The organism is Clostridium brassicae, assembly GCF_026738875.1.
Lineage (GTDB): Bacteria > Bacillota > Clostridia > Clostridiales > Clostridiaceae > Clostridium_H > Clostridium_H brassicae.
The window spans coordinates 57,672-173,014 of sequence record NZ_JAPQFJ010000002.1 but is presented as its reverse complement, the minus strand read 5'-3'; the positions used below and the strand labels follow the sequence as shown (position 1 = coordinate 173,014).

The 115,343-nt window shown below is 27.9% G+C and carries 93 protein-coding genes, 1 riboswitch and 1 other annotated feature (2 of these 95 cut by a window edge); of the genes, 20 read left to right on the top strand and 73 right to left on the bottom strand.

Going from position 1 to position 115,343, the window contains the following annotated elements; all coding sequences use genetic code 11:
- From OW729_RS02585 to OW729_RS02555, 7 genes are all read right to left on the bottom strand, one after another.
- A protein-coding gene (locus tag OW729_RS02585; RefSeq protein ID WP_268059869.1) for a 3'-5' exoribonuclease YhaM family protein crosses the window boundary here: on the bottom strand, positions 1-274 show its 5' end (the start). It extends 698 nt beyond the left edge of the window; only the first 274 of its 972 coding nucleotides appear in the window; its start codon is at positions 272-274; the stop codon falls past the left edge of the window.
- 15 nt (positions 275-289) lie between these two features.
- On the bottom strand, positions 290-4,000 hold the full coding sequence (gene addA / locus OW729_RS02580) for a helicase-exonuclease AddAB subunit AddA (RefSeq protein ID WP_268059868.1): 3,711 nt from the start codon (positions 3,998-4,000) through the stop codon (positions 290-292).
- Positions 4,001-7,492, bottom strand: a complete 3,492-nt coding sequence (gene addB / locus OW729_RS02575) for a helicase-exonuclease AddAB subunit AddB (RefSeq protein ID WP_268059867.1) — start codon at positions 7,490-7,492, stop codon at positions 4,001-4,003. It abuts the gene before it with no gap.
- 266 nt (positions 7,493-7,758) lie between these two features.
- A complete protein-coding gene (locus OW729_RS02570) occupies positions 7,759-8,109 on the bottom strand; it encodes a P-II family nitrogen regulator (RefSeq protein WP_326498347.1) in 351 nt (116 codons plus the stop codon).
- 14 nt (positions 8,110-8,123) lie between these two features.
- Positions 8,124-9,335 carry an ammonium transporter gene (locus tag OW729_RS02565; protein ID WP_268059866.1) on the bottom strand — a complete coding sequence of 404 codons (1,212 nt, stop codon included), beginning with the start codon at positions 9,333-9,335 and terminating at the stop codon, positions 8,124-8,126.
- A 317-nt stretch (positions 9,336-9,652) separates the two neighbouring features.
- Positions 9,653-10,564, bottom strand: a complete 912-nt coding sequence (metA, locus tag OW729_RS02560) for a homoserine O-acetyltransferase MetA (RefSeq protein ID WP_268059865.1) — start codon at positions 10,562-10,564, stop codon at positions 9,653-9,655.
- Between the two features lie 18 nt (positions 10,565-10,582).
- Positions 10,583-11,860, bottom strand: a complete 1,278-nt coding sequence (locus tag OW729_RS02555) for an O-acetylhomoserine aminocarboxypropyltransferase/cysteine synthase family protein (protein ID WP_268059863.1) — start codon at positions 11,858-11,860, stop codon at positions 10,583-10,585.
- Positions 11,861-11,960: 100 nt separating this feature from the next.
- Positions 11,961-12,062, bottom strand: a riboswitch (SAM riboswitch).
- Positions 12,063-12,462: 400 nt separating this feature from the next.
- Here OW729_RS02555 and OW729_RS02550 point away from each other — a divergent pair.
- From OW729_RS02550 to OW729_RS02540, 3 genes are all read left to right on the top strand, one after another.
- A complete protein-coding gene (locus OW729_RS02550) occupies positions 12,463-13,869 on the top strand; it encodes an LCP family protein (RefSeq protein ID WP_268059862.1) in 1,407 nt (468 codons plus the stop codon).
- A gap of 177 nt (positions 13,870-14,046) precedes the next feature.
- Positions 14,047-14,238, top strand: coding sequence for an H-type small acid-soluble spore protein (locus OW729_RS02545; RefSeq protein ID WP_268059861.1), 192 nt, complete (start codon positions 14,047-14,049; stop codon positions 14,236-14,238).
- A gap of 110 nt (positions 14,239-14,348) precedes the next feature.
- The gene (locus OW729_RS02540; RefSeq protein ID WP_268059860.1) at positions 14,349-14,963 is read left to right on the top strand and encodes a hypothetical protein; all 615 of its coding nucleotides are present in this window, start codon (positions 14,349-14,351) and stop codon (positions 14,961-14,963) included.
- Positions 14,964-14,999: 36 nt separating this feature from the next.
- Here OW729_RS02540 and OW729_RS02535 read toward each other — a convergent pair whose 3' ends face one another.
- Both OW729_RS02535 and asnS read right to left on the bottom strand, forming a co-directional pair.
- Entirely contained in the window at positions 15,000-16,319 is a 1,320-nt protein-coding gene (locus OW729_RS02535; RefSeq protein WP_268059859.1) for a sodium-dependent transporter, read from the bottom strand.
- A gap of 132 nt (positions 16,320-16,451) precedes the next feature.
- Positions 16,452-17,843, bottom strand: a complete 1,392-nt coding sequence (gene asnS / locus OW729_RS02530; RefSeq protein WP_268059858.1) for an asparagine--tRNA ligase — start codon at positions 17,841-17,843, stop codon at positions 16,452-16,454.
- A gap of 168 nt (positions 17,844-18,011) precedes the next feature.
- Positions 18,012-18,260, bottom strand: a binding site (T-box leader).
- 287 nt (positions 18,261-18,547) lie between these two features.
- Between asnS and OW729_RS02525 the strand changes: the two genes are divergently transcribed.
- Entirely contained in the window at positions 18,548-19,480 is a 933-nt protein-coding gene (locus tag OW729_RS02525; RefSeq protein WP_268059857.1) for a dipeptidase, read from the top strand.
- Positions 19,481-19,518: 38 nt separating this feature from the next.
- Positions 19,519-19,794, top strand: a complete 276-nt coding sequence (locus tag OW729_RS02520) for a late competence development ComFB family protein (protein WP_268059856.1) — start codon at positions 19,519-19,521, stop codon at positions 19,792-19,794.
- Between the two features lie 25 nt (positions 19,795-19,819).
- Here OW729_RS02520 and OW729_RS02515 read toward each other — a convergent pair whose 3' ends face one another.
- Positions 19,820-21,049 (bottom strand): NAD(P)-dependent malic enzyme, encoded by a 1,230-nt coding sequence (locus OW729_RS02515; protein ID WP_268059855.1) that lies wholly within the window; start codon positions 21,047-21,049, stop codon positions 19,820-19,822.
- Positions 21,050-21,136: 87 nt separating this feature from the next.
- Here OW729_RS02515 and galE point away from each other — a divergent pair, with 87 nt between their 5' ends.
- Entirely contained in the window at positions 21,137-22,123 is a 987-nt protein-coding gene (galE, locus tag OW729_RS02510; protein WP_268059853.1) for a UDP-glucose 4-epimerase GalE, read from the top strand.
- A gap of 243 nt (positions 22,124-22,366) precedes the next feature.
- On the opposite strand, the gene OW729_RS02505 is transcribed toward galE, so the two are convergent.
- From OW729_RS02505 to OW729_RS02465, 9 genes are all read right to left on the bottom strand, one after another.
- Positions 22,367-23,416, bottom strand: coding sequence for an ABC transporter substrate-binding protein (locus OW729_RS02505; RefSeq protein WP_268059851.1), 1,050 nt, complete (start codon positions 23,414-23,416; stop codon positions 22,367-22,369).
- On the bottom strand, positions 23,403-24,194 hold the full coding sequence (locus OW729_RS02500; RefSeq protein ID WP_268059849.1) for an ABC transporter permease: 792 nt from the start codon (positions 24,192-24,194) through the stop codon (positions 23,403-23,405). Before OW729_RS02500 ends, OW729_RS02505 begins: the two co-directional genes overlap by 14 nt.
- Positions 24,188-25,006, bottom strand: a complete 819-nt coding sequence (locus OW729_RS02495) for an ABC transporter permease (protein ID WP_268059848.1) — start codon at positions 25,004-25,006, stop codon at positions 24,188-24,190. The genes OW729_RS02500 and OW729_RS02495 overlap by 7 nt, the downstream gene beginning before the upstream one ends.
- Positions 25,007-25,008: 2 nt before the next feature.
- Positions 25,009-26,052: a spermidine/putrescine ABC transporter ATP-binding protein gene (potA, locus tag OW729_RS02490; RefSeq protein WP_268059847.1), complete on the bottom strand. Its 1,044-nt coding sequence runs from the start codon at positions 26,050-26,052 to the stop codon at positions 25,009-25,011.
- Between the two features lie 25 nt (positions 26,053-26,077).
- A complete protein-coding gene (locus OW729_RS02485) occupies positions 26,078-26,617 on the bottom strand; it encodes a helix-turn-helix domain-containing protein (protein ID WP_268059846.1) in 540 nt (179 codons plus the stop codon).
- A 393-nt stretch (positions 26,618-27,010) separates the two neighbouring features.
- The gene (locus OW729_RS02480) at positions 27,011-29,014 is read right to left on the bottom strand and encodes a glycoside hydrolase family 36 protein (protein WP_268059845.1); all 2,004 of its coding nucleotides are present in this window, start codon (positions 29,012-29,014) and stop codon (positions 27,011-27,013) included.
- Positions 29,015-29,303: 289 nt separating this feature from the next.
- A complete protein-coding gene (locus OW729_RS02475) occupies positions 29,304-29,552 on the bottom strand; it encodes a hypothetical protein (protein ID WP_268059844.1) in 249 nt (82 codons plus the stop codon).
- 125 nt (positions 29,553-29,677) lie between these two features.
- Positions 29,678-29,860: a helix-turn-helix domain-containing protein gene (locus OW729_RS02470; protein WP_268059843.1), complete on the bottom strand. Its 183-nt coding sequence runs from the start codon at positions 29,858-29,860 to the stop codon at positions 29,678-29,680.
- 160 nt (positions 29,861-30,020) lie between these two features.
- A complete protein-coding gene (locus OW729_RS02465) occupies positions 30,021-30,926 on the bottom strand; it encodes a DMT family transporter (protein ID WP_268059842.1) in 906 nt (301 codons plus the stop codon).
- A 267-nt stretch (positions 30,927-31,193) separates the two neighbouring features.
- Here OW729_RS02465 and OW729_RS02460 point away from each other — a divergent pair, with 267 nt between their 5' ends.
- Positions 31,194-31,916: a glycerophosphodiester phosphodiesterase gene (locus OW729_RS02460; RefSeq protein ID WP_268059841.1), complete on the top strand. Its 723-nt coding sequence runs from the start codon at positions 31,194-31,196 to the stop codon at positions 31,914-31,916.
- Positions 31,917-32,366: 450 nt separating this feature from the next.
- Here OW729_RS02460 and OW729_RS02455 read toward each other — a convergent pair whose 3' ends face one another.
- A complete protein-coding gene (locus OW729_RS02455) occupies positions 32,367-33,026 on the bottom strand; it encodes a hypothetical protein (RefSeq protein WP_268059839.1) in 660 nt (219 codons plus the stop codon).
- Between the two features lie 338 nt (positions 33,027-33,364).
- Here OW729_RS02455 and OW729_RS02450 point away from each other — a divergent pair, with 338 nt between their 5' ends.
- The 3 genes from OW729_RS02450 to OW729_RS02440 are packed head-to-tail and all read left to right on the top strand — an operon-like array spanning position 33,365 to position 36,941.
- On the top strand, positions 33,365-34,933 hold the full coding sequence (locus tag OW729_RS02450; RefSeq protein WP_268059837.1) for an FAD-binding oxidoreductase: 1,569 nt from the start codon (positions 33,365-33,367) through the stop codon (positions 34,931-34,933).
- Between the two features lie 9 nt (positions 34,934-34,942).
- A complete protein-coding gene (locus OW729_RS02445; RefSeq protein WP_268059836.1) occupies positions 34,943-35,737 on the top strand; it encodes an electron transfer flavoprotein subunit beta/FixA family protein in 795 nt (264 codons plus the stop codon).
- A gap of 13 nt (positions 35,738-35,750) precedes the next feature.
- Positions 35,751-36,941 carry an electron transfer flavoprotein subunit alpha gene (locus tag OW729_RS02440; protein ID WP_268059835.1) on the top strand — a complete coding sequence of 397 codons (1,191 nt, stop codon included), beginning with the start codon at positions 35,751-35,753 and terminating at the stop codon, positions 36,939-36,941.
- 109 nt (positions 36,942-37,050) lie between these two features.
- On the opposite strand, the gene OW729_RS02435 is transcribed toward OW729_RS02440, so the two are convergent.
- The 6 genes from OW729_RS02435 to OW729_RS02410 all read right to left on the bottom strand — a co-directional run bounded on the left by OW729_RS02435 (position 37,051) and on the right by OW729_RS02410 (position 45,299).
- Positions 37,051-37,911, bottom strand: a complete 861-nt coding sequence (locus OW729_RS02435) for a DUF6414 family protein (RefSeq protein WP_268059834.1) — start codon at positions 37,909-37,911, stop codon at positions 37,051-37,053.
- Between the two features lie 359 nt (positions 37,912-38,270).
- Positions 38,271-40,007, bottom strand: a complete 1,737-nt coding sequence (locus tag OW729_RS02430) for an NADH-dependent [FeFe] hydrogenase, group A6 (RefSeq protein ID WP_268059833.1) — start codon at positions 40,005-40,007, stop codon at positions 38,271-38,273.
- A 21-nt stretch (positions 40,008-40,028) separates the two neighbouring features.
- Entirely contained in the window at positions 40,029-41,822 is a 1,794-nt protein-coding gene (locus OW729_RS02425) for an NADH-quinone oxidoreductase subunit NuoF (RefSeq protein WP_268059832.1), read from the bottom strand.
- Between the two features lie 14 nt (positions 41,823-41,836).
- Entirely contained in the window at positions 41,837-42,247 is a 411-nt protein-coding gene (locus tag OW729_RS02420; RefSeq protein WP_268059831.1) for a (2Fe-2S) ferredoxin domain-containing protein, read from the bottom strand.
- Between the two features lie 12 nt (positions 42,248-42,259).
- A complete protein-coding gene (gene nuoE / locus OW729_RS02415; protein WP_268059829.1) occupies positions 42,260-42,754 on the bottom strand; it encodes an NADH-quinone oxidoreductase subunit NuoE in 495 nt (164 codons plus the stop codon).
- A gap of 385 nt (positions 42,755-43,139) precedes the next feature.
- Entirely contained in the window at positions 43,140-45,299 is a 2,160-nt protein-coding gene (locus tag OW729_RS02410; RefSeq protein ID WP_268059828.1) for a putative bifunctional diguanylate cyclase/phosphodiesterase, read from the bottom strand.
- Positions 45,300-45,659: 360 nt separating this feature from the next.
- On the opposite strand from OW729_RS02410, the gene OW729_RS02405 reads away from it, so the two are divergent.
- Entirely contained in the window at positions 45,660-46,976 is a 1,317-nt protein-coding gene (locus tag OW729_RS02405; RefSeq protein ID WP_268059827.1) for a hemolysin family protein, read from the top strand.
- 25 nt (positions 46,977-47,001) lie between these two features.
- Here OW729_RS02405 and OW729_RS02400 read toward each other — a convergent pair whose 3' ends face one another.
- The 5 genes from OW729_RS02400 to OW729_RS02380 all read right to left on the bottom strand — a co-directional run bounded on the left by OW729_RS02400 (position 47,002) and on the right by OW729_RS02380 (position 50,661).
- A complete protein-coding gene (locus OW729_RS02400) occupies positions 47,002-47,340 on the bottom strand; it encodes a cupin domain-containing protein (protein WP_268059826.1) in 339 nt (112 codons plus the stop codon).
- A 327-nt stretch (positions 47,341-47,667) separates the two neighbouring features.
- Positions 47,668-48,552: a DMT family transporter gene (locus OW729_RS02395; protein WP_268059825.1), complete on the bottom strand. Its 885-nt coding sequence runs from the start codon at positions 48,550-48,552 to the stop codon at positions 47,668-47,670.
- 167 nt (positions 48,553-48,719) lie between these two features.
- Positions 48,720-48,953: a thioredoxin family protein gene (locus OW729_RS02390; protein WP_268059824.1), complete on the bottom strand. Its 234-nt coding sequence runs from the start codon at positions 48,951-48,953 to the stop codon at positions 48,720-48,722.
- Positions 48,954-48,988: 35 nt separating this feature from the next.
- A complete protein-coding gene (locus OW729_RS02385; RefSeq protein ID WP_268059823.1) occupies positions 48,989-49,957 on the bottom strand; it encodes a permease in 969 nt (322 codons plus the stop codon).
- Positions 49,958-50,181: 224 nt separating this feature from the next.
- On the bottom strand, positions 50,182-50,661 hold the full coding sequence (locus tag OW729_RS02380; protein ID WP_268059821.1) for a metal-dependent transcriptional regulator: 480 nt from the start codon (positions 50,659-50,661) through the stop codon (positions 50,182-50,184).
- 173 nt (positions 50,662-50,834) lie between these two features.
- On the opposite strand from OW729_RS02380, the gene OW729_RS02375 reads away from it, so the two are divergent.
- Positions 50,835-51,062: a FeoA family protein gene (locus OW729_RS02375; RefSeq protein WP_268059820.1), complete on the top strand. Its 228-nt coding sequence runs from the start codon at positions 50,835-50,837 to the stop codon at positions 51,060-51,062.
- Positions 51,063-51,365: 303 nt separating this feature from the next.
- Positions 51,366-53,483, top strand: a complete 2,118-nt coding sequence (gene feoB / locus OW729_RS02370) for a ferrous iron transport protein B (RefSeq protein ID WP_268059819.1) — start codon at positions 51,366-51,368, stop codon at positions 53,481-53,483.
- 102 nt (positions 53,484-53,585) lie between these two features.
- Here feoB and OW729_RS02365 read toward each other — a convergent pair whose 3' ends face one another.
- The 12 genes from OW729_RS02365 to OW729_RS02310 all read right to left on the bottom strand — a co-directional run bounded on the left by OW729_RS02365 (position 53,586) and on the right by OW729_RS02310 (position 68,944).
- On the bottom strand, positions 53,586-55,250 hold the full coding sequence (locus OW729_RS02365) for a methyl-accepting chemotaxis protein (RefSeq protein WP_268059818.1): 1,665 nt from the start codon (positions 55,248-55,250) through the stop codon (positions 53,586-53,588).
- A 521-nt stretch (positions 55,251-55,771) separates the two neighbouring features.
- Positions 55,772-56,704 carry an AEC family transporter gene (locus OW729_RS02360; protein WP_268059817.1) on the bottom strand — a complete coding sequence of 311 codons (933 nt, stop codon included), beginning with the start codon at positions 56,702-56,704 and terminating at the stop codon, positions 55,772-55,774.
- Positions 56,705-56,773: 69 nt separating this feature from the next.
- Positions 56,774-57,829 (bottom strand): M20/M25/M40 family metallo-hydrolase, encoded by a 1,056-nt coding sequence (locus tag OW729_RS02355; protein ID WP_268059816.1) that lies wholly within the window; start codon positions 57,827-57,829, stop codon positions 56,774-56,776.
- A 362-nt stretch (positions 57,830-58,191) separates the two neighbouring features.
- Positions 58,192-59,043, bottom strand: coding sequence for a GGDEF domain-containing protein (locus OW729_RS02350; RefSeq protein WP_268059814.1), 852 nt, complete (start codon positions 59,041-59,043; stop codon positions 58,192-58,194).
- On the bottom strand, positions 59,040-59,390 hold the full coding sequence (locus OW729_RS02345) for a hypothetical protein (RefSeq protein WP_268059813.1): 351 nt from the start codon (positions 59,388-59,390) through the stop codon (positions 59,040-59,042). The genes OW729_RS02350 and OW729_RS02345 overlap by 4 nt, the downstream gene beginning before the upstream one ends.
- Positions 59,391-59,698: 308 nt before the next feature.
- Entirely contained in the window at positions 59,699-61,411 is a 1,713-nt protein-coding gene (locus OW729_RS02340) for a methyl-accepting chemotaxis protein (RefSeq protein ID WP_268059812.1), read from the bottom strand.
- 400 nt (positions 61,412-61,811) lie between these two features.
- The gene (locus OW729_RS02335; protein ID WP_268059811.1) at positions 61,812-62,129 is read right to left on the bottom strand and encodes a carboxymuconolactone decarboxylase family protein; all 318 of its coding nucleotides are present in this window, start codon (positions 62,127-62,129) and stop codon (positions 61,812-61,814) included.
- A gap of 75 nt (positions 62,130-62,204) precedes the next feature.
- Positions 62,205-62,729, bottom strand: coding sequence for a PadR family transcriptional regulator (locus tag OW729_RS02330; protein ID WP_268059810.1), 525 nt, complete (start codon positions 62,727-62,729; stop codon positions 62,205-62,207).
- Positions 62,730-62,899: 170 nt separating this feature from the next.
- Positions 62,900-64,255, bottom strand: a complete 1,356-nt coding sequence (locus OW729_RS02325) for an MATE family efflux transporter (RefSeq protein WP_268059809.1) — start codon at positions 64,253-64,255, stop codon at positions 62,900-62,902.
- Between the two features lie 5 nt (positions 64,256-64,260).
- Entirely contained in the window at positions 64,261-64,692 is a 432-nt protein-coding gene (locus OW729_RS02320; RefSeq protein WP_268059808.1) for a MarR family winged helix-turn-helix transcriptional regulator, read from the bottom strand.
- A 203-nt stretch (positions 64,693-64,895) separates the two neighbouring features.
- Complete coding sequence (locus tag OW729_RS02315) at positions 64,896-65,570, bottom strand: Crp/Fnr family transcriptional regulator (RefSeq protein ID WP_268059807.1); 675 nt, start codon at positions 65,568-65,570, stop codon at positions 64,896-64,898.
- 410 nt (positions 65,571-65,980) lie between these two features.
- Entirely contained in the window at positions 65,981-68,944 is a 2,964-nt protein-coding gene (locus OW729_RS02310; protein WP_268059806.1) for an insulinase family protein, read from the bottom strand.
- Positions 68,945-69,165: 221 nt separating this feature from the next.
- Here OW729_RS02310 and OW729_RS02305 point away from each other — a divergent pair, with 221 nt between their 5' ends.
- On the top strand, positions 69,166-69,852 hold the full coding sequence (locus OW729_RS02305) for a response regulator transcription factor (RefSeq protein ID WP_268059805.1): 687 nt from the start codon (positions 69,166-69,168) through the stop codon (positions 69,850-69,852).
- The gene (locus tag OW729_RS02300; RefSeq protein ID WP_268059804.1) at positions 69,842-71,353 is read left to right on the top strand and encodes a HAMP domain-containing sensor histidine kinase; all 1,512 of its coding nucleotides are present in this window, start codon (positions 69,842-69,844) and stop codon (positions 71,351-71,353) included. Before OW729_RS02305 ends, OW729_RS02300 begins: the two co-directional genes overlap by 11 nt.
- A gap of 435 nt (positions 71,354-71,788) precedes the next feature.
- Here OW729_RS02300 and OW729_RS02295 read toward each other — a convergent pair whose 3' ends face one another.
- From OW729_RS02295 to cdaA, 20 genes are all read right to left on the bottom strand, one after another.
- Positions 71,789-73,534 carry a hypothetical protein gene (locus OW729_RS02295; protein WP_268059803.1) on the bottom strand — a complete coding sequence of 582 codons (1,746 nt, stop codon included), beginning with the start codon at positions 73,532-73,534 and terminating at the stop codon, positions 71,789-71,791.
- Positions 73,535-73,722: 188 nt separating this feature from the next.
- Complete coding sequence (locus OW729_RS02290; protein WP_268059802.1) at positions 73,723-73,848, bottom strand: hypothetical protein; 126 nt, start codon at positions 73,846-73,848, stop codon at positions 73,723-73,725.
- Positions 73,849-74,039: 191 nt separating this feature from the next.
- Positions 74,040-75,128 (bottom strand): UvrD-helicase domain-containing protein, encoded by a 1,089-nt coding sequence (locus tag OW729_RS02285; protein ID WP_268059800.1) that lies wholly within the window; start codon positions 75,126-75,128, stop codon positions 74,040-74,042.
- Positions 75,115-76,713: an ATP-dependent nuclease gene (locus OW729_RS02280; protein WP_268059799.1), complete on the bottom strand. Its 1,599-nt coding sequence runs from the start codon at positions 76,711-76,713 to the stop codon at positions 75,115-75,117. The genes OW729_RS02285 and OW729_RS02280 overlap by 14 nt, the downstream gene beginning before the upstream one ends.
- Before the next feature lie 38 nt (positions 76,714-76,751).
- The gene (locus OW729_RS02275) at positions 76,752-78,281 is read right to left on the bottom strand and encodes a deoxyguanosinetriphosphate triphosphohydrolase family protein (RefSeq protein WP_407647620.1); all 1,530 of its coding nucleotides are present in this window, start codon (positions 78,279-78,281) and stop codon (positions 76,752-76,754) included.
- A gap of 24 nt (positions 78,282-78,305) precedes the next feature.
- Entirely contained in the window at positions 78,306-79,835 is a 1,530-nt protein-coding gene (locus OW729_RS02270) for a Tn7-like element transposition protein TnsE (protein WP_268059798.1), read from the bottom strand.
- Positions 79,816-81,714, bottom strand: a complete 1,899-nt coding sequence (locus OW729_RS02265; protein ID WP_268059796.1) for a TnsD family transposase — start codon at positions 81,712-81,714, stop codon at positions 79,816-79,818. Before OW729_RS02265 ends, OW729_RS02270 begins: the two co-directional genes overlap by 20 nt.
- Before the next feature lie 57 nt (positions 81,715-81,771).
- Complete coding sequence (locus tag OW729_RS02260) at positions 81,772-83,472, bottom strand: ATP-binding protein (protein WP_268059795.1); 1,701 nt, start codon at positions 83,470-83,472, stop codon at positions 81,772-81,774.
- Positions 83,453-85,606: a Mu transposase C-terminal domain-containing protein gene (locus tag OW729_RS02255; RefSeq protein ID WP_268059794.1), complete on the bottom strand. Its 2,154-nt coding sequence runs from the start codon at positions 85,604-85,606 to the stop codon at positions 83,453-83,455. Before OW729_RS02255 ends, OW729_RS02260 begins: the two co-directional genes overlap by 20 nt.
- Entirely contained in the window at positions 85,603-86,439 is an 837-nt protein-coding gene (locus OW729_RS02250; protein ID WP_268059792.1) for a TnsA endonuclease N-terminal domain-containing protein, read from the bottom strand. Before OW729_RS02250 ends, OW729_RS02255 begins: the two co-directional genes overlap by 4 nt.
- 244 nt (positions 86,440-86,683) lie before the next feature.
- Positions 86,684-88,510, bottom strand: a complete 1,827-nt coding sequence (glmS, locus tag OW729_RS02245) for a glutamine--fructose-6-phosphate transaminase (isomerizing) (protein WP_268059791.1) — start codon at positions 88,508-88,510, stop codon at positions 86,684-86,686.
- 864 nt (positions 88,511-89,374) lie between these two features.
- Entirely contained in the window at positions 89,375-90,721 is a 1,347-nt protein-coding gene (gene glmM / locus OW729_RS02240; protein ID WP_268059790.1) for a phosphoglucosamine mutase, read from the bottom strand.
- A 400-nt stretch (positions 90,722-91,121) separates the two neighbouring features.
- Positions 91,122-91,277: a hypothetical protein gene (locus tag OW729_RS02235; RefSeq protein ID WP_268059788.1), complete on the bottom strand. Its 156-nt coding sequence runs from the start codon at positions 91,275-91,277 to the stop codon at positions 91,122-91,124.
- Between the two features lie 103 nt (positions 91,278-91,380).
- Positions 91,381-91,758: an SHOCT-like domain-containing protein gene (locus OW729_RS02230; protein ID WP_268059787.1), complete on the bottom strand. Its 378-nt coding sequence runs from the start codon at positions 91,756-91,758 to the stop codon at positions 91,381-91,383.
- Between the two features lie 109 nt (positions 91,759-91,867).
- A complete protein-coding gene (locus tag OW729_RS02225; protein ID WP_268059786.1) occupies positions 91,868-92,239 on the bottom strand; it encodes a DUF2089 domain-containing protein in 372 nt (123 codons plus the stop codon).
- Between the two features lie 29 nt (positions 92,240-92,268).
- Complete coding sequence (locus tag OW729_RS02220; protein WP_268059784.1) at positions 92,269-93,564, bottom strand: MFS transporter; 1,296 nt, start codon at positions 93,562-93,564, stop codon at positions 92,269-92,271.
- 300 nt (positions 93,565-93,864) lie between these two features.
- The gene (locus tag OW729_RS02215; RefSeq protein ID WP_268059783.1) at positions 93,865-95,043 is read right to left on the bottom strand and encodes a dicarboxylate/amino acid:cation symporter; all 1,179 of its coding nucleotides are present in this window, start codon (positions 95,041-95,043) and stop codon (positions 93,865-93,867) included.
- 313 nt (positions 95,044-95,356) lie between these two features.
- Positions 95,357-96,958 (bottom strand): NAD(P)/FAD-dependent oxidoreductase, encoded by a 1,602-nt coding sequence (locus OW729_RS02210; RefSeq protein WP_268059782.1) that lies wholly within the window; start codon positions 96,956-96,958, stop codon positions 95,357-95,359.
- Positions 96,959-97,004: 46 nt separating this feature from the next.
- Positions 97,005-98,309, bottom strand: a complete 1,305-nt coding sequence (locus tag OW729_RS02205; protein ID WP_268059781.1) for a CdaR family protein — start codon at positions 98,307-98,309, stop codon at positions 97,005-97,007.
- The gene (gene cdaA, locus OW729_RS02200) at positions 98,282-99,127 is read right to left on the bottom strand and encodes a diadenylate cyclase CdaA (protein WP_268059780.1); all 846 of its coding nucleotides are present in this window, start codon (positions 99,125-99,127) and stop codon (positions 98,282-98,284) included. The genes OW729_RS02205 and cdaA overlap by 28 nt, the downstream gene beginning before the upstream one ends.
- 671 nt (positions 99,128-99,798) lie before the next feature.
- Between cdaA and OW729_RS02195 the strand changes: the two genes are divergently transcribed.
- Together OW729_RS02195 and OW729_RS02190 are read left to right on the top strand one after the other, a co-directional pair.
- Positions 99,799-100,809, top strand: coding sequence for a hypothetical protein (locus OW729_RS02195; RefSeq protein ID WP_268059779.1), 1,011 nt, complete (start codon positions 99,799-99,801; stop codon positions 100,807-100,809).
- Between the two features lie 119 nt (positions 100,810-100,928).
- On the top strand, positions 100,929-101,459 hold the full coding sequence (locus OW729_RS02190; protein WP_268059778.1) for a cell wall hydrolase: 531 nt from the start codon (positions 100,929-100,931) through the stop codon (positions 101,457-101,459).
- A gap of 103 nt (positions 101,460-101,562) precedes the next feature.
- On the opposite strand, the gene OW729_RS02185 is transcribed toward OW729_RS02190, so the two are convergent.
- The 5 genes from OW729_RS02185 to ptsP form a co-directional block, all read right to left on the bottom strand.
- Positions 101,563-102,411 carry an NAD(P)/FAD-dependent oxidoreductase gene (locus OW729_RS02185; RefSeq protein ID WP_268059777.1) on the bottom strand — a complete coding sequence of 283 codons (849 nt, stop codon included), beginning with the start codon at positions 102,409-102,411 and terminating at the stop codon, positions 101,563-101,565.
- Between the two features lie 64 nt (positions 102,412-102,475).
- A complete protein-coding gene (trxA, locus tag OW729_RS02180; protein WP_268059776.1) occupies positions 102,476-102,793 on the bottom strand; it encodes a thioredoxin in 318 nt (105 codons plus the stop codon).
- Between the two features lie 271 nt (positions 102,794-103,064).
- Positions 103,065-104,330 (bottom strand): tetratricopeptide repeat protein, encoded by a 1,266-nt coding sequence (locus OW729_RS02175; protein ID WP_268059775.1) that lies wholly within the window; start codon positions 104,328-104,330, stop codon positions 103,065-103,067.
- Positions 104,331-104,339: 9 nt separating this feature from the next.
- Positions 104,340-105,107 (bottom strand): DUF4652 domain-containing protein, encoded by a 768-nt coding sequence (locus OW729_RS02170; protein ID WP_268059774.1) that lies wholly within the window; start codon positions 105,105-105,107, stop codon positions 104,340-104,342.
- A 221-nt stretch (positions 105,108-105,328) separates the two neighbouring features.
- Positions 105,329-106,948, bottom strand: a complete 1,620-nt coding sequence (gene ptsP / locus OW729_RS02165; protein WP_268059773.1) for a phosphoenolpyruvate--protein phosphotransferase — start codon at positions 106,946-106,948, stop codon at positions 105,329-105,331.
- A 516-nt stretch (positions 106,949-107,464) separates the two neighbouring features.
- Between ptsP and OW729_RS02160 the strand changes: the two genes are divergently transcribed.
- The gene (locus OW729_RS02160) at positions 107,465-109,474 is read left to right on the top strand and encodes a sigma 54-interacting transcriptional regulator (RefSeq protein ID WP_268059772.1); all 2,010 of its coding nucleotides are present in this window, start codon (positions 107,465-107,467) and stop codon (positions 109,472-109,474) included.
- A 165-nt stretch (positions 109,475-109,639) separates the two neighbouring features.
- A complete protein-coding gene (locus OW729_RS02155) occupies positions 109,640-111,247 on the top strand; it encodes a Na/Pi cotransporter family protein (RefSeq protein WP_268059771.1) in 1,608 nt (535 codons plus the stop codon).
- Between the two features lie 39 nt (positions 111,248-111,286).
- Here OW729_RS02155 and OW729_RS02150 read toward each other — a convergent pair whose 3' ends face one another.
- From OW729_RS02150 to OW729_RS02135, 4 genes are all read right to left on the bottom strand, one after another.
- The gene (locus tag OW729_RS02150; RefSeq protein ID WP_268059769.1) at positions 111,287-111,973 is read right to left on the bottom strand and encodes a tetratricopeptide repeat protein; all 687 of its coding nucleotides are present in this window, start codon (positions 111,971-111,973) and stop codon (positions 111,287-111,289) included.
- A 112-nt stretch (positions 111,974-112,085) separates the two neighbouring features.
- Positions 112,086-112,607, bottom strand: coding sequence for a citrate lyase holo-[acyl-carrier protein] synthase (locus OW729_RS02145; RefSeq protein ID WP_268060023.1), 522 nt, complete (start codon positions 112,605-112,607; stop codon positions 112,086-112,088).
- 2 nt (positions 112,608-112,609) lie between these two features.
- A complete protein-coding gene (locus OW729_RS02140) occupies positions 112,610-113,209 on the bottom strand; it encodes a Fe-S-containing hydro-lyase (protein ID WP_268059768.1) in 600 nt (199 codons plus the stop codon).
- 111 nt (positions 113,210-113,320) lie between these two features.
- Positions 113,321-114,163 carry a fumarate hydratase gene (locus OW729_RS02135; RefSeq protein ID WP_268059767.1) on the bottom strand — a complete coding sequence of 281 codons (843 nt, stop codon included), beginning with the start codon at positions 114,161-114,163 and terminating at the stop codon, positions 113,321-113,323.
- A gap of 318 nt (positions 114,164-114,481) precedes the next feature.
- Here OW729_RS02135 and OW729_RS02130 point away from each other — a divergent pair, with 318 nt between their 5' ends.
- Positions 114,482-114,694 (top strand): hypothetical protein, encoded by a 213-nt coding sequence (locus OW729_RS02130; protein ID WP_268059766.1) that lies wholly within the window; start codon positions 114,482-114,484, stop codon positions 114,692-114,694.
- Positions 114,695-114,745: 51 nt separating this feature from the next.
- Here the strand turns inward: OW729_RS02130 and cwlD are convergent, their stop codons facing one another.
- On the bottom strand, positions 114,746-115,343 hold the 3' portion of the coding sequence (gene cwlD, locus OW729_RS02125; RefSeq protein WP_407647630.1) for an N-acetylmuramoyl-L-alanine amidase CwlD. It continues 179 nt past the right edge of the window; 598 of the gene's 777 nt are visible here — the last part of the coding sequence; the start codon falls outside the window, past its right edge — the gene reads right to left on this strand; it ends in the stop codon at positions 114,746-114,748.

Here is a 115,343-nt window from a genome sequence, read left to right as displayed (position 1 = left end):
CTCTTATTCTATCTATCTTAAATTGTATATTGCTCTGCCATACTGTAACGCTTCCTCTTACCTTTATAAGAGTATTAGGCGTATATATTTCCTCGTCCCCTTCTTTATAATTCCAATATTTAGCGTTTATTTCTCCGCTTTTATCACCTATGGTAAAATCTAAATACTTTTTACTATTACTCGCTGTTCTACACTCACTACTCTTTATAATAAAAATTCCTTCTATTTTATCATTAACCTCAAATTCCGATATATTCTTAAATAATATGTCCATTTTAAAACTCCTTCCCTATACCATAACTTCAATATCATTATAAAACAAATATAGATATTTTTCTTTAACTTTCTTTCCTGTTATCTCTACAATAGCTCTTTCATAATACTCTAACTGTGATTTATACTTTTGTTTTATACTCTCTATATCTCCATCCTTTATGTAATCTGTTTTATAATCTATAAGAACTATTCCGTCTTCCTCTTCAAAATAACAGTCTATTATTCCCTGAAGCATAATAGATTCATTATCATATTTATCTTTTGAAATATTTTTATATACATCTGATACATTTAATAGCATATGAAAAGGAATTTCTCTATATACCTTATTAGATTTTATAAGTCTCTTACCTATATTAGATTTAAAAAAATTTATTATTTTATTTATATCTATACTTTCTCCTTGTTCGAATGTAATGAGTTCTTTATTTACCATTTCTTTTATTTGAGATTTTATTTCTTCTTCACTTAATCCTCTATTGTAATTTAACTTTTGCATAACAGCGTGGACAGCGGTACCTTTCTCTGCTCCGGTAAGTTTTTTGTTCTTTTCTAAAAATAATGGTTTTTTAACTAACTTAGGAGAATAGACATTTTGAGAGTAATCCTCATAAAGTTCTGATTCCTTCATTCTCTTAAGTTCTGTAACAGTTATCAATGTTGGAAGTTTAGATATATCACCATATTCATATTCCCATTCTAATCTTCTTTTTATTTCATCATAGTATTTGCTATTTTTACCTATTTCATCTAAGTTTAAACTTTCTTCTGAAACATCTTTTTCTTTTTTATTAAGTAATATATCTTGTCTTTTATATAAATTTACTTGCCACTTTGAAGTATCCTTTATAAAGTTATTATTCTCTCTTATATCTATTTCCTTTATAAATTCTTTTGCATCCTCATGCCTAATTATAGCAGGACAAATCCAGTCAAGATAGTTTTTAGCATTTAGCACCTCATATTCTGGAAGTTTAATTTCATTTCTATTAATAGCATAAGACCATTTTTGAATAGATTTCTTAATATCTTTTACCGCTCCTGTCATTATTAACTTTTCTTTAGCTCTAGTAAAAGCAACATAAAGTATTCTCATTTCTTCAGATAATGTCTCCATTTTTATCTTTTTCTTAAGAGACTGTTTTAAGACAGTTTGATAAGTAATTCTTTTTTCTATATCCACAAAGTCAGGACCATACCCAAGTTCCCTATGAAAAAGAACTTTTTTACTTAAATCCTGCATGTTAAACCCTTTTCCAAGCCCAGATAAAAATACTATCGGAAACTCTAACCCTTTACTTTTATGAATACTCATTATTCTAACTACATTTTCATTCTCACCAAGTATCTTTGCACTTCCCATGTCTCCACTACTTATTCTTAGTTTATCTATAAAATTTATAAAGTTAAACAACCCTTTATAACTGGTTTTATCATATTGTCTTGCTCTTTCAAAAAGTATTCTAAGATTAGCCTGTCTTTGGATTCCTCCTGCCATAGCTCCTACATAAGCATAATATCCAGTATCTGTATATAGATACCACAAAAACTCATCTATTGGTATATGTACTGCTTTTTCTCTCCACATAGATAATTTTTGTAAAAATTCACAGCATTTCTTTCCTAAAAGATTATTTTCTTCAATAGAAAATTTCTTTAATGCTTCATAAAATTCTACATCTTTGTCCTTTATCCTTATATCTATAAGTTCTTCTGGCGTAAACGAAGCTATTGGTGAACGCATAACAGCAATAAGCGGTATATCTTGCCTTGGATTATCTATTATTTGGAGAAGTGAAAGCATAGTTTTAATTTCTAATGTTTCAAAATAACCACTTCCTGTATCAGCATATGAGGGTATTAGATTTTCTTTTAACTCCTCCATAAAAACAGTAGCCCAATTAGCTGTACTTCTTAGAAGTATAACTATATCCTTGTATTGAACCTTTCTGTATTCTCCTAGGTCTTTATCAAAAATCTTAAATTCTTTTCCTTCAGTAGCATTTACAAGTTCATTTATTCTTTTAACAACCATCTTAGCTTCCATTTGTATATTGTCGGCAACTTCTTCTATATCCTCTTTTGTAGTTTCTTCATCTATGTTAATGTCTTTTTCTAATAAATGAAGTTCCACATTACCACCTGTTATCACATTTTCATCACTGCAACTAGGATAATCTGCTCCTAAATTTAAGACTTCCTTATCGTCATATTCAAGTTCTCCAATATTTTTAGACATTATCTGTTTAAATATAAAATTTACTGCACTTATTACTTCTCTTCTACTTCTAAAGTTTTTAAATAAAGTTATTTTTCTTTCTTCACTTCCTTTTTCACCACCATAAGCATTATATTTTTCAAGAAATATTTCTGGTCTTGCTTGCCTGAACCTGTATATGCTTTGCTTTACATCTCCAACCATAAACACATTATTACTATGTCCTGTATTTCCATCTTTCTTAGCTATAGCATTTACAATAGCTTCTTGAACATCATTACTATCTTGATACTCATCTACTAATATTTCTTCGTATTTTTCTCTAAGTCTTACCGATTCTTTAGTGGGGTTTATTTCTCCATTTTCATTTTTCTCTGTAAGTATATTCAAACAAAAATGCTCAAAATCGTTAAAATCAATTATTCCTCTTTCTCTCTTAGCAAATGAATATCTATCCATAAATTCTATAACTAAATCAGAAAGTTTTCTCATTATAGGATAAAGTTCTATTAGATCAAGAGTTGTATCATAGCTTCCATATAAAGCAATTTGGTCCTTTAAAGAAGAAATACTTTTTTTTGCCTTATTTCTTATATCTTTAACTCTTTCTTGTATATCTTTATATTGGCATTTCTTGCAAGCTTTTAGTTTTCCAAAGCTAACCTTTGTAAATTCATCACATAAATTATCCCAAGTACCTTTACAAGATGAACTTAAATCTTGTATCATATTAACTTCAATATAGAAAGTTTCCTCATAAGGTTCTAGGCCATCAGTTTCTCTTATAATCTTTAAAGCATCTTTCATTGAATTACACAATCCTTGAAGTTCTATTCTTATATCTTCCATTAAAATTTTTGCCCATTTAGAATCCGAAAACTTATAATTCTCATCTACATTAAAGTCCTCAGCCATCTCATTCAAGAGTTGTTTAGGATACGGAGAACTCATTGCAAAATTATAAAGATCAAGAATCAGATTTTGAATAGTTGAATCATCTCTATTTCCACAATAAAATTCCACAAGCTTTAAAAATTCAATGGTACAATTATCATCTTCATAAGCTTCTTCAAACATCTGCTCCAAAGTTTCTGTCTTTAAGAGAATAGTTTCTGTATCATCTCCAATTCTAAAATTAGGATCTATATCTAAACAATGAAAATTATTTCTTATAACTTCAAGACAAAATGAATGCATCGTTGTTATACTAGCTCTATTTAAAAGGGTAAGCTGTCTTTGTAGTTGCTTTGACTTTGAATGCTTTCTAAGTTCTTCTCCAATAGCTTTTGCTATTCTTTCTTTCATTTCAGATGCAGCTGCATTTGTAAAGGTTACAACCAATAATCTGTCTATATCAATAGGTTTAGTAGGATGAGTTATCATTTTTATTATTCTTTCTACAAGAACCGCTGTTTTACCTGAACCTGCACCAGCTGCTACAAGTAAGTTACAACCATGAGTTTCGATAGCTGCTCTCTGCTCTTCAGTCCACTTTACACCTCCCATTTACTTCACCCCCTCATTTTCTTCTTTATCATCCATAGCTTTATCCTCATTACTTTCTTTATCACTAAATTCCTGCTCTAACATCTTCCACACTTCATCATCTTTCTTATCCTTCAATATTTTATAGCTATTCCCATCAAATACATCATCAAACTGGCATACAGAAGAATACATACAGAAACTACATCCATCAGTTTTAGAAGTTTTAAAAGGTCTTATCTGTATGTCTCCTTTAAGCATTTCTTCGCAAGTTTTTACTAGATTATTCTTAACATGGTTCCTTAGTTGTCTAAATTGTTCTTCTGTTCCAACAGAAGACTTTCCTATGGTACCTCCTTTATTAATTCTAGCTGGAATTATTAAAGAGCTTCCTTCAATTTTCCTATCCATTTCTTTTATTACATCAACGTCAGCTAAAATAAGCCCCTTCATCTTTAGCGCTTTTATTATCTCATTCTCTATTTCTTCATCAGATAATTCTCTGCTTCCTTTTATTATAGGATCATCAATCTTAAAATATAAAATTCCTCCAGGTAATAGCGGCTCTTTTTCCTTTATCTCCTCATTAGTAAGTATTGCATCTAAATAAGTTAAAAGTTGAATTTGAAGTCCATAGTATACCTCTGATAAGTTAAAATCCTTATTTCCAGACTTATAATCAATAATTCTATAATATTCTTTACCTTCCATATGAAGTTTATCTATTCTATCTATTCTTCCAATAAGCTTAACCCTTTCTCCATTTGAAAGTTCAATAACTATAGGTGGGTAACTTCTCCCTTCTCCGAACTCCACCTCATATCCTATAGGTTGAAAGCCACTTCTTCTCATATGTTCTACTATAACTAAAATAGTTTTTATTAAAACTCTCTTTAGTCTTTCTGTAAAATATCTATATCTTGGAGAGCTATTAAAAATCGAACTGGATTCTTCTTTTATTTTATTGTCTACTATATTATTTACTGTTTCTGTACATAAAGTTTCTGTAATATCTACCCAATTAATATTATTTTTATCCACAGTTTTGGAAAATTCATCAATAACATTGTGCATAAATGTACCCATATCCGGTAAATTAAGTTTGAATAACTTTCTTTCTTTAGCTTTTAGTCCATATTGAACATAATAAGCAAAAGGACACTGCTCATATTTCTCTAATCTAGATACTGAAAAATATAGTTTTTCTCCATATAATTTCCTTATTTTTTCTTTTCCTATTAAATTAATAGAGTTATCATAAGAAGCTGCTGAAAAAATAGTTTTACACTTTCCTATCCACTTTTTCTTTTCTATCCTCACTTTTTCACTATCATTTTCATCAATATCTTTAGTAAAAAATCTATACACATCACTCCAAAGAGGACTCTCTTTTACTTCCTCATTATCTTTCCTTAAAACAGAAACTAATTTATTAAAAGTAGGTAACTTTGTAGATACATACTCCAAATTTTTATCATCATCACATTCTTCTACCGCATCACTTTTTTCAGATATATCTACAAAGAGCGATTTTAACCTAGCTATAATTATAGATGGCCTCATAGCTCTCCCTTCGTAGTCAGCTACAGAATAACATACCTTTAAACATTTTTCTGGAATAGTCAATGTTTTGTATATTAAAAATTGCTCTTGGAACGCTTTTGACTTTGTATCTTCCGCAAGCTCTATACCAATCTTCCTTAAACTATCCCTATCTGAATCTGTCAATATTCCTTCTTTATTAGATACTGCAGGGAAAATGCCATCATTTACCCCTAATATATAAAGGGCCTTTACTTTATGACTTCTAACCCTTTCAACACTTGAAACTAATACTTCATCAAGAGAAGTAGGTATAAGTCCCATCTTATGCTCACTAAAACCAATATATAGTAATTTAGCAAAATCCTTTAATGGAATTATCTCGTCTTTAAAAATTTCAACAATTTGATCTAATAGTTCCATCACCATATTCCATATTTGGCTATACTCATTGATAAATTCTTGGTTTTTTTCTTCTTTAAATTTATTAATCCATTTTTCAATAACTTCATGTACTTTTACATCACACAAAAATTCATATAAAGCTCCACATATTCCTTCTGCATTCTTCTTTCCTTTTAATCTTTCAGAAAGATTAACTAATGGTTCAATTACTTTTTCTTTTATTAAATTTACTTCTTCTATAGCTTCTACTCCACCATAAAACCACTTATCTTGCCATTTTTTCTTTCCCCTTATACCATGAGCTAAAACATAATTTTCTAATATATCTATTTCTTCTTTATCTAAATCTATAAGTCCAGTTTTTAAATATCTAAACATGGATTCATAGGACCAGTTTTTATTAAATATTTCAATTACAGAAGTAATAAGCACTATAAGAGGATTGTCATCTATTTCTTTCTTTTTATCTATAAAACATGGTATTTCATACTCATAAAATATAGTTTTTACTATCTTTTCATAAGAATTTAAATCCCTAGTTATTACTGCTATATCTCTGTATTTTAAGCCTTTATCTCTAACCATCTCTACTATTTCTCTTGCTACATTTTCTACTTCAGAATAAGGATTTAGTCCTCTTATAATCTCTACATTTTCAGTCTTACTATCATAAGGTTTATAAGGGTATTTAAAAAAATTTTCTTCTAAAAATCTAATTTCTTCATTATCTCCAAATCTATCTAAATTACTACTTTTTAAAATCACAGGTTTTTCTATAGATAAATTATTTTGTTTTAAAATTTCTAGTATTTTGCTTTCTGTAGTTTTTATAGGTGCAAAAACGTCTGTAGTATCGAACTCTTTTCCATAATCCATACATAATGTTATATTTACTTTTTTTGCTTTTCTAATTAATTTTTCTATTATTTTATATTGTTGAGGAGTAAACGAGTTAAATTCATCTAACCATATTTCTCCTTCATTGAGTTTATTATAATCATCTATTTTCTCATAAAGCATAGTCAAATCATCTTCATTATCTATATAATTTTTGTGAAGGATTTCTTCAAATTCATAAAATATTTTACTTATATCCTCAATTTTATCTTTTAAAAATTCATCCTCCCCCATATTCTTTAAATTTGCCTCAAGTTCACTTGGAGTTACATCATATCTTTTAAGCTCAGTTATCATATCCGAAATAGTGTTTACAAACCCTTGCTGATTAGATGCTGCTGCAAAAACTTTAAGTTGATTTTTCATCCTGTCTATTATATTAAAAATCAACATACACTTTCCAGCAGAGTCCATATGCTTTCGCGTAGCTCCACCTACCTCATTAAAAACCTTATATGCAAGTCTTTCAAAACTCAGTACTTCTACATTTATAATTCCTGTTCCTTTAATAATCTCAACTAAATTTCTTTCCGCTTGAAAAGAATATTGCTCTGGAACAATTAAAATTAATGGATTTTTTGAACCATTCTCTAACTTCTTTTTTATTTGCTCTATACAATAATGACTTTTTCCACTTCCTGAACGTCCGTAAATAAATCTTAAACTCAAAATATTCACCTTCTTAATATTTTTGATTTAATATTTAGGCTATATTTTAAAAGGCTGTAAATAATACTTCCTAAAATTCCCTTTAATTGCCTATATTGATTTTAGTCTAATTAAATAGATTATGTAAAATATATATCGAACATTTATTCTTTTGTATAATTATAACATAAACTAAACCAAAAAATTAGCTTATAAAATTAATAGAAGCTGTTAACATTCACAAATGTTAACAGCTTCTTATATACTGTATATCTCTATTTAATATATTATAAAGCATCTTTTCCCTCTTCACCAGTTCTTATTCTTATAGCATTCATTATATCATAAACAAATATTTTTCCATCTCCTACTTTTCCTGTACTAAGTACTCTTCGTGAAGTTTTAACAATTGTATCTACTAAATCTTCATCAGTAACAATTTCTATCTTTACCTTTGGCATTAAATTAATCTCATATGGTACACCTCTATAATATTCCGTACTCCCTTTTTGATTTCCATAACCTAATACTTGGGTAATAGTCATACCCGTTATTCCTATATCACTCAAAGCTTCTTTTAAATCCTCAAATTTATTGCTTCTTGTAATTATCTCTACTTTAACAATTTTATTTTGCATACTTATTCCCCCTTTTATAAATCTATATATGCAGATATACCATGTTCCATAGTATCTAACCCATTAACTTCTTCATGAATATCTACTCTCAGCCCTATAATATTTTTTATTATTATAAAAGTAATCTTCGCAAGCACTAACACTGTTATTGCACATATTATAACTCCCACTATTTGAATTGTTAATAGTTTAAATCCACCTCCATATAACAATCCACTATTAGTTGAAAATAACCCTACATCTATAGTTCCAATAATTCCACACACACCATGCACAGAAATAGCTCCTACAGGATCATCTATTTTTAATTTGGTATCTATAAATTCAACAGATAAAATCATTATAATTCCAGCTACTGTACCAATTATAATCGCACCCAAGTATGAAATAAGCGATGCTCCTGCTGTCACACTTACCAAGCCTGCTAAAGCACCATTTAAAGTAAGCCCTGCATCAGGTTTCTCATATCGAATTGTGCTAAAAATCAGACTAGATATTGTTGCTGTTGCTCCACCCAATAAAGTAGTTATTGCTGCATGAGCAGTAAGTGGAGAAGTAATATCTAAAGTACTTCCTGGATTAAATCCAAACCATCCAAACCATAAAATTAGAATTCCTAAAGCTCCCAAAGGGATATTATGTCCCGGTATCACATTAATCTTATCTTTTTTATACTTTCCATCTCTTGCCCCTACTAGTCTAGCTCCTACAAAAGCTGCAATTCCGCCTACTGCATGTACTGCAGTACCTCCAGCAAAATCTACAAATCCTAATTTGCTTAAAAATCCTCCCCCCCATATCCAATGACCAATTAATGGGTATATTAAAGTGGTTGAGACTATACAAAAAACAATATAAGAAGAAAATTTTGTTCTTTCTGCCATAGCTCCAGAAACAATGGTAGCACAAGTAGCTGCAAAAATTGCCTGAAAGAAAAAAAACACTTCAAAAGAGATTTTACCGTATTTTTGAGGAGAATTTATTAACATAAATCCATTAGTTCCAAATATACCAGCTAAACTTTTTCCATACATAATTCCATATCCTATAAGAAAAAATCCAATAACTCCAATAGCAACTGTAACAAAATTCTTCATAATTATATTTACAGCATTTTTTGATTGTGTAAATCCTACCTCTACCATAGCAAATCCAGCATGCATTAAAAAAACAAGTATTGCAGCAATTAAAACCCACATTGAATTTAATACATAGTTCATTTCCATATAAATTCCTCCCCATCAAATAATTTAATTTCGCCAATTCAATAGCTTTACAAACCGAAAATTGGCAGCCCCTTGAGTGATTTTATTAATCTATTAATTATTTTTTATGTTTATTATTATATTTCTATTTTTATAGCAAGTCAATTATTAATTTATTAAAAATCGCTTACTTTTTTTAATAATTTTTTATTATTTAAAAATCAAAAAAAGCTAATGAAGATTACAACTTGTTTAATCTTCACTAGCTTTTTGTATTTAAATATTTTTCAAATTATTTCTTAATTTATAAATAAATTTGACTAAGGAGTAACTTAAGTCTATTCTACATAAGAATATGGAGTTTCCTGATACACATAATAATTCAACCAATTAGAAAATAATAGATTCCCATGTCCTCTCCACTTAACAACTGGCTCATTTTGTGGATTATCATTTTTAAAATAGTTTTTAGGTATTTTAATATCTTCCCCCAAATTTATATCTCTATCATATTCAAATTTTAATGTATTTGCATCATATTCTGAGTGTCCTGTTACAAATATTTGTCTACCATTTTTAGAAGCTATAATATATACTCCAGCTTCATCAGATTCAGCTAAAATAGTAAGTTCGGAAGCCTTTTCTATATCTTCTTTCTTAACTTCTGTATATCTTGAATGGGGAACATAAAATTCATCATCAAACCCTCTTAAAAGATTAACATTTTTCTTATTAATATGATGAGAAAACACACCAAACATTTTTTCTGAAAGAACATGTTTAGGTATATTATAATGATAATATAACCCAGCTTGAGCTCCCCAGCAAATATGAAGAGTTGAGAATACATTTGTTACAGAAAACTTCATTATTTCTTTTAGTTCTTCCCAGTAATCTACATCTTCATAATTCATTTTTTCAACTGGTGCTCCAGTTATTATCATTCCATCAAATTTTTTATCTTTTACATCATATATAGTTTTATAAAAACTTAGCATATGTTCCTCTGATACATTCTTAGCTTCATAACTTTTCGTATGAATTAATTCTACTTCCACTTGTAATGGTATATTTCCAAGTACTCTTAAGAGTTGCGTTTCTGTTTCTATTTTCTTAGGCATTAAATTAACAATAGCAATTCTTAAGGGTCTTATATCTTGGTGAATAGCTCTTTGATGATTCATTATAAAAATATTTTCATTTTTAAGAATTTCTGTAGCAGGAAGGTCCTTAGGTATTATTATAGGCATTATAAACTTCCCCCACTTTTACAGCTTTGAAAGGGCCTGCTCAAAGTCATCAATAATATCCTCTGGTTCTTCTATACCTACAGATACTCTTATCAAATCTGGATAAACTCCAGAAGCAATTTGCTGTTTCTCTGTTAGTTGTCTATGAGTTGTAGTAGATGGTTGTAATACGCACGTTCTAGCATCTCCTACGTGAACAACTAAAGTAGCTAACTTAAGATTTCTTATAAACTTACTTCCTGCTTCTACTCCTCCTTTTATTCCAAAAGTTAGTATTCCGCTAGCTCCCTTAGAAAAGTATTTTTTAAAAGCTTCATAATTAGAGTTGTCTTCAAGTCCAGGATAGTTAATCCAACTAACTTTATCATGTTGTTTTAAAAATTCAGCTAACTTCAAAGCATTACTGCAGTGTCTTTCCATTCTCAAGTGAAGAGTTTCTAAACCTAAATTTGTTAAGAATGCATTAAATGGACTAAAGCAAGTTCCGATATCTCTCAATAGTTGTACTCTAGCTTTCACTATATATGCAGCATTTTTAAAAGTTTCAACATATTTGATTCCATGATAACTTTGATCTGGCTCCACTAGTTCTTTAAACTTACCATTGTTCCAATTAAAATTCCCACCATCTACTATAACTCCTCCAACACTATTAGCATGACCTTCTATATATTTAGTCGATGCATAAACAACTATATTAGCACCTAACTCTAAGGGTTTACATATACATGTTGTAGCTAATGTATTATCTACAATAAAAGGCACTTCCTTTTTTTGTGCAATTGATGAAAATTTCTCAAAATCTAATATATTTAATCCTGGGTTTCCTAACGTTTCTCCAAAAATTGCCTTTGTGTTGTCTTTAAATTCTTTTAATATATCTTCTTCACTTGCATCTGGATTTATAAATGTAACTTCTATTCCAAATTTTTTAAATGTTGATGAAAATAAGTTAAAAGTTCCTCCATATATAGTAGAAGATGCTACTATATGATCTCCATTTTTACAAATGTTTAATAAAGCTAATGTGGTGGCTGATTGACCAGATGCAACTGCTAAAGCTCCAACTCCACCTTCTAAACTAGCTATTTTTTTCTCATAAGCTTCTACTGTTGGATTACTTATCCTTGAATACATGTGCCCCTCTTCAACTAAATCAAATAATTTTGCTACATGATCAGGATCACTATATTTGTATGTTGTACTTTGTACTATAGGAAGTACTCTTGGTTCTCCTGGCTTTGGATTATAACCTCCTTGAACACATATTGTTCCTTCGCCCCATTTTTTTGTCATTTTAAATTGCCCCCTTCATTTTACTTTTTAATTTAAATTATTTAATAGAAATTTTTATAATAAAAAAACACTTCTAAAATAAGAAGTGTATTCTATCATCTTCTTATCTATCAGGAAAATCCTGCTGGAATTAGCACCATTGTAATCTCTTACTGGTTGCCGGGCTTCAAAGGGCCAGTCCCTCCGCCACTCTTGATAAGACTTATATGTTTTTAATAATGGTACAACCTTTTTTCTTAAAAGTCAACCTTTTTTTTATTTTTTTGGATGTATTTTCAAAAATATAAATACTATATTTAAAACCTTATTTACATAATATGTTTATTTTAAATAAACATATTATGTAAATTATCTAAAATATTCTTTCATAAGTCTCCATTTAATGAATTATTTATATCCCTTCAAACAGTATAACTTGCTGTTAATCCATTATATACTGACTTTACAGCATTATACTTAAGCAATCTAATTCCTAATAATTTACATGTATTAAAGTTTTAATTTTAAATTTTTTGAAAACTTATAATATTATTCAAACTTTTCCATATAATTAATGGTATAATTTACCTAGTATATTGAATAGACTGGAGGATAATCCATATATGACCATATATAAAAAAAGAATAAAAATTACTATCGTATCGATTTTAATCTGTATAGTATCTATAATTTCATATTTTATATATTCTTTTGAAAAAAATAGCCACATAACAGATAAAAACTTTATTAATTCCGCTGAAGGACTAGATGCAAATATGCCTGGATTGCAATCAATTGATGGTATAACAAACATTCTTTTACTTGGAAGTGACGCAAGAACTTTAGATGAAAAGTCACGTTCTGATGCAATAATGATATTAACTATAGATGATCTTCATAAAAAGCTGAAATTGACATCTGTTATGAGAGATAGCTATGTTAAAATTCCAGATTGTGGGGAAGAAAAAATAAATCACGCTTTTGCCTATGGTGGACCTGACTTAGTACTAAAAACCCTCGAAAATAATTTTAGTATAAGAATTGATAAATATGCCATCATTAATTTTTTTGCATTTCAAGACTTAATTGATGCTGTTGGTGGGCTAGATATTGACGTTAAGCCTAAGGAAGTTGCTGAAATAAACAAATACATACAAGAAGTAAATGGAAATAAAGCTCACTTACTTAAAGAATCTGGACTACAACATTTAGACGGTCAACAAACACTTTCATATTCTAGAATAAGACACGTAGGAAATGGTGGCTATGAAAGAACTCAAAGACAACGCCATGTACTCACCTTGTTGATAGATAAGCTAAAAGATACCCAAGTAATTAAATACCCTGTATTAGCTTCTCAATTAATAAAATACGTAAAAACTAACATGGATATAGGAGAAATCTTAAATTGTGCTTATACTGTTTATAAAATAAATAATTTCAGCATAAATCAACTTCAAATGCCACTAACAGAACTAAGTTATGGTAAGGAATATAGAGATAAAGGTTGGGTCCTACTAATGGATAAACCTCAAAACGCAAAAATATTAAATAATTTTATTTTTGACGATAAATCCTATAGTCCCTCTGAGTTAGATTACGCATCCTGTAAAGAAGCAATCAATAGTTACTTAGCACAGATAGATAAATCAAAAGAAGTTAAATATACTAAGGATTTAGATTCTAATAATCCACAAACTAAGAAAGAATCTAATAAAAATATTAATTTTAAAAATAAATATAAGTATAAAGAAAAAAATGATGATATTTATAAAAAAAATAAAACAGAAAATATAAAAACAGAAAAGGATATAAACAATAAAAATAATAATTCTTCTACCCCCAAAAATAATAAAAAAGAAGATACTAATAAGGATTCTAAAGATTCTAACTCTAACTCAAACACTAAAGATAAGGAGAATAATTCCACTAATAAAGATACAGAAAAACCTTCTAATAACAATGATGCTAATCAAAATAATAGTTCAGGTACTAATAAAAAAGATCCCACTGAAACATCAGATAATTAGATTATATCATCAGCAGAAATAGACTTTACTTTTAGTTAACTTTGCTAAATAAGCCCTCTCTTCTAAATTTAAGAAGAGAAGGGTTTATTTTTAAATTGTGAAATTACATACTTTTATACTTAAGAGAGAAAATACTTATATATAATATCTAAAGCTCTTATAACTAGGAGGGATAATATGGATTCTAAAAGAGTTGAGCAAATAATAAACTCTAGTGACAATATAGATGTTTACTATAAAAACACCCCTGTATATCTTAAAGAAGTTGATCATAAAACTAATAAAGTTAAAGTAGAAAATTTAAATACCCATAAAGATTTTGTGGTTCATGTTAAAACTTTAAATGAAAATTATGGAATGACTCAATAAAAATACATGTAAAATGCTGCCAATCAATAGATTTGCAGCATTTTACATATGTATATATTATGATAAAATATATCTTATATTCGATCATATGAAAAGGAGTCTTATTAAAATTGAATACAAAAAACTTTATTAAAAACATATTATTTATAACTTCACTAATAGTACTTTTGCCTTTTATTATTTTTACTTCTTCAAAATTAGGTACTTCTTTATTTTATAAAATTCTTTATTTCATTTTTCAAATATTTTTATCATTTATTATATTACATAAATTTAAAAATAAATTAGATGAAATATATATATTAGAATTTGATAACGGTAAAACCATCAAAATATCTAAAAACATACTTCCTAATATAAAATTAATCTTATGTGTTATTTCATATTTTATTGTAATGTATTTATTATTTATGGGATTAGCTAGAACCTATATCATTTACTTTTCTATATTTGTATTTTTAATGACTATAAAAATATCCTCAAAGAAAATAATTATAGGAAACACTTATGTATATATAAGCGGATTAATTGAAGAAGATGATAATAATAGTACCCCACTACAAACTAAATTTCTAATAAACACAAAAGAAAATATAGTATTTATAAAGAAAACTGAATTAAAAAGATTTGAATTTATAGGTAATACTCTTTTTTTAACTTTATCAAATGAATTATGTATTCCTGTTAATTTTGAAGGTATAGATAAGGATAAGTTTTTGAAATGATACAATAAAATAAAAGTGCAACGCACTTTTATTTTATTATCCTATTCCATTATAGATTATTCCAAGCACTAAAACTGCAGCAACACCAAATATGTATAAATATTTTGCCACTGGCTTAAACCAGACTCCTAAAGGTTTTTCTGATCCTTCATTTATATCTTGTAGTGCATTATCTGTTCCATAAACCCAAAAGAATACTATAGCTGTAACCATAGCTCCTATTGGCGCAAGATATATAGTGACAAAATCAGCGCATGCCCCAAACTTAGCCATATCTATATCTAATGCTATTCCCAATATAAAAGCTATTGCTCCAACAATTACAACACTTTTACTTCTTTTCATTTTAAATTGAGCTATAAACGCTTCTGAAGAAGCTTCTAACATATTAATACCTGAAGAAATAGCCGCAAATACAACACTTATAAAAAATAATATACTAAAAATATACCCTAAAGGCATAGATTTAAATATATAAGGTACTGTAATAAACAACAATGAAGGTCCCGCTGATTGATCTAATCCAAAAGCAAAAGCTGCTGGTATAATAATTAAACTAGCAAGCAAAGCTGAGATTGTATCAAAAATAGCAATATTTACTACTGAAGACAATATATCTTCGTCTTTTTTTAAATAGCTTCCATAAACAACCATTCCAGCTCCATTAAGAGATACTGTAAAAAACGCTTGTCCTAATGCCATAACCCAAGTTATAGGTTTAAATAAATATGACCAATCAGGTACGAATAAATATTTTACTCCATCTATAGCTCCAGGAAGTGTTAGTGTTCTTATCATTAAAATAATAAATATAAAAAAAAGTGAAGGCATAATAATTTTATTTATTTTTTCAATCCCCTTAGTTACCCCTAAAATTACAACTCCTACAATAATTGCCATAGCTAAAAAGTGCCATGCAATACTTTCTTTACTTCCTACAAAACTATTGAAATAACTAGGAATATCTAAAGAATTAAAATTTCCTTTTAATGATGTGCAGAAATACCTTATAACCCATCCTGCTACTATACTATAAAATATAAGGGTGCCTGCTACTGCCAATGTAGGTACAATTGAGACGAATTTTCCAAAGGGTAATTTTTTTTCTTTAAATACATCTCTAATCCCTTTTAAAGAACCTGCCTTTTTAGATCTTCCAAAAGCAAATTCCCCCGTTAAACCTGTTACTCCTAAAGTAAATACAAAAATAAAATAAGGTATTAGAAATGCTGCCCCTCCATATTTACCAAGCCTCCAAGGGAACATCCATATATTTCCCAAACCTACTGCTGAGCCTAAACAAGCTAAAATAAAGCCTAACTTTCCAGAGAAAGTTTCTCTATTCTTATCTACCATACTACCATCCTCCTAATAAATACATATGTAGTTACTATAGTATAACTTTCATATTTGTGCAACATGTTTTTTTTGCTAAAAATAAAACGAACTAAATATAGGTAATTCTATACTTAATTCGTTTAAAATTATTTAGAATTCTGCATTTCCTGGAGTTCTAGGGAATGGTATTACGTCTCTTATATTTCCCATTCCTGTTAAATACATTATTAATCTTTCAAATCCAAGTCCGTATCCAGAGTGTTTAGTTTCTCCATACTTTCTAAGCTCTAAATACCACCAGTAGTCTTCTTTATTAAGTCCTAAATCTTCTATTCTCTTTTCAAGAACATCTAATCTTTCTTCCCTTTGGCTTCCTCCAATAAGTTCTCCAACTCCTGGGACGAGTAAATCTGCTGCTGCAACAGTTTTTCCGTCTTCATTCATTCTCATATAGAATGCTTTAATCTCTTTCGGATAATCAGTTACAAATACAGGTTTTCCATATACTTTTTCAGTTAAATATCTTTCATGTTCCGTTTGAAGATCAATTCCCCATTCTACAGGGTATTCAAATTTATGACCACATTTTTTAAGAACTTCTACAGCTTCAGTATATGTTACTCTACCAAATTCAGAGTTCACAACGTTGTTTAATCTATCAAATAAACCTTTATCTATAAACTTGTTAAAAAATTCCATTTCTTCTGGAGCATTTTCCATAACATATTTTATAACATACTTAACCATAGCTTCTGCATTATCTAAATAATCACTTAACTCTGCAAAAGCTAGCTCTGGTTCTATCATCCAAAACTCAGATGCATGTCTTGCTGTATTTGAATTTTCTGCTCTAAAAGTTGGTCCAAAAGTATAAATGTTTCTAAATGCTAGAGCAAATATTTCTCCTTCTAACTGTCCACTTACAGTAAGATTTGCTTCTTTTCCAAAGAAATCTTCTTTATAATCTATGTTTCCTTCTTCATTTTTAGGAAGATTGTTCATATCTAGAGTTGTAATTCTAAACATTTCTCCAGCACCTTCAGCATCACTTCCAGTTATTATAGGAGTATTAGTATATACAAATCCTTGCTCTTGAAAAAATTTATGTACAGCGTATGCTGCAAGAGAACGTACTCTAAATACTGCTGAAAAAGTATTACTTCTTGGTCTTAAATGAGCTATTTCTCTTAAATATTCTAGAGTATGTCTTTTCTTTTGTAGTGGATAATCCGAATGTGATTTTCCTTCTAATATAACTTTCTTAGCATGAATTTCAAAAGGTTGTTTTGCATTTTCTGTTAAAACAAATTCCCCTTCAACACTTACACTAGAACTTATAGCAAGCTTAGCTATTTCCTTAAAATTTTCTAAACTTTCATCAAAAACAACTTGAATATTTTGAAAAAAGCTACCGTCATTTATTTCTACAAATCCAAACTTATTTGATGCTCTTAATGTTCTAATCCATCCTGAAATTTTAACTTCCTTACCAACAAACTTATCTGATTCTCTAAAAAGCTTTTTAACCAACACTTTTTCCATAAATATACCTCCATTTTTTATAAACAGAATTTTTAACCTCAGTTATAGTTTTTATCACATATGAAGATAGAAATCGTTACCCTAGCGATATTCATACTTAATTTCCATTTTTTTAAAGTGGAAGTTAAGTATGAATATATAGCAAATAAAAAAACCTCCGTCCATTAATATTAGGACGAAGGTTGCATTTTCGCGGTACCACCCAATTTATCACATATGTGTGACCTCTCTAAAAGTACTACTCAAAATAATACTCTCCAGTTATTAACGGACTGGCTCCGTCTAAGCCTACTCTTGTAACAATTTCGGTTAGAGATTCCAAGGTGTTCTTCAGTATAGTCTTCATACTAACCTTTCACCATCGTTAGTTCGCTATAAATCCGAATTTATACTTACTCTCCTTTTCACAATCTTTATAAAAAATATTAATTTATTATATAAATCGTTATTATTATACAATTCATTATTATAATATTAACTAAATCTTATGTCAATATTCATTTGCTTTACTTGTAATAGCTTTCATATGTAATAATATAGACTCTTTAGATAATAATACCTTATAAAAAATAAAAGTGGCTTATACTTAATATAGTATTATGCTTTCTTTAATATGTACGAATATTATATAATGAATATAATATTTGAACTTATTAAAGAAACTATTAGAAATAATCTTCATATAATTACATTAGGAGGTTTCCATGGACTTAATAGATTTTCATTGTGATACTATATCAAAAATTTATGAGAATAATGATGAACTATTTCAAAACAATTATAGTGTAGATATAAATAAATTAAAATCTTCAGATTCTATAGCTCAATTTTTTGCAATATTTATACAAAAAAATAAAACAAATAATCCACTTCAATCTTGCTTAAATATGATAGATAAATTTTACATTGAAATAGATAAAAATAAAAATGATATATCTTTGGCTAAAAATTATAATGAACTTATGAAAAATAAAAATGAGAATAAAATATCCGCCTTCTTAACTATCGAGGAAGGGGCATGTATTCAAGGTAACTTAGCTAACTTAAGAAATTTTAATAGGCTTGGAGTAAAACTTATAACTCTCACATGGAATTTTCCAAATGAAATAGGTTATCCAAACTGTAATTCGGAATATATGAATAAAGGACTTACTTCATTTGGTATAGAATTAATAGAAGAAATGAATAAATTAAATATGATAATTGACGTATCTCACCTATCTGATGGCGGTTTTCTTGATGTTTTGAATTACTCTAAAACTCCATTCATTGCATCTCATTCTAATGCAAGAGCTATAACAAACAATCCTAGAAACTTAACAGATGATATGATAAAAAAACTTTCAATTAAAGGAGGATTAATAGGTATTAACTTCTTTGGAGAGTTTCTAGGTGGTAATGAATATAGCCGAATAGATGATATGATAAAGCATATAAATCATATAAAAAACATAGGAGGAATAGATGTTCTATCTTTAGGAAGTGACTTTGATGGTATTAATTCTAAGCTTGAGATAAAAAATATTGGGGAAGCAAACAAACTAATAAAATCCCTTGAGAAAAATAATTTTTCTGATGATGAAATTGAAAAATTATTTTATAAAAATGCGCTTAGATTTTTAAAAGATATTGGTTAAAAATAATTATTATGAAAAATCAATTTAGGGGGTTAATCATGTATAGATTAAGAAATTATTCCGAAGAATTAATTGATCAATTATTACCAAATACTCTTGAGCAATATAAAGATATCTGTAAATGTGAAAAATGTAAATTAGATATTAAAGCTTACGCATTAAATTTAATAAAACCCAAGTATGTTGTTTCTGAACAAGGAGAGATATACACTAGAGTTTTAAATGAAATTGATAAGCAAGAAATAATTAATATATTAGAATGTATTATACAAGCTATAGAAATAGTGAGTAAAAATCCTAAACATGCAGAGTAAAGCCATTTAAAAATGGCTTTACTCTTTACTCTTTACTCAAAAGTTCTCTTGTATGTTCTGCTACCCATTGAGGAGTAACATCATCCCTTCTTGCTATTCCAGTTTCAATTGCAACTTTTGCTACACTAGCTGCAACATTAGGTGCTATTTCTAGATTAAATGCCTTTGGAATTATATACTCATCATTTAATTCTTGTTCTGATACCATTTGTGAAATTGCTCTTGCAGCAGCAATCTTCATTTCCTCACTTATTTCCTTTGCTCTTACATCTAATGCTCCTCTAAATATACCTGGAAATACTAGAACATTATTTATCTGATTTGGATAATCTGATCTTCCAGTAGCAACTACTCTAGCTCCCCCTTGTTTGGCCTCTTCTGGTGTTATTTCTGGAGTTGGATTTGCCATAGCGAAAATAATAGCCTCTTTATTCATAGTTAACACCATTTCCTTATTTAACACATTAGGGCCTGAAACACCTATAAATACATCTTTACCTCTTATTATTTCCTTTAACGTTCCTTTTTCAAAATTTCTATTAGTAACTTTACTTATTTCCTGTTGAGCTGAATTAAGTGACTCATCTCCTTCAACTAATGCCCCATTAATATCACACATAGTTATATTTTCAGCTCCAGCTAAGCGTAGCAACTTACATATAGAAATACCCGCTGAGCCAGCTCCATTTATAACTATCTTTACCTCATTTAAATTCTTTTTAACTACTTTTAATGCATTTAAAAGCCCTGCCAAGACTACTATTGCTGTTCCATGTTGGTCATCATGAAATACAGGAATATCTAATTCTTCTTTTAATCTTCTTTCTATTTCAAAACACTCTGGCGCCTTTATATCTTCTAAATTTATTCCTCCGAAACTTGGTTCTATCATTTTTACAGCTTCAATAATTTTATCTATATCCATAGAATTTAAGCAGATAGGAAATGCGTCTACTCCAGCAAAAGCTTTAAATAAAACGGCCTTTCCCTCCATAACCGGCAGGCCTGCCCCTGCTCCAATATTCCCTAATCCTAATACTGCTGTACCATTTGTAACAACAGCAACCCAGTTACCTTTTGATGTGTAATCATAGATTGCATTATAATCTTTTTTTATTTCTAAACAAGGTTCAGCAACTCCTGGTGTATAAGCAATTGTTAAGTCATCTGAATTTTTAACAGGAACCTTACATTTTATTGATATCTTACCCTTATTATCTTTATGAACCTTTAATGCTTTTTCTCTTAAATTCATAGAATCAACTCCCTAAAATTTATATAAAACTGAAAAATAAGTCTTTCTAAAAGATTATATCATAGGATATATAAGGAGGTAAAAAATATGTCTATTTTAATTTGTGGAGGTGCAGGATATATTGGTAGTCATATGTCTTCTTATCTACTAGAACAAGGTAAAGATATAATAATTATAGACAATTTAAAAAATGGTCACAAAAATGCCCTTTTAGGTGGTAAATTTTATCTAGGTGATTTAAGAAATCGTATATTTCTAAACAAAGTATTTTCAGAAAATAATATCGAGTCAGTTATAAATTTTGCTGCCTATTCTTTAGTTTCAGAAAGTATAAATAATCCACTTAAATACTTCAATAATAATATTCTTTCCACAATAACTCTTTTAGATGTAATGAAAGACTATGGTGTAAATAATTTTATATTTTCTTCTACTGCAGCAACTTATGGTCATTGCAGAAACATACCTATTAAAGAAATAGATGCTACGAAACCAACTAATCCTTATGGAGAATCTAAACTAGCTGTTGAAAAAATTTTAAAATGGTGTGATAAAGCCTATGGTATAAAATATAGTATACTAAGGTACTTTAATGCAGCTGGTGCAGATATTAATGGAAATATAGGAGAAGACCACAGACCTGAATCTCACCTTATTCCTATAACATTGCAAGTTGCTTTAGGTCAAAGGGAAAGAATAATGATTTTTGGAGATGATTATGATACCCCTGATGGAACTTGTATTAGAGATTATATCCATGTATCTGATCTTGCTTCTGCTCACTTTCTTGCGCTTGAAAGATTAAATAAAGGAGAAAATAGTAACATTTATAATTTAGGAAATGGAAAAGGATTTTCAGTAAAAGAAGTGATAAATACAGTTAAATATGTTACTGGAACCAATATCAAATCAGAAATTGCTTCAAGGCGTCAAGGAGATCCTCCAATTTTAGTAGCATCTTCTGAAAAAGCAATAAAAGAATTGAGTTGGAATCCTAAGTACAATTCTTTAGAAATGATAATTGAAACTGCTTGGAGATGGCATAAAAATCATCCTTATGGATATAAGCAGTGAACTAAAATTTGAATTTTGCACAAATCTCTTACTCCTCTAAACACGTGAAGCTAAATTTTCATTAAACATTTGTCTATCCTATTTTACTTATACTTCCTTTAAAGTAAATGTAAAACATGATTAATGCATTGTAACTTTCAGATACTCTATCTGAAAGTTACAATACTGTTTATTCACATATAATTTATATAAATTACTGTAGTCCTTGTATTAGGACTTAACTCTAACTCAAAAACCTTGAACTTATTTTGCTATTATTTCAGTCCAAGCTTTATCATAAGTTTTTATATTTTCACCTAAATCAATAAAGACTTCACACTTCTTTAATAGTGCATCATCAGGATAAGCAGCTTTATTGTTTCTAGTTCCTTCATCAAGCATTTTGAAAGCTTCTTTGTTTGGTGTTGAATATCCTATATACTCAACATTTTTCTTTGATATCTCTGCTCTTGTCATAAAATCTATAAATAATTCAGCTTCTTTCTTATTTTTGCATCCTTTTGGTATAACCATATTATCAAACCAAATGTTACTTCCTTCTTTCGGAATAACGTATTTAAGATCCGGGTTTTCCTTTATTAAGGTAACTGCATCTCCAGCCCAAACTACAGCCATTGCAGCTTCACCTTGACGCATTATATCCTTTACTTCATCCACAACATATGCCCTAACAAGAGGTTTTTGCTTAATTAATTCTTTTTTAGCTTCCTCAATCTCTTTTGGATTTATACTGTTCATAGAATATCCCAAACGTTTCAATGAGATAGCTATGGTATCTCTTAAACTATTAAACATTACAATTTCGCCTTTGTATTTATTGTCCCATAAAATATTCCAACTATCTACAGGTTCTTTAACCATTTTACTATTATATACTATACCAAATGTTCCCCACATATAAGGAACTGAATATTCACTCTTAGGATCAAATGCTAAATTTTTAAATTTTTCTTGTATATTTTTATAATTAGGAATGTTATTGAAATCTAGTTTTTCAAGCATATTTTCATTAATCATCTTTTTTATCATATAGTCTGATGGTATACAAACATCATAGCTTGAACCACCACTTTTTATTTTTGTATACATGCTTTCATTTGTATCATAAGTTTCATATTTAACTTTTATTCCATACTCTTTTTCAAAATCTTTTATTACGGATTCATCTATGTAGTCTCCCCAATTGTACACATTAAGCACTTTTTCTTGCTTTTTTTGTCCACATCCCACAGCCACAGTTAATATTAGTATAGATGCCATTATTATTGATGATGCTTTTTTAAATAATTTCATGTTTAAAATCACCCTCCTTTTTATCTCTAATATTTATAACAACAAGTAAAATTAATACTACCGAAAACATTAATGTAGATAATGCATTAATCTTAGGATTTATTCCTCTTCTCGCCATAGAGTAAATAGTTATAGATAAATTACTTATTCCGGAGCCTGTAGTAAAAAAGCTTATTACAAAATCATCTATAGATAATGTAAATGATATAAGTAGTCCTGAAATAATTCCAGGTTTTATTTGTGGTAATATAACCTTTGTTAGTGCCTGCGCAGGGGTAGCCCCCAAATCCATTGCAGCCTCTGTAATATTTTTAGGCATTTGCCTTAACTTAGGCAAAACAGACAAAATAACATAAGGTACATTAAAAGTTACATGAGCCAATAACATTGTTGTAAATCCTAATGGAATATTTGCAAAAATAAATAAACTCATTAAAGCAACACCAGTAACTATATCTGGATTTAAAACAGGTAAATAGTTTACATTTAAAATTAGTTTTTTACTAATTCCCTTCATACTATGAATTCCAATAGCTGATATGGTACCTATAATAGTAGCAATTATAGAAGATAAAATAGCTACCAAAATAGTATAATAAAGTGCTGTTAATATTTGATTATCTTGAAGTAAGGCTTGATACCACTTCAAAGTAAATCCACTCCAATGAGCTCTTGACTTTGAATCATTAAAAGAAAATATAATTAAAACTGCAATAGGGGCATATAAAAATAAATATATTAGAAAAGCATATATTCTTTTTATTGATTTTTCTACCATAACTGACCCCCACTTTCTTCTTTATCATATTTTGACATTATAGCCATAGAAACTAATATCAAAATCATCATTAATATAGATACAGCAGATCCAAAGTGCCAATCATTTACTACTGTAAATTGTTGTTCTACAAGATTTCCTATGAGCATATATTGTCCACCACCTAGCAATCTAGATATTACGAAAGTACTAACTGCTGGCATAAATACCATTGTTATTCCTGACATAACTCCAGGCATACTTAGTGGGAACATAACCCTTAAAAAAGTTATAAATCTATTTGCTCCTAAATCTCCAGCCGCTTCTATTAAGTTCTTATCTATTTTGCTTAATACTGTGTAAATAGGCAACACCATAAAAGGTAAAAAATTATAAACCATTCCTAAAACAACAGCCCCATCGTTATATAACAAATTTAGAGTCGGTAATCCTGTTGCCTTTAAGGCTGAGTTTATCAATCCATTTCTACCTAATATAGACATCCAAGCATAAGTTCTGAGTAAAAAATTCATCCACATTGGAACTACAAAAAGTAATACCATTATATTTCTCTTTTTTATATCTGAATTAGCTAAAATCATTGCCATTGGATATCCTACAATTAAACAGATCACTGTTGACAATAGAGCAAGGCTTATTGACCTTATAAAAACCTTAATATATATTGGAGCCATAAGCCTTTTAAAATTATCTAATGTAAATACTAATCCTCCATCATAACTAGTTATACTAAAGCCAACTATTAATATTAGTGGGAATAGTATAAATATAAGGCTCCAAATGAAATATGGGTATGCAGCATATTTTTTCATACTTATCCACGCACCTTTTTCATAATATGAATATCTTGAGGGTATATGTCCATTCCTATTTCATATCCTACCTCAGCGCTTAGAGTATTATGAATTATCCATGATCTATCATTTTCTTTGACTAGTATTTCATAGTGAACACCCTTAAAAGTTTGAGACTCTACTACTCCTTTTATCATGCCTTTATCTGTATCTACAATTTTAATATCCTCTGGCCTAATTACTACATCTATATTCTCATTTTTATCGAATCCCTTATCTATACATTTAAAATCCTTCTCACAAAACTCTACAAGGAAATCTTCTTTCATTATTCCATCAATAATATTGCTTTCTCCTATAAATTTAGCTACAAATGCATTTTTAGGTTCATTATATATATCCTCTGGAGTTCCTATTTGTTGGATTTCACCTTTATCCATTACAATTATAGTATCCGACATTGTTAAAGCCTCTTCTTGATCATGAGTAACATATATAAACGTAATTCCTAATTGTTGCTGCATTTCTTTTAGTTCTATTTGCATTTCCTTTCTAAGTTTTAAGTCTAACGCGCCTAAAGGCTCATCCAATAATAAAACTTTAGGCTCATTAACTAGAGCTCTAGCTATAGCTATCCTCTGCTGTTGTCCTCCACTCAAAGAATCAACACTTCTATTTTCATAGCCTTCTAAATCAACTAATCTTAGCATTCTTTTCACCCTAGTTTTTATTTCATCTTTAGGCATTTTTTTTATTTTTAACCCAAATGATATATTATCAAATATATTCATGTGAGGGAATAAGGCATATTTTTGAAAAACAGTATTAATTTGCCTTTTATAGGCAGGTATATTATTGATTACTTTACCTTCAAAATAAACATTACCTGTGGTAGGTTCTTCAAAACCTCCTAGTATCCTCAAAGTAGTTGTTTTTCCACATCCACTAGGACCAAGTAATGTCAAAAATTCATTCTTTCTAATATTAAGATTAATATTTTTTAAAACATTAGCTCCATGATATTCTTTACTTATGCTTTCTAATTTTATTATGTTTTCTTCCAACTATATCACCTCACAAAACTAAATCTTAAAAATATGGTGGTGTACTAATCCACAATATTTTAGCAGTACTCTTTCCTGCATTGGCAACATAATGATTAGCTTTTGATTTATAATAAAAACTTTCTCCTTTTTTAGCTTTATATCTTTTGTTGCCCAACACTATATATACACTACCTAATAAAACAAAACCAAATTCTTCTCCTTCATGAGGTGCATCTTCTTTATACCTTCCACCTTCTTCTAAAGTTAATAAAATCGGTTCCATCATATTCTTTTGGGCATTTGGTATTACCCACTCAAGTTTGTATTTAAGTTCTTCATCTATGGTTTCAAACATCTCATCTTTTGAAAAAACTATTTTTTCTTCCTCTACATCATTAAAAAAGTCCTTGAGATTTGTCCCAAGACATTCTAATATATCTACTAAAGTAGCTATTGAAGGAGAAGTCAGATCTCTTTCCACTTGGGATATAAATCCCTTAGATAACTCACATCTATTAGCTAACTCAATTTGAGTTAACCCTTTCTCCACTCTCAATCGCTTTATTTTTTCTCCTATATTCATAATTTCACCCTTCTTGTTTAACCATTATACTAAACGTAAAGTTTATAATTACTAAACTTTCACTTCAATCATTATACTAGTACAATTTTTAAAAATCAATATTTTTTTGAAAAAAGTACATAATTTAATACATAATTTATCCATATATTATATGTTTGTTACAAATATCATTGCACTACATTTATTATATATACTATATTTATTCTTTTTTAATTCGGCTTCCTACCTTTTATAGTTATATTGTTTTCTCTCATATTTCAAATATGACATCATTGCAAATAGTGCTCATGTACTAAATCCAAGGTATTATACACTAATTCTTTATAAAAAAATAAACCACTTAAAATAAAACTGTGGTTTATTAATACACTAAATTAAATCTATAACAATATACTACATTTTTATAATAGTATATCCTTTTTTATTTATTTTGGAACATTTCCTCCCATCTAGAGATATATTCACATTATCCTTTAAAACCTTAATGTATATATCACTATTATTTATAAATTTATCTTTTATTTTTATATCTATTCCCTTTTCTGTTAACTCTATAGACTCAATTTCACTACCTGAAAATAAATGCCCAGTTGTACCTACCAAATAAAAATCTTTTTTCGGTTGGATTTTATAATAGCATTTTGTTTCATAAGGCTTTAATTTCATAATTGAATTTCCTTTAATAACAAACTCTGATTTATTAAAGTATTCCCCTTCTGGAATCTTAACTTTAGCTTGAGAACTAGATAGATTAGATAATACTATATATTCTTTATCATCTATATAAAAATAAAATTCATAAACTTCTTTTTTATTTTTTATATAATTTATATTAACCTTCATCTTTGGGAAAATTGACTTTAAAAGTTCCATAGTGTTTTCATCATACTCTTTTACATTGTCTGAAAAAAACAGACAATTTCCTAATAAATTATTTAATACAAACAATGTATATTTTTGATCATCATTTAATTTGTTATTTTCCTTTCTGAGAATAAAGGCATCAGTATTGTTGTTAAATACTCTATTATTTAGCCTACATCTCGCTATAGCACTATGAATAGACGATATGGACGAAACTCTCTCCCTATATTTCAAAAATTTCTGCTTATTATTTTCCCAATAAATGGATGTATCTGCACCAACTCTACAATAATCCACCTTATTAAAAGCAGTTGCTATAGGAACTCCAGATCCAATTATACACTTATCTCCTATAATATCACTTAAAAAATCCAAAGCATCCTGCATAATAGCTCCTCTAGTTTTGCCATTTCTAGATATGATAGCTACCGCATATAAAAAATCAAGTTTCAATACCTCATATCCCCAAATATTTATTACTGTATGAAAAACTTTTGCTAAGTATTCTCTAACTTCTATATTGTAGAAATCTAGTACATAAAATTTTCCACCCCATTTAGAATTCCATCCACCAATAACATATTTACCTTTTTTATCTTTTAGTATCCAATTTTTATGTTTTTCAAAAATTTCAGAATCTTTACTGCATATAAAAGGTGCAATCCAAATTCCAGGTTTATATCCAAAAGATTTAATTTTATAAGCTAAGAAATTCATTCCCAATGGGAATTTTTCATTAGTTAATAACCAATCTCCCACTGAATTTTCATATCCATCATCTATTTCAAATACATCTAAAGGAATTCTTTTTCTAACCATATTCTCTAAATTCTCTAGAATTATGTCTTGAGTAATATCTTTATAATAATTATACCGACTTGTCCATCCAACACACGTATCCCATTTTTTTCTGCTTTCCTTAAACAAAGAAGAATATTTATCCCAAACTTTCTTTTCTTCTGCTTTTTCTATATAAATTTTTAATATACTTTTTTCATCATCAATTAAATACCCAGAACAATCTTTCATTATTATTAGTTTATCATTTTTTAAATTTCCCTCAAAAATCGTATATCCTGATTTTTCATCTAAAGATCCTAAAAACAACACATTGTTCATTGGTTTTTTTATATCTCTAAAATATGTAAATCCATAAGAATGTAATACACCTTTCTGTCCCTTATACTTATAGAAAGAATAGTCTCCATAAGGCTCCATTATGCCATTAATTATAGAATTTATATTTTTCAACTCATCATTCTTAGTCATTTCCATACTTTCTGTCCAACTTTGATATCCATTTACAAGCATACTACTATTTTTTATATTTATAGAATACTCTATTCTAAAATCATCTAATGTTATTTCCTTTTTACTTATAACCTTCACTTCAAGCATGTATCCATTTTCAAATTGAGAAACTAGTGGAACAAATTTAATATCATCATTTTCAACAGATTCTAAAAAATTAAGAGTTATTTCTTTTAGCACATCATTTACATAATAGGATAAATATATGTTATTTATCTTCATATCCACACATCCTTTAACTATAATGTAAAAAGCTTACACATATATTATACTATACCTTACAATGTAATGTAATATAATATATTTTTACAGAAATACTTTAATTATTATTTATCATTAATTACTACTAATTTCTAGTCACTAAATACTTTTTCTAACTCTTTTAAAAATTGTAGATAACACCTAGTCACTGTTTTTAGTCTATAAAAATAGCTTGAAATATTAACTTTATTAATACTTCAAGCTATTTTCTAAATACCTATGTATGCCACAACTAATACTGTAATCATATTTATACTGTCATAATATTAACCTTAACTCCGTCTATTTCCTCTAAATCTTTTCTTAAAATTTTTATTTCTTCTTCTTTTCCACACAGTTGTAATAAAACTAACCCTCTCTTAGAACATGAGAAGTCTGATACATCATGTAGACCTAATCTAACTTTTATTATACATCCATGTTTAGTTAATACTTCTTGAACTTTAGGTGCACTAATATTTCTAGGTTCTATGGCAACAGCCATAATTATATATTCCATATTTTTTCACCTCTTTTATCATATTTTATAATTAAATTATGTTTTAAAAGAGTGTTGTTTTTACACTCTTTTAAAACTTTCTTTGTAAAATCACCATTTCCTAATTCATATGACCTATTATTATATTAAGTAAAGCTTTCTTTAGTCGTACCATAATATTCTGATAAAAGCTTTTTTTCCCCATTAGTTAATGAAATTACTCCATCTTCCTTATTTATATATTCATCTACTGATATATTTAAAAGTTCAGCTATTTCTTCTATCTTTGCTCCATTTTCTAATCTAATGTTTTTTAAATTGCTTTCCATGCTACCACCTCTTAATTAGTATTTTACATTATTATTATTAGTGGTATACCTAAAAACTATACAGAAAATAAAAATAGAAAGTAAGCCTATACTCTATTTAAATTGCTACATAATTGACACTGAAAAATAAATATAATAACTTACATTTATTTTAATTCTTCTAAAATGAATTCTGTGACAAATCATATTTTTTTTCTCTGATTTTTTCCCAAACTGTAAGAAATATTACAGAAATAATTATTAATATAGTTCCTAAAACCATGGATAAATTTATTTCTTCACTCAAAACTATTATCCCCATTATTACACTAACAATTGGTTCAAACGTACTTAGTATTGATGCATTTGATGAACCAATAATTTTAATCCCCTTTACAAATGCCACTAAAGCCAATAATGTTGAGAAAATTGCTCCACACATAGCATCTATAAACACACGACAATCATATACTATTTTTATTCCAACAGAAAATTGCCCAAATATAAAAACACATATAGATGTAATTAAAGTTATATAAAACGTACTAACTAAAACATCTAATTCTTCTATTCCTCCTTTTTCAACTCCAATAATATATATAGAATAAAAAATACCTGAAATAATTGCAAGAAAAACTCCTTTAAAGTTTATATTCATATTCTTAGTATATATTAAACAATAAATGCCACATATTGAAAGAAATATTGATAATATTTTTCCAAAATGTATTTTTTCCTTATAAATTAAGCACATTAAGATTGTAACAACAGCAGGATAAACAAAATGCATAGTAGTAGCTAATCCCACTGATATATGATTATAGGACAAAAATAAACAAATAGTAGTACTTGCGTATCCTATAATACTTATAAAGACTAAACTAACCAATTGATTTTTGCTTACTTTAAAATCTACTCTTTTAATCAGAAAATATATAAATAATATTATTGCTGTAATTGAGACTCTGGACAAAAGCATAGTTATAGAATTTGTACCTCTATTACAAGCATCCTTAGTCCAAATTGGGCTTAGTCCAAAAGCTGCTGAAGATAGCATTGCATAAATAATTCCGTTGATTTTCTTCATTTTTAGTTACCTCTTTTATTTGTATAAAACTCCAAATAACATTATAATACATAAGCCTAATTTTTACTATAATTCCATTAATATAAGTGAAACATACCTTAATCCTAGTAAATAAAAGCTTAAATTAACCAAATAAAATTTTCTTACTTTTTAAAATATATTTTCGTAATATTATTTAATAATAATTCATAACTTTTACTATCCTAATATTAATGAAGAGTTCACAAACTAAAATATTTTTAATTTTTATGAGGAGTGAATAATAGTATGATAATAAACTATGCTCACAGAGGTGCTAGTGGATATTTTCCTGAAAATACTATGCTTGCTTTTAAAAAAGCCTTACATCTAAATGCTACTGGTCTTGAAACAGATATACAAATAACTAGCGATGGCGTTTTAGTTATTCTTCATGATGAATTAGTTAATAGAACTACTAATGGACATGGTTTTGTTAAAGACTATACCTATACTGAACTTAGGAAATTAGATGCTGGATCATGGTTTAGAAAAGACTACAAAAATCTAAAAATACCATCTTTAGAAGAGTTGTTAGAGTTTGTAAAAGATAAAAATATACAGCTGAACCTTGAACTTAAAAATAACATAGTTTTATATAATAATATTGAAGAAAAAGTAATAGATATGATATATAAGTACAACATGGAAAATAATATTATAATTTCTAGTTTTAATCATTATTGTTTGAAAAAATGTAAGGAAATATCAAAAGCAATTCCAATAGGTGCATTATATAAAGCAGGTTTATACGAGCCTGAAAAATACGCTAAACACTTAGATGCTGATGCACTTCATCCTTATTTCTATGCTATTAAGAACTCCTCTATAATAAAAAAAATAAAAGCATCTGGTATCAAAATAAACACTTATACTGTAAATGAAGAAAATCATATGAAATTTTTTATAGATAATCATGTAAATGGAATAATAACAAATTATCCTGATAAACTAAGTAAATTACTATCTTAGTTTTTATAATAATCATATTCCAGTAACCTTTTCTAAATTAGGTTCTGTTTTAAAAGAGTGTAACTTCCTTTAGTATTTCTAATGCCCTATTTTTAAATTGTTGAGTTCATTATAATAATAAGTTGTACTTCTTATTTAGTTTAAGTAATTGAACGTTAAGAAATTTCATTATTTAAGTTATTCGAGTTATGAATTTTATCCATATTACTTAAACTAAATTTAGAATTGTTTTTGAAATTATGAATCATCAACAATTTATTAAAACATAGCCTTAATTTAAATCCATTAATCTCTAGTTACCATAAATAAATTTTTCTATACTCTTAGATATTAGCGCCTAACAATTTTTTAGCTGTAATCTTTAGTAGTTATCATCCATACATATATAATTTTTCTATTCTTTTAGTATATCTTTCCTATCACCTGATACTGGTACCTTATTACTAATAGTTACCAATCACATTTAATTACTGTATTTGCCTCTCTATTAAAATGAAAAAAACTCATCAACATTCTTGTAGCTTCACTATCATATTCATACTTTTCTTTTAATTCCTTATTAAATTTATTAAACTCCCTTACTAAGCTATCCTCTAAAACACTTTCAAAAATCCCTACCATTCCTGATGTCATACTAAATTCTTTAAAAGGGAGAACTCTTGTAAATAGTAGGGTTTCCGTATCTGATGTTTTACTAAAATCTATATCTATAAGTCTTACATTCTTAACATTATTAAATACATCCTTTAAAAATACCAAATTTTTTGAAAGAGATATGTTCACAACTCTAAATAAAGATACATATGATTTTTCTAGTGCCTCTAATATAGACTCTTCCAATTCATTTTCTACTTGTGCATTTTCTCTATAAATTTGAATCATACTTTTTCCATTAATTTTATATTCATGAATAGTAAAATCCAGCAAATAAGACATATCACTTTCCTGTCTTGGGACTATGTTTCCCCTTTCATCTAGCATACCTAGTATTCTTGCTGAATTTAAAACCACATTCTCTTTAATATTGGAATTTATATAAGGTATTATCTTTGTAGCTACTAATGTTCTTTGAAACGCTCTATATGTTTTATACTTTTCCAAATTATCCATCATCAATTCTCCTTTGATCTTATATAATTTAATTATAGCATGACCACATTATAGTTTATAAGCAAATATCTACAAGTCTAATTACTTAATATCAATAAAATCTTTATATGCAATTTGGGAAACTATAAAATTTCACTAAAAATTATTAATTATCCATTATATAGCACATCTATTTGATTGATTAAATTATAAATAAAATCCACTTTTAAAAATATGAAATTTAGTTTATACTTAATTTCAATAATCAAGATATTAGATTATTCCTGGGGCACTATTTTAAAGATTTAAAATTCTATCTATTAGCTAACTATTCTTAAATTATAAAAGGGGGCAAAAACATGGAAGATACTCTTATAAAAGAACTAAAAAAAGAACATGAAGATTATCTAAGAGACGAATCTAGAAAAATTGGTAAAGCTGATTCTATTTCTTTTCCTAAAACCGAAGAAGAAATTATAAGCACACTAAAAAAATTAAAAGAAAATAAAACACCAATAACTATTCAAGGTGCTCGGACAGGCATTGCTGGTGGTGCAATACCTCAGGGAGGACATATATTAAACTTAATGAAAATAAATAAAATAACTGGTATGCGTTACGATAAACAGACCGATACTTTTTATCTTAAACTTCAACCGGGTGTTCTACTCACAGAAATACGAAAAGCATTAAAAGATAAGGAATTTGAAACAAGCAACTGGACTAAAGAATCTCTTGAAGCTTTAAAACTTTTTAAAAATAGTTCTCCTTATTTCTTTTCACCTGATCCAACTGAATCTACAGCTTCAATAGGTGGTATGGCTGCTTGCAATGCTTCAGGAGCTTGCTCATTTAAATATGGACCCACAAGAAATTATATAGAAGCTTTACGTGTAACTTTAGTAAACGGCGATACTCTTACACTTAAAAGAGGAGAGCAAAATACTTTAGTAAGACATTTCTCCTTAAAAACAGATAATGGGGAACTACTTGAAGGAAATATCCCTAACTATACTATGCCAGAAGTAAAAAATGCTTCTGGATATTATACAAAAGAAAATATGGACTTATTAGACTTGTTTATCAGCAGTGAAGGCACTCTTGGAATAATAACAGAACTTGAAATAAAATTATTGAAATCACCCGCATATATATGGGGTCTAACTGCTTTCTTCTCTAGCGAAGATAAAGCTTTAAAATTTGTTGAAAAAATCCGGGTAGAATCTTTTCCTGTTGCAATTGAATTTTTCAACAATACAGCATTAAATCTGTTGAGAAAAGAAAAAGAAAATAATAAAGCTTTTAATAAACTTTTAGATATGCCTACACGATTCAACACTGCAATTTATATTGAGTACCATGGAAATAATGAAGGCGAAATTAGAAATATGATTTTCAATGCTGGAAATATAATTAAACAATGCGGAGGATCTGAAGATGATACATGGGTAGCTACTAATCCTGGTGCTAGAGAACAACTGCACTTCTTTAGGCATGCTCTTCCAGAAGCTGTTAATTTACTTATAGATGAAAAACGTAAAACAAATCCTAATATTACCAAACTTGGTACAGATATGGCTGTTCCCGATTCTAAACTTGAAGAAGTTATGGAATTATATAATGAAAGTCTAAAAAAAGGAAAACTTAAATATGTTATATTCGGCCATATAGGCAATAATCATGTCCATGTAAACATACTTCCAAATAATTTAGATGAATATAATAGAGGGAAACAGCTTTATAGTACTTGGGCTGAAAAAGTAATAACTATGGGGGGAACTATCTCTGCTGAACACGGAGTGGGAAAACTTAAAATAAATCTTTTACAACAAATGTTTGGTAAAAAAAGTATTGAAGAAATGAAAACTTTAAAGAGATTATTTGATCCAGAAAACAGATTAAATATGGGAAACCTTTTTGAATGGTAGGTGAAAAATATGAATATTATAGTTTGTATAAAGCAAGTTCCTGGAACTAACAAAGTAAAAATGAATAAAGAAACAAATACAATTATTAGGGAAGGCATAGAATCCATTATAAATCCTTTTGATACCTTTGCTATAGAAGAAGCCCTTAAACTAAAAGATCAATTTGGCGGTAAAGTGTCAACTTTAAGTATGGGAATACCCAAAACATCCGAGATATTAAAAGAAACACTAGCTTTAGGTGTAGATAATGGATTTCTTTTAAGTGATAGATCTTTTGCTGGTGCTGATTCTCTCGCAACAGCTTATACTCTTTCTATGGGTATAAGAAAAATACAAAACTATGATTTAATAATTTGCGGCAAACAAGCTACAGACGGTGATACTGCTCAGGTAGGCCCAAGCCTTGCAGAAAAATTAGGAATTCCACACATAGCCTATGTAACTAAAATAAAAAAAATTGAAAAAGATCTTATTTATTGTGAAAGATTGACTGCTAATGGCTATGAAACTATAGAGTCTTCTCTGCCTGCTCTTATTACTATAGTAGAAGATATAAACTGTCCTCGTTTACCATCTATAAATAATTTGAAGAAATCTCTAGAAAGTTCAATTACTGTATGGTCATCTGATGATATTAATTCTAATGAAAAATTAACTGGTTTAAACGGCTCTCCAACTCAAGTTGTTAAAACTTTTGTTCCTGAATATAACGTGCAGAACACTATGTTAACAGGCACTCCAGAAGAACAGTCAGAAAGTTTAGTAGAGCATCTCATTTCTTTGGGATTTTCATTAGATATATAAGGGGGCATAATTTATGAATACTATAAATATACTAGAAAACAAATGTGTAGGGTGCAAACTTTGTGTAAATGCATGTCCTTTCGGTGCAATAAAAATTAAAGATAATAAAGCTGTAATTCTTGAAAATTGTACTTTATGTGGCACTTGTGTAAGTACCTGTAAATTAAATGCTATCGAACTTATAAAAGAAACTATTGATAGATTAGATACTTCTGAATATAAAGGTATTTTTGTTTTTGCAGAACAGTTAAATAATAAAATAGAACCTGTGGTATTCGAACTACTTGGAGAAGCTACTAAACTTGCAAATCAATTAAATACAAAAGTTTCAGCAATATTGCTTGGAAATAATCTTAAAGAAAATACAAAAGAGCTCATATCTTATGGTGCTGATTATGTATATTGTATAGAAAACTCATCTTTAGTTTCTTATAATGATGAGATTTATAGTAGTTTAATCTTCCAAGTTATAAAGCAACATAAACCAGATATCATGCTATTTGGTGCTACTCCTAATGGTCGTTCACTAGCTCCTAGATTAGCTTCGAAACTTAACACAGGGCTTACTGCAGACTGTACTATACTAGAAATAGACCCTGACAAAAAAATTCTTATGCAAACAAGACCAGCTTTTGGTGGAAATCTAATGGCTACAATTATATGTCCAAATCATCGTCCACAAATGGCAACAGTACGTCCAAAAGTTATGAAAGCCATTAATCCAAATTACTCAAGAAAGGGCAAAATAATTATTCCACAAGTAACCATGCCAGCTTACATCCAAACTAGAGTAGTCGATTTTTGTGAATTTAAGAAAGATGACTTTAATCTAGAAGATGCAGAAATAATAGTAGCTGCCGGAAGAGGTATTGGAGAAGCTAAGAATATGCAGCTTATAGAGGAATTGGCCAAAGTACTTAATGCTAAAATAGGAGCTTCTCGTGCATTAGTTGACGAAGGATTAATTGATTATAAACATCAAATAGGACAAACTGGTAAAACTGTAGCACCTAAATTCTATTTTGCCTGTGGTATTTCAGGAGCCATTCAACATACAGCTGGGATAACATCTTCTAATATAATAATTGCAATTAATAAAGACCCTGATGCTCCTATATTTAAAGTAGCTAACTTTGGTATTGTTGGAGACATAGAAAGCATTATTCCCAGCTTAATAAAAAAATTTAAAGAGAAAATAAGATAAAATAAATAGGGTTCTTAACTTGGCATTAAATGAAAACTCATTTTAAGTTAAGAACCCTATTTTCATAAACTTAAAAATGTACACATAATCATATGAGTATTTTATAAAATTAGATGTATATAGCTATAGGTATTATTTCCATAAGGCTAGAATTACTGTCTCTTAATTGATATCCATTTTCCTTAATAATTGAGGAATTTATCAAAAGTTCATCCCTTAAATTAATAAGTTGTTCATAATCTAAATAATCAAAGCAACTACCACTGGCTATCCTATTATTACTAATATTCCTTTTGGCAAAATCTTTACTCGTGATTTTTCCCAAAATAGTAATTTCACTATCGTTAATATAATCTATGTGATCTTCTAAAAATTTTAATTCTAAAGGCACTATAGCTCTTGCACTGGCATTATAAATACTCTCTCCTATAAAACTAAAACATTTTGAGCTTTTATACTCATCCATGCTTTTCTTCAAAGACTCGAAAATCTGCTTTTTGCACTGATTTTTCTCCTTATATTCATCACTTTCATTTAATGGACTTAAAATAAGTTCTGCTTCTAAAGCATTTGTTACGTCTTCTATATACTGAATTAATGGGTTTTTCCTCAAATTACATTTAAACTCTACAAAATCTTTTTCTTGTATACTAACTAATGAATTTTCATCTTCTATATACTTTAATAGGTTATTCTCAGCCAATAAATCTCTAAGTTCTAATAAAATTAGTATTCTTTGAGAAATTTTCACCTGCTCCTTTGAGAATTCATTAAGGAGATCCATTGAAAAATTTCCTTGAATATACTCCCCACATGTAACATTGCTTAATGGAGTATTGATTTTTATAACTTGCTGACTTTTTGAAGTTGTCGCTTTTATTTCTGTGAATTTATGTATAATTATTGTATAAATGTTATTTATCATATCATTATTTAAATATAAAGGTATAATTGCCTCATTATCTTCCATATTTACCCCCACTTTAAATAGTTACACTATTCTATTTTATAGTTTATATTATTAAATTAGAACTTAAAGGTTATCTTTATCATATTATATATTGACAAGCTACAATATTCCGCTTCAATAATTACTATATATCCTTAATAAGCCTAGATCGAGGTAAAATTAGTACAGATGAGGTTCCAAATTTTCTTTTGAATTTAAGTTTAATAGAAAACTTGGAATCCTTTATCTAATACCCTAAAATATCCACTTTGATTATAGCAATACATATATTGTTCCATAATTACTCAATACCAATAAAAAACCAGCATTATATTTTAAACACTGGTTTTAAAACTATTCTCTATTTTACCACAATTGTATTAAAACATATTTCTCTTTACATAAATGGTATGAAGAATCTCATGTGCCTTATTGCTATTTGGTTCACCTAAATACTCCTTATATAGCTGATTTACATAGGGGTTTTTATGTGACTTCCTAATAGGAAGATTTCTATCTTCTTCATAAATAGCTTTTGCTCTTATATCTCTCACATCTACTTTTTCTCTTATTCTAGAATTTACTATAGGCTGTCCTCCGCCAGTTACACATCCACCAGGACAGGCCATAACTTCTACAAAATCATATTGCTTTTTACCTTTTTTAATCATGTTCATTATTTTTCTAGCATTAGAAAGTCCGTTTATAACTACAGTACTAACAACCTTTCCATCTGGCAAAGTTATATTGGCTTCTTTTATTCCTTTAGTCCCTCTTACTTCATTAAATTCTATATTATCAATTTCTTCTCCTGATGTAATTTCAAATATAGTTCTCATGGCAGCTTCCGCAACCCCACCTGTTGCCCCAAATATAGCTCCAGCTCCTGTTCCAACTCCAAATGGATTATCAAATTCCTCCTCTTTTAAGTTAGCAAAATCTATAGATGATTGTTTTATCATTTTTGCTAGCTCTCTTGTAGTCAAAACATAATCCACATCTTTCAATCCATTACTACATAACTCATCTCTATTATTTTCAAACTTCTTGCCAATACATGGCATTATAGATACAACTATTATTTTATGTGAATCTATATTATATTTTTCTGCAAAATAAGTCTTTATTATAGCCCCTTCCATTTCATGTGGAGACTTACATGTAGAAAGATTAGGTATCATATCATGAAAATTGTGTTCAACAAATTTAACCCATCCCGGGCAGCATGAAGTCATAAGTGGCAGGTTTTCCCCTGTTTCTAGTCTCTTTAATAATTCTGTGCCTTCTTCCATAATTGTTAAGTCTGCTGCAAAATTAGTATCGAAAACTTTATCAAATCCTATTCTCCTTAAAGCAGCTACCATTTTACCACTGACTCTTTCACCAATAGGAAGTCCAAATTCTTCTCCTAGAGCAACTCTTATAGCTGGTGCTGTTTGAACCACCACAAATTTATCAGAATCAGATAGTTCACTCCATACCTGATCTATATTTTCTTTTTCTGTTAATGCACCTGTTGGACATCCTGCTACGCATTGTCCACAATTAACACAAGTACTTTCTCCTAAAGGCTTATCATATGCAGGTGCCACCTTGGTATCAAATCCCCTACCTGAAAAATTAATTGCTCCTACAGTCTGCACATTACTACATATGCTTATACATCTTTCACACAAAATACATTTTTCTGGATCCCTTATAAGTGAAGGAGATGATATATCGACATAGCTTTCAGATCTGTCTCCTTCATATTCTATATCGCCTATATTTAAATCTTCAGCTAATTTTCTAAGTTCACAACTTCGGTTTCTTGAACAAGTAGTACATTCTCTCTTATGGTTTGATAACAATAGTTGAAGAACTGTTCTTCTAGCACCTCTAACTTTCGGAGTATTAGTTTTTATAACCATTCCTTCTTCTACTTTAACAGTACATGAAGGTAGCAACTTAGATCCAACTTCTACGAGACACACTCTACAACTTGATACTTCATTTATATCTTTTAAAAAACATAATGTAGGTATATCTATTCCTATATTTCTTGCTGCTTCTAGAACAGTCTCGCCCTCATTTACCTCTACTTTTACTCCATCTATAGTTAAGTTAACCTTTTCCATTCTTCTCACCTCTCAATTCAATTATTCTTTAACTATTGCATTAAACAAGCAATCATTCATACAAGAACCACATTTTATACATTTATCCTTATCTATCTTATATGCTTCTCCTTTTTTACCCATAATTGCTCCACTAGGACAGTTTTTAGCACACATACCACATCTCTTGCAGACATCAGGATTTATACGATATCTAACAAGGCTCTTACAGGCCTTTGCCGGGCATTTTTTGTCAACTACATGAGAAATGTACTCATCTTTAAAATATCTTAGGGTAGATACTATAGGATTTGGTGCTGTTTGACCTAATCCGCAAAGTGCAGTATTTTTAATTTCATAACCTAATTTTTCAAGTTTTTCAACATCATTTAATGAACCTTCTCCATTTGTTATTTTCTCAAGTATTTCTAGTAACCTCTTAGTTCCTATCCTACATGGAGTACATTTCCCACAAGATTCGTCCTTTGTAAAATCTAAAAAGAACCTTGCTACATCAACCATACAATTATCTTCATCCATAACAATCATCCCACCAGATCCCATCATTGAACCAAGTTCGATCAAAGTATCGTATTCGATTGGAATATTAATATATCTTGCTGGAATACACCCGCCTGATGGTCCACCTGTTTGTACAGCCTTAAAATGCTTATTATTTGGAATTCCACCCCCTATATTAAAAATTACATCTCTTAGTGTTGTTCCCATAGGAATTTCCACCAAACCTGTATTCCTAATTTTCCCACCTAAGGCAAATACTTTAGTACCAGGACTTTTTTCCGTTCCTATTGACCTAAACCATTTCGATCCGTTTAATATAATTGGACATATATTTGCATATGTTTCTACATTATTTATTACAGTAGGCTTACCCCAAAGTCCACTTACTGCTGGGAAAGGAGGCTTTGTAATCGGCATTCCTCTCTTACCTTCTATAGACTTAATTAAAGCAGTTTCCTCTCCACAAACAAAAGCCCCTGCTCCAAGCCTTATCTCTATGTCAAATTTAAAACCAGTTCCTAATATATCATTACCAAGCAGTCCATATTCTTTTGCTTGACTTATAGCGATCCTCAATCTTTCTACAGCTAATGGATACTCTGCTCTTACATATATGAATCCCTTATTTGACCCTATAGCGTATCCTCCAATAGTCATAGCTTCTAAAATGGTATGAGGATCTCCTTCCAAAACAGATCTATCCATAAAGGCACCTGGATCTCCTTCATCTGCATTGCATATTATATATTTTTGCTCATTTTTTTGAGCAGCTGCGAAGCTCCATTTTCTACCTGTAGGGAAACCTCCTCCCCCTCTTCCTCTTAGACCAGACTCTGTGATTACATCTATAACTTCTTGTGGCGACATCTTCGTTAGTACTTTTCCTAAAGCTTTATATCCATCCATAGCAATATACTCATCAATTTTTTCAGGATTTATAATTCCACAATTTTTAAGAACAATTCTTTCTTGTTTTTTGAACATATCTATACTTTCTAAATTTCTAACCCTTCCATCACCAGGTTTTAAAGTATAGCAAAGCCTTTTTACAACTCTTCCATTTATAAAATGTTCTTGTACTATCTCATGAACATCTGATGGTTTTATATTAGAGTATACAATTCCTTCTGGATAAACAATCATAACTGGCCCTAAATTACAAAAACCAAGGCATGCTGTTTTTATAACTTCTACTTCTTTATCTAATCCACATTGTTTTAACTCTGCTTTAAGTAAATTACTTATTTTCTTAGAATCTGCTAGATTGCACCCTTCTCCTCCACATATAAGAACTTGTAAAGCATAAAACTCCATAACCTTCCCCCCAATCAATCACTTATAATCGTAAAATCATTAAGAATTGTATTCTCAATAAGATGTATAGTAAACTCTTTTACAACGTTTCCACCAACCACATGATCCTTAATTATCTTCCTTGCTTTATTAGGTGTTACTTTAACATAAGTTACTTTTTCTTCTCCTGGTATCATGACTTCTATAAGTGGTTCTAATCTACAGGCCCCTATACATCCAACCTTTTCTAAAGAAATATCTTCTTGTAACCCTAAGTTTTTAATTTCTTCATAAATAACCTTATAAACTGGGCCTGCTCCAGCGGCAATACCACAAGTTCCCATTCCTACTGAGATTCTTATATCCTTTCTATTGGAAGTTTGGTTTACTTTTTCCAAATTTTCAACTCTTATTTTTTCTATATCTTCTATAGTTAAATTCTTCATACTTCTTCCCCCCTATTTATATTCCTCAAGTATTCTAACTACGTCATCTGGAGTTACTTTTCCATAAACTCTATCGTCTATCATCATGACAGGAGCAAGCCCACAACTTCCAAGACATCTAGCTGCCTCTAAAGTAAACTTACCATCCTTTGTTGTTTTTCCAACTTGGATTCCTAAAACTAAATTTAATTTTTCCATAACACTTTGTGATCCTTTTACATAACAAGCTGTTCCCATACAAACCTTTATAATATGCTTTCCTTTTGATTCTAATGTAAATAAAGAATAAAAAGTTGCAACACCATATATTTCAGACATAGAAACTTCTAATTTTTCAGAAACTATATGAAGAGCTTCTTCTGGAAGGTATCCATATATTCTTTGTACTTCATGTAACACTGGTATTAATGCACCTTTTACATCTTTATGATCTTCAATTATTTCTTGTACTTTTTCTAATCTTTCATCTTTTAGATTTGAACCACAACAGCATTTAATTTCTTTCAATTTAATAACCCCCTGTTTTAGTAATAAATACTAACCATCCGTATTTTTTAAAAATTGCGAAAATTTCAAATCTACCTTTGTTTTCATTATAATATAGAATTTACTACATTTATACATTGTAGTTTAATTAACATATTTATGTAATATATATAACCTTTTTTCTAATTTTTGCACTAATTTTATATCAAATATATTTATTTAGTATATAGTTTATATATAAGTTTAATAATTAACTAACTATCGTTCATCTTTATTTTATTATATTTAATATGATTTTATTTAAATAAACATTATTGTTTATTTATTACATTTAAAATGATTTTATATAATAAATTTTATTTACATGTCGAAATTTTTGTATAAAAAAAAGAAAAACTTGAGATTTTTATATCCCAGTTTCTCTGCTAACTTTATAATCATCCTCTATAATTTTTTCTATTTCATCTGGAGGCAATGGTTTGCTAAATAAATATCCTTGCCCAATATCACACTTATATTTTTTAAGAAACTCTAACTGTTCCTCTGTTTCAATTCCTTCGGCTACCACTTCCATATTTAATCCGTGAACTAATTGTATTATGGATTGTACTATAATTTCTTCCTCATGTTGATTTATTATACCTTTTATAAACTGCCTATCTATTTTTACAATATCTATAGGTAATTTTTTTAAATAAGTAAGTGAAGAATATCCTGTACCAAAATCATCTAATGAAACTTTAATTCCCATATTCCTGATATATTCAATATTTTTAATTGCTACATCTAACTTTTTCATAAAAGAAGTTTCTGTAATTTCTATTTGTAAATTGGTACAATTCATATTGTTGTCAACTAATATTTTTTTTATATCACTTACCACATTATTTCTTGCTAAAGTTTCACCAGACATATTTATTGACATGTTTATATTAGAATACCCTTTTTCATCCCATTCTTTTTTCTGTTTAAAAGCTGTTTTGAATACCCATTCCTCTATATTATGTATATATCCAGTTTGTTCTGCTATTGAAATAAATTCTATAGGAGGTATAAATCCCCTTTTAGGATGTATCCACCTTATTAATGCTTCAACACCAATAATTTTTCCTGTTGTTAAATTTATCTGAGGTTGATAATAAAGAGTAAACTCTTTCTTATCAATAGCTCGTCTAAGTTCATTTAACATATTTATATGTTCTAATGTTTTTTCTTCCATGTTGTCTGAATAAAAACAGTAATTATCTTTTCCTTTTTCTTTTATATTGAACATAGCAGTATCCGCTTTTTTTAAAAGTGTTATTAAGTCTTTACCATCTTGAGGGTAAACAGCAATTCCCATACTAAAAGAAATAAAAAATTCCTGTTCTTCAATAATCCAAGGTTTTCTTAGGTTTTTAATTAACGCTTTAATCTTGATAGATATATCTTCATTATCTTCTACATTATCTATAACTATAGCAAATTCATCTCCACCTAACCTAGATATGAAATTTGGTGGAATTATATTTTCCATCAATATATTAGCTATATTTTTTAATAGCTTATCACCAGACAAGTGACCCAATGTATCATTAATATACTTAAAATTATCTATATCCATAAATATTAATGCAAATTTTGAGAGTTTATTTTGTTTTTCCTTTAATAAAATCCCCATTTTCTTTTGGAACATAAATCTATTAGGTAGTTTGGTTAAAACATCGTAATAAGCTAAAGAATTAAGTTTTTCCTCCATTTTTCTAAACTCTGTAATATCTGTTCCAAAAGAAATTATCTCTTTTACCTGAGAATTTTCTTCGTGTAAAACATTACTATTCCATATTATATTAACAGGCTTGCCATCTTTTCTAATTAGTTGACTTTCATGATTCCTTAAAATTTCTCCTTTACTAACCTTTTCAAAAACAGTTGACATATATACCTTATTTTGTTTAGGAATTAACCGTTCCAACCAATTTTCACCTATTAGTTCCTCACATTTATACCCTGATACTGTTTCACCATATGGATTTAATCTTTTTATAGTGCCATCTGCATTCCATATAGCTATTATTATGGAAACATCATTTATTACATTATCTGAAAGTATCTTTTCCCGTCTCAATTTTTCTTGAATAATGACTTGTTTTTTATTACTTTCAATAAGTGCATTGCGGTGTTCTTCAAGTTCTTTAAATTTTAACCTAAGTTCATCTTCAACAGCTGCTGTCTTATCATAAGCTATACTTAATTCTTTATATGCAGTATGAACTCTATCTAAAGCATTTTTTAGCAACATCATTTTTCTATATATAAGCGAATATATAACTGTAACAGTGATTAAAATATAAATACACCCTTTGAACATATTCATATATTTATATATCTGTGGATTATTAATAGTATGACTCAAAGCTTCATCAGATAATATTACCCATATAATACTTATTAATGAATATATTATAGCTATTTTAAGTGCCTCTTTTTGGGGATTAATCTTTTTCCTTAAACGTATTAAATTTAAGTCTAAGGATGTAAACCTTTTATTTTCATTACCTAAAAACCGTCTTAATAAATTGAGCATATATACCTCCGCTACAATTTAATGCAAATATCTCACTGCATATAAATTTTGTAATAATCCCTTATTATTTCTTTAATTTTACAACAATTTTCAACATTTTTAAATGGTTGTTTTAAGAAATATTCAAATTATCAGTAGGTTTTTTATTTAAAGTATATAATTGCTCTAAAATACAAAAAATAAAATTTATAATAATTATTTCTGTAATAATTGATATTTATAATACTTGTATCATTTTTAATAAAAGTTTTATAAGCCATATAATAAAGTTTATTATGAGCCTAAAATAGCAAACTATATGTAACAATAGAAATAAGCTTAATTCTCAGAAATAGTTTAGCACACGAAGGAGGAAATACAATGGAAGCAACTCCTAATAGCAGTATACTGCCTCAAATAATTCTAGTTTTCATTCTTATATTAATTAACGCTTTTTTTGCAGCATCAGAAATGGCAATTGTATCTTTAAATAAAAACAAAGTAATCTTTCTTGCAAAAGAAGGTAATAAAAAGGCACAATCTTTACAAAAACTCATACATGAACCTAGTAAATTTTTAGCCACAATACAGGTAGGTATAACTATTTCAGGATTGCTTGCTAGTGCTTCTGCTGCAACAAGTATATCAAGTAGATTATCCTTAATAATGAAAAAATGGAATATACCCTATAGTGATAAGCTTTCAATCTTAATAATAACTATTATTTTATCTTATATAACTCTTGTTTTTGGAGAATTACTACCAAAACGAATAGCATTACAAAATTCAGAATCAATTGCTATGTTTGCAGTAAGCCCTATTTTATTTATATCTAAAATCACTCTACCTTTTGTAAAATTACTTTCTTCATCAACAAACCTTCTTGTTAGAATTGCTGGCCTTGACACAAATGATTTAGAAGAAAAAGTTTCTAAAGAAGAAATTAAATCTCTAATAGATGTAGGAGAAGAACATGGGGTTATAAATGAGACAGAAAAAGAGATGATTAATGGTATATTCGATTTTGACGATAAAATAGCAAAAGAAGTTATGACACCTAGAACTGATGTATTTGCAGTTGATATAGATGACTCAATAAATAAAACTATTAAAGATATAGTTTTAGAGCAATTTTCAAGAGTACCTATCTATAAAGATGACAGCGATAACATTATAGGCATTTTATATATAAAAGATTTATTTCAAGAACTATTAGAAAAAGATATTAAAAATATAGATCTAAAAAGCCTTCTTAAACCAGCTTACTTTGTACCTGAAACTAAGAATATTGATGATTTATTTAAGGAACTTCAAAGTAGTAAAACACATATGGCAATATTAATTGATGAATATGGAGGTTTTTCTGGAATTGTTACTATAGAAGATTTAATTGAAGAGATAACAGGAAACATTTTTGATGAACATGACGAAATCAAAAGTGACATAAAAAAACTTGATAACAATACTTATATTGTAGATGGAATTATGCCTATCGATGATTTAAATGATTACCTTCACTTAAAATTAGAATCAGAAAACTCCGATACAATCGGAGGGTTTGTCATAGATTTATTAGGAAGCATTCCTAATAACGATGAAGAAAAGACTATAGACTATGATAATATCATATTTAAAATTGAGAAAGTTAGTGAAAAAAGAATTGAAAAATTGAAAATATATATTCCTAACAAAGAATAAAAGTGCATAGCACTTTTATTCTTTGTTAGGAATTAAACACTACTATAAGTTGCATTTTAAAATTCTTTGAAGCATATAATGCGTGAGGCACTCCTGAAGGCATTACTATAGTTTCCCCTTTTTTTAAATTAAACTTTTCTTCTCCTATAGTTATTTCTGCTTCTCCATCAATAATATATACCATAGCATCACCGCTTGAGGAGTGAGAGCTTATTTCCTCTCCTTCTGGGAATGCAAATAATGTAACACTTAAGTTTCTTCCTTGTGAAAGAGTTCTGCTTACCACTTGACCTTCTTTATAATCTACAAGCTTCTCCATTTCTAAAACTTTAGAAACGTCTATATTTTTCATCTTATTATTCATAAGTTAACCTCCTGTTTAGTAATCCTTTTAGGCATATGAAAATAAATAACAAGTCAAAGATGCAACGGATATTTTGTGAAATACAATGACTTGGGTTCTGCTAATAGTTATTCTATTAGTAGTTTCCAAGGAAGAAGTAGTTCACAAAAATGCTAGCATACTGACTAGCTATTTATTTGAATGTGCCTTAAGTTAATTATATTATTAAACATTAATAATATATGTAACAAATGTTACACCACTAATATTATTATTTTGCCCAATTAATCTATAATTAATAATATCATTTTTAAAAATCATACTAATCCGAGAGATTCTAAAAACCCTTTATTTTTCTACATCACTACTCATACTTACTTGTTTTTTAACATTTAAAATAATATATGTGGCTATCAAGATCATAGCTCCACCAATTAATGTTTCATATCCTGGTATCTCGCCAAAAAATATACAGGCTAGAATCACAGCACTTAATGGATCTATATAGGATAATACTCCTACATGTTGAACTTTAACTTTTTTTAAACCTTCAAAATAAAGCTGAAGTGCTAAAAAGCTATGTACTACACCAATTATAAATATAAATACTAAAGATATAATATCAAATTTTTTAACCTGCCTAATAGATGGTGAAAGAATCAATGAAGCAACTCCCATCTGAACCATGACAATTTTATATGAGGGTATATGTTCCAATTTCTTAGCACTTATTGTAACCAAAGCATAAAAAAATGCTGCTATTAGTCCATATATAACACCTATTATACTAAAGTTATTGCTTGTCCCTTTTCCATTGAGTGTCATAAATATTATGCCTATAAAACTTAAGCCTACAGCAAAAAATGTTCTCTTATTTATCTTCTCCTTTAATATAAATATAGAAAGTATAGTAACAATAACTGGCGCTGCGTAATAACTTAGAGTAGCTGACGCTATAGTTGTAGCCTTAAGCGCTTTAAAAAAAAACATCCAATTAAAAGAAATGAATACTCCACTTAACAAAAGCAAAACATTGTCTTTTTTACTAGTTTTTATTTGTGAATACTCCCTTTCCCTTATCTTTACAATACTTAATAAAAGCATTATGATAAATGCTATAAACACCCTACAGAATACTATTACCTCTGGCGGTTGATCAATGTACCTTACAAATATGCCTACACTACCCCATATAAGCATAGGTATTATTATAAATAAATATCCCACATTCATCTAAATCCCATCCTGTATAATAAATTTAGTTACATTATATCATATTGAATTACCTTACATTTGGCAAAATTGATTTTTTAAATAATAAAATAATCCTACTCATAAATCTTCTCTCCGCAGAGATACCTTTTATAAGTAGGACATTGTTTATATTTTCTAAATTAAAATTAACCTCTTAGCATTTCTTTTATTTCTTCAACTTTTGCAACTCTTCCCATTACCTTTACTTTTTCGTCTACTACAATAGCTGGAGTTCTCATAACTCCATAAGCCATTATATCTTTTATATCTTCTACTTTTTCTACAGATGCATCTAACCCTAACTCATTTACAGCCTCTTTTACATTAGCCTCTAGTTTCTTACAATTAGCACATCCTGTACCTAAAACTTTAATTACCATAAGAATCCTCCTTTATTATTCTATTAAAACATTTTTTAAATTAAAATATAAGCCATAATATTAAATATATAACCTACTATAATTATTGCTATTCCTGTTATAAGAACAAATGCAGCAATAAGTTTTGGTTTTATAACCTTTCTTAAAAGTATCATTTCTGGGAAAGATAAAGCAGTTACTGCCATCATAAACGCCATTGCAGTACCAATTCCTACCCCTTTATTTATAAGTGCTTCTGCTATAGGAATTGTTCCAAGTGCATTAGAATATAATGGTATACCAATTACTACAGCAACCAAAACTGCAAATGGATTATTTCCTCCTGCATATTTTGAAAGAACTTCTGCAGGAGCCCACCCATGAATAAAAGCTCCAATTCCAATTCCAATTAAAAGGAATACCCAAACTCTTTTTATAATATCTTTTACATTTTGTATAGAAAAATCAACTCTATCCTTTGTAGTTAATTTTTCTATTTGAACTTCTCCCATCTGCATTTCATATACATACTCTTCTACTTGTTTTTCCATATTCAATTTTCCTATTATTATTCCTCCTACAACACCTACAAATACTCCTGTTATCACATAAAATGCTGCAATTTTCCATCCAAAAGAAGCAAGTAATACAGCAAAAGCTGCTTCGTTAACAATAGGTGAAGTTATAAGAAAAGAAAATGTAACTCCAAGAGGTATTCCTGCCTCTACAAATCCAATAAATAATGGAACTGAGGAACAAGAGCAAAAGGGAGTAACAATTCCAAGTATTGAAGCCATAATATTTCCTTTAACTCCAGTAAATTTCTCTAATATTTTTTTAGTTCTTTCTGGTGGAAAATAACTTCTTATATAAGAAATTATAAATATCATTATTCCAAGAAGTATTATAATTTTTATTGTATCGTAGAAAAAGAAATGTACACTAGAACCTAATCTACTTTCCATAGAAATATTTAATACCTTCTCTACTAAAAGTCTTATCAATTTATCTAACCATATAAACATATCCTTTCCCCCTAAATCAATAATTAACTATTTTATAAATAACAGGTTCAATTCTTATATTTCTAAGAATAATTTTAAAAAATAGATGATATTTAAAACTATATATTAGTATATACTTCTATAATAATATAATACACTATATAAGTATATAAGTAAATACTTATATACTTATATTTATTAAGGCAATATCTAAAAACTAGATATTGCCTTAATACTTAATTAGCTTAATTTTCATTATCATATGTTTTCATAAATAAAGAAAATTTATTTAATATATCCGGATTAGCCTCAAAAAAATCTACCAATCTTTTTATTGACCTTACTGTCTCAGGGCTAATAGTATGTTCAATTTTTTCTGTTTCTTCTAACAAATTATTAGATATCTTTAATATCCTTAGAAATCCTTCTATGATATTATGTCTATCTAAAAGCATCTTTCCTATCTTTTCTCCACCTTCACTTAATTCAATAGTTCCGTATTTCTTATACCTTATTAATTCTTTAGTTCCTAATTTCTTTATCATTTTACTTACAGAAGGTGGTTTCACGTTAAGTGCTAGAGCCAAATCATTAACCCTTGTATATCCTTTATTTTGTATACAAATCCTATATATCATTTCTATATAATCTTCTTCACAAGCACTCAAATTATTTCTTTCATTATTCATATATTCTCGAAATGTATAAAACTCCTCTTTAGCCATTATCTCTACTCCTTCATTAAGTATATATTAAATACTATGCATTCATAAAAAAAAATATTATATCTATGTAACAATCAAATATGGAATCTCATAATATGTTAGTGTAATTAAAAAGTTAGATATGGTTAAGATTTATAGCCACACCTAAAAAATTGATTAACGAGGTGACTTTAGTGAAAAATTTATGTGAAATCCAAACTGGTGAAACTGTTAAAGTTGAAAACTTATCAGCTAAAGACTTATTAAAAGAAAGACTTTTAGCTTTAGGGCTAACCAAAGGTGCCTTTGTAGAGGTTATGAGGAAAGGCCCAGCTAATAATCTTACTGTATATAAAATAAGAGGGGCAATGATTGCTTTAAGAAATGAGGAAGCATCTCTTATAGATGTTTCATTAAATTAGACTATGTTTTAATAAATTGTTGATTTCGTATAATTTCAAAAACAATTCTAAATTTAGTTTAGTTAATATCACTAAAATTTCTTAACTCGCATAGCTCGAACAATGAAATTTCTTAACGCTCAATCACCTAAACTAAATAAGAATTGTAAATTTTCATTATAATGAACTCAACAATTTAAAAACATAGCTTTAGGAATACTAAAGGAAGTTTTAAAATAGTGTAAAAAACAACACTATTTTAAAACAGAACCTTAAATTAAAAAATTGCATAAATCAAATACCAATTAATTAGGAGTTGTTTTAATGGGATTAACCTATACATCTACCAAAAAAAATTCATTAAAAGATATGTTTAATATTGAAAAAAAATCTTCACAATATGTTATTGCTTTAGCCGGTAATCCTAATACCGGCAAAAGCACAGTTTTTAATTCTCTAACAGGACTTCACCAACATACAGGAAATTGGCCAGGTAAAACTGTTGTAAATGCAAGAGGTGAATTTAATTATAAAGACAAAGAGTATATATTAGTAGACTTGCCAGGTACTTATTCACTTTTTGCTACCTCCGTTGAAGAAGTAATTGCTAGAGATTTTGTTTGTTTCGGAAATCCAGATACAGTAATAGTTGTTACCGATGCTACTTGCCTTGAAAGAAATCTTAATTTGGTATTTCAAATCATGGAATTAACAAGTAATGTAATATTATGTATTAACCTTATTGATGAAGCAAAGAAAAAAAATATTATTATTGATGCAAAAGGCATAGAAGAAGAACTAGGAATTCCAGTTGTATTAACAGCTGCTAGAAGTGGTATAGGTATAGATGATCTAAAAGAAGTTCTAAATAATACAATCTCTCAGAAAAGCATACACAATCCTAAAATAATAAAATATACTGACGAAATAGAAACTATAATAAATACAATAGAACCTAATATTAAAAACAAAATTCCTGGAATATCCTCTAGATGGCTTTCATTAAGAATTATAGATGGAGATGAACATATTTATACCTCTATGGAACAATATTTAGGAAATGACTTGTTAAATTATATAAAATCTTTATCCCAAAATTTAAACATAAATATTAACAAAGAAAAAATAAGAGAAAATATAACTGAAGAAAACTATAAAATAGCAGAGTATATAAAAAATAATTATATTAAAGAACATATTAATAAAACTAATCGAGACCAAAAAATCGATGATATAATCACCTCAAAAAAATACGGTATTCCATTGATGCTATTACTCCTGGCTGGTATCTTCTGGATTACTATACAAGGAGCAAATGTTCCTTCAGAATTGCTTGCTAATTTACTATTTAGCTTTGAGGAAATACTTACTAAGTGGTTCATAAAAATGAATGCTCCTTCATGGTTACATGGAGTTTTAGTCCTCGGATTATATAAAACTTTAGCATGGGTAATTTCTGTTATGCTTCCTCCTATGGCGATATTCTTTCCAATATTCACCTTGCTAGAAGATTTAGGTTACCTTCCTAGAGTAGCATTTAACCTCGATCATTTATTTAAAAAAGCTTGTGCTCATGGGAAACAGTGTCTTACTATGTGCATGGGATTTGGTTGTAATGCTGCTGGAGTAATTGGTTGTAGAATAATAGAGTCTCCTCGCGAAAGAATAATTGCAATTATAACAAATAACTTTGTGCCTTGTAATGGTAGATTTCCAACTCTTATTGCAATTTCCACTGTATTTTTTGCTGTAAGTTCAAATAAATATGTTTCTAGTATTATTTCTGCCTTATCAGTAACTTTGCTTGTCATACTTGGAATTAGTATCACTTTGTTAGTTTCCTATATTTTATCAAAAACCTTATTGAAAGGAGTTCCCTCTTCTTTTACTTTAGAGCTTCCTCCGTATAGAAAGCCTCAATTTGGTAGAATTTTATATTCTTCTATTATTGATAGAACTATATTTGTTCTTGGAAGAGCCATATTAGTAGCTGCACCGGCAGGAGCGTTAACTTGGATACTTGGAAATATATATATAGGAGACATGAGTATAATTACACATGCATCAACCTTTCTAGATCCTTTAGCTAAACTAATAGGACTAGATGGTTTTATTCTTATGGCATTTATCTTAGGACTTCCTGCTAACGAGATTGTGTTACCAGTACTTATAATGTCCTACTTATCAACAGGTTGCCTTACGGATTTTCAAAGTATAGAGTCTCTTAAACAAATACTTATATCACATGGTTGGACTTCTTTAACCGCTTTAAATACAATGTTATTTAGCTTATTACACTGGCCCTGTTCTACTACGTTATGGACTATAAAAAAAGAAACTGGGAGTGTAAAATGGACTCTTCTTTCCATGGCTATACCTACATTCGTTGCATTCGTAGTTTGCCTTTGCACTACAGGTATTTTTAAACTCTTTAGTCTTTAGCTTAATATAAAATAGTTTAATTGATTATTTATGATATAAATTTAAAATAAGTTATATAATTTAAAAGCGATGCTATAGATAATTAGCATCGCTTTTAATAAATTATAAATTGAATTTATTAACAATTTCTTGAAGCTCGTTAGATAAATTCTCTAGCTTTTTAGATTTTTCATTTAAACTAATAATCATCTTAAGTTGGGTTTCCATAGTAGCAGATACTTCCTCAGAAGATGCAGCATACTCTTCAGTAATAGCAGATATTCCATCTATTACTTTGACTACATCCTGTTTATTATTATCTACCCTCTGAACGCTGTCCCCTAAATTTTTAAGTTCATCCAAAGTTTTATTTATAGAAGTATCTATTGCTAAAAATATTTTTTCCATATCTAAAATAACTTTACTAGAATTCTCTAATGCATCTTTAGAATCTAACATATTCTCTTTAGTTTTAGAAATTTCCTTTAAAATTTCATCTATCATTTCTTCTATCTTACCTGTAAAATTAAATGTTTGTTCAGCCAATCTACCTATTTGTTCAGCTACAACTGAAAATCCTTTACCAGATTCACCAGCTCGAGCTGCCTCTATAGCAGCATTTAATGATAATAAATTAGTTTGTTGAGCAATTGTCTGTATAGTTACTACAATCTCATTTATTGTAGCAGATTTGTTAGCTAAATTTTCAACATTATAAAAAAGTTCCTCAGTAGTTTTAGTTGTACTGTCAAAATTAGAGATTAAGTTTTTTAATGCCAAAGAGCCTGTCTTGTTTTCTGTTTCAACATCTTTAGATATATCAGTTACTGATTTTGAAAGATTAACCTGATTATCTATTTCATTTGCAAGTTCATTTAGTCTCATAGACCCTTGTTGAGTATCTTTAGCCTGATTTTGAGCGCCTCCTGCTAATTCTAGCATAGCATCATTAACTCCATTTATTGAAGTTACTACCGTTTGTGTTGAATCTTTTAGAAAATCTGAAGATTCTTTTATAAATTCAGATTGAGTTTTTAGTTTACTTATTATATCTCTTAATACACTTCTTAAATCAGCAACAGCATTTCCTATTATACCCATTTCATCTTTATAAAGTTTTATTTCTTCAAAATCTTCATAGTATTTTAGATCAAGATCAGAAGTCTTTTTAACAAGATTTGTAACTTTTAATAATCTTTTAGCTATACTTTTACTGAATAAAACACTTACTATTATGCTAATAATTATAGGTATTACCATTATTAATAAAAAAACTATTGCTTGTTGTCTAAATTTTGTATTTTCTTTTTCTTTTTCAGCCATAACTATTTTATCTATGTCATCTATGTAATTACCTGTTCCAACCACCCATCCAAAAGGCTCATATAATTTTACAAAAGCTCTTTTAGGAAGAGGTTTTTCTCCATCTTCTTTTGGAAAATAATATTCATTATATCCTTCTTTTTTAGTTTTAGCTATATTAATAAAATCTTCTACAATCCTAAATCCATTAACATCAGTGAGATTTATTCTACTTTTTCCTTCAACATCTTTTTTGCCAAGAAGAACTACATTAGTTCCATCAAGTGTATCAGCAAAAAAATATCCATTATCTCCATACCTTCCTTTTCTTATCAAATCAGCAGCTATACTCAATCCTTGCTCTTTAGTAAGTTCACCAGATTTAATCCTAGCATCTATGGCATCTAGTTGAGTCAATAGCGATGTTACTTGTTCTTTGATTAAAGTATCATAATCTTTAATTAAAAGTTCTCTTATTTGAGTCACTTTTTTATCACTTGCCGTTTTTATAAAATAGAAACTAGTACCTACTAAAACAAATGATAGAGTTAGAGTTAATAATACTATGATTGAAATTATTTTAGAACTTATACTTTTCATACTATATTTGTTATCGATTATTTGATAACTACTCCTTTCTTGGAATTTTGAAGATTAATGTAAAATTTTGTTATAATAAAGCATATATTTTCTTTAGTATACTTACTTTTTTCAAAAAAATCAATATTTTGCAAAAATTCAGATAAACTAAATGCACCTTTATATTAATAGAAATATAAGATTCCGTTTAAAAGAATGTAACCAGTCTAGTATAAACTTCCCTTAGTATTCCTACGTCTATGTTTTAAATTGTTGAGTTCATTATAATAAAAATTTACATTTTTATTATAATGAACTCAACAATTTATTAAAACATAGCTAAATATAAAGATGCATTTAATATAATATTTACTATAATTTTATAGTATTTAAAATATATAACCTAGCTATTAAATAATATAAACAAACTATATTAATAATATAAATGCTATAAATATTATTATGCATAGCACTGTAGATAACACTACCGAATTATTAACAAGTTCCTTATACTCATCACAATATTCTCCCACAAATATAGGTAGCGAAAATGGAATAGGCAAAATTAAAAATGTAAAATATGCATAATTAAATAATGGTTCTGGATTAACAAGCTTGTCTATTATTAAATATTTAAAAGCATAACCTAATGTTAATATTATAAACATTCTTGTAACTACAAAAATTGTACTCTGTTTCATATATTTTTTATTAAATTTCAAATCAAATCCTATTATTATTAAAATTAATGGTGTCCCTAAATTTGCTATATATTGAATTGTACTGTTTATCCCTTTTAATACTGGATTTTGTTGAAGATAAATTCCCACTCCTAATAAGTTTAAAATAATTCCTAAAAATACACTTAATAAAAGAGGTGATTTAAATAGATCTTTTATTACTTTTAATGAAATCTTTTCATTTTTAAACTTCATTTTTAAAACATTATAATAAATTAACCATATAAACAATTCATGTCCAACACCAAATATAGATATCTTGTCAAGATTTTCAACACCGAAAACAGTTCCATATAATGGTACTCCCAATAATCCAAAACAAAAGGTTGTTGTCATAAATGGATTTAGTGGATGCTCTAAAATTTTTATTTTATTAACCAAACACCCTCCAAAATAAAAAACTCCCAGCATAACAAAAGTTACAACCATTATTAAAAAATATTCTTCTTTAAATTTCATATTTACAAAAGTCATAAATAATATAGCCGGTAGCGATATATTTATAACCAATTTTTTTATATCTTCTAATGTGCTTTCCCTTAACATTTCTTTACTTCTTATTACATATCCTAAGAAAATTAATAATATTATGGGGATTACATTTGAAAGTATTCCCGTCATAAGTTAATTGCTCCTTTTCAACATTTATGATTGTACTTAATAATCTGTGGGTTCTATCTATATATTAAGCTATTCTAAAGGCTTTAAGCTTTCATTTCCTTTTAATTTAAGAATAGTAGCAACTAATAGTTCAATCTCATTTTCAATATCAGTTAAATTTACAATCTCTGAAGGTGAATGCATATATCTTAAAGGCAAGGATACTAATGCTACTGGCACTCCTTTTCCACTAAATCTGATTTTATCAGCATCTGTTCCTGTTAATCTTGGAGTTAACTCATACTGAATAGGTATATTATTTTCTTTCGCAGCATTTTCTAATAAGTGATTGATTTTTTTATTAATTGGTGCTCCCTTTGATAAAATAGGTCCTTTCCCTAGCTTAACGTTACCATCTCTCCTATTATCTATAGTTGGATAATCTGTTGCAAATGAAACATCGCAAGCTATTGCCATTGTTGGCTGTATATTGCTTCCTGCAAAATATGCTCCTCCCATATTTGTTTCCTCGTTTACAGTACTAACAGCATAAACTGAAACATTTGCATTTATCTCTGAAACTCTTCTTAAAACCTCTGCTACAATAAAAGCACCTGTTCTATTATCAAGCCCTCTTCCAATTAAATTATTATTAAGTGTATATTCATAATCTAAATCATAAATAACATAGTCACCTATCTCTACATGTTTCTTAATATCTTCTTCACTATTTGCACCACAATCTATAAAGATATCTTCTATTTTAATTTCATCTTTAGCACCACCTTGATGCTCTGCCTTAACTCCCACAACTCCTTTTATAACCCTATTTTTACCTAGCACCTTTACTCTCATTCCTAAAGCTAGTTTGGGACTAATTCCTCCTGCTTTTGTAAGATATAAATAACCATTGCTATCAATATAATTAACCATAAAAGCTATTTCATCACAATGTCCTGCTAACATAACTTTAAATGGTTTGTCTTTATTAACAATTGCTATAACATTACCTGCTATATCAGTTTCAACTTCATGTGCAAAATTCTTTACATATGTCATCCATTTTTTCTGTATCTCAACTTCATTTCCTGATGGTGATGACGTTGTTAATAATTCCTCTAAAAATTGTTTTGACTCTACTCTCATCCCTCTACCTCCACTTAGTTTTAAGGTTCAGTTCTAAAAGAGTGTTGTCTTTTACACTCTTTTAGAACTTCCTTTAGTAGTCTTAATTCTATGTTTCAAATTGTTGAGTTCATTATAATGAAAATCTACAATTTCTTAAAACATAGTCAAATATAAATTACTTCAATGATATCATAAATTAATCAAAAATGCCTATGCATATAAGTCATTACACTTTTAAATTTAACACTCATATTACCTAAATAATCTTAAATTTTAATAAAAATATATAAATAAAAAACTCCCAAAATCAAAATTTTGGGCAGACTCAAATAAATTTTTATTATATTCAGTTTAATAGTAATTATAACCCATTAACAAATCTAAGCTATATCCATATTTTCAATAATAATTGAGCAATTATTCTTCTTTGCTTTTGTAGATGCTAAGCTAGAAACATTTACTAATTGATTTATTAATTTCTGTATATTTGCTGTTTTTTTATTATTGAATCTGCAACCTGTAATCCCTATTGATGCTGAAACTGGTATATTATTTGGAAATTCAAACTTATTTATACTGTTTATTATTTCCTCTGCTAGTTCTTTACTATCACTTATACAATAAGGAGTTAATATTGCAAATTCGTCTCCTGCATATCTGCACAAATAGGCTTCTAGAGGAGTATTCTCTTTTAATATTTCCGCTATATCTTTTAGTATCCTGTCTCCATTTATATGACCATACTTTTTATCTATATAACCAAAATTATTCAAATCTATAAAAATTATAGCCATGTCTTGTCCACTTTTTATTAAATTATATGCATTATATACCATGTACTCTTTCTTATATAGTCCCGTAAGCAAATCAATATGTTTTCCTAATTCTATCCTTAATGTTGTATTTGTTACAAACCCTATAATATCATTATTCTCTTCTACAAATATAACATTTATATCTTTATTTAAATCGAATATTTCCCTAACTTTCCACACATATGTATTATAATCTACACATTTATATTTACGAGACATAACATCAATAATTATCCTATTGGGATGGGCAGCAACTAGCTCTTTTTTTGTAACCAACCCAACCAGCTTGCCATCCTCATAAGCAGGGAAGCACTCTATATCTTTTTCATAAAAAAACTTTTGAGCCGTTCTTACTCCATTTAAAATGTCAACTTTCATAAAACTTTTATTTGCTATCTCTCCAATTCTTTGTATCATAAGTCTATAGATTTGCTAACATGAAGAGTTATATTTATCTGAGCTCTTATTATCATAGATTCGTTAGCAATACTTCCTCCTTCCTCTATTATCATTGGAATAAATTTATCTTCGGAAATCATATTTAATAGAGACTTTCTTACTACTATTGCCTCTATGTATTCATGTTCAATTCTAATTATTTCATATTGCTCTGGAGAAAGTATATCTACCATTCTTCTTGCCGCCTCTGGTCCAATTGCTGCTCTTTTCCCCACTATTAATACATCTTGCATTGGAGGCACTTCAAACTCTGAAAAATGCATATTTATTTCTGCTTTCTTTGTACTCTCTATTTTACTCTTCATAGATTCGTCACCTTCCTATAATTCAAATATTATATTATCACATTTTGTATAAATTTTCTATTATAGGTATGCTTATTTCATTAAATCAATAATGATTTAGTTTTTACATAAATTCACATATAAATTATCACTATAAATGAAAATAAAACCGCACCACCCTAGATTCAACTATAAAATTTATATCTTATCATCTAAATAAAGGTGATTTTTATATAACATAAAATATCGATTTATAATAGCACATCATCTCCTAAAAAAATAATCCACATTTCTAGTCTATCTTTATCTAGAATGTGGATTATTTTTCTCTATAACTTAAATTTTTGAACAATATTATTTAATTTTTCTGCAATATTGGCTTGATCTTCTGATGCCATTGCTATTTGCTCTAATGCTTTTGTAGCCTCATCAATAGAAATCATTATATTGTTAGAGCTAGAAGCTGCACTTTGAGATGCTAAAGCTATTTCCACTATAACCTTTGATATTTCATCCATTGTGGCACTTATCTCTTCAGACATTGATGCAATATTTTGAGACATTTCATTGACAAATACTGAATCTTTCTCATATGAACTACCTGTATCTATTAACAATTGATAGTCTACTTTTACATTATTATTGATAAAACTTAATAATTTTTCTGCATTATCAGAAAGATTATTAAAAGATTTTTGAACCTTGTTAATTATATTTTTAATATTGTTTACATTCTCTGAAGATTCTTCTGCAAGTTTTCTTATAGCATCAGCTACAACTGCAAATCCCTTTCCTTGTTCGCCTGCTTTAGCTGCTTCTATAGCTGCATTCAATGCTAATAGGTTTGTTTGCTTAGATATATTTGATATAGACTCTGCTATTACTTTTACTTCTTCTACAACTTTACCTTCCTCTATTGCATTTAATACGTTTTTATGATTTTCTTCATAAATGTTATTAGCATAATATTGGGCTTTACATCCGTTTTCTTTAACATCTAAAGCTTTTTCTTTAATGCTTGAGGCTTTCAAACTTCCATCTGATGCTTTTTCTGCTAACTCACCCATTCCTGAAGTAACTTGTTGGATAGATGCGGATATTTCTTCTGTTGTTGCACTAGCATCTTCTGTTCCTTTTACTATTTTTTTTGTATTTTTATTTACTTCTAACATTTTTGAAGTTAACTCTTCTACTGTAGCTGATAATTGTTCACTTCCAGAACTAATATTTTCTGAATGTTCCACAATAGATTCAATTATAGATTTTATACTATCTCTTGATTTATTTAAAGCATTAGCTAATTGACCTAATTCATCTTTATTCTGTAAATCTACTTCTTCAGTTAAATCTCCATTTCCTATGGCTTCAGCAAATTTTACGCTTTTATTTAATGAATTTGAAATATATTTTGATATAGAAATTCCCATACTGAATGCAATTATAAATGCTATTATGCTAGTTAAATACATGCTTCTAGTAACCATTAAATAAGATTTTTTATTAGATTCATAAGCTAATTTTGCCATATTTTGATTTTTAACTATTAGCTCGTCCAAAGAATCTGACATCTTTATTCTTATATTTGTAGCTTCAATTAAATAACTTTCTGCTTCCACATACTTACCATCTTGAACAAATTTGATTAATTTGTTCCTACTTTCCGTATATAAATCTACTTGTTTCTCAACTTCATCCCACATCTCTCTTGCCTCTGTAGAAAGAGGTAGTTTTTCATAGGTATCAATAAGCTTTATATTTTTATTTTTTAAGTTATCAATATTATTAATTCTTTTACTTATGTTTTCTACATTTCTATCGTATATTAACTGTATTATCTCAGAACGAGTTTCAAGTAAATTTTCTTTTATTAAATGTAATTGATCTACACTATATAAATTATAACTATACATCTTTTCTGCATTATCATTTAAAGTTTTTAAACTTACTATACTTATTGAACTTATTAGAACGACTAGAAAAGCTAGAATTGTAAACCCACCTAATAACTTCGTTCTAACCTTAATATTCCTAAGAAATTTCATTGTATTTTGCTCCTTTACTCAAAAATATTACATCTAGATATAGTATCTTTATGTATCGATAGAAAAGTAATTATCTATGTAGTCAAATCTCTAACATTCAATACACATTTACTATATTCTGTAATATTTAAGCAACAATGAAAATCATAGGAATATAGATTCTTATTGATGTATAAAATTATCTTTTAAATTCATATAATTCATGGTTGTCCTAATATTGTATTCATTATACATATATGCCTTTTAGCCCTATAGCTTCTTAATTATTGTTTAATTATTGTAATACTAATTAAGAAAGTACTTATTGTTTCTATATTATTATATTACAAAGAATAATTTTAGTACCTGTTATTTTATAAAAATTTTTTCTATTTTAATTCAAAACTCTTATTTAAATTCTTTATTTATTATCATAGCTTTCTAATGCTATTGGAAGTGATGTGGTTACTATATTTCCTACAGCAGGTAAGCCTACTAATATAGCACTTATTATTTCTTCTCTACTCGCTCCCTTTTCCTTTGCTTGCTTTACATGAAATGGTATACCACTTTCCATTCTTGTTGCTGCTAAAACAGCTATATAAGCAAGTTCCTCTGTTTTTTTATCAAGCCCACTCACATTACCCAATTTTTGTACAACTTCCATCCATACTTTTGCATGTTCTGGTGCTTCATTCATAAAAGTTTGGAATGCATTACTAACTAAAGGTTTATTCATCCTTAAAACATCTCCTTATAATAAGATTATTTTTCTATTTATTGTTTTTGTATATTTCATGTAAAAAATATATTTTTAAAAAGCTTCTTTAATAAACTCATCTATCCAAATTATTTCGCTCTCTATACATGCTATAGGTCTTTCAAATAAAGCTTTTATATGAGGTCTTTGCTTAGCTGTTGGATGATTATCATATTTTTTAGCTATAAAACTCTTTCTCTCTATTAAATTTTCTTTACGATTTATTAATGCTGCATACAATTCCTCTTTTGTAATTAAATAGGAAAATGCCATTCCTATATCAAATTCGCCTGGATCACGCTTATACTCACTTAACATTTTTATAATATATTTTTTAACAATTTCTCTTGTTGCATCTTTTATAAAATATACTTTTCTCTTAGGGGAGCCATATTCTTTTTCATATCTTGAGTCTATTAAATTTTTTCTTTCAAGCTTATTCAGCGAATTGTAAATTGAAGAAAATCCTACCTCTGTCCACTCCCGCATATTTCTTTGTTCTATAATAGATTCAATTTCATATGCATAATAATCTTTGTCATGTAAAAGTAACAATAAGATTATTTCTATTTGAGTCATATTTATCCTCCTATTCTATATATAGAATAGCATTGTAAAATTAATTTGTAAATAAATTTATTAATTAAATTACTTTAGATATGAAAAGATTCTTCTAATCTTTATAATATAATAAAAAAAATTCTAAACTCTAGTACAGTAAAATTTCTGTCTAAAGTCTAGAATCTTTTTTATGCAGCTTGTTTGTTTTCTAAGTTTAATGCTAATTGTTTATTTTTGTATCTAACAAATAGTATAAATCCTATAAATAATGTAGTTACCTCTGTAACTGGTACAGTCATCCAAATACCAATACTTCCAAATAAATTAGAAAGTATAAACAACATACTTAAAACGATAATTAGTGCACGAGATAAAGAAATGCTTACTGCAAATTTAGGTCTTTCAACCGAATAGAAAAAAGCGTCAAATAATAAATTCATTCCCATAATAGCATATGCTAAACCATGTATTTTCAATGCTGAGGCAGTAACAGCTATAATGTGTGTATCATTTACAAATAGTGAACATAGTGGATAAGAAAAGAATATACAAATACATGTAAATATTGCGCCTACAGTAACAGCAAAAATTGATCCAAGCTTAAAAAAATTAAAAGTTCTTTTAAACTTATTTGCTCCATAGCTTATACTCACTAAAGGCTGCATTGCTTGGGAATTACCCATAAAAATTGAGAAGAATATTAAGTTAATATTGGCAATAATACCGTATGCCGCTACTCCAATCTCACCTATTTGCATTAAAATAACTTTATTAAAAGCTATAGTTACAATACCTACTGACATTTCACTAATAAAACTACTAATACCATTAGTTAAAATTCTTAAAAAGTCTTTAATGTTTGGTACAAACTTCATTAGCTTAAGCCCCGATTTCTTACTCAACGAATAACTAAATGTTATTATAAAACTTATTACAGTTGAAATTGCTGTAGCAATCCCTGCACCAAATATACCCCAGTTAAATCCAAAAACGAATAGTACATCTAATATAATATTTATAGAACAACATGCAATAGTTGCACACATTGCAATATGAGGAGCTTTATCATTTCTTGCAGAAACATTCATAAAAATATCTAATATAAAAAATGGAGCAAATCCTAAAATAGTTAACATATATTGCTTTGTCATATGAATAGTATTACTTGTTGCTCCAAGAAAATATGCTATTTTATCAATAAAAATAATTCCTAAAATGGCATAAATAACTCCAACGCATAAAGCACTAATAAATCCCAAGCTATACACCTTTCTTGCATTATCACCTTCATTTTTTCCCTTAAATATAGAATAAAGTGTTGATGAGCCTGTTGCAAAAAGAAAACCTGTTGCATACATCAGTGAAACAGTAGGTGTACTTACATTTAGCGCTGCTAATCCTGGTCCCCCTAAAGCCCTGCCGACACATAATGCATCTACAAATACATAGCCCGCTAGCATCATCATTCCAAATATACCAGGGGCTAAATATTTTAAATATAATTTTTTTTCATTATCTTTTACTAAATCAAAATTACTTTTCATTTCTATCATCCTAACTCTTTCTGTAAAGTCTGTACTACTTTTCTGTACAGCCTATTAAATATCTTTTTTTCCTGATCGCTTAAACAATTAAATGTAATATCCTCCTTTTCATACAATCTAGTAAGAATACCTTCTACATAATCAAAGCCGGTCTTAGTAAGAATAATAAGCTTTCTACGTTTATCTATACTATCTTTTTTAATTTGAATATATTTAGATGACTCTAATTGTTTTATTAATCCAGTTAGTGTTTGTTTATAAATAAACATAGTATCACAAATGTATTTTGCATCTATACCTTCAGGCTGTTGGTAAAGCACATCTAATACTTGAAGTAGAGAATAAGAAATTCCATTTTTTCTACACCATTCATAATAAATTCTAGATTCCAGTTTACTCAAAAGAATATGTTCATTGTATTCTATACTACTTCGCATAAAACACCTCCTTAGATGAATTCTCAATATTAAATAGTACTGTTTCGTACTATATTAATAATAAAAAAGTATGTTGGCACAAAATGATTGTATCCAACACACTCTTTTGAGTATTGTCTAATTGAAACAGGATACTTAATTTAATATCCTATTGATGTTAACACACTTTGAGAAAAAAATATGTACTTTTAAATACATAAGATCTATATTTCCCTCAATTCACTAGAGCATTCATCTAAAAGCCTATCTTTATCTATTATAGTTATATGATTTCGGTATGTTTTAATAATCTTTTTTTCTCGAAGAGTTTTCAAGTATTTAGCTGTATTGGTTCGATTCATACCTATCATAGATGCTAAATCATTTTGAGACAATCTAATTACTCCATCATCACACCCACCAGTTACTAAATATGAATATAAAAAATTACAAATTTTAACTAAACCATCATTAAAAAGAAGGTTAGCAGTATCATACATCAATAAATCCACCATTCTCACAAACCCTTCTAAAAGAGTTTCATACATTTCTGGATTTTCTTTTACGATTTTTGAAAAATATTTTTTCTTAAAAGCCAAAACTTCCACATCTGAAATTGCTAAAATTAACACTGAATGCTCTAAACTAAAGTCAATAGGATAATACAACGGTTGTATGGTTCCAGTACCATGAAAAGAAAAATTTTTCTCATGTCCACTTTGATGTAAGATAGATAATTTTGCCGTTCCGGATACAATATAAAATATAGTATCCATACTATCGTTTATACCGCAAAGATATTCTCCTTTTTTATAGTGTTGTACTTCATGTTCCTCACTATAAAATAAAGATTCATATTTTTTAAAATTATCACTAAAATAATATCGTGGAGCATACATTAACCTATCACTCCTTTTCAATATATTATCCGGATTATAAATCAATCACTTCACTGTATGTGTATTTAAGATTTGTGAATTTATATATCCCATAAACAAATCCTCTTAAAACTAATTTTACTTAGTACTAAGAGGACTAAAAATATAGAGAATTTATCTATATTTTATAAAAATCCTTATTTTAACAATGCTTTTTTATATAACAACTACTTTTTATGTGTATTGTAAATATATCACTCTTCTACTAACCAATTCCTTTTCATATATATTATATCAAAAGAAATATACACATCCAGCTAGAACTTTAAGTATTATACATAATATAACTAATTATTTATAATTTTATATAATTAATGAAAAATTTATCAAATTAGATTAGTTCTTAATTTGCATTCAATAAGTTTTTAAAATTAATCTATAACTAAATTTTTTATAACTTGAAACAAATCTTTTTCGGATTTAAGCTTTTCCTCATTACCAGCAGCACATAGGTTATTCTGCTTAATAATATCATCTATCATACCTGCATAACTTCTTATATCTTCTACTGTAGTTGATAAAATTTCGTCACGATATTTTTGTACATCTTGTTGTGTTCTTCCTGTTATATACATTTCATCTCCCTCGGCTCCCTTGCCCATAGGTCCTTTAGGAAAATCTATCACATATATTGCTCTTGTAATATGTGTTATCATTTCATTTTTATCTGCAGTAAAATTTTTTAAGAAATTTCCCATATTATTAAATGTATTTATAGTTTCCTTTAATTTCGGATCTCTATATGAATACAATACTATAGATGAGTCATCTTTTATAGCACCAGCTCCATAGGCCCCACTCTTTGCTCTAATCTCCATAGTCAAATACCTAGATAAAACTTGCTTAAGTACATCCAATTTACCACTATCTTCATAACCTAACTTTTCAAAATCTCCAGCCTTTGCTATATACTGTACTTTTGATGGTATTGCAAATCCTTCTCTTTTCACTGAATAATCAAATTTATATTTCTGCACTGGAAAAGTACTATGTTTTACTTTATCTAAAAAATTACTTATGGATTTTTCAAAATTATTATACTTGGATTCATCACCAGTATAACTAACAATTAAGTTTTCTTTATCAAATGCTATACTTTTTACTTCATTAAGATTTTTAATGATCTCATCTGATTTTTTATCAAAATTTTTATCTAATTCACATATAAATTGATAGAAAGGTATGCATTTTAAACTATTATATTTCTGAAAATCCGAGGTATATGATTGTGCCTGTTCTCTAACATATTTAAAGATATCTCCTTCTATATCAAATTCAATATTCGCTCTTATCTGCTTAATTAAATTTCTTAAATTATTTTTATCTTCAAACTTACTTTTGTTAGTTATCTCATCCAATAATACAAAAGCATTATCTAAATTATTATTTAATGAAGTAAATGATAATTTTAACTTTGGATAATACTCATCTTTGTTCTTACTACTTTTATAAGCATCTGCACTAATTGAAATTCCTCCAGTATATGTATTTATATCACTGACTAATTTACTTCTATTATAATTTTCAGTATCCACTTTTCCTAAAATATTAGTTAACAGCATTAAATACATTAACTTATTTTGTGGAACCTTATTTGTATCATAATATAAATTTATATATTGAAGTCCATTTGTATACATTAGATGTTTTAATACTGTTGTATCTTTAATATTTTTTACTTCCGTTGGTATTTCTTCTGATTTTTTACTTATATCTTCTAAAGTAAGTGTCTCTTCCTTAGACCCCTTTGACTTTGAAGATTCTTCCTGCCATTTCTTTAATTCTCTATTTTCATTTATTATATTATTTAATTCTTTCTTAGATAAGCTTGATTTATATTTGGCAAGTTGGCTTTTTAACTTCTTTGCATTTTCTTCTTCTAAACCTGGTTTTGGTTTTAAAACTACAAGTGATGAATGATTGTTATTCAATATATATTTTTCAATTAATTTTTCAAAATATCGATTTTTAGCTTTCCCCCTAATTTTCTTAATTTGTGAATTTTTATTAATAGTTCCTAATATGTCCCCTTTATATAGCCATGCACTTCGTACCTCTTCCATATAATCTTGTCCTCTATTTGGTGATATATCATCGTTACGAATTCCCATTTCAAATGAATTAATTACTGAATTTATAAGTTGTTTATCAAAACCTTTTTTTACTATATCATTTAATGAATCATTAACCACCTTAACAAATTTTTCTTTTTGTGATTCATTTGAGTTCATAAGCATTATGCCATATTGCATTTGTAAAGTATCATTAAGAAAATCAAAAACATTTCCTTCTATTTTATTATCTAAAAATGCTTTTTTTAAAGGTGATCCTTCTGCCATAATTAACCTACTTAGTATACATAATCCCATTTTTGTTTCATAATCTGTATATTTACATGTTGCATAATTTAATGATAAATAAGTTGAATTTTTTGTATTGCTTCCTACTGGTGATGGGTAATAATCTTCTACATATTTCATTTTGTCAAATGGTTTTTCTTCATTTATTTCATTATGAAAATGTGCCTTATTAAATTTACTTAAATATTTATTATTTATATTCTGAAGTGACTTTTCAATATTCATATTTCCATAAAGATAAATTAAACTGTTTGATGGAGTGTAATTTTTATTATAAGTTTCTAAGAACTTTCCATAACTAAGTTTCGGTATATCAGCTGGATCTCCACCTGAATTAAATTTATATATTGTGTTTGGCAATAATGACTTATTCATAGTTTTAATTAGTTTTTGTATAGGTGAATCTTTTCCTTTCATTTCATTATATACTATCCCGTTAATTTTCATTTCTTCATTAGGTGAATCTATTTCATAGCGCCATCCATGTTTCATAAAAACCATTTTACTAAGTTTAGGGAAAAACACATCATTTAAACACTTTCCCATCTCATCTTGAAAATCATCTTCTTTTTTAGCTAAAATGTAATATTGCGTAAACTCTGATCCAGTATAAGGATTACCTGATTTTGTATTTGATTCTTCTAAAACCCCATGTTCAATAATATGATTTACACCCGTATTGTCATTGCATAATGTTTTAAATGTAATTCCAAAAACCTTATTATTATCATTATTCTGAAGACAAACTAATTTTCCTCCTGTTTTTTCATGTTCAAATTCATAAACTGTAGAATCCACATCTTGAACATATTTTTTATTCAATAGTTTAAATCCTGAATACAACTTTGAAACTGTAAATTCTGTTTTAGCTTCTTTAGCCAATGCAGTTAAAGAATTAACTCCCAATTGACTCATTCCAAAAAAATAAGCAATTATTGATATAATCACAATTGGAACTTTAAATTTTTTCTTCATACATTGCATTCCTTTCTAAAACATATTATTCTATATCTGTACATACATAGAAATTTTTAAAATGAAATATTCTAGATTGTTTTGGATTAAACAGATATATCTTCCAATTAATAGTATACACATGATTTATGGCAGTTTGGTGTCATACAGTTAAAAACTTTTTCCTTTACTTACATACTTAAGCATTTTTTATGCTATAATTTCAATCGAGGTGATAAATCATGAACAAAACTATTCTTATTGTTGAAGATAAAGATAGGATGAGAGACTTAATTGCCGATTACTTAAAAAGCGAAGGCTTTAGAATTATTGAAGCTATAAATGGCGAAGAAGCACTAAAAGAATTTAAACTAGAAAAAATTCATCTTATAATATTAGATATAATGATTCCTTATATTGATGGATGGAAAGTTTGTAAAGAGGTACGCTCCTATTCAGATGTTCCTATAATAATACTTACTGCTAGATCTGATGAAGATGATAAATTAAAAGGATACGATTTAGGAGCAGATGAATATGTTACAAAACCATTTAGCCCAAAAGTTCTTGTAGCAAAAATTAAAGCTCATCTGAGAAGAATTGATGGTGCAATTACAAAGGGAAGCCAAATTATTAGTATTGGTAATATCTCAATGAACCTTTTATCATGTCAAGTCTATATAAATAACAAAGAAATAAATCTATCTCCAAAAGAATATGATCTTCTTTTATACATGATGAAAAACAAAGGAATTGTATTATCTAGAGATACTATTTTACTTAATGTTTGGGGTGCAGAATATGATGGCGATTTAAGAGCTGTAGATACTCAAATTAAAAGGCTCAGAGAAAAACTTGGTGTTAATGGAAACATCATTTCTACTGTAAGAGGTAAAGGTTATATCATAGAGGTAAAACATGAATCGTAAAGGAATTACATATAAACTATTTAAAATTACATTATTAACATTCATCTTCACTATAACCCTAATATTGTTGGTTCAAGGGTTATTTTTCAAAAGATTTTATGTGCTTACCAAGGAAAGATTTATTGGAAAAAATTTAGATATAATTCAAGATACTTATGGCAATTACATATGTTCTAATTATGGTAGTGACGTACTATTTAAATATAGAGTAGACAAATACGAAAAATCTAATGATGTATATATATGTGTACTAGGAGATAATCTTAAAAATATACAGTTTGAATCTCCATCATTTCATGCTAAATTTGGAAAATATGGTGCAGATGACTTAAAAAATAAACTTAAGTCAAATCTGAAGAATCCTTCAATACTAACTCCTGTTGGTTATCCTTATATTTCTATAAAAATCACAAGTTTGGGAGATGTTAAAACTGAGTTTTTTGTTATAGTTAAATCAGTCTCTGCTCCAAAAGGACCCCATTACTTGGCTGTAGTCCATCCATTGCAACCTATTTCAGAAGTTATGTCAATATCAAAGGAATACTATTTAATTATTTATGCCATAGCAATTATTATAATTATAAGTATATCTTTTATATATTCTAAACTAATTTCTCGCCCCCTCTTAGAGTTAAATACTGTTGCATCAAAAATGTCTAAATTAAACTTTAAGACTAAATGTAAAATTAAATCAAATGATGATGAGCTAGGGGCTTTAGGAAATTCTTTGAATTTTCTTTCAGAAAATCTAGATACTGCACTTACTAGTCTTAAATTAGCTAATGAAAAACTTCAACAAGATATTGATAAGGAAAGAGAACTTGAAAATATGCGCAAGGAATTTGTTGCAGATGCTTCCCATGAATTAAAAACTCCAATCTCCTTAATAAAAGGTTACTCTGAAGGAATCAAGGATGGAATAGCTAAAGGAAACAAACAAGATAATTACTTAGATATAATAATTGACGAATGTGATAAAATGAATATCCTAGTTAATGAAATGCTAGACCTTTCAAAATTAGAGTTTGGGAAAATTGGTCTTAATATTGAAACATTTTATCTAGATTATTTAATTGAAAAAATATTAAATAAACATATTGATCTCATTGAACAAAAAAATATTATATTAGAAATAGACATATTAAAAAACTTACTTGTTTTTGGTGATGAGTTTAGAATCGAAGGGGTAATTACAAACTTTTTAACTAATGCAATTAGTTATACATCTGAAAATCATATTATAAAAATAACTACATACAGATTTTCTAATGAGATAATGGTAGAATTTGAAAATGAAGGTGAACATATTGCTAATGAAGAATTATCTAGGATTTGGGAGAAATTTTATCGAATTGAAAAATCAAGAGATAAAAAACTTGGTGGAACAGGTCTTGGACTTGCAATATGCAAAAATATACTCTCTCTTCATAAAAGTAATTTTGGTGTAGAAAACACACAAACAGGAGTAAAATTCTTCTTCACGCTGAATATATCTGAATAAACTCTTTGTATCTTTGTAAAAAATATAAATTAAAATATTCTAATAATATGAATTCATAGGAACAGCTTTATGTTCAAATTCTATTCACATAAGCCCTCTATTTTATAAGTTGGCATTTATATTGAAACGCTAATTCATGTATTTCGGAACAATACTAGTACCTAGAACTTGACTCTATTTTTCTTTAAGTTTTATCAAATAAAAAATCCACATCCTGCATAAATTTTATGCACAGATGTGGATAATGTTGGTTTGAAAAAAAGTTTGATCAAAATATTACCTATAACCGTTGATTTTGTGTAAATAAAAAGAACTAATTTTGAAAAAAAGTTTGATCAAAATTTAGTTCTTTAATTTTTTATGTTAATTTATTTTTGTAAAAAAGTTTGATCATTTTTAATAACTAATACAAAAATTTATTTATCAATTAATCTATTATATATCTTCAATCCATTTTTCTAAATTATACTGTTCCTTTAAGCTATCATATACATTAACATGTGTGCCTGCTTCATTATTGTTTTTTAATATTGCATTAGTGTAACTAAACAAAGTATTCACAGTTCCATCCATCTTATTCCTTTTAATTTTATCAATAGTAATAGTTAACGCTTTTATAATATCAGTTAAACTAAAATAATTTTCCCAATCGTATAATGTTTTTCTTATAGTCTCATCAGTCTTCAATTCTGGATAATAATAAGTTAAAAATTCAAAACTTTTCAAATTATTATTGTCTAAATAGTCAACTTCAAATGTTATAGTTCCATCAATTAATATTTGATTTTTTGTCATAATATCATAACAGTTGTCACACAAAGCAATTAAATTATTTAAATTATTTATATTTTTATCAGAAGTCATATAAGCAATTTTTAGTGGTCTTCCTGTTTCTCCACAAGTCATACATGTATAGCTTTGTCTTTGAAAAACTAAATATCTAATGCTAGAATTAATATCTTTAACTACCATTAAATTATTTATAGTTTCCAAATTATTAATCAATATTTCAGGCACAAAAATATAATTTTGCTCTTCAGACAATAATACGAAGTTTTGCTTCATTAATTTTCTTATTATTTGCCTAGCAACTAGTATTTTTGTTTTATTTATTAAATCATAAATTATAGGTTCTTGAGGTATATATCCATACATAATAATTTCTTTATCTTTAAACCTATATGTACTTTTTTCCCCACTCTCTTTAGCTAATTCAATTATTTTACTTAACATCATTTTCTCTAATCTATTACATGCTTTTATCCTTTTAAATAATTCACTCCATACTACCATATTATCCATTTCTAATACGTGATTTAAAAAATCTAACGTATCACTATTTTCTAAACTTGTTATAATATTTTCTTTAGTAAATAATACATCTTGCTCTTTTTTGATTTCTAAAGCTTTTTCAATCAATTCTTGTTCCTTAGCTTTAATAGCAATCATCATTGCAGCTCTTTGTTTCCATTCTTTAAAATCTTTAATAGTATTCTCTATATCATTACTAATATAATTGCATTTATCACATTTAATTTCATAGCTAAAAGTATCATTATTCTTTTTAAGGTAAAGTTTTTCCTGACATTTAGGACATTTTATATTATTTAAATCTTTTTCAATTTCTTCTATTTTTTCTTCAAATCTTATTTTTTGTTCAGTAATTCTCTCCATTTCCATCTTTGCTTGTTCTATTGTTAATAAATCTGATTTACTTACTTTTTTATTACATTGCTGACACTTGAATATAAATCTCCCCTCTAAATCACTTTCAATTTCAAAAGAATCATTAAAACATTTAGGACAATAATTTTCTAAACTATCAATTACAATAGAAACTATTATTTTTTCAATCCTATTATAAGGTATGGCAAATTCACTTATTAAATTTTCTATAGGAGAGTTATTGTAATACATTTTTAAAAGTTTTATATATTTATCAGTGGGATATGCCTTAATTATATCGCTAAATGCTATTTGTTTAGATACATTATATTTTTCCTTTAATTTGTTAACCGATATGTTGGTATTTTCCCAAAACTCTTGTGAAAATTTCACAAAATTCTCCTCTGAATTGTTTTCTAAATACTTTTGGATATTTACTTGTTGTTTGAATTCCTTTTTTATTTTTTCAAAATAGTTATAAAAATCATACTCCTGTATGTACTTACTTATATCCATTAATATCCCCCATAACTCTTAATGTAAAATCATAATACCTTTATTTAAATATAGACAACTTAATATTACTAAATGAATAAAAATTTATTTATATAATCTAACTTGTTAAATTCACTAATAATAAAAATATACTTCTACTATCTATTTGCATAAATATTAATATCAGCTAGAAAACTTCTTTATATATACTAATCCTTCATCAACAATTTAGTTATTTCTTCATTTAATGTTTTAATGCTTAATTTCTCAAATTCTGGTTTATCATAATCAAATTCTATTTCTTCACATAAGTCTTTAATTGTATTAAATACCATGTGTCCTTGCTCTTAAAAAATTAGATTATGCAGAATTTCTTCCTTAATATTTACAGAAAAACTATATTTAACATAAACTATTAATTGTTCAGTTAGTTTTTATTTATGAATTATAGGTATTAGCTCATACTAATCATTGTTATTCTTAAAATCAATACTTTCATAATCTTTTATCATATATATTCGCTATGCTATATATCATTTACATTAAACCTATTAATTCCCTGTACTCTACATACTTCATCATATAAAATTCCAATACTATATCTAGCTCTTGTAAATGCTACATAATATTTTGCTTTAGATGCTTCTAAATTTGAGTAGTCTCCAGTTTTTAAAAATTTCTTCATTGGTCCATTAGGAATTATGAGCACTCTTTCAAAGGTAAGCCCTTTTGAAGCTCCAAAGTTTAAAATATTTTCACTATTAAATTTACTTCTTCTATCAAACCTTAGCAATTGAGGATTAAACTTTTTTATATACTTATCTGCATCTTTTTTATTTATAATAAATACTCCATCGTGCCCTGTAATTTTATAATTTTTAGAAATTGTTTTTTCCATTTCAGGATATAAAGAATCAGCTAAATCGCAAATTATCTGATTAGATCTAAAGCACTCATTTTTATGATAAATAGTACACATATTGTTATTCTTCCATTTTATAAATAAATCATATATATTGCTTCCCTTATACTTTTTATTTTTACAAGAATTATTTGTTGAATATGTCGCTTGTCTAAGATCTCCTACTAATCTAATATTTATTCTTGATTTAAATAACAATTTTAATATATCAAAATCATAACCTGCTAAATCTTGCACTTCATCTATGTAAATCCTATCATACATTAGTTCTAATCTATTTATTACTGCTCCATTTGCTTTTTCATTACATTCTTTAACAAACAAAGATATCTTATCTGTATAAATTTCTTCCCCATGTTTAAAATAATATTTTTCTACATTTTCCTTTTTTACAAATCGAGTTGATGTTTTATTAGTAAAAAATATTGTTTTAATTCTTTTCTTTTCATATAAATAATTTTGATATGGTCTTACACCCTCACTTAACAAAAAAGAAAACCAACTCTGAATCTTTACATTGTTAGGAATAACTCCATGTATTTTTATAATTTTTTTCTTTATTTCATTAAGATTATCAATTGTATAAGTCAATATTAATATTTTTTCATTTTTTTTACTCAAAGAATCATTTGCTATAAAAGTTGTTTTACCTGAACCAGCAGCTGAAATAATCACCTTATTATTTAATTGCATCTTGTATATACTCCGGTATCTTTATATCTTCTTTACTTTCAAATATTTTTAATGCACATTCAGTCTTATTTGTAGTCATATAATGGATCATGTCATCTTCTGAAGTTTTGTTTATTCCAAATACTTTATTCAGGATTTTTAAATTGTTAACTTTATAGATTTGAGGTTCTAGTGTTTTATATTTTGTATCGATATCATAAAATATATTTATATTATTAATCTCTTCATACTCTTTATATTTTTCTTTTAAAGCCTCTATATTTCCATCATTATCAGTAACCACTTTAATTGGTTTACCTAATAGTTTAGCTATTTCTAAAAATCTTTTAAATGATAATCCTTTAACCGTTATTACGTCTGTTCCATCTTCTATTGGTAGTTTTCCATATTGATTAAGATATGCTTTTTGTATTATTAGCTCATCTGATGGTCCTTCACATAGGATTGGATTTTGTGATAATAGCATTCTTAAAGTATCATATCCTGGCAATTTTTTAAAATACTTTTGTGTATCTTTTTTCAATAATGATAATTCCATGGTTTTCTTATTTTTATTAAATAAAATTAAATTTTCTAACCCCAATTTATTGACTACATATGTACTATGAGTTGTTAGAATTAATTGTTTACCACTACATTTAGAACTTATGCCTTCTATTAATTTATTCATATTAGAAAATGACAAATGATTTTCTGGTTCTTCTATAAGAATAACACTTGAATCTTGTGCTTGAGTTTCTAATGCTAATCTCATTTTTATAGAACTTTGTTCTCCTTGACCAGCATAATTAAAGGGTACTTCGTCCAAATATGATGTTAATGCTGATTCCCAATTTGTTTTTGCAGATATATCTACAGCTACTGCTAATTCTTTGTTAGTTATATTTCCTTTTATCATATTTAGCCTTTTATTTATACTTGAAATTGACTCTTCTGCTACAAAAGATTCTTTCAATTTTCTATAACTCAATGATAATTGTGCTTTTTCTTTGTCTTCTAAAATATCATTTATAATCTTAGAAATGTATTTGTCCGTACTATTTGTTAACTTAATAGCTGACGTATCTATATATGTACAATTTATAGGAATACTTCTATTCGTTATTGAATTATATGCAAATGAATACCATTTAACTTCATAATATTCTATAGGTATAGTTTTTATCTCATTTGGATCTTCAATGTATTTTTCATATTCATCTACATATGCTTCATTAAATTGAATAGATAAATGAATTCCTGGACTATTTTCTTTCTTTATGTTATTGCTACCTCTTAACGCTTGTACATCTTCTGTCTCTTTTAAATATAATTCAATTACAATCTTAGGTAATGGAATTTTTTTGCCATTTTTTAATGATTCTATATAATTATCTACCACTTTAGTATTAAATAAATATGGTGTGAGCTCATATATACTATTTCTATCATTAATTCGATTAGTAAGTCCTAAATTAATAGCTTCTAATAAAGTTGTTTTTCCAACTTCATTATCTCCAACAATTATTGAAATATCATTTGAAAAACTTAATTCAAAATGTTCAAAAGACTTATAATTTTCTATAACTATTTTTTCAATAATCACCTAACTACTCCTTTTTTTTGTATTTACATATTTTTTAGCTATACTATATTGTATAACTTTCTATGTTGTTCTATAGCATACTTATCTGTCATACCTGCTATATAATCACATATTGTTCTTAATAACTCAATTTTATAATTTATATATTGAATTTTGTCTTCTTCATCTTGCCCCCTATTAAAATGATACTCTGATAATATATTTCTTAATTTACCTACATTATATTCACTAGAATTTTCATATTTACGCCTCTCTAAATTCTTTTTATCTTCTTTATATAAATTTTCAAACAATTTAACTATAGTCTTATCTGGTAATTGCTGAGGGCTTATAAGATATGCTTTAAATAGTTCTTTTATTATATGTTGTCCTACTGCATCCATTGTCTGTGCCTTATGTGAATTTAATATTCTATTTCTTAAAAATTCTTCTAATTTCTTATCTGTTTCTTTCATAAAGTCACTATATGCAACTATATCTTTATAATTTTTCACTTTATTTTTGATATTATAAAAGTCTTCATTGTTTTTGATATTATAATATTCAACAAATTTTCTAAAATTATTTTTTGTATTATAAATAATATCTGTAGTCAATACATTTACAATAAATTTTGAGAACTTAGGTTTATATAAGTCTACAGAACCCTTATCTATAGATTTTTTTATATCTTTAAAATTTCTTTTATGATCTTCTATAGATTCTAATAGTTCTTGCAAACCATTTAAATTTTTTTTCTGAACATTTTCCCTATATCCATTAAAATTAAATATTTTACCTAATTGTTCATATAATTCATTTTTATCTATTATATTATATTCTAATGCATCTTCAATATCATGATGTCTTTGTGCTACTTCATCTGCCAATGCAACTATCAAACCTTCAAAGCTCCATTCTTCCTTTATCTGTTCATATAAATTAATATTTTTTATCTTCATATTTCTATAAAAACTTAATGAAGCCTCTTCTTCTAACTTTACATTACATTCTTTGTCTTTTTCATGTCTAAAAAGGCATTTATTGTTCTTATCTTCCATTTTGCATTTTTTATACTTCATTTTACTATGATTTAACATTCCCCATAAAGTATAATTAGTTAAATTCATACTAGACTCTAATTCAGCTGCTACTCTAATAGATTGCCAGTTATGTTTAAATCCTTTCATTTTTTCAATATCACTTAACTCATTGAAATCTCTTATTTCATAACAACCACTCATTATACTATTAAGCATTCTTTCTCCTACATGTCCAAATGGTGTATGTCCTATATCATGCCCTAATGCAATCGATTCCGCTAATTCTTCATTTAATTCTAAAGCTTTTGTTATAGTCCTCGCTATCTGTGCAACTTCCAAAGTATGTGTTAGTCTTGTTCTAGCATGATCATCATTTCCTGCTAAAAACACTTGTGTCTTACCACTCAATCTCCTAAATGCTTTTGAATACATTATTCTATCCCTATCTCTCTCAAATTTACTTCTTATAGGATGTTTGTCTTCTTCCTCTATTCTTTGTGCATAATTATCATTTGCAGCTAAACAACTATATGTGCTCTTACTCATATTTTATCCCCCTCTATGCAAAATTTATATCAATTTATTGTAAATATAAGTTTCTTTATCATTAACACTTCTTTTAATATGTTTATTTCTATAAATATCAATTCCCATTTGTGATATCTTATCCATAGCATAATTACTCCACTTACCACTTTCATCAACTAATCCCAATAATATTATACTATAAATCATTTTCCAATTCATCAATATATTACCTTTCAACAGTAACATCGACAACGCTTTATCTTCTCTTTCTACCTCTATCAAACTACAAACTCTACTATCCATCATAGTTATTTTCCCAATAGCATATTTTCTCTTTGTTATTCCATCGCTTAATCTTGAAAATCTTTTACCTTTTCTTCCTTCAGGTAAGTCTCCAATTATTACTTCTACTGATTTTATATTATGTCTCTTCTCTAACAGCTTTAATATATCTATAAATTCCTCTAATTCTCCTTTTTCTTCTACATTTGCTATACTAGTAAATTCTAATCCTCTAATTAGCTTTTCTCCACCTTCATCTGCTGTAGTTCTTAGTTGTCCATTTTCCAAAATATATTTTTTTGTATTTTCATCTTCTCTTTTTCTTTTAACTTTTCTACCACTTTTTACCCTATTTATTTTAGGAACCTTTTCGTATTCATGACTAATTAAGAAAGTATTTAATTCTTCCGAAGTCTTTGTTGATCCATCTGCTTCTGAATCTAATTCCCTATCATTTATTCTGTTCTTATTAACGTACTTCCTTTTTTTAGTTTCATTTGTTGTTTCTGATTCTTCTAAACTTGTATGATATATATTTATTTCTTCAGCATTAATTCTTTTCTTTTTAAGAGATACTATCTCTAATACTCTAATATATTTCTCCTTTTTCTGAACTCTTGCCTTTATGTTAAATCTTTCAAATAGAAATTCACATTTTAATTCTTCTACTCCCCACATATTTGCTCCTATACTATTAAACATTTTAAATACTTTAGGATTTGTAAGTAACCATGCTAAATGACTTATCTTTTCATTTTTTAATAGATTTTGTTCATACTGTGAAGTAAAATGGATACTTAGTTCACTTCCTTCTATTTCATAAGTAAAGTAATTTTCTAATGTATCCATTTCCAATATCCTATTTAGCATAAATCTATCTGGTGCTAAAACAGCTCTTATTATTTCAATTACAGGTATTGTGTATAGAATACGGTTTTTAAAAAAATTAAATGTCTTTGATTTTGTTTTATCTTTAAATCCACTTCCCCAAATTTCCCAATCTCTTTCATTATATTCTGCTTTAACACCATTCAAATTTATATCCATCATATTTTTATTTTCTAAAATTGCCCCGTTGTTTAGATTTCCATCTGTATAGTATTTATCTACTGATAAAAAATGTATATCAGCCCAATCTAATGTGATTTTCTTTGTAGCTTTTCCCCCTTTAAAATATGTATTAACCATCCATTTATTATTTTGCTTAAATGGTTCTCCAATCCATATTAATTTAGCCTTTTCCCCTTTTTGAAAAGGCCATTTTACTATTTCAACTCCCTTTTTTCCCATACATATCCCTCTTATCTTTTTTATTTACATAATGTATTATATAGCTTTTTATTTTTTCAAAGTCCTTACTTCTAATGCCTGCACTTCTCTGTATTTCCCAAAGCCTTATACATTCATCTTTTTCATACATAGTATCTATTATCTTTTTGCATCTTCTTATTTGGAACTCTTCCACAGTCTCTATTATTTGATTTAAATACTTTTTTGTTTTAGGTAACTTGTTGATATTTTTTTCTAAAGTAACAAGTATTCCTGCTGATTTTCCTATACTAGACTTTGTTATTCTAATAGGAGAATCTTTACTTAACAGTTCTTTATATTTAACTTTTATCAAAGCCACAAATTCTATATCTCTTTTATCCCAATCTACCTTTTTATTACGATTAATACTTTTACTTTTTAGTGGTAAATTATCCTCTAGCCACTTTTTATCATTCCTATATAAGTACATATATTCTTTTTTACACATATTCCTTATTTCAGTTCTTGTTGCTGTGGGATTAGTTACTCTAGTATTTAAAATGTGCTCTTTATATATTGTTCCTATCTTACTTTCAACTACTTTTTCTTCAGCTTTTATAGTATTATTGTGTCTTTTCAAATAGTTTGTGGATAATAATGTATCAAACTTTAATATAGTTTTTGGATCACAATTCATAAGTCTTGCTAACTCTCTAAGTCCATATTTTTCTTCTCTCAAATATTCTCTTAACTTATTTTCCCACACCTTACCAAATTTCTTTATTCTACCTATCTTGTATTTATCTTCTTCTAACTTATCAGGTCCTTTTCTAGAATATACAAAACCACACTCACAACTAAAGGTACCAACTGGTAATCTACTTTTATAATCTTCCGTTATTTTTAATTTTTTTACTACATTCAGTTTATAATGCTCCGCAGCACTATTTAAACAAGTCCATGGTCCTTTACCAAATGGATTATATTCATTATTTATCTCGTTAAAAAAATTTTCTATATTACCTGATAAAAAATTTATCAATAATAAATGTCTTATGGGATGTACTGTTCTTTTTAAATTTCTTGTTACTACTCTAAGCCAATTATATTCATCATCATTATCTATATTAGATTCCATTAGTTCCAAAAATCCCTTATCATAAAAACTTATAAATTCTTCATATAACTCTCTTTGTTTTATCCTCTTACTTGTAGTAGTTAATTCTTTTTCATATAGTAAGTTCTTATATCTATCAAGTATTTTTTCTTTATATATATTATTTAAATCTGTTTGAAGTAAATAATATGCATCCTTTGATATTTTGTATAATTTATCATAATATTTATCATCTACTAATCTTATATTTCTCAAATCTAATAATTTTTTATCTAATCTTATGAACTCTATCCTACTGCAATTGCTTTTATCCAAAGGATATTTTTTTAATTCTGCTGCATCATGTGGACAAATAAACACTCCTTGCAATTGATGTTCTCTATGAATGTATGGCTCTCCATACTCCTGTATTTCCTTCTTTGCACAACAAGCACAATAATATATAGCATCCTTTTTACATATGCTGCCTGCTACCATTCCTAATTTAGTGTAAAGTCCACCACCATCCTGATATTTAATTTCTTTTAAAAGCTCCTTCTTTCTATCCTTAGGTAAAAATGGACTATAAAATGGGAATATAGTATGATTTTTTATTATATTTTCTGCTGTATATCTATCCCCTAAATTTTTAGCTAAAATATCAATATTACTTCCTATCTCCAAACTAGGTATAATACTCCTTTTTCCAAACAATTCTTGTAATGTATCTTTATAATCTACGTTGCCTGTATAATAATGATATCTTGCTATTGCAGAATATATAAGTTCGTCTTTATAAGGGTCAGTAAAAAAATGTATCATTATATTGCTCTCCTTTTAAAATACATTTTTAAACCGCCCATTCCCCATTAATTTTATTTATTTTGCCATTAAAAATTCATCGATTGGATTCTTAATATATCCTTCTTTTTTTAATACTTCATATGGATGTTTTTTATTCTTTTTTGCTATTTCAAATAAAGCTAACAATCCTTCATTTTGTTTTTTATTTTCTTTATTCTCTTTTATTTTTCTATCTATTTTTTTCTTTTCATTAATCTCCATTGCTGTCTTTATAGCCATAGTTTTTATTAAATTATAATCTTGATCTACTGCTACCTTTTCTGCTAGCTTTTCGGCTAATTTTTTAATTTCAATATTATCTAGTTCTTCAAATATACCTATTGAAGATAAATCCATAACTAAGTTCTCTACAGTATTTCTTCTTTTAAGTTCAATGGTATTATTTCTCTCTTTAAAAGATTTTTCTAATCTTCCTATTAACTCAATATCTTTCTTATAATTAATTGATATATCATCTAAATTTATTGATATATCCTCATATTTCATAACTTCAACCATATTATTATTTCTAAGAGCCTTTATCATAGGTTGAATCATGTGTAGATCTTCTTTGGCTGTAGTTCTTAAGATGTTCACGGTTATCTTTTCTCTTTCTTCACTTAAAGCTCTTTCCTGAGCAAGTATAAATAAATTTACTGCCACTGCTGTTATCCCTTGGCATTCATCATAGAAAGCATTTTTTATTTCATCTGTTAATACTGTGTTTTCTTTCAAACATTGAAAATCCCACAATGTTTCTAAAAAGAAATTCCATTCATCACTTTCTTTATCCATTCTATCCCACATTATTGCACCTTCACTGGCTGCTCTTCTTGCTTGTCTAAAATTGCCTTTAAATATTTTTTGTGCTTTGGATGTTCCAATTAGTACTGTTGGTACTCCTACTGTATTACTTAATGTAACAAAAAAGTTTAGCATTTCTTCCATATCATTTTTAGAATTTAGTAAATGTTGTATTTCATCTATAACTAAAACTCCTATACCATAAATACTAGCAAGTGAAGTCATATGTAGCATCATAGTTGATGTTACTCTATTAGCATATCCAAACTTCTCTAAATACCTAGTTCCAAGTAAATCATCAATAGCTTTAAAAAAACTTTTACATAAAGTAGATAAGCTACCATCGTAGGGACAATCTATTTTTAACCATACTATTTGGGTTCTACTAAAATTTTCTCCGTTATACTCTTCATGTTTTATTATTTGAGGATACATAACCAACAATCTTTCTATAGCTGTGGTTTTTCCTATACCTGAAATACCTATTATAGCTAAACTGTCTGCAGTAGAGCGTATATTACTCATTCTTTCTTCTAATAAGGTATTGTCATATACTTTATCATCTCTAAGTTCGTTTAATATCCTTAATCTTTCAAAATAACTTTTATTTAAAGGATTTCTAGCCAAGTATCCCCTTCTAATAAGTGCTGACAACCTCCTTTCTACAGTGAAATGTACTGGTAATGGTTGAACAAAGTTTTTAGCTCTTTTTATTATGTGATATCTTAAATTAGATTCCATGTTCCTATCTTTTTCATCAATTCGTGGTATAACACTAAATCTATCGATAACATCATCTTCAGAAAATATATTAGGTAATGCTTCTATAAATGGATTATTTGAATATTCCTGTATAATCTGTGTTTTATAATTTGCTTTTTCTGTATCCCCTTTAAGAATTATAATATTTTCATTATTTTTCACGCTTCTCATCTCTTTTCTGTCTTAACTTTTCCATTAACCTAGCCTTTCCAGTGAGTTCATTAGATTTATGTTTATCTTTATTTATAGGTAATTCAATTACTGTATTCTTTTCTTTATATTCTTTCTTATCTTCTCCTAAATCAAATGACTCAGCTACCCTATTTATCTCCTTTTCAACTGCTTTATTATTCCTTATTCCCTTTAACTTTTTATTTTTACTTTCATCATAACTTACAAACTTCTGTTTTTCCTTTTGAGCCTTTTTAACTATTTTTTCTATTTCTTTATCTAAATCTATATTAATTTGAGTTTGCTTATTTTTTTCCCGTTCCTTTAGCTCCGAAGATAATTCTTCATTAAATATAATTTCTTCTAATATACAATCCTTATATTGCGTACTGCCTTCTAAAAGATAACACTTTTCGTAGTCCATCCCATTCCCATAAGGAATATATATTTGATTCATATTTCTTGGGTCATAAACTATCTCTATACTTCTAACTTTTGATTTTATAAACCATTGTTCTTCTATAGCTTTCTTAGAACCATAGTATAAATTTTTAAATCTTATTCCAGCTCTTGATACGCTCCCTTTTCCTTTTGGTAATATATTTAATCTAAATTTTTCTGAATCAACAACTCTTAATCTTCCTTTCTTATTTTCTATTCCCCAACTCCAAAGTTTTATAGGTATTGGCGTTACCTCATCTTTAATCATTTCTTTTTCCATAGGATATTTATCTATCATTTTGTTATTATGATAGATTACCATTTTTATAACTATAGTTGTAAATTCCTCTAAAGTAAGAGTTGCATCTAATCTATAATCTCTATCTCCTCTTTCTCTAAATTCCTTTTGTATGGCTCCAGGGGCTTTATGCTTTATCTTTGTATTAATTGTTCTAAAATTTCTTTCCACTATTCCTTTTAGATCTCCTCTGTATGGAGATGTGTTCTCTATTTTTACATTCAAATTATTAATTAAATTTTCTACAGAATATCCTTCAAATTCTCCTCTATCAGCAATAATTATTTCTGGCAAATGTTTTGAAGGCCATTGTTCTTCCGTTATTTCAACATTATATTTTTTACAAAACTCAACTTTATCTGATATCATATTATCTAAAGCCATCATAGCTCCAATCCAAGAAGGTCCTTCTAATCCTACATAAATTCCTGTAATTAATCTTGAAAAAACATCTATAATTGCATATACTACCGGTCTTCCAATTATCCTGTTTCTGTTTAAAGAACTTACTATATATATATCTGCTATAGTTGCATCTATTTGAAATCTTGTACCAGGTCCATTAGTTTCTATTGTAGAATTACTTAGTATTGGCCTGTTCTTTAATTCAAATTCCTTTGAACTGTTTCTTAAAATAATATCCTTTTTAGGATCTTCTAACTTTTTAAACCAATAGTAGAATTGATCATAAGTTGGGATTCTTGATTCATCCCATACTTTGTGCTTTATTTCATTATCTTCTATATAGCTATCTGAATAAAAATCTCTTAACATCAGGGTATAGGTTTCTTTTAAAGATATTTTCTTTTTATTTCTATAATATTTATTTATGACAATTTGAAAATGTGTTTTAACATCGTCAGTTATATTTATACCTTCAATAATTTCACCATTATAATTCACTCTTTTAGGTCTACCAACCTTATTTTTTGATAAACTCTTATCTTTTCCCTTTCCACCCGAATTTTTATAATCAGGTAGCAAAGAATTTTTATTCATCCCTCTTTGCCAATACCTACTAAATACTTTCTTAACTTTACTTAAACTTAAGCCACTTGAATCAGCTATTTCTTTAAGAGTATCATTTCTTGTACTCTTTTCTAAAAGTTTTCGTTTATTTACTTCTAAGTACTTTAAAATAAAATCCCAATCCTCTTCTCTCTTGTAAGTCTGAACCTTTGACAGAGTAGCTTCATCAATTATTTTTGCAAAAGGATCTTTAATTAAAATTAATTTTTCACAATCCATTTCTTCTTCAATTGTTTTTATAAGTTCTTTTTGTGGCATTGATGTAGAAGCATCTATATCTACTACATACACAAACTCATTTATAATATCTATAATTCTGATTCGTTTATCCCCTATACACTTAAACACAGAATTAATTGCTATCATATTACTCCCACCTTTTTAATCGATTCTTCCTTTACGCTAACTGGAACTATATTATTAATATCTATTTTTTCAGTTATATCTATATTGATAATTTTATTAATGATTAAATATTTAAAAATACTTAATCCACTTCCCTTTTCTAAACTCATATCATTATCAAACTGACTACAAATAGTTCTCATACCCCTGTTACTATCTAATATTCTTTTTATAAACTCATATACTAAATCTTGAAGATCTATTTTATTTATTTCATTAAAACAATCTAAATGTGTTATATCATTATAAGCATGAACAAAGCTTATATTATTAGCTATAATTTTATCTATTTCATTTTCTGTAACTATACCCCAATCTATATTTCTCTTTTTCCAATACATTCTCTCAATTTCAAACTTTTCTAATATCCTTCTATTCATAAGCTCATCTTTTGCTTTTATTGTTCTTGCAACCTCATAAAATTCATTATTATTTTTTATATTTATAAAAAAATCTGTAGTTATAACTATAAATTCACCAGTTGTAGGGTTTTTAGGATGCTCTAATCCTAATTCTTCTGCTATAAGGATAGTGTCTTCTAATGGTAATAATGGGAATTGTTCCCTTATGTCTGCTACTGAATCTGAAAATTCCAAAAAATAAAAGTAGTTTCTTTCCATATCTGATAAAAACTCATGTTGTCTTTTCGTTTTTATGCCTTTTAATCTTGTGACTCTACCCAATGATGGTACATCTTGTATCTTAATCCAAGGCTTATATTCTGATCCACTACCCTGTCCTCGTCCTTCTTTAATCATTTTATCTATATTTATACTTCTTTTTCTTTTAGCCATTTTAATACACCCCTAAAAAATAAAGACTACACAATCTCTAAATAAATGAGAGTGCATAGTCTTTGTACTTTTATATTCTTTTATTATTTATACACTATACTTCTCTAGGTATAGTATATATCTAATTATTATTTTGATTCAACTTTTTTACAAATGATTTAACTTTTTTCCAAACGGTTTGACTTTTTTTCAAATAGTTTAACTTTTTTTCAAACCAACAGATAACTTTATTATACTAATTTTTTTATTCAACCGTTACTGATTTTGCTAAATTCCTTGGTTTATCTACGTCGCATCCTTTTTCAATTGAAACATAATAAGATAACAATTGAAGAGGAATAACTGAAAGTATTGGAGCTAATAAAGATTTAACTCTTGGTATATATATTGCTGAATCAACTGTTTTCTCTATTACATCATGTCCTTCCATAGCAATAGCTATAACATTAGCACCTCTTGTTTTAACTTCTTTTATATTACTTAACATCTTGTCAAATAAATGTTCTTGAGTTGCAAGTGCTATTACCTTTGTTCCTTTTTCTATTAAAGCAATTGGTCCATGTTTTAATTCTCCACCTGCATATGCCTCTGAATGTATATAAGATATCTCCTTAAGCTTTAATGAACCTTCCAAAGCAACAGCATAGTCAAGCCCTCTTCCTAAGAAATACATATCCTTATCGTTACAAATTTTCTTCGCAAAGTCTTTTATAATATCTTTTTGATTTAATACTTCTGCAGCTTCTTCTGAAAGATTTAATAATCCGCATTTAATCTTATCTATTTCTGATTGTCTAATAGACCCTTTATTTTCCGCAAAGTATAAAGCTATTATATACATTGCTATAAGCTGAGTTACATAAGCTTTAGTTGAAGCTACTGCAATTTCTGGTCCTGCCCATGTGTATAAAACATCATCTGCTTCTCTTGAAACTGAACTTCCAACTACATTTGTAACAGCTATAACTCTAGCATTTTCAGCTTTAGCTAATCTTAATGCAGCAAGAGTATCTGCTGTTTCTCCTGATTGGCTTATAACAATCATTAAAGTTCTTTCGTTAATCAATGGTTCTCTATATCTAAATTCTGAAGCAACTTCAACTTCAACTGGTACTTTAGCCAACTTCTCTATAGCAGTTTTTCCTACTAATCCTGCATGATATGCAGTTCCACATGCAACTATATATATCTTATCTATATCTTGAATTTGTTCTTTTGTTATATTGATGCTATCTAAATTTATTTTTTGTCCTTTAACAACTCTTGAAGTTAAAGTATCTTTTATAGCTTTTGGCTGCTCATGAATTTCTTTTAACATAAAGTGTTCATATCCACCTTTTTCAGCAGCATCTGCATTCCATGTTACATGATAAATTTCTTTTTCTACCTTTTTCTTATTTTCATCTAATATAGTTATTCCCTTATCTTCGATAAGTACAAATTCATTATCTTCAAGTAAATATACATCTCTTGTGTAATTTAAAACTGCTGGTATATCTGAAGCTATAAAGCTTTCATCCTTACCTACACCTACAATTAATGGACTATCTTTTCTAACAGCTATAAGTTTATTTGGTTCATCTTTGCAAATTACACCTATAGCATAACTACCTTCCATTCTTTTAACTGCTTTCATTACAGCATCTAAAAGGTCACCTTCATAATAATAGTCTACAAGATGAGGTATAACTTCTGTGTCTGTTTCTGAAACAAATTTATATCCTTCTGATGACAACCATTCTCTTAAAACAAGATAATTTTCAATAATCCCATTGTGTACTACAGCTATAGTACCACTTTCATTAGTATGAGGATGAGAATTTACATCAGATGGTTCACCATGAGTTGCCCATCTTGTATGACCTATACCTATCTTTCCATCTAAAACATGTTCTTTAAGCTTCTCTTGTAAATTTGCAAGTCTTCCCTTACACTTGTTAACATCTATATCACTGTTTTCAATAATAGCTACTCCAGCCGAATCATATCCTCTATACTCTAACTTTGATAAACCATCTATTAAAATATCTGCTGCTCTATTTTTTCCTAAATATCCTACTATTCCACACATAATCATGCTCTCCTTTTAGTAATCATAGAATTTATCCAATGTCTCCCCACCCTAAAACTCCAATCTTATTTAAAAGTTTAAGTTAAGATGGCTACGACCCTGGATAATGGATTCTAGCCTTCAAATGAAATAAAAATATCATCTTAAGCCTAGATTCCTGTTTATTAAAAAGAAGCTTATATTTAATCATACATACAGTACCCAACTAGATTTGTACTAAAAATCACTTTTCAGCTTTACTAGTCTCTAACGGTAGTACCTTACCGTAGGGCATCCGCCGAATCCTCGATACTCCCCAACCTCGTCAACTTAAGTGAGTCTCCAAATCTATGATTTGGTTAGACGAACTTACTCAAGTATTAACTTGAGTTTCCTTTTTCCTCTCCAAATCTGTGATTTGGTTAGACGAACTTACTCAAGTGTTAACTTGAGTTTCCTTTATTCCTCTAAATCTTTGATTTTGTAATGGTCGCTTACTCCTCAGCTATGCTGTGGAGTTCCTTTATTTTCCTAAAAATCTATGATTTGGTTAGACGAACTTACTCAAGTGTTAACTTGAGTTTCCTTTTAACCAATACCAACTCAGCCAGGCGTTAACCTAAACAGAATTGATTTTATTGACTCTACTTAAGTTCTGGCGCTTTTATTGTAACTACCTGTCCCCCTTTCGACTAAAAGTATATTACTTACAAGCTTCCTTAATATTATATTTGACAATATATTATACGTCAATAAAATTAATTTTGTTTCATAATTAATTCATAAATATTAAACATTATAAAAACAATTTATAACTTTATATCAAAATACAGTAAATGAAATCAATATGATTACCATTTACTGTATTTTGATTAATTTATATTATTAATTTGCTTTTTTCTCAATTAACTCTGCAAGAGCATGTGCCATAGTATCTAATTCTTCTTGATTTTTCCCTTCAAGCATAACTCTAACTAATGGTTCTGTCCCTGAAGGTCTTATCAGCACTCTTCCACAACCATCTAATTTGGCTTCCATTTTCTTTATTTCTGCTATAATCTCTTCGTCTTTTTCATGTATATCTTTTTTATCATTAGGTATTTTTGCATTTACTAAAACTTGTGGAAGCTTTGTCATAATTGAAGCTAAATCTGATAATTTCTTTCCGCTTTTCTTTACAATTGAGGCAACCTGTAAGCCAGTTACAAGTCCATCTCCTGTTGTATTAAAGTCTAAGAATATTACATGTCCTGATTGTTCTCCGCCCAGTACATACCCATCTTTCACCATCTCTTCAAGAACATATCTGTCCCCTACTTTAGTTTTTATTGTTGATATTCCTTCTTTTTTAAAAGCAATATCAAGTCCTAAATTACTCATTACAGTTACAACTGCCATATTATCTTTAAGCTTACCTTCTTCTTTTAAATGTTTTGCACATATTGCAATTATAAAATCACCATCTATAAGATTTCCTTTTTCATCTACTGCAAGACATCTATCTGCATCTCCATCGAAGGCAAGTCCTAAATCACAACCTTTTTTAACTACATAATCCATTAACTCTTCTGGATGAGTTGATCCACAATTTTTATTAATGTTTACTCCATCTGGGTCATTATTTATAACTACGACCTCTGCACCAAGCTCTCTAAAAGTTTCAACAGATGTTTCATAAGATGCTCCATTTGCGCAATCAAGAGCAACCTTAAGGCCCTTTAAATCTACATCTATTGTAGATTTTGCAAATTCTATATAGTCCTCTATTGCTCCATCTTCAATTACTTTTCTGCCAAGTTCCTCCCCTATAGGTGATGGAACCCCCTTAAAATCACTTTCTATTACACTTTGAATTCTATCTTCTAGTTCATCCTTAAGTTTATATCCTTGACTATTAAAAAATTTTATCCCATTATATTCTACTGGATTATGTGAAGCAGATATAACAACACCTGCATCTGCCTTATACTTTCTTGTAAGATAAGCTATAGCCGGTGTTGGAACAATCCCAACACAAATTGCTTCTGCACCTACTGATAATATTCCTGCTACAAGAGCTGACTCTAACATATCTCCTGATACTCTTGTATCCATACCTACTAATATTTTAGGCTTATGAGCCCCTTCTGTAAGCACAAATGCTCCTGCTCTTCCTAGTTTATATGCAAGGTCTGCTGTTAACTCTTTATTGGCTATTCCTCTAACTCCATCTGTTCCGAATAATCTACTCATATTGTTACCTCACTTTATTTTTCACATTATTATTTTCAAATTATTTCTTTGAAGGTTTGTCCTATTTTAGAATAAACAGGCTTCTTAGTCTCAGGTAGAGTTTTTACTCCATCTGAAAATTATTAACAGAATTCTTAGGAGTTTTACCCCTTAGAAGTCGTTATCCTTCAGTAGAAACCGTTATCCAGGATCGTGCCATTCTTTACTCACATTTTAAAGAAAATATGAGTATCAAAATGGATAGACATCGGATAAATCTTCAACAAAATTTTTACATACAACTTTTATTATATTACATATTTTGCAATATAACAATATGAGCAATTTTCCATTTTATAATAAAACTAAGGTTTAAAATAACACTATTTTCTGTATTATTTTAAACCTTTCTTAAACACCTTTAGATAACTATCTTTACTATATTTTGTTCTTTATCTTTAACATTAACCATTTCAAGTCCTTTATAAGATCTTAGTATCTTTAAAACATTATATATTTCTCTAAAATCTATAGACTCCATATATTTCACATATTCACCTTTAGTATATCTCAACACAAACTTTTTCAACCTATTATTAAGAATAATTTTTAAAATCAAAAATGGTACTGGGATAAATAAACTTCTTCGGCCTTTTTGTTTAATATATATTTTCATAATTCTATTCTATAACAACCTCCACAATATCCCCATCAGAACTATGAACATCTACAATTTTTCCCTGCATATTGTTATCTATAGCATTCAGAATAATTTCAGGATCTATATTTATATTATTTTTATTAATTCCAGGTATTTTACCAGCAATCCCTAACATACCTTTTACAAAAGCTATAGATAATTTAATATCCACATTATCACCATTTTTTGATTTTACTTTAATCTTTAACATCTTCTCTTGCTCTGATGATTTAGATAAATTAATAGGCTGTTCTAATTTTTCTCCCCCTTTTATCGCTGAAATTAGTTCAGCCGCTTTTTCAGAATCGATTTTACCATCATCTAGCATTTTTAAAATTCTTGATATTTCTTCTTTCATTTTTATACCCCCATACATATTATTTTGTAATTTAATAACTTGCTCAAATTTTTATTTTTCTTACTAAATTATTATTAATTTGATATTATTAATATTTATAGCTTTCATTTTAAAACTCTCCATCCTTTAATGCCTTTACTGCTTCATCAGCAGATATTTCTCCATTTTCTAACATATCCAAAATATCTTTACTATTTACTTTTGGTTTTTTAATAGCTTTATATCCCAATGCCTCTATAACTTCATCTAATTTTGATCTCACAGTGGGATATGAAATTCCAAGCTCCTTTTCCACATCTTTTATACTTCCTCTACATTTTAAAAACACTTCTACAAACCCTAATTGTTCATTTGTAAGGTATGCAAATTTAGATAATTCAAATTCATTTTCTATAACTGTTCCACATGTTGAACACTTGAGTCTTGTTATTCTTAATTTTGAGCTACAAACAGGACAATTACTTAAAACTTTGTATGTCATTATCTCACCACCTTTTGTATATTCTAAAATTATATTTTTCTAATATCGCTATTTAATGTCATTATAAATGTTACTACTAATAGGATTATTCCTGATATAACAGGTAATATCCAAACATCCACTTTATCTATTATAATACCTGACAATATCAGGCCTAAAGGAATTATAGCCATACATATTGTCTCAAGCATACCAAATACCCTTCCTCTTAAATTATCTGGTACTTCTCTTTGTATAATAACTCCTATTGGTAGATTAATATAAACATTGGATATTCCAGATATGAACAAGATTATTATAAAATAAATAAAGTAGCTAGTTTTATTAAAAATCATAAACCTAGGGACTATAGGAATACCTATCATAATTATCAATATATCCATAGTCACGATTCCTAAAATTAATGATTTATATTTTTTTTGTTTTTCTGGCAAATATCCCATTATAAGAGCCCCTACTAACATACCTAAAGGAAATATTCCCTCTAAAATCCCAAATTGTTTTGAAGATAGTTTAATTACATTATTAATTATATATGGATATGGCACTGTAATTCCAAAGCACACAAAAAAATTTAAAAATACTGAAAATATACATAACATAAACAAAGCATTTTGACTTCTTAAAAATAAGAATCCCTCTCTAAAATCACACCAAAGGATTTCCAATATATTTTTATTGTCAATCTCATTTTTTTCCTGACTCTCAGGTTTAGAAACTTTATTATAATTAAAATCTATAAACATTTCTGAGATACCTGAGAATATAAAAGAAACAGCATTTATAATTAAAAATATTTTCATATTTACAAAAGCAAATACAATTCCTCCTACAAAAGGCCCTCCTATTTGAGCTATAGAAGTTATTGATTGATTAAAAGAATTTGTCCTCATTAAACTTTTATCATCTACAATATTAGGTATAGATGCAGTAAAAGGTATATCAAAGAATGTATTAAAGGTATTTAAAAATAAATTAGCGGCATAAATATATGACAACTTAAAACCATTAACACTTGAAACAATTACAAGTGCTAAAACAACTAATCCACTTAGTATATCCATACCTACAACCATTTTCTTTCTATCTAATCTATCTGATATAACACCAGCTATTGGACCGAATATGACTCTAGGTATAGTTGCAAAAATTAATGTTCCAGAAAAAGCAATCCCAGAACCTGTAGTCTTTAATACATATAATCCTATTGCAAAAGTATATATTTGACTTCCAAATAAAGATATTAATCTTCCAAATAATAACAAAGACATATTTTTTAATAATTTATAATTTTTTTGTGGATTCACTTTCTTTTCATATTCCACTATATTCACCCCCAATTAATTTTTTCCATTTATTTTTATTACTTAAATTATATATATTATCCTAATATTTTTCAATAGAAAAATTAATTTTTTTAATATTATTTTTATAAAAATTAATTTTTTTAATATTTTATATTAATATATATCATAATTATATTAAATATATTAATTTTTAAAGATATCAAGCTTACAAATCCATTTAATACTTTTTAATATAGTAAAAACCCTATGCATTTGCATAGGGTTCTGATCACTATTATAGTAATTTTATACTATTTTTATCTAAAACCTTTTATATATTTATTTTTTTAAATTTCCATCTTTATCATAGAATATTCCCCTAAGAGCTAATGCTAAAGCGCCATCTCCAGTAATGTTGCAAGCTGTACCAAAACTATCCTGAAGAGCAAATATTGCCATTAATAATCCTACTCCTGATGCTTCAAATCCTAGCACTCCCGTTACAATTGCAAGTGATGCCATAACAGTTCCTCCTGGAACCCCTGGAGCACCTACTGCAAATATACCAAATAAAATTATAAATAAAACTACTGTTCCTACATGCGGCAACGAACCATACAATATCTTTGATATTGTTAAACAAAAGAACATTTCCGTTAATACAGATCCGCAAAGATGTGTAGTTGCTCCCAAAGGTATAGCAAAATCAACAACTTCTGGTAATAAAGCTTTTGATTTATGTGCACATTTTAATGATACTGGTAATGTAGCCGCACTAGACATTGTGCCAACTGCTGTTAAATATGCAGGTAAGTAATGTTTTACTACCTCCCATGGATTCTGTTTAGAAATTGCTCCAGCTATTGAATATAAAACTGTAAGCCATATAAAATGTCCTATAAGAACTATGATTATTACTTCTAAGAATACTGGAAGCTGTTTTGTTAAACTTCCTGTATATGACAATTCACTAAATGTAGTAGCAATAAAAATAGGTAAAATTGGTACTATTATTCTAGTAATTATAGCCATTACCATCTGCTGTATTTCACCTAATAGTTTGTCTACTGCTTCAGCTTTTGTCCATATTACTGATACACCTGTGAATATAGCTAAAACTAAAGCTGTCATAACTGGCATAATAGGATCTATTTTTAACTTAAAAACTATTTCTGGGAGTTTTTGTAACTGAGCAACTTGACTAGAAATATTTAAATGAGGTATTATAATATACCCTGCAACAGCTGACATAGTTGCTGCACATACAGCAGATAAATAACTCATTCCTAGCATAGTACCTAACATTTTACTGGCATTATCCTTCAAACTTGTTATAGCAGGGGTTATAAATCCAAATATAACTAATGGTACAGTGAAAAATATTATAGAACCTAAAATTTCCTTAATAGTAAGTATAACCTGCATAAATTTTTCATTAGCAACCAATCCAAGTATTATACCAATTGCAATGCCTATAAGCATTTTTACTATTAGATTCATATCATGCTTTTTTTTCATATCTACCTTCCTCCAAATAATAATTATTAATAAAATATGAATTATAATATAACTATTTTTAATTATAGCATATTATACCTATTAATATATTTCTATTGTAAAATAAATTTCTATTTTATGTAAACGTTTAATTTTCGCCATTTAAGAATTATAATATAGTCCTATATATTAATCTATAATTAAAAATAAACATAAAAAAGAACCATCTCAAATCATAAAAAATAGTACTATATATTGATTATTCTAAGATTAAAATATCAATGTATAGTACCTAAAATATATTTTAAGGATCCTTTTTTAATATAATCAATTATTATAATTGTGCATATTCCTTCATTATACTCTCAGCACATTTTAACCCATCAACAGCTGCGGACATAATCCCACCAGCATATCCTGCACCTTCTCCTGCTGGATATAGTCCATTTACAGAAATACTTTGCAATTTCTCATTTCTCTGTATTTTTACTGGTGCAGATGTTCTTGTTTCTATTCCTGTTAAAACAGCATCCTTCTCAGCAAATCCTTTTATTTTTTTATCAAAAGCTACCAATCCTTCTTTTAAAGTCTCTACAACTTCATTAGGTAAGCAGTCTTTTAAATTGGCAAAAGTATATCCTGGTTTATATGTGGGCTTTATACTTCCTAATCTTTTACTTACTCTATCTTCTAAAAAATCACCGACTAACTGAATAGGTGCATTATAGTTTCCTCCACCTAGTTTAAAAGCTAAGCTTTCATATTTTCTTTGGAATTCCATTCCCTTAAGAGGAGTTTCTCCTACAAAATCACTTTCTCCAACAGTAACTACAATAGCTGCATTTGCATTTTCTTTATCTCGTCTATAAAAACTCATACCATTAGTTACAAGCCTTCCTTCTTCTGAAGATGCTGCAACAACTTCTCCCCCTGGACACATACAAAAGCTATAAACTGCTCTATTTGTATTTTTACTTGTATATGTCAACTTATAATCTGCAGCTTTAAGTTTTTTGTGTTTTGCAAATTTACCATATTGAGTTTGATTTATTAATTCTTGCGAATGCTCAATTCTTACTCCAATGGCAAAAGGTTTGGGTGACATAAAAACTCCTCTTTTATATAACATTTCATACGTGTCTCTAGAACTATGTCCTAATGCAAGAATTAAAACATCACAAGGGATTTCTTCTTCATTTACTACAATTGCACACAATTTATTATTATCATTATATTTTAAGTCTTCAAGCTTACTATTAAATCTAACTTCTCCACCTAAGCTTATAATTTTTTCTCTTATATTCTTAACAACAGTTTTAAGTATATCCGTTCCTATATGTGGCTTACCTTTATACTTAATTTCTTCTGGAGCACCAGACTCTACAAACTTTTCTAAAACAAAATCACATCTAGAATCCTTTATTCTAGTAGTTAATTTACCATCAGAAAAAGTACCTGCTCCGCCTTCACCAAATTGTACATTTGAATTTAAATTTAATTTATCTCCATTCCAGAAACCTTCTACCGTTCTTGTTCTTTCCTCTACCTTTTCTCCTCGCTCAAAAACTATAGGTTTATATCCTTTTTCCGCTAAAAGTAATGCTGCAAACATCCCCGCAGGACCCATTCCTACTACAACTGGTCTATTATCTAGTTGTTTATTCCCAAGTTGAAATTCTGAATCATATTTAACTTCTTCAATCTTTATATCTTTATCTCTAGCTAAAGCCACTAATCTAGATTCATTTTCACACTCTACCTCTAAACTATAGTTGAATTTTATAGAATTCTTTTTTCTTGCATCAATAGATTCTCTTAAAATTTTAAAACTCTTTATATCTTTATCCTTAATTCTTAATTTTTTACATACTTTCTTTCTTAATAGTTCAATGTCTTCATCTATATCTAGTGTTAAATTGCTTATTCTTATTGTCATTTATAGCCTCCAAGATATTTAAATTTACATTTTATCTATTTTTAATTTAATTACTAGTAGGTTTTGTATTTGTTGTACCTTCGCCATTAGAATTTGTATTAGAATTACCATTTCCATCCTCTGGCTTTGATGTTGTAACTTCTTTGGATATTACAACTTTTGCAAATTCAATACTCTGAGATACTTTATTAATTCCTGATGGTAATTTTATATTTACAGGAATTGTATACTCTCCTTCTTCAAGAGATTCTAAATTAACAAAACATTGTATATCACTATTCTTTATACTATCTACTAAAGTTTTTGTTCCCGAAATTTTCAAAGATAAATTATAATTATCTAACTTTGCAATAAAACCTTTTTTTACATTTTTAACTTCTATCTTAAGTCCTATATTTTTTTCAGTAGTTGTATCCAAAACAACTTGAGCACTAATAGATTGTTCCTCTTTTATAAGCTTTATTCCTGATGGAATAATTAAGTTTAATTTAACATAAGATTTATCTGGAGTTATATGGCTTAAGTCTATTGGTTCAGTATCAATTTTTTCTATTGCAACCAAATCTTTTGGATCACCAGTAATTACGACTTTATCATATTTAGGCTTAATAGCCTTTAGTGTTAACCCCGATTTTAATTTACCTTTTGTCTTTATATTTAGTCCTACCTGCTTTGTTTTTTGAATAGGAACAACAACATCTACAAATTTAGGCGATATTTGAACTTCTGGTATCTCTCTTCCCGTTTTATCTAGTGCTTTTAATGGCGCTAACATATTAATATTTTTGTCTGAGTTATCTATCTTAATTTCTGCAAAAACCCCATCAACTTTATCTACATATTGCTTAGCACCGCTAACAACAACATTATCAGGAGTTATTATAGGAGGTTCTTTATAGAATCCATTTTTAGAATCTCCATTAAACCTTGATTTTACTTGAAAGGATTTTTCAACATAATCATCTACCTGTATAGTCATCCACATAGAACCATCATTTATTATATTTATATTTTTATTAGGTCTTTTAACAATATTAATTGGAATTCTATTGCTTCCTTTTTTTAAAGCATAAGCTCCAACATCTGCAGTAATTTTAAACTCATCAGCCTTTACAGAATAAAGTTCTGAAGGCATTCCTGTTATCTTTAAGGAAGTAGTGAAATTTTGATTAGGAGATAGTGTAAGCCCAGATTGAGTTAATACATCCTCATTAACTATTTCAACTGCTATATTAGAGATTTTATATGTTTTACTTGTAGCTTCATCATTAGATGTGTAAAGCCACAAAACAAAAGCAGCTATAAAACAGCATATCTTTATTATTAATTGTTGTCTGCTTTTCTTAACCATGACTTCACCTTCTCCTTATATGTCTCTTTCTTGCTGTTTCTAGATTCAATAATTTTAATTAACACATCTTTTAACTTATCTTTAGTATAATATCTAGTGAGATTACCACTTACAGCTAAAGAGATTATTCCTGTTTCCTCAGATACCACTATAGTTAAAGCATCCGATATTTCGGATATTCCTATAGCAGCTCTATGCCTTGTTCCAAGTTGTTTATTTATATCGTTATTATTTGTTAATGGTAAAAAACATCCTGCCGCTGCAATTCTATCATTTCTAATAATTGTAGCACCATCGTGAAGAGGTGTGTTAACAACAAATATATTCTCTAACAATGCCGCCGAAATAGCCGAATCTAAGTGATTACCTGTTGCAATTACATCCCCAAGTCCTGTCGCTTGCTCAATTACAATAAGTGCTCCTGTCCTACTTTTAGATAAATTTTCTACTGCATTTACAATCTCAGTTATTATTTTATCAGCTTTTTCTTCATCTTCAAATATATGCTTATCAGTAAAAGCACTTCTTCCAATATGCTCAAGTGCTTTTCTTATTTCTGGCTGAAAGATTATGACAAAAGAAAGAACCCCTATTGTTAATGTTTTATTTAGTATCCAATTCAATGTGGTCAAATGTAATAAACTACTTATTGGAATAAGTAATATAATTAAAAGAATTCCTTTTAACAATTGTTCAGCCCTTGTTTCATTCATTAACATATATATTTTATAAAAAATATATGAAACCACAATAATATCTAATATAGAAGTTATACTAATATTTTGCACTGTATTTATAATCACGTTTATTACATCCACTTATTTCACCCCTCATAATAATATGTAAATAAGAAATCACATAATTATTAATAAAATGTATATAATTTCTCCTAAATTTCATTGCTTATTATCTTAGAATATACATTTATGAAATTGCCCTATACCTAAATATAATTATACACTATAGTTTTCTTATTAATAGCAAAAAGTAAACAAATTCATAAAATTTTATAATTTTTATTAATTAATTAAATAAACTCTAATATTCAAGTATAAAATTTCTTTTATTTAGTTATATTTTAGAATAATGTTATTTATTTATATTACTCTAAAATATAAATAAATAACCTAGTACTATATAACAATTTATTCATATCATAATAATTCACAACTTAAATATTACGTAAATTCAACAGTTTATTAAGACATAATTTTTTATTTACTATCTACTTAATATACATATTAAATAAAAAAGATTTTATGATATACTAGAATAATATCCTTTATATGTTAATATTAAAATATAAATAGGGTTCTTGTTTCATTAAAATTTTTACTCCATTTAAAATGTAGGAACCTCTAGTCGATACATTCTTTATTCCCTCTTTAAAGAAGATGGTTTCATTAGAATGTTTAGACATCAAATTAAATCAGGAAATAAGCAATTTCTTGAGATATAGTAAATATATTATTGCAAAGGAGTGAGTCATTTGAATTTGCAAGATAAGGAAAGCCAAAAAACTTTAGTTTTTGCTTTGGTATTTATATTACTAGGATTAGTTGCTTTCTATGGAACATACTACTTTTTCACTAAAAAATCTTTATCTACCTATGAAAAAAATATACACTCAGAGATACGCACTATAAATAATATAAATGAATCAACCCCTAAATTTATTAAAGGTCAAACTATCGACAATGAAAAAATATTGAGTGAACTTCCTTCTTTAATATCTTCATTAAAAACATCAGAGGAAAACTCAAAAGGATTTGTAGTTATGGATAAATATAAATCTGACCACGAAAATCTTATTAAAGGTCTAAAAGATAATATATCTCTTTATGAACAAATATATTTAGTTTGTAAAAATCCCAAGAGTAAAACCTTAAAAAACACTCTAAATTTAATTAACAAATTTAGAGATAACTGTATGAACGAATACTCTTTAGTGTCCATAAAAAGATTAAAGATAACGCTTCCTAAAGAATGTCTAGATTTTATAAATAATACTGTATTCTTTGTTGAAAAACAGATACGTCAAAATATTGATAATGAAATAGCAAATAGTCAAAATAAAGAATTTTTTAATTCTCTTACAACTCTTTTAGATAATCTTAATTCTATAAATAAAAATTTTTCTAAAGATATTGATAACGCTAGGCAAGACAGTAGTTTATATAATGAACTACTAAACAAGATAACAAATACTAAATACACTATTGATAAAATTAAAAGCAAAGCTTCAAATGTAACAGTACCTCAAAGTTCTATAAACGTATATAATCTTTTTACAAAAACTTTGGATGATTATAGTTCATACATAGAAGACTTAAAATACGCAGTAAAAACAGAAATGTTAACCCCTTTACCCGAACAAAACAATACATCTATAGATAAGTTATACGAAGGTTCAAATAATAAATATTATATATTTACTGATGATTATAATAATTTTATGAAAGAATATAACAACTTAAAAAATAAATTCTTGCCACAATAACTTTTTTATTTATTTTATGAAATTTTTAATATATTTGAATTATTTTTTTTAAAAGGGGAACAATATGAATAGCCTACTTATTCTCACTGATTAAATTTTATAAGGAGAGGATACAGTAAATGAAAAAAACATTTGTTAGCATAATTATGTTAATTGTTTTAACTTTTTCTTTATTTAATTATGCCAACGCTCAAGTTATAAGAGATACAGACACAAAGAATTTATATAAGGAGGAAGCTCAAGTAGTAACTGTTTTTAACACTAAAGGACAAAATTTTTATTTAACCAATTCAGATATACATTTAATGGCTCAAGTGGTATATGCAGAAAGTTGTGCAGAACCTTATGAAGGTAAGATTGCCGTGGCCTCTGTAATACTAAATAGACTTCGTGATGGTAGGTTCCCTAATAATGTTGAAGGGGTTGTAAAACAAAAATCAGCTTTTTCTTGTGTTAGAAATGGAAATATAACCGTAACTCCTGATGAAAATTGTTACCGTGCTGTAAAAGAAGCTCTAAAGGGTAATGATCCAACAAATAATGCAATTTACTTTTACAATCCAAAGATAGCTACATCCAAGTGGATGAAAAATATAAATAAATCAAACGTTAAAAAAATTGGTAATCACGTGTTTTTCATAGTTCAGTAACTAATTTAAGCTTACACATGCATATTTTAATATGCCATAAAAACATACAAAAGCAGCTTATAATTTCATATTATAAGCTGCTTTTTTAGTTACAAAAATCATTTTACATTCCTTCTACTGCAGATAGAGCAGCTATTTGGCCTTCTCCAGCTGCTTTCATATACTGATACGGCTTTCCAGTACAATCTCCCGCTGCATAACAATTTTTTATATTAGTTTCCATTCTTCTATTTACCTTTATATGCTCATTTTCCATTTCTAAGCCAGGGACTAGTTGATTCGGAGATATACTATCTTTCAATATAAATACACCATCTGTTTTTAAATCACTATTTTGAAGAACAACTTTGTTAACTCTATCGTCTCCTGCAATTTCTAATGGTTTATCTTCCATAACTATAACCTTATCACTTAGATTATATTCACCCCTATACATAGGAATATAGTACAATGTAGATGCAAGTTCACTTACATAGTTAGCTTCTTCTTCTGCTTCTTTATTATATCCTACTACTGTAACTATTTTATCTTTATATAGCGGAGCATCACAAGTAGCACAATACCCTACCCCCCTACCTAAAAACTCTTCTTCACCCTTCATAGGTTTACCATATTCTACCCCTGTAGCTAATATAATCGCTTTAGCCTCATAAGTTTTTTCATTTACCATTAGAGCAAAATAATCTCCCATAGCATATATAGCATTAATTCTTTCCTCTGTTATCTCTATTCCCATACTCTTTATATGTTCTTCATAATGTTTTTTAAGCTCAATTCCTGTAATGTTATAAAACCCTAAATAGTTATTTATTTTTGGAGCTTTCATTAATTTAGAACTTAAATCTTTATTACCAAAAATAATTATATTTTTATTTCTTATTTTGGCATTTATAGCAGCTTCAAGACCTGCAGGTCCAGAACCTACAATAGCTATATCATACCTTTCACTCATAACTTATCCTCCTAAATATTATAAAAGCCCACAATACTTATAAAAGCATTGGTGGGCCTGTTTTTTATAGGTTCGCTGCAATTAATCTTTCTATGTCTTGCTTAGGTCTAAATCCTACTATAGTCTCTACCACTTCTCCACCTTTAAAAATCATAACACATGGTATACTAGAAATTTTATATTTTTGAGCTACTGCTGTATTCTGGTCTACATTCATCTTAAAAAACTTAGCTTTATTACCTATTTCTTCAGCAACTTCATCCATAACTGGTCCTAACATTCTGCAAGGTCCACACCATGGTGCCCAAAAATCAACAACAGCTGGTATTTCAGAATTTATAACTTCTTGTATAAAATTTGAACCTCCGATTTCTCTTACCATAATACAATACCTCCATTTCATTCATATACCCTCATAGGGTATCTTCATACTTATAATATATCGCTATTTTATACATAAGTCAAGAGTTAATTTTTATTAATTAATAACGATTTGTAATTAGAATCATTTCTTCATGAAATATTTTATTTAATTGTTGTCTAGTTAATTATAATAGTATTTAAAGTTACCGATTTTTATAGATATATTTTATTAATATATCTATTTTACCCTATAATGTTCATTTTTAAGCCTTCATTTTATATTATATGAATTAATTGCTTAATAGGCCCTTAACTAAAGAATTATTATAATCAGAGTTTGGATAATTACTAACTAATTTTTGAGCATACTCTTTAGATTTTTTTAAATTTATATTTTTATTTAATACAACAAGCCTATACAACACTTCTTCCTCATAGCTACCCTTAGAATAATTAATATCATATTGATTGAAATATTTCAAAGCGTTTTCTACATCTCCTAGATTATGATAAGAAACACCTATCATATAGATGATATCTTGATATAAATAACTACTTGCTCCAAAAGAATAAGCTTTCAACAGATTATCTATAGCTTTTTTATAGTCTTTACGCAGTAATAATTCATCTTTACCATTAGTATAAAAATATTTTACCCCTTCATTCTTTAATAGTTCCTCACCTTTAGCAAATAAGCTCTTATCATTTATACTTAAATTTTTATTTTTCCATTTAGAAACATAATTGAAAAGTTTATTATAATCTTTTTGATCTAAACACTTTTTAAAATCATCATACGGAAACTTTTCTTGTTTGGTTTCTATACTATTCTTTTGCTTATTACTTGTATCGGCAACTTTATCTATTTGTTGCTTTTTATTATTTAAATTAATGTTAGTATTAGTTTTTGTTTTTTTGAAACTACTTGCAATATCCTTAATTCCTTTTAAATTAAATTTTCCTATGAATATAACAATCAGTATAAAAATTACTACTATAGTTAACCTTTTAATTAAACTATTGGATTGAGTAGATTCTAATTTTTTTCTACTGATCCCATATTTAATAATTTCTTTTTTATTTTGTAATGCTATTTCATTTTTTTTGTCTATTTTTATAACCTTATTTATATAACTAATTGATTTATCATATTGACCTAGTTTTATATAGCAAGTAGCTATTGCATTACTAACGTTTATACAATTATAATCACTTTCACTACATTCCATAAGTAATGTTAGCGCCTCTTGTATTTTAAGTTGCTTAATATAGTTTACTGCTTTAGTATATGCACTTAAATTTTTTTCATCCTTATTCAAACTTTGCAAATATTTTTTAGATACTTCATCATTGTTTACCTGAGAATTTAGTTTCCAAAGAGCTCTAGCACCTTCTATATCACCTTTAAAATAGTATAATAATCCCTTTAAGTTTATAGATGCTCTATTCTTTATATTTATCGAAATACTTTGTTCACATGTTGCTATTGCATTATCAATATATCCATTCTCATATTGGTTTAAAGCCTTTCCATATAGCTTATTTGACTTATCCATCTGTAATAACTATTTTCCCCCTAAATTCATTATTTTCTTTTCAGTATGACTATTTTCAAAATTATCATCATCATATACTAATAATTGAAGTTCTAAATTATTATTAGCCTTTTTTATAGATGTAACTTGCTTTTTTGTACCATTTGTATTATACAAAATTCCTGATTTACCTGTTTTAAGATTAACTTTATACACATTTCCTCCTACTCCCACTGTTCCATATGCCATTCCCACTATAATTGCTATATTCTCATCATCTAACCATTCTAAATTTATCTTTGGAGAACTTTGTTTATCTTTAGTTATAAGTTCCAAAAACCATTTTTCATTATTTGATAAGTCCTTTACATATATCTTTCCTACTCCCTCTTCATTTCCATCAGGTCCTTTACCTTCTATGCATGCACTTAATTTACCATTAATAGATTTTTTCCATTCTGTTGAAAATTCTGGTTCTTTATTTTTATCTAATTTATTCTTAACAAAGCTAAAATCATTTTTGTTTTCACCTTGCTTACTTACCATTGCTTTTTTATTGACTTCACTTTTCTCAGTCTCTTTTTTACTATCTTCATTATTATTTTTAACTTCTTTTTCAGAATTTTCTACCGCAACTTCATTATTTTTAGGAGTATCACTTTGTGAAGCAACTGTATTGTTTTCAACTTTGTCTTTATTTTTAGAGCACCCAGTAAGCATTGCAATATTCCCTGTTAGAATTAAACATACTATAAAACTTAAAACTTTATTATATCTAAAAGCACTATGATTTTTCATGAAAATTCCCCCTAACCTTTTTATAATGTTTTATTATTTATTATATCATTGAAACTATATGTATCATATAATTTTTACTATTAATTAGGTAATTTTTAATTATTAATATAACAAAAGGGCCTATACACATTAAGTGATATGGCCCTCATACTCTAAAGGTTGTGATTATTTTAATTATTATACAAATTAAGTTTCTTCGTAATTAATGATTAAAATACTATTTAATTATTCATTATAATTTGCTTTGCTTTTAATATAGATGTAGCACTCATTGAAAATTCATCTAACCCGTATTCTACAAGTATAGGAATCATTGATTCGTCACCAGCTACTTCTCCACACATTCCACACCATTTTCCTTCTTTATGGGCTGCATCTATCGTCATCTTAATTAGTCTTAAAACTGCTGGATGATTTGGTTTATATAAATATGAAACTTTTTCATTCATTCTATCTGCAGCTAATGTATACTGAATTAAGTCGTTAGTACCTATACTAAAGAAATCAACATATTTTGCAAGCTCATCAGCACAAATTGCTGCTGCAGGTATTTCTACCATCATTCCAACTTCTAAATCTTTATTAAATTCTTTTCCTTCTTCTTTTAATTCTTCCATACATTCACTAAGTACTTCTTTAGCAGCTAAAAATTCTTCTAATGAAGAAATCATAGGGAACATTATTTTAATGTTTCCATAAGCTGATGCTCTAAGTAATGCTCTTAATTGTATCTTGAATATATCTTTTTTATCAAGACAAAGTCTTATTGCTCTATATCCTAAGAAAGGATTCATTTCTTCTGGCAACGGAAGATATGGTAATTTTTTATCTCCCCCTATATCAAGTGTTCTTATAACTATAGGTTTTGGATTAGATTTCTCAGCTACATATTTATATGATTCAAATTGCTCTTCTTCAGTAGGCATTTCCTCTCTATCCATGTACAAAAACTCTGTTCTAAATAAACCTACACCATCTCCACCATTTTCAAGAACTTGGTGTATGTCTTCTGCTTTACCTATATTTCCACAAACCTCTATACGTTTTCCTGATTTTGTTACTGTTTCAATATTAATAAGCTTTTTCAACTCTTCCTTCTCTTTTTCATAAACTTCCTTTTTTTGTTTATATTCACTTATTAATGTTTCATCAGGGTTTATTATTGCTATGCCCTCTTCTCCATCTAATATAACAAGATCTCCGTTTTTGATACACTTAGTTATATCCTTTAGTCCTACAACAGCTGGTATTTCTAAAGTTCTTGCCATAATAGCACTGTGGGAAGTTCTTCCTCCTATGTTAGTTAAAAATCCAATAACTTTATTTTTATCAAGTTGAGCTGTATCAGAAGGAGTTAAATCATGCGCAACTATTATTGTATTTTCATTTAAGTTATCTAAACCTGCTCCTATATTTCCTGTAAGATTAGCAAGTATTCTATTTCCAACATCTTTTACATCAGCTGCTCTTTCTCTCATATACTCATCTTCCATAGAAGCAAAGATACCCATATACATAGATACTACATCCATTAATGCCTTCTCTGCATTTATTTTAGATGATTCAATATTCATTTCAACTGCTCCAGTAAACTCTGGATCTTCCAAAAGCATCATATGACTTTCAAAAACAGCTGCTTTTTCTGCACCAAGATCTTTTTCTGCCTTTTCCTTTATTTTTTCTAATTGTTCCTTTGAATTTATAACTGCCTCTTTCAATCTTCCTTTTTCAGCTTCTATATCTGCTATTATTGTCTCTACTATTTTTACTTCACTGTCCTCTTTAATTACAACATGTCCTATTGCATACCCTTTTGATGCAGCAATCCCTTTTTTTCTCATTACTTTTCCTCCCAAAATTAATTTCTTTAGTTTATCCGATGTCTATTTATAATTTATTATGTCCCTATCTATATAAAAAACTATACCATAATTCTATATTTAGCAAAATTGATGCCAATTATTTTAAAATATTTCTTACTTATTCAATATCTACTCTATCTAATATTATGTTTATATATTTATTGGAAATAATTAAACCTACTATTCTTGTCAGCAGTTGATAAATCTGATTTTAGGCCTAACATTTTTACTTAAGCTAAAAATTCTATTTATATAATATTAATAGATTAATATATTATATTTATTCTAAAATAATAAAATTAAAAATTTTTCATATAATTTGAAACTTTAACTTGATAAATTTTATCAGGTATTTAGCGTTATAATTTATTATAATCCTATAAAATCTATATAATTCCACTAGACTGCTTAATTTATCTGGGTTAAAATATAATTGATATTTTTTATCAATATTTTTTAATAATTTGATAATTTTTATCAAGAAAAGAGGTATTTATGTATAAAAGAAATATTAAAATTAATATTAAAAATGGAATACATACTCGTGTAGCAGCTACAATAGTTCATAAAGCATCTGAATTAAAAGCAAAATATAATGTAGAATTACATATAAAAAAATTAAATACTCATGAATCTATAGCTGTAAGTATGTTAGCTTTAATTTCTTTAAAAGTTGAAGAAAATGAAGAAATTGAAGTTTCTTGTTTAGACTCAAGTGCAAAAGGCAAAAAAGCTGTCGATGAATTATGTAGCTTTATTTCTAAAGAACTAAAACCTGTTAATTTTTCTATGACAAAAATTGATGCTATTTTAGAAGAAAATACTATCGCAAATAAACAAATTATAGAAAGTATACCTGTTGGTGTTATAGTAATTGATACTAATTGTAAAATCACAACTATGAATAAATATGCTCTTAACCTAATAAACAAAGAACCCAAAAATGTAATTGGCATGTTTGTAAAAGATATTATACCAACTTCTGATTTACCATATATAATACACAGTAAAGAAAATCAATATGGTAAAATACAGCATATATATAATAATATTGTAATTGTAAATCGTTCACCTATAATATCAGATAATAAAGTTCTAGGCGCAGTAGGTATTTTTCAAGATATATCTGAACTTGTTGGCATGAAGGAGTTAAATGAAAAATTTAAAAAGATATTAGAAACATCTCATGAATTAATCTGTTTCGTAGATGAAAATCGTAAGATTAGCTATATAAACCCTTCCTATGAGAAATATTTTGATATTGATAGTGAAAGTATACTTGGTAAAGACTTAATGGATATATCATTTAATGGACTAAGAATGAAAGTATATAATTCTAAAATAAAACTACAGGATATAGTTCATCAAAAAAAAGATGTAAATATTATTTCTACAGTACAGCCTTTGTTTATAGATAATTCTTTTAAAGGTGTTATTTCTATTTCTAAACCTGTAGACGAAATTAAATCTCTTATGAAAAAATTAGAAAATTTTGAAGAGGAACTAAACTATTATAAAGAAGAGTTAAAAAGACACACTTCTTTAAATAGTTCTTTCAGTAATATTATAGGACATAGCACTAGCTTAAAAGAATGCTTAGTAATTGCTGATAAAGCTTCTAGATCTTCTTCTACTGTTTTAATACGTGGCGAAAGTGGTACTGGAAAAGAGCTTATTGCAAAAGCAATTCATAATAATAGTCGTAGAAAAAATAAACCTTTTGTAAGAGTTAATTGTGCAGCTATACCGGAAAATCTTTTGGAAAGTGAATTGTTTGGATACGAAAAAGGTGCATTTACAGGAGCATTAAAAAGCAAACCTGGTAAATTTCTTATAGCTAATGGTGGAACTATATTCTTAGATGAAATCGGAGATATACCTCCTTCTATGCAAGTAAAACTACTTAGAGTTATTCAAGAGAAAGAATTTGAAAGTATAGGAGGTATTAATACAAAAAAAGTGGATGTGAGAATCCTAGCTGCTACAAATAAAAATCTAGAAGAAATGATGCAAAAAGAGGAGTTTAGGGAAGACTTATATTATAGACTAAATGTAATAAGTATATATTTACCACCTTTAAGAGATAGAAAAGAAGATATTAATTCTTTAGTAGAACATTTTATGAAAAAAATTAGTTCTAAAATGAATAAGAAAATCATTGGTATAAATCCAGATGCTTTAACCTATATTCAAAGTTATCATTGGCCAGGTAATATACGTGAACTTGAAAACATAATAGAAAGAGCCATTAATATGTGTGATGGCGAGGTCTTAACTAGTAAGGATTTGCCTTTTTATATAACAAATAATTTTTCGAAAAGTAATAACTTAATAAACTTAGTAGATGAAGAAATTTTACCTATGGAAGAATATGAGAAGGAAATTATAAGATTAGCCATGAAAAAATATAAAAGCTATAATAAAGCCGGAAAAGCATTAGGATTAACCCATAGAACTGTATCACTAAAATGTAAAAAATATGGAATAAATACAGATAATTCGTAAATATTATTAACTTACTTATTCTTAATTTCTATCAAATATTTATTTGTTTTTAAAAAAAATATATAAACATAATTTATTTTTATAACTTAATATAGATTTAACATTTGTGTGATAGAATTCTTAAAGTACTTAACATAAATTTAATATTTACATGGGAGAGTTGGTATGAACTACATAATGTTTTTTCAGTTATTAGGTGGATTGGGACTATTTGTTTATGGAATGAAACTTATGGGAGATGGTCTTCAAAAAGCTGCAGGAGAAAAACTAAAGAAAATTCTTGAGGTACTAACAAGCAATCGAATTTTTGCTGTACTTGTTGGTGCCGGTGTTACTGCAATAATTCAAAGTAGTAGTGCTACAACAGTAATGACTGTAGGATTTGTTAATGCTGGTCTTATGAATTTATTTCAAGCTGCAGGAATTATTATGGGAGCAAACATAGGTACAACTATGACTGCTCAACTTATAGCTTTTAAATTATCTGATATTGCTCCTTTAGTTTTAGCAATAGGTGCAGCTATGGTCTTATTCGGTAAGAAAAAGAAAACACGTGATATTGGAGATATAGTTCTTGGTTTTGGTATTTTGTTTGTAGGAATGGAAATAATGAAGACTTCTATGGAGCCCTTAGGAGAAATGGAAAGTTTCAAAAACTTAGTGATTACTTTGGGCAAACATCCAATACTAGGAGTTCTTGTTGGTTTATGTATGACTGCAACAGTACAAAGTAGTAGTGCTACTATTGGTATCCTCATGGCTTTAGCTGGAACTAATGCAATTACCTTAGATGCAGCACTACCAATACTTTTTGGTGATAATATGGGTACATGTGTTACAGCTCTTTTAGCTAGTATAGGAACTACTAAAAACGCCAAAAGGGCATCGCTTATACATTTAACCTTTAATGGGATAGGAACAATTGTATTTATGTTACTTCTAAATGTTGTTCTAAAAATTATACCTATGCTCGGAGGAGACATCCAAAGACAAATAGCAAATACTCATACTTTATTTAATATTGCTAATGTATTAATTCAAGTACCTTTTATTCCTTTACTAGTTAAATTTGTTAATAAATTAGTACCTGGAGAAGATAAAGTAGATAATGTACATCATTTAGAGTATCTTGACAAGCGTCTTTTAGAAACTCCATCAATAGCTTGTGGTCAATTGGTAAAAGAAATTGTGAGAATGGGTAAAATTTCCTCTAGAAATCTAGATAATTCTATGGAAGCATTTTTTACAGGAAATGAACAATTAATAAGTTCTGTACTAGAACAAGAGAATCTTATTAACTTCCTGCAAAGAGGAATAACTGATTATATGGTTCTTTTGGCAAACACTGACTTATCTCAAAACCAATCACAACTTGTGTCTTCCCTATTTCATGTTGTAAGTGACATAGAGAGAATAGGTGATCATGCAAAAAATATTACAGAATTAGCTGAATTAAAAATAAATGATTCTGTTATATTTTCTGAAAAAGGGTTAGAAGATGCTAGAGAAATATATACAGTATCTAGTGAAGCTGTTAATTATTCAATAGCCGCTCTAGAGAACTTTGATTACAACAAAGCAAAACAAGTTATAGAAGTAGAATCAAAAATTGACAAATTGGAAGAGAAATTTAGAAATGAGCACTTTACTAGATTAAATAATAGAGAATGTAATACAGCTGGTAGCGCAATATTTATTGACTTAGTAACAAACCTTGAAAGAGTTGGTGACCATTCAACAAATATAGCCTTAATGGTCTTAGATAGAAAATAAACAAGAGGTACTATCTCAAAACATAGAGATAGTACCTTTCTATTTAATAAGTTCTTTAAATTCTTTAAAATTTCTCACATTATTAAAATCTCTTTCTTCTTCAGCAATTTTCTTCACAGAAGAATCCATGCTTATAGCTATTTTTAGATATTTTATTGTATTATTTATATCTCCTCGTCTACCATATATACTAGCCTTACCATAATAGCTCCATATATATTTTTCAACTTCTAGAGCCTTATCATACCATATTAAGGCTTTATCATAGTATCCATATAACTCATACCCAAGAGCCTTATTAAATCTTCCATAACCATATTTAGGGCTTATTTGTAAACACTTGTCTATAAACTTCATCCCCTCTTCATAGTTTCCAAGAAAACATAAGGCTATTCCTTTAATACTATATGCTTTGTAAAAATTTTTATCTTTTGCAATTACTTCATCTACTATCTTTATTGCTTCTTTATAGTTTCCATTGTGAAAAGTATCGTATCCTTTTTTATATTTTTGCTCTAAGTAAAAATTCTCTTTATCTTTAACCGTTTCTGTATCTTTATTCTGTATTTTCACTTTCTCACTTGAAGATTTAATCTCTACATTCTTATTTATTATTGAATTTGCTTTATTATTATTTATTCCTTCCTTAATAATAATACATATTGATACTATAGAAATTATAATAAAAATTATTAGCTTAGACTTCAAAGAAAATTTTTTTAACATTACTTATCTCCTAATGTTTTCCCCTTTACTTTAATATTTACTTGAAATAAATATAACTGACTTTTTGTAAAACTTTTTTACTATTTCTAATTATGTTACTCTAACAAATTTCTTATATACTTCTTCCAGAAAAGCTATCCATATATTCTCTATATTTTTCTACCACATATTGCATTATTTCATCATCACCATGACTATTTAATTTTTTGCATTCTTCCCAATAGTTATTGCATAAAAAACATCTCTTTTCAAAACACCCTAAATCATTTCTTTCTATTCTTCTTACATCTTTATCATATATTTCTATGTCAACACATTTTCCTAAAATATGTTTATCTTCAATTTGTATAGCAGTGTGCTTTATTTCCTTAGGATCTTTGTCTAATGCAATAGTTAATATTGGTCCCTCTCCCGTTATTCTTAAAACCTTGAAATGTATATAAAAAGAAAATATATCTGAAATAATATTATCTATGTTTTCAATAATATTGTTAGTAATATCATTATATCTGCTTATTCCTGGGTAATTCACAGTCACTACAACTAAAGGCATATTAAATTTTTTAATAAGTGACTCTTGAAATTTAAACCTATTTTTTTTATCTAATAAAATATCTTCTTTACTATATTTCATATTCAAATTGAGAAGTTATCTAAATCTATCTTCTCACTTCCCCCTTTTATTAAAAATTGCAAATATTCTTTCGGTCCCATATCATATAAATTATTTCCTTTGCTATCTATAACCACTATAGCAGGGAAATCTACAATTTCTAATTTTCTTATAGCTTCTGATCCCAAGTCTTCATATGTCACAATTTCTGACTTAACTATAGATTTAGCAATAAGAGCAGCAGCTCCTCCTATTGCTGCAAAATACACTGCTTTGTTTTTTACTATTGAATCAATTACTTCTTGAGACCTGAGACCTTTGCCTATCATTCCCTTAAGTCCCCTATCTAATAACTGTGGAGTATATGCATCCATTCTGTAACTAGTTGTTGGACCTGCAGATCCTATTGGTATTCCTGGTTTAGCTGGTGTAGGTCCTACATAATATATTATTTGATTTTCTATTTCTATAGGCAGCTTTTGATTTTTATCTATAAGCTCAATTAACCTTTTATGAGCTGCATCTCTAGCAGTATAGATAGTTCCTGAAATCAATACAGTATCTCCAACTTTTAATTTTTCAACTGATACATTATTTAATGGTGTTGTGATTTTCTTATCCAAAATAATTCACCTCTTATATTGTACTTAACATCTATATCTTTCAATTTAAATAAATGTTTATCTCTCTTAATGTTTTTATTTATGGTATATAGTTGCCTTATGAACATTTATTTAAATTTCTCTTGTAATATGTCTTGTAACGTGACAATTAATATTAACTGCAACAGGTAACCCTGCTATATGAGTTGGATAAGTTTCAATATTTACTCCTAAAGCCGTTGTTTTACCACCAAAGCCTTGGGGACCTATCCCTAATTCATTAATACTTTCTAAAAGTTTTTTCTCTAAATCTTCATAGTACTCACTGGAATTTCTTACATTTATAGGCCTTATTAAAGCTTTTTTTGCTAAATAAGCAGCCTTATCAAAAGTACCTCCTATTCCGACACCTACAACTATTGGAGGGCATGGATTAGGCCCAGCTTTTTTCACTGTGTCTATGACAAAATTTTTAATTCCTTCTACCCCATCTGATGGTTTCAACATTTTTATCCTACTCATGTTTTCAGAACCGAATCCCTTAGGGGCTATTGTTATTTTAAACCCTTCTCCTTCTACAATCTCATAATATATGACTGCAGGAGTATTATCCTTTGTATTTACTCTTTCTAATGGATCATTAACAACTGACTTTCTTAAATATCCATCTTTATACCCTTGCCTTACTCCTTCATTTATAGCTTTTTCTAAACTTCCTCCTGTAACATGAACTTCTTGACCAATTTCTAAAAAAACACATACCATACCTGTATCTTGGCATATAGGCATTTGTTGTTCTTCACATATGTTTAAATTTTCTAATATTTTACCTAAAATATTTTTGCCTACTTCCCATTTTTCATATTCATAAGATTTCTTTAATGAATCTTTTATATCTTTACATACGTAACAATTAGCTTCTATACACATATCTTTAACTATTTTAATTATTTCAGAAGTTTTTATTTCTCTCATATAATTCGTTGGCTTTTAGTAGCGACCAACTTACTCCTTTCATTTAGATATACTTTCCTATATCATCTTATATTTTACCATAAAATTAGTATGTATTTTAATAAAATGTTTGTTTTTAACCATTTTATAATACATCTATATTTAGAAAAATTATTATCTTACTATAATTTCAAAAGTAATTCTATTAAAGTATCTCTTATAATAAACAATTATTTCTAAATGTATTTCATTTAAAATTTGCATCGTATTTAATGAAATATAACATTATATATGATAGAATTATATTGCACTATACATAATAATATTGAGGTGGAAAATATGATTAGAAAACAATATCCGTTTTTTTACAAACGTTATGCTTATGATCTTTCAAAAAATGTACTACATGACTTAAAAAATGAAAAAGATGAATGTAAAATTAATGAAATGGATGAAGAGGATATCGAAATGTATAGCTCTCTAAATGAAGGTTCATTAATGTTAGATCATCCTGTACACACAAAATGCCCTCATTGCATGGGAGAAGAATAAATAATAAACGACATATTTCCTAGGAAATATGTCGTTTATTATTTATTTCTCTTAATGTATCTTACTAGTGAATATATCCCAAATTCTTTTTATACCATTACTTTCTTGTTCTTTAATATCCTCTGTTACATCGTCTTTAGTATTAAAATACTCCTCTATAGATTTTGATAATGATGAAGCAATTTTTTCTTGATAAGAATCTGTTTTCAACATTCTTTCTTCCGCTTCATTTGATAAAAATCCACATTCAACTAATATAGAGGGTATATTACAAGAACACCTTAATATCTTATATGCTCCTTTTGCACATTTTTCTTTTCTATTATTGTTGTTATCTAAATCTTTCACAAGATTTTGTTGAGTTATGTGAGCCAATCTAGCACTTTCTGGCTGTTTTTCATGCCATACTTGAGCACCATAATATTGACTTTGCTGAAACATGTTTAAGTGAATACTAATAAAAGCATCACAATTTGACTCTTTTTTCATTCTACATCTATTGTTTAAATCTTCATTTTTTTTGTCTCTAACTTTTCCTTTATCGGAATAAAGTCCTTTATCTTCTTCTCTTGTCATAATTACCTTAAATCCTTTTTTTTCTAACTTAGTTCTTAAATTATTACTAATTGCTAAGTTAATATTCTTTTCT

Coding starts and splice junctions, on each gene's coding strand:
- OW729_RS02390 (WP_268059824.1), bottom strand. CDS start 48,953: ATGGTAATTAAAGTTTTAGGTACAGGATGTGCTAATTGTAAGAAACTA.
- OW729_RS02550 (WP_268059862.1), top strand. CDS start 12,463: ATGACCATATATAAAAAAAGAATAAAAATTACTATCGTATCGATTTTA.
- OW729_RS02230 (WP_268059787.1), bottom strand. CDS start 91,758: ATGAAAGAAGAAATATCAAGAATTTTAAAAATGCTAGATGATGGTAAA.
- OW729_RS02455 (WP_268059839.1), bottom strand. CDS start 33,026: ATGGATAATTTGGAAAAGTATAAAACATATAGAGCGTTTCAAAGAACA.
- OW729_RS02545 (WP_268059861.1), top strand. CDS start 14,047: ATGGATTCTAAAAGAGTTGAGCAAATAATAAACTCTAGTGACAATATA.
- OW729_RS02320 (WP_268059808.1), bottom strand. CDS start 64,692: ATGCGAAGTAGTATAGAATACAATGAACATATTCTTTTGAGTAAACTG.
- OW729_RS02190 (WP_268059778.1), top strand. CDS start 100,929: ATGAAAAAAACATTTGTTAGCATAATTATGTTAATTGTTTTAACTTTT.
- OW729_RS02330 (WP_268059810.1), bottom strand. CDS start 62,729: ATGACTCAAATAGAAATAATCTTATTGTTACTTTTACATGACAAAGAT.
- OW729_RS02215 (WP_268059783.1), bottom strand. CDS start 95,043: ATGAAAAAAAAGCATGATATGAATCTAATAGTAAAAATGCTTATAGGC.
- OW729_RS02380 (WP_268059821.1), bottom strand. CDS start 50,661: ATGGCTAAAGAGGAGTTTTATACATTTCGAGAATATATGAATAATGAA.
- OW729_RS02435 (WP_268059834.1), bottom strand. CDS start 37,911: ATGGAAGATAATGAGGCAATTATACCTTTATATTTAAATAATGATATG.
- OW729_RS02500 (WP_268059849.1), bottom strand. CDS start 24,194: ATGGTAGAAAAATCAATAAAAAGAATATATGCTTTTCTAATATATTTA.
- OW729_RS02425 (WP_268059832.1), bottom strand. CDS start 41,822: ATGGAGTTTTATGCTTTACAAGTTCTTATATGTGGAGGAGAAGGGTGC.
- OW729_RS02430 (WP_268059833.1), bottom strand. CDS start 40,007: ATGGAAAAGGTTAACTTAACTATAGATGGAGTAAAAGTAGAGGTAAAT.
- OW729_RS02345 (WP_268059813.1), bottom strand. CDS start 59,390: ATGAAGAGTAAAATAGAGAGTACAAAGAAAGCAGAAATAAATATGCAT.
- OW729_RS02210 (WP_268059782.1), bottom strand. CDS start 96,958: ATGACAATAAGAATAAGCAATTTAACACTAGATATAGATGAAGACATT.
- OW729_RS02525 (WP_268059857.1), top strand. CDS start 18,548: ATGGACTTAATAGATTTTCATTGTGATACTATATCAAAAATTTATGAG.
- OW729_RS02150 (WP_268059769.1), bottom strand. CDS start 111,973: ATGTTAAAAAAATTTTCTTTGAAGTCTAAGCTAATAATTTTTATTATA.
- OW729_RS02565 (WP_268059866.1), bottom strand. CDS start 9,335: ATGGAAATGAACTATGTATTAAATTCAATGTGGGTTTTAATTGCTGCA.
- OW729_RS02290 (WP_268059802.1), bottom strand. CDS start 73,848: ATGGTATTTAATACAATTAAAGACTTATGTGAAGAAATAGAATTTGAT.
- OW729_RS02475 (WP_268059844.1), bottom strand. CDS start 29,552: ATGGAATATATAATTATGGCTGTTGCCATAGAACCTAGAAATATTAGT.
- OW729_RS02505 (WP_268059851.1), bottom strand. CDS start 23,416: ATGAAATTATTTAAAAAAGCATCATCAATAATAATGGCATCTATACTA.
- OW729_RS02350 (WP_268059814.1), bottom strand. CDS start 59,043: ATGATACAAAGAATTGGAGAGATAGCAAATAAAAGTTTTATGAAAGTT.
- OW729_RS02395 (WP_268059825.1), bottom strand. CDS start 48,552: ATGAATGTGGGATATTTATTTATAATAATACCTATGCTTATATGGGGT.
- OW729_RS02170 (WP_268059774.1), bottom strand. CDS start 105,107: ATGAAAAATCATAGTGCTTTTAGATATAATAAAGTTTTAAGTTTTATA.
- OW729_RS02480 (WP_268059845.1), bottom strand. CDS start 29,014: ATGAAGATAAATAACATATATTTATCCTATTATGTAAATGATGTGCTA.
- OW729_RS02270 (WP_268059798.1), bottom strand. CDS start 79,835: ATGGGAAAAAAGGGAGTTGAAATAGTAAAATGGCCTTTTCAAAAAGGG.
- OW729_RS02255 (WP_268059794.1), bottom strand. CDS start 85,606: ATGATAGCAATTAATTCTGTGTTTAAGTGTATAGGGGATAAACGAATC.
- OW729_RS02130 (WP_268059766.1), top strand. CDS start 114,482: ATGATTAGAAAACAATATCCGTTTTTTTACAAACGTTATGCTTATGAT.
- OW729_RS02470 (WP_268059843.1), bottom strand. CDS start 29,860: ATGGAAAGCAATTTAAAAAACATTAGATTAGAAAATGGAGCAAAGATA.
- OW729_RS02385 (WP_268059823.1), bottom strand. CDS start 49,957: ATGTTTATATGGTTAGATAAATTGATAAGACTTTTAGTAGAGAAGGTA.
- OW729_RS02145 (WP_268060023.1), bottom strand. CDS start 112,607: ATGAAATATAGTAAAGAAGATATTTTATTAGATAAAAAAAATAGGTTT.
- feoB (WP_268059819.1), top strand. CDS start 51,366: ATGGGATTAACCTATACATCTACCAAAAAAAATTCATTAAAAGATATG.
- OW729_RS02465 (WP_268059842.1), bottom strand. CDS start 30,926: ATGAAGAAAATCAACGGAATTATTTATGCAATGCTATCTTCAGCAGCT.
- OW729_RS02225 (WP_268059786.1), bottom strand. CDS start 92,239: ATGACATACAAAGTTTTAAGTAATTGTCCTGTTTGTAGCTCAAAATTA.
- OW729_RS02285 (WP_268059800.1), bottom strand. CDS start 75,128: ATGCAATTAAATAATAAGGTGATTATTTCAGCTGCTGGTTCAGGTAAA.
- OW729_RS02310 (WP_268059806.1), bottom strand. CDS start 68,944: ATGAAGAAAAAATTTAAAGTTCCAATTGTGATTATATCAATAATTGCT.
- OW729_RS02295 (WP_268059803.1), bottom strand. CDS start 73,534: ATGGATATAAGTAAGTACATACAGGAGTATGATTTTTATAACTATTTT.
- OW729_RS02445 (WP_268059836.1), top strand. CDS start 34,943: ATGAATATTATAGTTTGTATAAAGCAAGTTCCTGGAACTAACAAAGTA.
- OW729_RS02185 (WP_268059777.1), bottom strand. CDS start 102,411: ATGAGTGAAAGGTATGATATAGCTATTGTAGGTTCTGGACCTGCAGGT.
- OW729_RS02175 (WP_268059775.1), bottom strand. CDS start 104,330: ATGGATAAGTCAAATAAGCTATATGGAAAGGCTTTAAACCAATATGAG.
- OW729_RS02335 (WP_268059811.1), bottom strand. CDS start 62,129: ATGAATAAACCTTTAGTTAGTAATGCATTCCAAACTTTTATGAATGAA.
- OW729_RS02355 (WP_268059816.1), bottom strand. CDS start 57,829: ATGAGAGTAGAGTCAAAACAATTTTTAGAGGAATTATTAACAACGTCA.
- OW729_RS02340 (WP_268059812.1), bottom strand. CDS start 61,411: ATGAAATTTCTTAGGAATATTAAGGTTAGAACGAAGTTATTAGGTGGG.
- OW729_RS02555 (WP_268059863.1), bottom strand. CDS start 11,860: ATGACAAAAAAATGGGGCGAAGGAACAATATGTGTTCAAGGAGGTTAT.
- OW729_RS02535 (WP_268059859.1), bottom strand. CDS start 16,319: ATGGTAGATAAGAATAGAGAAACTTTCTCTGGAAAGTTAGGCTTTATT.
- OW729_RS02495 (WP_268059848.1), bottom strand. CDS start 25,006: ATGAAAAAATATGCTGCATACCCATATTTCATTTGGAGCCTTATATTT.
- OW729_RS02420 (WP_268059831.1), bottom strand. CDS start 42,247: ATGAAGAATTTAACTATAGAAGATATAGAAAAAATAAGAGTTGAAAAT.
- OW729_RS02400 (WP_268059826.1), bottom strand. CDS start 47,340: ATGAATAATAAGATGAAAAATATAGACGTTTCTAAAGTTTTAGAAATG.
- OW729_RS02160 (WP_268059772.1), top strand. CDS start 107,465: ATGTATAAAAGAAATATTAAAATTAATATTAAAAATGGAATACATACT.
- OW729_RS02155 (WP_268059771.1), top strand. CDS start 109,640: ATGAACTACATAATGTTTTTTCAGTTATTAGGTGGATTGGGACTATTT.
- galE (WP_268059853.1), top strand. CDS start 21,137: ATGTCTATTTTAATTTGTGGAGGTGCAGGATATATTGGTAGTCATATG.
- OW729_RS02305 (WP_268059805.1), top strand. CDS start 69,166: ATGAACAAAACTATTCTTATTGTTGAAGATAAAGATAGGATGAGAGAC.
- OW729_RS02315 (WP_268059807.1), bottom strand. CDS start 65,570: ATGTATGCTCCACGATATTATTTTAGTGATAATTTTAAAAAATATGAA.
- OW729_RS02485 (WP_268059846.1), bottom strand. CDS start 26,617: ATGAATATAGGAGAAAAAATAAAGCGATTGAGAGTGGAGAAAGGGTTA.
- OW729_RS02360 (WP_268059817.1), bottom strand. CDS start 56,704: ATGACGGGAATACTTTCAAATGTAATCCCCATAATATTATTAATTTTC.
- glmM (WP_268059790.1), bottom strand. CDS start 90,721: ATGAGTAGATTATTCGGAACAGATGGAGTTAGAGGAATAGCCAATAAA.
- OW729_RS02325 (WP_268059809.1), bottom strand. CDS start 64,255: ATGAAAAGTAATTTTGATTTAGTAAAAGATAATGAAAAAAAATTATAT.
- OW729_RS02300 (WP_268059804.1), top strand. CDS start 69,842: ATGAATCGTAAAGGAATTACATATAAACTATTTAAAATTACATTATTA.
- OW729_RS02515 (WP_268059855.1), bottom strand. CDS start 21,049: ATGAATTTAAGAGAAAAAGCATTAAAGGTTCATAAAGATAATAAGGGT.
- OW729_RS02410 (WP_268059828.1), bottom strand. CDS start 45,299: ATGCTCAATTTATTAAGACGGTTTTTAGGTAATGAAAATAAAAGGTTT.
- OW729_RS02250 (WP_268059792.1), bottom strand. CDS start 86,439: ATGGCTAAAAGAAAAAGAAGTATAAATATAGATAAAATGATTAAAGAA.
- OW729_RS02405 (WP_268059827.1), top strand. CDS start 45,660: ATGGAAGCAACTCCTAATAGCAGTATACTGCCTCAAATAATTCTAGTT.
- OW729_RS02460 (WP_268059841.1), top strand. CDS start 31,194: ATGATAATAAACTATGCTCACAGAGGTGCTAGTGGATATTTTCCTGAA.
- OW729_RS02135 (WP_268059767.1), bottom strand. CDS start 114,163: ATGAGAGAAATAAAAACTTCTGAAATAATTAAAATAGTTAAAGATATG.
- OW729_RS02265 (WP_268059796.1), bottom strand. CDS start 81,714: ATGATACATTTTTTTACTGACCCTTATAAAGACGAACTTATATATTCT.
- asnS (WP_268059858.1), bottom strand. CDS start 17,843: ATGGAAAAAGTGTTGGTTAAAAAGCTTTTTAGAGAATCAGATAAGTTT.
- trxA (WP_268059776.1), bottom strand. CDS start 102,793: ATGGTAAGAGAAATCGGAGGTTCAAATTTTATACAAGAAGTTATAAAT.
- OW729_RS02260 (WP_268059795.1), bottom strand. CDS start 83,472: ATGAGAAGCGTGAAAAATAATGAAAATATTATAATTCTTAAAGGGGAT.
- metA (WP_268059865.1), bottom strand. CDS start 10,564: ATGCCTATAATAATACCTAAGGACCTTCCTGCTACAGAAATTCTTAAA.
- addA (WP_268059868.1), bottom strand. CDS start 4,000: ATGGGAGGTGTAAAGTGGACTGAAGAGCAGAGAGCAGCTATCGAAACT.
- OW729_RS02450 (WP_268059837.1), top strand. CDS start 33,365: ATGGAAGATACTCTTATAAAAGAACTAAAAAAAGAACATGAAGATTAT.
- OW729_RS02440 (WP_268059835.1), top strand. CDS start 35,751: ATGAATACTATAAATATACTAGAAAACAAATGTGTAGGGTGCAAACTT.
- OW729_RS02520 (WP_268059856.1), top strand. CDS start 19,519: ATGTATAGATTAAGAAATTATTCCGAAGAATTAATTGATCAATTATTA.
- ptsP (WP_268059773.1), bottom strand. CDS start 106,948: ATGAGAAAAAAAGGGATTGCTGCATCAAAAGGGTATGCAATAGGACAT.
- OW729_RS02275 (WP_407647620.1), bottom strand. CDS start 78,281: ATGAGTAAGAGCACATATAGTTGTTTAGCTGCAAATGATAATTATGCA.
- OW729_RS02570 (WP_326498347.1), bottom strand. CDS start 8,109: ATGCAAAATAAAATTGTTAAAGTAGAGATAATTACAAGAAGCAATAAA.
- OW729_RS02205 (WP_268059781.1), bottom strand. CDS start 98,309: ATGGTTAAGAAAAGCAGACAACAATTAATAATAAAGATATGCTGTTTT.
- glmS (WP_268059791.1), bottom strand. CDS start 88,510: ATGTGTGGAATAGTAGGATATTTAGGAAAAAATAGAGCAGCAGATATT.